Here is a 114,318-nt window from a genome sequence, read left to right on the forward strand (position 1 = left end):
TGGCGAGTACTAAAATTAACGAAAACTTAGTAACTCCCTGTAACACCGGTTCGCTTGACGCTTTGCGCCACCCACCGGGTCGTCCGAGACCCCGACATGTATCTTCCCGCTCTGCCCCCCTCCTCCTGCGGCGATGACGCCGCCACCCCGCTGCTGCTCAAGCGCGGCGAACGCTTCCTGGCCCCCGACGTCTACCGCACCTGCCTGGACGGGCGCGAGGCGGTCATCAAGGATTACTCCCGCTACCGCGGCACCCCCGTTTCGCTGATTGCACGGCTGATGGTGCGCCGTGAAGCACGCATGCTGCAGCGCCTCGGCGGCTGGAAGCATGCCCCCGCACTGCTCGGCACGCTGGGTGGCTTGGCACTGGGCATGGAGTTCATTCCCGGCCAGACCCTGAGCACCGCACAGGCCGTCGGCAACGACGTGTTCGAGCAGTTGCAGCACGCGCTCAGCCGCCTGCACGCCGCCGGCATCACGCACAACGACCTGCATGGCACCAACGTGGTGGTCAGCAGCGGCGTACCGGTGCTGCTGGACTTCACCTCGGCCTGGCGGGCCCCGCGTTGGCTGCGCCGCGGCCCGCTGAGCCGGCAGATGCGCCGCAGCGACATGAAGAACCTGCTGAAGATCCGCCAGCGCGTAACCGGCCAGGCGCCGAGTGCCGCGCAGGCTGCACTGGTGGCCGACCCGGGTTGGGTCGCCGCCGTGCGGCAGGGCTGGAAGCGGTTCTACAAGTGGGCCAAGCGCCGGTAAATGCTTTGCTTTGGTAGGGGTCGAGCTTGCTCGACCGCTTTACCGCTCTTTGTAGAGTCGAGCTTGCTCGACTGAAGCGCAGAGCAGTCGAGCAAGCTCGACTCTACAAAGAGCAAGCCGAGCATCGGCTCGGCTCCACAACATCGCGCCGAACGGCTTACAACGCGTCCGCGTCCAGTTCCCCGGTACGAATACGCACCACGCTGCCCAGGTCGTACACGAACACCTTGCCGTCACCAATCTTGCCGGTGCCGGCGGCCTTCACGATGGCCTCAACCACGGCCTCAACCTGGTCATCGGTCACCGCCACTTCCAGCTTCACCTTCGGCAGGAAATCGACCACATACTCCGCGCCGCGGTACAGCTCGGTATGACCCTTCTGGCGACCAAAGCCCTTCACTTCCGTCACCGTGATCCCGGTGACCCCACGCTCGGCCAGCGCTTCGCGCACGTCATCGAGCTTGAACGGCTTGATCACCGCCATGACCATCTTCATCGTCTATCTCCTGTCTTCCGGCGTGGAGGATAGCGCCTGAACGCGGCCCGTGCGAAGCCGCCGCCGCCTGTCCGGGCGATGGGTGCCGGCAGTATCCTTGTGCCCGAATGGCCTGCCCGCGCCGGATGCACGGGCCCACCCCCACGGAGCACCCCATGATCGACCTGAACCACATCGATGACCTCGCCCGTCGCCTCAGCGACCTGGTGCCGCCGGGCCTGCGCGAATCGCGCGAGGAACTGCAGGCCACCTTCAAGAGCGCGCTGCAGGCCGGCCTGGCCAAGCTCGATCTGGTCACCCGAGAGGAGTTCGAAGTGCAGCGCGCCGTGCTGCTGAAGACCCGCCAGAAGCTGGACGCGCTGGAAACCGCCGTGCGCGAGCTGGAAGGGCGCGGCGCCGCAGAATGAAAAAAGGAGGCGCACCGCGCCTCCCGTTTACAGATTATTTCCCGGATGGGGCCTTGCAGCAAGGCCCGCCGGGCGCCCTAGACTCGCCGGCCTGTCGATCCGGCAGGACACGCAGGGGCAGTGCCGATGGCGCAGGACACCGAATGGACACCCGTTTCGCATGACACCTGCGACCAGGTCGCCGGGCCGTTCTACCACGGCACCCGCGCAGACCTCGCGGTGGGCGAGTTGCTGAGCGCGGGCTTCCGCTCCAACTATCGCGACAGCGTGGTGATGAACCACATCTACTTCACCACGATTGCCAAGGGCGCCGGGTTGGCTGCGGAGATGGCCAGGGGCGAGGGGCGGCCGCGCGTGTATGTGGTGGAGCCGACCGGGTCGTTTGAAGACGACCCGAACGTGACCAACAAGAAGTTTCCCGGGAACCCGACGCGGTCGTATCGGAGTGCGCAGCCGTTGCGGGTGGTTGGGGAGATTGTGGAGTGGGAGCTCTATGACCCGGAATTCGTTCGGCAGTTGAAGGCGTTTGTTGCTTCGGGGAGTGGGGAGATCATCAATTGATGGAGGAAGACGCCGACGGGGCACGTCGGCGCCTTCCTATCAACACGCTCGTGTTGCCCTTATCCGCGAGTCATGCCACACGGCATCTCATCCTCCAGTCGTCTCATCGCGGCGACCGCACCGGTATCACCTCAACCCGCAGGCTGTCCCTGGTCAGGGCAACCGATTCCGGATGAATCACCATTCCGCCCGGCTTCCCGTGTCGAACCCGCCGATTCCTTCTGCCGAGGAATCCGAAGATGACAGCACCACCATCAGCGCCTAGCTGGAACGCATCATCGACCCAATGACGAACGCCGCAGTCAGGCCCGCCCAGGACAGTACCGCCACGACAATCAGCAACACCTTCCGATGCATCGCCTGCGCCTCATGCCGATAGGGCGCCTTGCGGTCGTACGGCCTGATCAGCCCGAACAGCTCGCCAGAGACGGTCAGCGCTCCCAGCAGCAACAGGGCAAGCATGCAGAACCCGAACAGCGTTCCAACGCCGCTCACCCGGGCGGCGTCGGTTGCGGCATCGGAATGACCGGCAAGGGCATCGAAGAACGTCCCTACCCAGCCGGCCAACAGCCCGGCCAAGATCCCGACGAACCCCAGATGACTGAAAAGATGCACCCAGAAGCGGGCTGGAAGTTTCATCGCGTGAGGTCCTTCATCCAGTCAGAAGTAGTGGGCCGTCCACCAATTGAACACATCAACCCGCATGTGTGCCCATCAGTGCTCTAGGTGCGTCTTCAGCTCGTTGGAATCCCTTCGCAGCAGGTACAGCGCCACCAGGAATGGCCACAGCGAGTTGATCGACGAGAACAGCCGCTGTGTCAGCCCCCTGAAGCCCTCCGGGTCCGCTCCCACCACGTTCAACCAGAGATAGACGATTCCCGCGATGCTCACCATTGCGGTCACGGCATACGCCCTTCGGTTTGCAGACCATGCGCTCAATTCGATGTGCGACATCGCCGGTGCAATGATGTTTGCGATACCGATGGTGTAGAAGCCGTGCATCGGATGGCCCATGGGCCAGAGCCCGTTGGTCAGCATCGAGATGCCAAAGATCATCCAGCAGATCGCGCCTACGGCAATCCGGCGGCTGGACTCCCGCCATACCCCGATGGAGAACGCCACGAAGCCCACGCCGGAGCCGATGGCGGCAACCCTGCCGCAAACGCTTGCGATCGTTGGCGCCTGCAGCAGCTCGCTGGCGTGCTGTGCAAGCGGGTTGTAGCCCGGCGCGAACAGGGCGGCAACGCTGGTCCAGAACAGGAACCACGGAAGCGGGACCAGACCCGCAGACAGAAGAAGTCGATTGCGGCGTAACACGTGCAGTGATCCTTGTTTTGGCCTGCGCCAGTGGGTGGAATCCGTTCAAACGCCGCAGATCCTTCCTGCTCCGCGCAGGACAGTTCCGGGTGACTACAGCAGTAGTCAGATTCTGCGTGACGTCCTACGGGGTCAATAGGCAGAAAGTCACTCACGCTTGGAGGCGAAGTACGCGGCACCCATCGGCGGTCGTCGCACCGGTTCCTTCGCAATGGCGATCACACGTTGCCGTCGGCCCGATGTTGTCGCATTTGCCGTTCCCTGCGTCTCTTACGGAAGGTTCTGACGACTCGGTTCCAGAAGTGCCGTTCCGCCTAGCACGCCAAGGCTCTCGCCGCTTCCGGTGCTATGCGACAATGCCAAAAGCGTCTCGGGTTTTGGCGGCATTGACCCCTACCCGTTGGCATTCCGAACAACAGCAGGTAATCGTTACTGCGCCACCGTGCATCGGTGGTCGGGACTCGAAAGCCCGTTTTGTTGGGAAGTAGTTTGCGCTTGCCAGCCGGCACCACCGCGCGTGGTGCCGGCTGGCAATCCGTCTGCCGGCTATGGCGGGCGGGGCGTGGGGGTCTTGTACCCGCCGGTTCCCAACATCCGGTTTTCGAGCCACGCTCTGCCCGCCACCTTTATCGGTGGCGGCTTCCGCCTGCTTGCACGGAGCCCGTCATGACCACGCCACACTCCCCGCCCCCGCGCCCCATCCAGGAAGCGCCCTCGGCCGCTCCGGCCCCGGACCCGAACAGCCTCATCGCCATCCTGCACGCCATCGGCGCGGGCGCTGCGGCCGACGGCCAGCCCTGGCCCGAGCGCCATCACCTGCGCAGCCGGCAGATGGCGTTGTCCGATGCCGACTGCGCCCTCACCGGCCAGCGCATCGTGCAGGAGATCCTGCTGGCGGCCGAGCGTACGCGCCAGAACGGTGAGCCCGAGCAGTACGTAGGCGACCGGGTGATGGAGGGGCTGGTGATGGCGGATCTCGCGCTGACTGCCTTCATCCACGAGCGGATGCGACCCAAGGACTGAGCGCGCGTATGGCGCGGCGTTTTCTGTCTGTGTGCGGAGTGACGAATGAATCGCAGCGCCCTCTTCTGCATTGTTCCGAACTTTCCCGGGATTCACGCGAATCGAGCACCTCGGGCAGCGTTTCGGCGCAACTTGTGGCTGCACCGAAGCCCAGCTAGCATCGGTCCAACGGCTTTCCCGTTCTGCCCCCGCATCCATAGATGGACGCCCCCGTGACCGAATCGACCGCCACTGAAGTTTCAACCGAAGCCGCATCTCACAAGGGCGAATTCTTCCTGATCGACGCCGGCCTCCTGGGCAACGGTAAGGTTCCCGGTGTAGAGATCGCCAACGAAGAGAAGCTGATCGATCCGGGGATGAATGTCGTCTCGCGTCCTGACGGAACGCCAGACCAGTATCCGGAGCGTCCCCACCTGGTTCATGTACCTGAGAAGGGCGCAATGCCACGCGATCTGGAAGAGCTCGCTGGCATCTGGATTGTCTCTGAGCCGTTGAAGCAGCTGTTTGAACGGATGGACCCCGAAGCGTTTGCCTTTGTGGCCTGCGACTTCAGCCTTGCCGACGGCAGCCCCGGCCCTCGGTACTACCTGGGCAATGTGCTGCGCAGGCTCGATGCCCTGGATGAAGCCGCTTCTCGCGTGAGAATCAAGCTCGACCACAACTATCAGACCGGCGAGGACGAGAAGCTTTACAGCCTTGTCGGCGGAGCCAGCCTGGTGTTCAAACAGGACGTTGTGGGTGATGCCCATATCTTCCGCCAGGATCGCATGGGCGCACCGCCCATCTGCGACCGCGCGATGTTTGATGCATTGGCTGCGGCCAACTTCTCCGGCGTACGGCTGCGTGATGTAGCCGATCTCTAAGACGAGCTCCTTCAAACGGATTCTTGAACGAGGTGGTGCGCATGGCCGACACGCCGGTTTTTCAGGGACACCATCTGATCGAACAGAATGCGTTCGAGCAAAGCCAACTGCTGAAGTCGCTTGCCAGGAGTGGTCATTTCACGCTCCACGGACCCGACAACATTCTCAACCTGCCCGCGAACCCCGCGCTGGCAACCCGCCTGGGTATTTCGCCACACTCAGGCGGCCCGTTGAGTGCGTACACGGATCAACTGAAGTTCGTTCTCGAGGACCTCACGGAAACCTACGATGGCCGAACCCTGCTGGCGAAGGATTCTCCGCCGGATGTGCGCGCCGCCGCCGTCGAGCGTATGGGTGCCCGCATCCAGAACCTGGAATACACCCTTCGCGCCGGCATCCTCAACGGCGACCTGGTCACCAACACGCCCGAGAACATGACCGCGGCGGAAGCCAACGCCAAGATCCGCACCTTCTTCTCCGATCTGGACGGCTACGAGCGCACCCACGCCGCGCAGATTGCGGAACTGAAGACCCTCAACCCCTCCGAGTTGCGCTGGCGCGCTGTCACCCAGTCCGAAGCCAACGTGAAGGCGGCGCTGGATGCCATCGACGAACCCGGCAACTCGACCCTGAGCGAGCGCTGGGGTGGCCGCGCATCGATGGGCACCGCGATTCAGGAGGCCAACCAGGGCGGTCGCCTGCCGCTGACCGAGCACACCGCTGCCCGCGTACGCACTGCGTTCAACCCGGAAATGCCACTGACCATCGTGCGCCCTGGCCCGGCAAGCACGGCTCCGGAACTGGCTGGCTCTGCAGGGCGAGCGGGCGCTGCAGAAGGTGCCGCCGAAGCTGCCGCCGCGCGCGGACAGATTACCGGCGCCCGCGTACTCGGGGCCGCGGGTGTCGCCGCACTGGCCGTGGACTTCGCCATCACCGGCCACCGCGTGGCCGAGTTGCGCAGCGAGGGCAACGACGCCGGCGCAAAATCTGCGGCCACCCACTTCGTGGGGCGCACCGCGGGCGGCTTTGGCGGCGGCTTCCTGTTGGGCGCAGGGTACGGAGTCGTTACCGGCTCGTGGACCGGGCCAGGTGCGCTGGCTACCGGACTGCTGGGCGGCGTGGCCGGCGGCTTCGCCGGTGAGTACTGGGCCCAGTACCAGGACAAGAAAGCCGTTTACACCCAGGTGGACCGCAGTGGCAACGAATGGAGCCGCGACCCGGAGAATGCAGAGGGCACCTGGAGCCGCAGCGTGCGCACACCGCAGCCCGACGGAAGCTACCGCGAGATCACGATGGTCGCCGGTGGCCGGCTGGTGGACGAGCTGAACTACAAAGCCGCCAACGACTCCTATTCACTGGGCATGGCCAACCTGCCCAGGCCGCAGACCCCCTTCAAGCTCGATGCAGGCGGCGAGAGCACGCCGCCGCGCGAGCCGTTTGAAACCAACCGCCACTACGTGCGCAATCCGAACAACGGCGAATGGAACCTCTCCATCCACTCAATGATTGATGGACGCGTTCCCTTTGACTACAGCGTGCCCGTCGGCCCGGAAAAGTCCGGCCAACTGGAACGGGAATCGCAGCGCATCATTGCCCAGAACGCGGCAAACACGCCCGAGGCGCTCGCCGCCCGTTACCAGGTCGCGTTCAACCAGTACAACTGGCACGAGTTCGCCACCATTGAGCCGGTACCGGAGGTGATCACCAACGCGCTGACCCAGACGCAGCCCCTGCGCGCTTCCAACGGCGAGAAGTACACACAGGACGCCAACGGGCAGTGGCAAACGCCGGGTTGGGTGTATGGCACCAACCCGGCCGAGGGCAGCATCATCGAGGAGCTCAATCGTACGCGCCAGAGCCAGCAGGCCGGCGTGCAGGAGCTGACATCCATGGCCGACATCGCCCGGGCCAATCCCACGCCAACCGAGTACGGCTTGCGCAGCCAAGTGGTGGACGCCTACCGAAGCGCCGGCATTGAGCGAAACGCAGAAGAAATTGATGACGCTGTAGCCGCTGTTGCCCAGGATCACGCACGCACCGTGCCCAGCTTTGGCACCTTCATGCTGCAGGTACAGAAGGATGGCTCGCTGGCCACCTTGGCGGGGAAGGATGACGAGCGCATGCAGATCGTTTCCGTTACCACGCCGGCGGAGATTGCACAGGCACACCTGCAGCGCACGACCGCTCCGCAGGAACAGCCATCCGCAGTCGCTCCTCCGAGCGCACCCTCGCCACATACCACCTCGCCTGCTACACAGCACAAAACTGAAGTAGACCAACACCACAGCACAGCGCCACGCCCGGAGAACGCCGGGCTGCTGGGGCAGTTGCGCTCGTCGGTGGCCATGCTGGATGAAAAGAACAACAAACCGTGGGACCAGAGCAGTGATCGCCTGCTGGCCAGCGCCTACAGGCTTGCGGCAGAGGCCGGGTTCAAACCCGGCGACAAAATAGACATGGCGTTGAATGAGGCCACCGAAACCCGTGCTGCGGGTACCACATTGTTCGTGACGCGCTCGGGGCCGGGCGCGTCATCGGACCCCGCCGCCAACCGGGTGCAGATGCCGACGCAGGACGCGCTGGCGGCGGCACCGGAGCAGCAGTATGCCGCGGCCAACCGAAGCCTCGGCGCTCAGGACCAGGAGCGGTCACAGCAGCTGGCGCAAGTGCAGGAGCAGCAGCAGGAAGAGAGCCGGCAGGGGCCGCGGATGGGCTGATGGCAGTGTGACAATGCATACTCCATGAAACGCAATGACCGGCCCGTCGGCGTCAGGCGCTGCGCAGGATCGCTACCGGGGCTTCCTTGGCTGCTCGTCGCGCCGGAACATAGGCTGCGGCCTGGCCCAACAGAAGCACGGTCAGTACGCCAATGGCGAGAAATGGCGCCTCGATCCTGGCTACCTCGTAGTACCGGGCCACGGCCATGTTCAGGCCGATGGCCAGTGCGGTACCGACAACAGACCCGGTGGCGGTGAGAATCAGGTTCTCCACCAGGAAGTACCGGAGGATGTCGGATTTCCGGGCACCCAATGCGCGCCGGATACCGATCTGACGATACCGCTTGCGAACCCAGAAGCTGGCCAGTCCGTACACGCCCGTAGCCGTTACCACCAACAGCGCCAACCCGGAGCTCAGGAACATTATCGCCATGGTCTGATCGTGGCGGAAGTAGTCGGCGCGCAGTTCCCGGAACGAGGTGCTGCGGGCGATGGTGCGGTTTGCGTCGCGCTGCGACAAGGCCGCCTCACTGGACGCAATCACATCCGCCACCCGCCCATCCGCGGCACGGATGGCGAACATCACGCGAGGCCCGTCCGGAATAAGCGGCAGGATGAGTGACATGTCATTGTCTGCATCGGTCTTCAGAACAGGCCGGGAAAGCGACTTGACGATGCCGACCACCTGGATGGGATGCTGCGCATCGGCATACAGGAACTTGCCGACTGCGCCGCCTTCCGGAAACAGCTTGTCTGCCAGTGCCTGCGAGACAACGGCCTCGCTTGCCTTGTAGAGCCCGGCATAGTCGGCGCTGGCCTCCATCGGCACGAACGCTCCCGCAGACAGGTCACGGCCGGCAACAAGGGTCAGGCCCAACACCTGGACTGCTGGCGAAGATGCCGTGTAGACAGTCGGCTCTGCCTCGACGATACCGGAGATGTCATTGCCTTCAAGCACCTTGTTGGTGAATCCCACCGACCAGCTGCGCTGGGAAAGGGGAAGCGACTCTGCTGCGACTACCTGTTCGACGCCTGGCTGTTGCCGGATGGCCTCCAGGTCGGTCCTGATCGAGGCTGCAGGGTTGGCTGCTGCAGGCCCCAGGTACTCGGTCTCGATGACGCCCAGGTTCGCCTCTTCCAGGCCCGTCTTGTAGGTGAGGGTTCCCAGCCGCTCGGACAGCAGAAACGCAAGGTTCGTCACGCACGCGGTGGCAACCAGCACCTGCACCAGAAGAATGGACGCGATGACGCGGTTGCGGGTGAGCGCGCGGACGACAAGGGGAACTTCTGCAATGCTCATTCTGACGCCTTGATCTGCATGGCCAGACGGCCCGAGGTAGCGCGCAGCGCAGGGAAGAACGCAGCGATCACGCTGGAGACACACGCCAGGCCCATGGTGAGAGCGGCCATGCTGAGATCCATGTTGGCCAGCGAGGCGTAGTCTTCCGGCTGCGTCCGCACAAGGTAGAGGCCGGCCTCTGCAACGATCAACCCTACCGCCCCGCCCAAGCCGCCGATGATCAGTGCTTCAGTGCAGAGCTGATAGATGACGTCCTGCCGACGCGCACCCAGCGCCCGACGGACCGATATTTCATGGGACCGGCGGATGAAGCGGGCGAAGATCAAGGCACTCATGTTCAGCAGGCAAACGATCAGGAACCCCAGGCACAGCGCCAACTGCAGCTTCACCTCGTTGGGGATGATGCGATGCTCGACCAGGAAGTCCTTCAGGGACACCATCCGCGGTGCAGTTGTCCTGTCAAACCTTCCCGCCTGGTGCTGTGCACGTGCGTAGTTGCCCAGGAAGCGCTCGTACTGCTCGACACTGGCCGCGTCAGGCAACTCGGCCCAGAACTGGATCCACGACGTGCGAGCGTCCTGCAGGCGATTGGGGGATTTGTCACCACTCCATGAAAAGACGCTGTTGGACACCGTCATCTGCATCTCTGCCGCGACACCTAACGGTATGAAGAAGTCTTCGCGCCCCTTGAACACGTCCTGCTGAAGGTCCGTATAGAACCGTGGGCGCGGGCTCCACGGACCGGCAACACCCACCACCGTGAATGCCTGGCCACCCAGCCGAACAGTCGTACCCACCAGGCCTTCACCGCCCAAATGAGCAGCCAGATCCTGACCCAGCACGACAACCCGGGCGTGGGCAGCATCATCTTCACGCGTCCAGGCCCTGCCCTGCACCACTGGGATGCCGAACATGGCAAACGCATCCGCAGTGACATACTGCCCTTGCGTGAAGAATGGAATCTGCACGCTGCGCTGCGCATCCACCAATAGACGAGCAGATGCCAGCGCGGCCTGATGGGAGGCCGGGGCCTGCCGCAGCAGGTTCTGGGCATCTACCCAGGTAAGGGCCACCCGCGGGTCCATGCCAGGCCTGACGTCGTAGGAGGTGGGGAGTGCGTCGATGAAGGGGTGATAGAGATGCTCGCTTCGCCCCGGCAGTGGATCCCACGTCATTGTCCGCACGACGGTCAACATCGTCATGCTCGCGCCAATGCCCAACCCCAGCGCCAGGATCAGCGCGGCGCTCATTCCCTTGGTTTCCAGAAGCCTTGTGCGGGCCAGCGCAAAGTAATGGCCTAACATATACGTCTCTCTAATGCAGGAATGTGGCCGCAGTCGGAATCACGTCCACCGGTTCAATCGAGATCCACGCTGTGCTGTTCTGCGCCCTGTCGCGGGCTTCCAGCAGATGCATCAGGCGGAAGCGCGAGCGCTGGACGATCCGAAGGATCGCTTCGATGCCCTTCTCGCTGCGATCCTTGATGAACGCCCTGGGTATCTTGTTCTGATTCAGGGCGTCCACAACGGCTTCCAGGGTCAGGTAACCAAGCCGCTGGGTAGAGGCACTGTCGATGAAGATCGAGGCGCTTTCCGCCATGCGCGGCAGAAACGCCGCTAGCAAGGCCTGGATGCTGTCCTGGGAGTGATTGAAGTCGGAGAAGACCATGTCAATTCCGCCGTCAAAGGCGGGGGCCCGGGCAATATCGGCAAAGCCGATTTCCTGCCAGTTGGAGACAACGTGATTCTCGACCCCGGCCCACTGGAATACGTGCTTCAGGAAAGCGGGATAGTCCTGCGCCTTTTCCCGCAGCAGATCGGCAAACGGCCCCTGCAGGCCCTCCACAAACCTGATGCCTGGCTCGCTGGAGAAGTGCGAGCCATTGTCGTAGGTGTGAATGACACCGCCACCGTTCTCCCGCAGCGCACCGGCCATCCAGGCCGCAGTGACGCCAAACCCGGTGCCCAGTTCAACCACGATGCGTGGGCGCATCCGCTTGACCAAGCTGTACAGCAGTACGCACAGATCCTCGCTTCCGTAAACCCAGCCCATGGACTCGCGCAGCGAGCTCAGCTTTTCAAGCAGCATTCACACCTCCGGCGTTGCCGGCAAGCAACCACGCATCCAACGCATCCTGCACAGCCGCATCGGCCGCGACGGAACGAAGGTAAGGCGAGAATGCATGGAAGGTTACCGCCTCATCCGTCACGTACAGGAGCATCTCTCCCGCTTCGGATCGGAAGGCGTGTGCGGCCGCTCGCGTTAGTTGCTCGCACACACCACCATCGACCTCAACGCTTTCACGGGGAAAGTGGATTCCGTTGTAGTCCCGCCCAAGGAACCACGCAACCACGGGGACGCCCTTCGGCCTGGAAACGTGGAACTGGTGTCTGCGGCGCTCTTCATCATCAAGCTGCCGTTCCTGCCGCCAGTCAAAAAGTGACCATACCGACTTCTGCATGGGGTCTTCGATGCGGGACAGGTCTGGTTCTTCGTAGCCAAAACTGTAGGCGAAGTCAGGCGTGTTCGCGCCTGGAAGAGCGCGTTCGAGTTCAAACCACTGCACGTTCAATGGAGCCAGGCACCGGGACACACCGCGCGTGCCCGTGTCGTGACAGAGGCTCACCCCCCGCGCCAGAAGCGGCTGCAGGCGGATATGGAACCAGCGGGCGTCCACTCCGCGCTCGGCCAGAAACTGTTCGATCTGCGTTCCTGCCAGTGAGAAGACCCGATTCACCACATTGGCTCCGCGGAACAGACGCTCGAGATGCGCACCTGGGCTCAAGCGGAGTACTTCGGGCCAGGGTTGGCCCTCCATTACCGGGATCAGTTCATCAATGTGCATGGCAGGGACACCTGTAGCCATGGCCCGCAGGGCGACAGGGTCAAGGTGATCCGCATGGATGACGACCGTTCTGCTCATTGCTGCCACTCCCCATAGCGATACTGCCGCTTCATTTCGGCCTGCATTCGATCGATCATCTGCCCAACCTCACTATTGATGGCGTCCTTGGTCATCAACCGACCACTGAGATCCTGCTCGATCAGGAAGCCGGCAGCGCAGACGGCCAGCCTGCGTTGGACGTGGCGCTTGGCGGTTTCACCCAGGTCCGGCGAGACTTCAAGATGACGTTTCAGCAAGCGGTGGCACACGTAGTAGACGAAGACAGCGTGGATGTAGGAGGAGTTGGGAATGGGATTCCCGGACCAGGGAGATACGACACGATGCTGGTAGTCATTGGCAACGAAGAATCCGTTGGCCAGCTCCCATGCGGCCAGATAGTTGTGGGTGCTTTCATGCATGATGCTCTCCATGCATGCCTCAACCAGAAGTTCAGGGTTATGCGTGTTCAGCAGTCGAATGGAACCCGGCTGCCTCGGCACATGCTCCGAGCCGTAGCGCCCGGCTTCATCGGAGGTGACGTCTGCCGACTTGCGCACGGTGATCCGCCGGACGAAGTTGCGGATGAGAAGGCCGTACATGGGTTCTGCACTATCGATCGCCGCCAGTGCGTCTGACAGCTTTCGCGAGACATGCTCGCGCTCCGCATCGGTCAGCGGCAGGCACGGTTGGCTCAGCACTCCAGAGCGTGGCTCATGATGCCGCGCCGGTGGGCTCTCAAGATCCAACGCGATACAGTCGCCCAGCTTCGGCAACTGCCGAAGGGTCCACACGCCCGTGGCATCCTTTTCCGCAACGCAGTCTCCAACTGGACTGTAGAGCTGCCACTGCCGCGCCTCCCTCAGGTACCTGCCTGTCCGTCCCTGTGCCAGTTCGGCGATCGACTTCTCCCGAGCGATGATGTCGTGCAGCGCGCCAAGCGCGCGGGCCTGTTCCTCCGCCCTCTCCTGCTCGTCGGCTCCCGCCTCCAGCCTACCCTTCCGTGCGGACTCCAGGCACAGATACTGCTCACAGAACTCGGAACTGAGCAGTACGCGGGCTTGGTGATCGGCACCGATTGACTGGTACATCTGGTGCATGACACGAGCCATGGCCCCGTACTGCTGGTCGGCAAGCACTTCCTGAAGTCGCGCTCTCATCCTGCGGAGTCTTGACCAGAGGATGCCCTCGACGACCGACTCCATGCTTTCTGTTGCATCTGCGATTTCCATCAGGCAGATCGGGTTTTTTACATCTGGCGGTTGGGCCTGGGCCATCGAACTCATTCTCCTACTCCATGTGGTGATCGCCGTCCTCGCCACTTGCTTCTGGCAGCTCTTATCCACCCTTCAAATCCACTTTGAGGCCGAAGACAAGAAGCCGCCTCCGGCCTCCATAGGCTCTGCATGACAGTGATTCACGTGCAAGGGGCGGAGAGATCCCCGCCCCTCTCTCTTCAGACGTCGAATCGGGAATCCGCGGCAATGCGCGAAGCAAATGCCATCTGCTTGCTCGCCGTGTCATGATGGTGATGGGATCCGAATGAATCGGAGTGATGGTGCCCATCTGCGAGAAGCGCGGATTTTTCGTCTCTGAACTCACTGATGCTCAGAGACTGCATATCCGCCTGGATGGACGTCGACGCCGCAATGTCATTGGCGAAATCTCCGTTCGATGCAGCAGCAGAAGCCGAACCTGCTGCCGCGACACCCGCAATGATCAGCGTGAGGGACGAGAGAGTCTTTACAGCAGTGCGTTGGGTCATTTTTCTTTACTCCATGTAATGGTGGGCATTTGATCTTCTGAGCTGCGAACGTGATCAGCGTTGTGGCTCAACTTGATTCAACGGCCCGCCGGCATCCAGCTGCAACCTCGCTGCTGTGCCGTGCACAGCTTCCGCCGTGCGCGGGCGGTTGCGCCCCAGCTTTCACTACGTGCAGAGGGCAACCATCGCCAATCGAGTGCTTGAATTTTCGCTTGCGTGCTGGCCCCGAAAGGACGTCACTGTCGCTAACGTCTTGGCCAAAGATAGGGAGGACGCGGCGTTCATCCCGTATCGCCACGTGTCAGAAGCAGCGTCCTCAGCGCATTCAAGAAGATATTCGTGCGAGAACCGACATATGTAGAACTGCTACAGAATTGACGATCTGTATTGGCGCTCACACACTTCCCCGCACGCCCTGTGCAAGGGAGCATAGGAAGGGGAGTATTCATGGAGTTCCGCACTGATTCACTGTCCGCCCGGATCCGCGTTGCGCGTATCAGCAACGGGCTATCTCAAACCGATCTCGCCAAAGCCCTGAACGTAAACCGGGCGACGGTGGGCCACTGGGAACGCGAACTAGGCTTCGTGCCGTCTATCGACCATCTGCATGCGTTGAGCAGGGTCACGTGCGTGAGCGTATCTTGGCTGATTACGGGGAACACCATCGCCGATGGTGGGAAGCCTGAAGGTATGCGCCTGCAGATGGAAGCCCACATGTTGACGGCATCGCGCAACCTTCCGATCTCCCTCCTCGACAACATTGTTGAGTTGATGAGGTCTGCCGAACGACATATCTGACGTCGTCCCGACGACTGAACCACACGTAGTGGCTGGCCGGACAAATCCTATATACACCGCCGGAGTACTCCGATGGTGATCGGCGCACCGCCGCCGCACCATCAAGCGCCCCTCTGCAGGAAACCACACATGGGCCTGGCGCTGGTCTACAGCCGTGCCCGCGCCGGGGTCGATGCCCCGCTGGTGCGGGTGGAGGTGCATCTCTCTGGCGGCCTGCCTGTCACGCAGATCGTGGGACTGGCCGAGACCAGCGTGCGTGAGTCCCGCGAGCGCGTCCGTGCCGCCCTGCTCTGCGCACGCTTCGACTTTCCGCAGCGCCGCATCACCCTGAACCTGGCGCCTGCCGACCTGCCCAAGGAGGGCGGTCGCTATGACCTGGCGATTGCCTTGGGCATCCTCGCTGCCAGTGGCCAGGTCGACCCACAGTCGCTGCTGCAGTACGAGTTCCTCGGCGAGCTGGGCCTGACCGGTGAACTGCGGCCGGTAGCCGGAGCGCTGCCGGCGGCGATTGCGGCGGCCGAAGCCGGGCGCATTCTGGTGGTACCACCCGGGAATGCGGCAGAAGCAGCTCTGGCCGAGCACGCTGATGTGCGAGTGGCGCGCACGCTGCTGGAATGCTGCGCTGGGTTGGGGAACCCACGCCTGCTGCCGCCCGTAGAACGCGTGGACACGACGCCCCTGCCACTGCCTGATTTGGCCGACGTGCGCGGGCAGGCGCATGCACGGCGCGCGTTGGAGGTCGCCGCTGCGGGCGGACACCACCTATTACTGATCGGTAGCCCTGGTTGCGGCAAGACGCTGTTGGCCTCACGCCTGCCCAGCCTGCTGCCGGATACCGAGGAAGCGGAGGCGTTGCAGCTGGCGGCGATTGCCTCGGTGAGTGGTGAAGGGTTGGACCCACGACGCTGGCGGCAACGGCCTTTCCGTTCTCCCCACCACAGTGCAAGTGCGGCGGCGCTGGTGGGCGGCGGAAATCCGCCCTGCCCCGGCGAAATCTCGCTGGCCCATCATGGCGTGCTGTTCCTGGACGAGCTGAAAGTTAGGTCGTCAAGTTGTCTGTCAACACTGTCGCCGGAAAAGTTGCCAGCGCTAGGTGGCACCTAGATCCATTGCCGTCAATTACAGCTAGTCCAGCGTCATCACAATGGCGTAGGTACTACTCCAGCTGCGACTCTTCAATTTCCACCGCGTTACGGCCTAACCACTTCAATCTTTCGAGCCAGTTGACTCTCGGTCAGCTACACGAAGCCGCCTCGATAGGTCAATTTCTTTGCAATTCTCAACGAATCTAAGACCCCAAATCCGACCAAGCGCCACGGAGGGCACATGAACCGCACCCGACTGTTGACATAGGATTGATGTGATCCTATATTCGGATTCTTATAGAGGAGCCGAAATCATGATCCGAACCCCAGAAGAAACTGCACTACTTATAGCGCTTTTGCTGAAACGCTCAGAACAGAAGAGAGCGCGTATCAGCGTGGCGACGATCCGGCGCTTGTCAAAGCGCAAACATATTCGTGGCGCATTCGTAGAGATGCTTGACGCACAACTTGATTCCCTAGGCGTCATCCTTGTGGAGCTTGATCGCGGAGGGTTTGGGCTAATCCCTTCCAACTTACTTGATGGCGCGCCGGCCATCACCGCGAAGAAATATCTTTCTTCTGACCTAGCAGATTTACGCAAAGGCGCCATTAGGTTTGACGACATCCGCGAAGAGCTTGATGACGACGTAGGCTTGGATGATGACGATGATTGAAAGCTCCAAAGCAGTGTCTGATCGCTTTGCCGCCTTAATGCGTCCAGGGGACTAACAGATGGCCAGCCAAAGAACTCCGAAGATCAGGCGCGAGGGCGTCAGGTTTTCAGGAATGCTCGACTTAAGCTTCACTCTGGAGGGCGAAGGATCGGGCCGCCACTTGATCGTCAGAGCAGCGCCAAGCGCCTTGGCGCTCCAGGTAGATTCGACGATTAGTCAGCGAAGTGTTGTCATTGCCCGCGTGGATGACTCAGACATCCACACCTATCCGATTAATATAAATCCGGGGAAGCCGGATTTCATGCGCTCCAAATACGGTCCATTGCGCGAAATCGCCCTGACATCCTCTTGGTTTTCCTTCGAACATGTAAACGATCTTGACACCTTTACGGAGCTCTTAACCGAGCTACCCACGGGCTTCAACAGAATTGGTGATCTTGGTCTTGGATTTCTCTATGAGTATCGATCCATTCCGGAACAAATTTCCGAGATCGAAGGAATCAAGCGCTTGGTGCTGACCAGAGGCAATCGCGCTCAGCTTGACGGAGACACCTATACCCTCGGTGTTAAGTCGTTTGAGAGCATTCGTAAGGAGCTCGATAGAATCACCGCACGCGGGCGTCGAGAAATGCAGTCCCAGCGTTCTCGCCATGCTCACAACACGCTACTGAGCTCGGTTCAACCTTCCAAATTTCCTGCCAAGCCGGAGGTCCTGCTTCCGGGCGTACTTCGTAGAGCTATCGAAACCGAAGATCAAGTTGCCAACCTGCCCGAGGCTGACCAGCGCGCCCTCATCGCAGCCGCAACCTCCAGTCTGGAAGCTGTCGCACAGGACTCCATCCCTACAGTGCTTCGGCTCGGTCAGACAGCTCAGCGCGTTGCGCTCGAACAACTCATTGTCAAGTTTGAACAACTCCTCACATCTAAGCACAACGAGTCGGTATGGCAGAAGTTTTTTGCGACCAATGCGTTCGTACTGGGCCTTGCGTTTGCCTTTCCAGCTGTGCTCATCGCTGAGCAAGCTCACGTGGGCAGCAAGAACATAAGTGGGGGCGGCCAGAGCATCTTAGACTTTATGATGGCCAATGAATGCTCAGGGAGTGTCGCAGTGATTGAGATAAAGACACCCGCCACAATGCTCCTTGAGGCAAGACCCTACCGGGGCACCTTGAAGGGACCTAGCCGCGACCTAGCTGCAGCCGTGGCCCAGGTTTTGCAGCAGCGTTTCCACTTGGTTAGCGACTTCTCGCACATTCAAGGCAAAGAGCTTGAAAACAAGGATGTCGCATCAGTGCATTGCATTCTTATCGCAGGAACCACTACTGAAGGGAGAGACGATCGCAGATCCTTCGAACTTTTCCGCGGCGCTCTCAAGGACGTAAGCATTGTCACCTTCGATGAGCTGCTGGCCAAACTAAGGACCGTCGCAAACGTTCTGCGGCAAGCGGAGGCCGGAGAATAGGCTGAGGGCTTTCCTTCCAGATGCCGCGCTTATACATGCACTTGTTGCTCAGCATGCCGGGATCCCGCCGCGCAAAGAGCGTCCGCTCAGGATACTTAAAGTGCCTTATGAACTTTGATGTAGTCGCGCTATCGTAGTGGTAAGCGGGCCCTTAGTCGTTGCTGAAGCGATAGCGCTCTGCCAGCGCAGGATCGCAAAGCGCAACTCGAACACCCGGACCTCCATTAGGCGCGGTATCCAGGCGGTGTTGATGTAGGAAGTACTTGACCAAGCACTGACGCATCGTCGCGGACCATCGCCAGCCGTCAGGCGTCTCTTCCATGCCAAACTGCTGCGCCACAATCTCCTGCTGGGCTTTCGACAAGGCGAGTCTTGGCTGGATGGCCACCTCGACAAGCGCCTTCCACTCAGCATCCGCATTGTCGATGGCGGATGGATCGGCTGCAACCACCGACGCGCCACACTCTTTGATACGGCTCAAAACGAAGTCCGCAAAGCGCGCCTTCCGCTCATCATAGGCACGCACGTGCCAGCGAGAAAGAACATAGACCAAGTTCTGCGGCCAGATGATCCTGCGCTGAGGACCATCTTCTGAAAACGACTGGTATATGATCTCGACGCCTTGCCGCTGACTGATAGCAGAAACCATAGGTCTCAACACCTGGGCGGAAATACTGCCCTGCATGCTGGGCAGCACCTCGACTGCCAACGCCGGCCCAGCACCGGCCATGATGGCTGGATCATGTGCGAGCGAGTAGGCAAGCAGAAGCTCTAAGTACTCTTGGGCGTCGCCAGAGGCATGCTGCGGCTTGAAGCTTTCAGTTGCTCGCCACGCTCTTACCTCGGGGTCGTAGGCAAGAAAGCCGGGATAGCGCGCCCGATAGCTGCTAATCTCCCGCGTCACGTGGTTAAGGGTCAACCCGAAGGCCGCGCACAGATCCTTACGCTGTAGACACCCCTCCCACAGCAGCTGGGCCTCGATAAATCTAAATCGCTGTAGCTGCGCTGGGCTCAGTTCAGTCGTCAACCGCGACGCCCCCAATCAGGACGAGTAGTACCCTCGTCAGAATGCTACCACACAAGTTGATTGCCTCAACCATTGTGTTAATATCGGGCCGTTTGCTCAGGGCAAAGGCTTGCCGTGAAAACCGCCGCTTTGAACAATTGGCTAGATGCTTGGGGCTACCTGCAGGAAGCAGGCAACCTCCACCGTGCCGGCAAGGTTCCCGGTTCGCACCCCTACGCCCGTGAGATCGACGACCTCCTTGATCCCAATGGAGACATCCGCGCCCGCGCTGTCTTCGACGTCGATGGCGTCCCGACCGTTTGCTTCCTGGCCAAGGATTCGCGCACCAGCAAGAAGGCCGTCCTGGACGGCATTCGAGAGAGGATCTGGAACCAGAACCTGGTCTCCGTCGTCCTCGTTGTGGATCAGGAAAGCGCGCAAGCCCTGCCCGTAAGTGGTCGTAAGGCCGATGCGGTCTCGCTAAGTCGCGACGAAGCCAATCCGCTTGGCCCGTTTTCCAGCGCCGACGTGCAATCGGGCACAGTGTTCGCTGACCACCCCGAGTGGTTCTCTGCCGAGAATCGAGTCGATCAGGTCTTGCTGAGGTCTTTGAAGGTAATGGTGGATGTCCTGCAGAAGCAGGGATTGACCAAAACCGATGCCCAGCTCCTGATGGCCCAAGTGATGTTTGTCTCCTACCTGGAGCACAGGGGCATTATCGGCGATCAGTACCGCACCGAACACGGAGTGGAGCCTCTCTCCACGTTGGTGGCGGCCAAGAACCCGGCCGGAATAGTCAAGCTGCTCCGCCAGCTGAAGAAGGACTTCAATGGCGATTTGCTTGAGCCCGGCGAACGCCTTGATCGGTTCTGGAATGGCCTGTCGCCGGCTTCGCTCCAGAGCCTGCACGGGTTCCTTAAGCGAGATGACCTTGAAAGCGGACAACTCAGCTTCTGGCGCTATGACTTCCGGTTTATCCCGGTTGAGCTGATCTCGGGCATCTATGAGTCCTTCTTGTCCGAAGACAAGAAGGAGGTCGGAGCGTTCTATACGCCTCGACACTTGGCGATGCTGGCGGTGGATCTTGCCCTGGAGGGCTCCGAGGATGTGCTCAAAGAGCGCATTTACGACGGCGCCTGCGGCTCAGGGATTCTCCTCACAACCGCCTTCCGTCGCCTGATCGGTCACGCCCAGGGCTGCCGCGATAGGACGCTCACGTTCGCGGAGCGTGTAGAGCTGCTAGAGCGTTCAATTTTTGGGTCTGATCTGAATTTGTCGGCCTGCCGCGTCACCGCCTTCAGCCTTTATCTCTCGGTGCTAGAAGGTCTGGCACCTGCCGACCTAGCCACGCTTGCTGCGGAAGGAAAGGCGAAGCTCCCCAAGTTGGTGGGCAAAAATCTACGCGGCGGCGAGGTCGATGGCGACTTCTTCGATGTATCAAATCCGCGCGCAAAGCGCCCGACGTGCACCATCTTTCTCTCCAATCCGCCCTGGGTCGAACCTCCCAAGGCGGTCAGCCTAAGCAGTGATACGTGGGCGCGCGCCAACGGCTTGGATTTGCCTCGACGGCAGACGGCCGCTGCCTTTGTATTCCGAGCCAAGCAGTGCCTAGTACCGAACGGCAAAGTTTGCTTCATTCTCCCAGTGAGCCTGCTTGCCGCCCCAAGCAGCAAGGAATTCATGCGGGACTTGCTGGAGCAGTATCGCGTTGACAAGCTGATCAACTTTGGCGACGTCCGTAAGCTTCTGTTCTCATCTGCACGCCAGCCCACCATGGTAATGGTTGCGAAGCCACGGCAAGAGGATCAGTTTGGCCCGGTCCGAGATGAGCAGATCGACTATTGGACACCTAAAGCAGATGTCAGCCTCGCCTTCGGCCGCCTGACGGTCCATGGCGCTGATCGTAGCCAGATCCGAGCGCAGTCACTTTCCTACAGCAACGAACTGCTGACCACGCTGTTCTGGGGCAACACCCACGATGTCGCGATGATCAGCCAGCAGCGTCTTAAGGGTACGCTGGGAACGCTACTCAAGCGCGATGGCTGGACAAGTATGAAGGGCTTCCACGTTCTGGACTCTTCGGTTGAGGAGCCAGCTTCATCGCAGCCCTTGGCCGTCATTCCCTTTCTGGATGCAAGATCATTTAGCAGCACAGGCTCAATCCTCGACCGTGACGTGCTCAGACCCTTCCCGACGGCAAAATGGCCGACGGTAGCTCGCATCCCGCCGGCGATGCTGAATGCATTCCAAGCACCTAGGATCGTGTTCACTGACGGCTTGGCCAAGGACCGTAGGGTGTGCGCCGCGTACTCCAGCGCCTCCTTCTGCTTTACCAGCAGTATAGGCGTGATCACTGCCCCGCAAGGTCAAGCCAGGCTACTGCGCTTTATCGCTTTCTATCTGCAGTCTGACATCGCTCGCTACTTCCTACTCATGACCGCGTACCAGATCGCCTTTGAGCGAGAGCGCGTGAGCTTGAACGATTTGAAAGCTTTGCCGTTTGTCGCACCTGACGCGCATCGCGACCCGAAGGCCGCCACAGCTATCGTCAAGAAGCTCACCGACCTTCTTGCGGCTATTGAGGCCAAATCGCCGATCCTCCATGGCGACCTCTATGCTACCAAGCGGCAGGAAGCAGAAGATCTTCTTGCAGATTACTTCGAGCTTAGTCCGCAGCAGTACGCACGGATCCGAGAGATCGGTGCACTGGTGGTCGACAGCATCCAGCCTGGGACCATCTCTGATCTAAAGACAGAGCTTCATCGGCGCCCTTCTTATAGCGAAGTGCAGGAATACGCGAAAACTCTGAGCTCTGAGCTACGTGCTTGGCAACAGGCCGCGGGCGGCATTGGATCAATCGAGGCAGACCTGGCGTTCAACGCGGTCGGTGCCCGAGGGCCGATTGGCGTCGTGCGCATGAAACCAAACAAGGCAGCTCAGTCCAAGATTGAGACGGCGGAGTCGAATAAAGCCGTTCGTGCGCTGGTCGACGAACTCCGGAGCAATGATCTTTTGCCGGCGAGCTGGGGGGAGTGCCTGTACGTGATGGGCGACATCATCATCCGACATGGCAACAACATCTATCTGGCAAAACCCTTTATTAGCCGCTTCTGGATGACGGGATCGGCTCAGCGCGATGCCGAGCGTATCGTGCGATACGCCAGGGGAATGGAAAACTCATGAAAGCCGATGCTATGGATAGCGCTAGCAAAGATCCTTGGCAGGATATGTTCCCTCTCGATGAGGCGCGGCAGGCCACCAACTTTCTGGTCTCCACTTGGCATCGCATTGTGAAGGAGTGCCCAGACCATCTGAAGCCAAGCCAGCTAGAGCCCGCACTGACGGAAAATTTCTGGTGGCACCTCAATGAAACTAGCGGACCTGTCGGTCGACTAACTGGGCAGTGGAGCTATGAGCGCCATTTGATGGAGCTTGATTCAGCAACCAAAAAGCTCATCAAGCGCATGCGCATGGATATTACGTACTTCTCCAATGCCCAGCTACCTCAGCTGGACATGGTGTACGAGTTCAAGAAGCTCAGCCCCGAATCCTCAAGCCGCAGCAAGTATCGGGGCAAGGATGGCCTGCAGCGATTCGTCGACGGCCACTACGCCAAGCATCAGCCCATTGCCGCAATGGTGGGCATGACGCTCAAGAATCGGGCGGACTGCATCAGCAAGCTCTCTGCGGACCTGGGCAAGTCAACGGCTCAAACCTCGCTGTCCATGGTGGCCAACGATGCAGGCAAGCATGTTTGCATGCCCTCTGAGCTCTTTGACGCTCATGCGGATTTTGACACTCAGCATGTTCGGCCAGCCGGTCAAGCTTGGAAAGACGGCAACATCCGTGTTGCGCACATCTTCCTACCACTACCAGGCTGCACTTGAATACGATGCAAGTCGGGGTGCCGATGCCCTACTGGGCCCCGCAACTCAGAGTAGTCCGGTAGCGCCAATGCGAGAGCTTGATCACTGTCATCCTTGAGTCACGAACCGACACAATCGCCTCGGACAGGCTGCTGATGATTGCAGAAATCGACGGTCGAAGGCTGCCAGAGATCGTTAGAAATGGGAGGTGGGCCAAGGCGCATTCTCCAGTGCTGCTGTGTTTAAGCACACGTACTTCTACAAAAACCCCCGCACAGGCTGAGGTAGGAGCCGATTCAGTTGATGCCCCATCTTCCCCAATCCAGCCTGCTGAGGTCTGCTTCCGTGCCGGATATGACGATGAAGGGGGCAAGGCACTCAACATTGACGCGGTCAAACGGGTGCTGCGGCTTGCCACACGCGCGACCGACACCCAAATGTCGACCCGCCTCTGCGTGGAGCTGACAGATTGATTCCACTCTACTGATAGGCCTTTGTATTCGACAAAGGAAGCGCCCGACATGAGCCGGGCGCAATTTGGCTAGTCGATGATGTTGCCGTCCTCGTCGCGAGTGTAGTCAGAGCCGCACTCACCGCACACCTGATCGATATGCACGCCATCGTTATGATCAAAGTGATGGTAGAGAACGTCCAATGGGATGTCTGTCACATCCTCGACCTCCAGCTCATCTAGCAGGCGCCGCTCGACCCAGCACTGGACCTGGTGAGCCTGCCCAGACCGCCGACACTCTGGGCAGGGAACCTTCATGCTTACTCCGGGTGAGCTCATGCCGTGACTCCCGGACCACCAATTAAAGTTTCCAGATTGGTGTCCATGCACATCCAACCGACCTCCCATGGCCGACCCGGAAAATGCCTCTCGCTGAGGGCCGTAAGCTCGGAGATTACATGACTGGGCGGGGTGCGCGGGCAGCCTTGGAAGGGCTGATTTTCAAAACCGCAGATGAGCAGCTCCGGCGGGTAGATAGCCGAACATTTGACCTTGCCTGGTTCCGCAGCGTTCACGACCAGCAGCCACTCTTCGCAGGCAGCAAAGAAAACATCCTCGATCCCCTTTGCTCTTGAACGGCCGACTATGTCCACTAGGTAGGCCGGTCCAGTGGCCAGCACTTTGAGCTCCTGCTCCGTCGGACACTCCCAATTTGACCAGCTATTGCGAACTGCGTAGTCGATGTACGCCTGCGTGCTGCACAGCTCCTGGAACGTCATTTCCAAGTCGCCGGCCATCTTCTCCAGCTTGGCGAAGATTACGTCGATTGCCTCTGCGTTGGGCAAGCCGTACTGGGCTGCCGCGTCTCGTTCGAGAATCTTTTGATCCTTGCTACGACGAAGGTTGCGGACGGGCGGCATGCCGTCGCTCTTGAGCCTTCCTGCGGCAATCAGGCGGCCGACACGGTTGACGCGAGCGCGCCACGCTTTGGCGCTAGCGTCCAGCAGGAGCACGCCGAAGTACGCAGCCGTGAAAAGCTCCGTATGGCGAATCCAGGGCAGCCCCTCCAACCACGTGCGATGCACAGGTGCGATCAGCCTTTCTGGTGCCAACGTGAGAAGGCTCCAAGTTGACTTAGGAAACAGCTGGAGATGCTGGTGCGCGGTGGTGAGAGCGATCAAGCTAAGACTATCGAGCTCGATCGCGATGCCAGCAGGCAGCGCGCCACGGTCGTGACGTTGGTTCATACAGTACTCCTAGACGAAACAAATGAAAAAGATGCGCCAAGGGGCGCAATCGGGTTTCGTCGGGCACCGCGCTGCAGCTCAATGCTCCCGGCAGAGCATGACAGCAATCGCCGTTAGGCTGCTGATGCGAAAACTCTGCCAGCGGCTGTGGCCAGAGTCAAGTTCACCAATGACCAACCTCAAGGCGGGATTTGGAGCTTGAGCTGAGACCACCAAGCAGGGAACTCAGAGCAAAGGCGATGAGGATCTATTCGCACCAGCCCCGCCCCCGATGATAGAGGCTCACGGTCAACACGCTTGCTGCGTAGGGAGGCCTCCAAACCCAAAGGCTCCCTGAATACCGCTTCGCCACCTCTAGCTGACAGCGAACTCTTGGAGCTCAACTCAGCAGAGGTTACGGGGTTCGACAGACCGAGGGGGCATAGACTTCGCGACCAACGCCCCCTGAACGAAATTTTATTCTTGTAAATTAATCACTTACGAAGACTCAACATCTCAGAACAGGGTAGTTCGAATGATGTCCTTGCCAGGCTAGTAGATGAGGAACAAGCTTATACTGAACGTCTTCATCATCACCCAGTGCCCCGCGAACGGAATGACTTCAAGGTTGCCGTTCAAAATTTGGCCTTCGGAATTGGCCTATCTGAAAAATTGAGCACCAAAGAGTGTCAACCAAATTGACACCAATTCTTGGCTCAGCGATACTACCCCGGCTCGGTTGGAGACGCGCGTCTCGCCGGCACCCCATCAATGCCTCGAATTCATCGAAGTGCGCTGGTGGAACTTGTAGGGCGCCCAGGGGCCGAAAGAGTGCTGCTAAGTTCTCTCGTTTCGGACGACGCCTTGTAAGGTTGGAACTTAGCAAGATGAAAACTGAAGCATGATCTCAGGAAAGGCCGTTACTATGCGTAACGGCTTTTCCGCTTTTTGCCCTCCAACAAGGAATTTGGTGTGGACAGTGTCACTGCTTGGAAACCCCTTCTTCTGACGCTGCTCAAAGACCGCCCACCAGAGCCTGCCGCTCGATTGATGCAAAGCTTGGTATCCCGGGGCAACACCGTTGAGCTCGGCGGCTTTGACTACAAACGGCTGGGTTTCAAGCGCTTTCGCAATTTCCTCGAAGCTTGCGCGGACATCCTGCACTGGGACGTCGATGCAGAAGGAACGATGCTTGTAAGCCTGCGAAAGGCTACTGAGACCGACAACGAACAGCCCGCGATGGAAGCTGCCACTCGCCGCGTCCCCGCAGTGCGTGGTGACATCTGGATTGCGTTTGCCAATCCAGACCCGTTGCGCGTTCGCTACTTCAACCGCAGTAGTGGCAGCGTCTTCCATCACAAACCGGGTAATGCGGAAATCACGGTGAACAAGCCTGGTCCCGACTGGATCCCCATCAAGCCGGTTGAAGCTGTAGTTCAACAGTCTTGGATGAGAGAGTTTGTGGCCGCAACGCCGGGAATTGAGGCAGATGCGTTCCCCATGCTCAACGCGCCCTACCGAACCGAAGTGAATGCTGAGTTCACCAAGGCATTAGGACCGGATGGTAGTCGCTGGCGCAAGTACCGTACTACCAGGATGATCGATGCCATTTGTCGCTGGGCTCAGCAATCCGGTGTGGATTTGTCACTTCTATGCCCCATCGACCCCAGAACTTCCGCGAGTCAGCCCCCAACGCCACGGCCTGTCGAATCAGCAACCACTGAGATGTCCGCCAAGGAACGCGCACTGAAGCTTTTGGAAGCATTGACGGATGATGAGATCGCTGGAACGCTTGTTCCACTCATGGCCTCAATCATCATGGTGAAATCGCATCGCTGACGGATATCCCAAGGATGGCACTGTTAGTAGTTGGACTTCCGGCGGGCAAAAAGGCGCTTTTCTTGGCTGAAGCCAAGAAGAGAGATCTCAGTGCCGAGCTTCTGCTGATAAAGCGTCACAATGACCACTATTTCCTGATTCCACCGCAGGGGCAGTCGACGATTGCGCTTAAGCGATTCATCGATAACAACCCCGAGCCCGGATCCACGATCCTAGTGTTGCCTTATGCCGAGCAGCCGCATGAGATGATGCCGATGCTCGAGGATTTCGTGGAGTACGGTGGGGGAACCGTCCTTAGACCTACTCCCGCACAAGACGGATGGCCTAGCAGTCTTGTTGAAAACCCACAAGGCAATGATGTGGAGGGCCAGCTCTATGACGCCCTACTGACTCTTTTGGGCTGGGAAAAGCTGCCCGAGAAGCCGCCGCTTCCCTCGGCACGGTTCCGAACGTCTGAGAAAGGGCTGAAGGACTACCAGATCCTGGGTAACGCATTGGACATTTGCGACGAGGTCGCCGAGGTTCGGCATGCGTTTCTGAAGAGATCGGCCGAGGCGTTGGAAGACTTGTGTCGAAAGAAGGGCCAGGTTGGAATGACGCTGGATGCCTTCTTTGCAAAGAAGCGAGCACCTCTGGCACAAACAGGCGGTATAAAGACGTCGGTCTGCTTAATGAAGGGCATCAAGCTGATTCACCAAAGCGACTCAAACATCCACCTCAAAGAAGGTGATCACACAACACCGCAAAGTGCGGCACGAGTCTACTTCCAATCGCTGAGTAGGAACGACCAGTACCGACTGTACTTGCTATATGCGGGCCCACACCCAGAGCGAGAAATCAGCTGCAACGTTGCCTGGGATCACGGATAACGACCCAACTTCAGGAAGAATACAATGGCGGGAAACGACGCGGTCGCCCCAGATGCTCAATGGCTCCGGGATGAGCTCGACAGGCGTACGGCGGGCTACAACGAGCTGAATTTTCTCGAGAAATTCGGCATGTACATGGCCAACGCCCAACTATTGGAGATGGGCGTAAAGCGCGTACTTGTCGGCAAGTTCAACGAGGACTTCGACGAAGTGGAGGAGATGTCGCTGGGCATTCTCGGCAAACGCATGCGACGCAACGGAGTGCGCGAAGAAGTCTTAGCGGGCCTGAAGTACATTACTGAATCTCGTAACCACATTGCACACGCTCTTCTAGCAGAGCATCACATCTGGGTCAGCGTGATGGGCGATAGAATGCACAATCGGCAGGAACGAGATCTAGACAAGGCGTATCTAGAGCTAATGAGCTTTAACCTTGGGTTTGAGCACGCCGAAGAGAACAATCTCTTTGTGCTTCCCCAATAGTCCACCAAACACCTGGTACCAATTGGCCGACGTTGAAGCTCAGCCGCCTGCATCGGACAGCTCGCGTCAAAGACCGCTACGATGAAACCTTCACTTTAAAAGACCCCGCCACTGAAGGCGGGGACGTCGCCACCAGAGCGACCTGGGCAAGTGGCCCTGTCGTAAGCAAAGCGGATCCTGTCCGGCGAGAGCACTTGATTGTGCGAATCTGCCGCTCATCGCACATCCAGCTCGCTGATCCGCATGAGAACACGTTCAGACGCAATCTCAAGTCCGCCATCGTCTGGCAGATAAGGAGACCCAAAGAGAGGCGCCTCAACCCAGAGGTGCTCTTGCCCAGGGTGCGCATAGGATGCGTAATCGTCCCGACGTCCCCCCGAGATTGAGTAGCGCGACGGTTTGGAGTCCAATCCTCAACGACAAGGAGATTGGACGTGAAGAAGCGCTTTTCCGAAGAACAGATCATCGGCTTCCTGCGCGAGGCCGAGGCGGGCATGCCGATAAAGGACCTACGCCGCCAGCCGGTGGAGCGACCTTGGGGGTCCAGGAACAGACCACTTTCGTGCAGAATTCGCACGATGTCCGCAAGGAAGGGACGCGATCCTGTTAGGTGCGGCCCTCTCTGGCCTCAGATGCAGCAGCTTTGGAGCACATTCCCTGAGCATCAGACCGAGTCGGACTGGAGATGTGTTAGGAGGGTGAATGCGTCTTCCTTAGAGATTTCGAGCACCCGGCATAGCTGAACAAATTCAATGATGTCGAGACGGCGCGCTCCTGCTTCTACTGCCGATAGGGCCTGCTGAGACCAGCCCAGTGCCTTCGCGACCTCCGTCTGACTTCTTGCAAGCGCCTCACGTCGACGCCGCAGGGCTTCGATCAGGCTTCTATACTCGGCCTGGTAGATCGTTTTTCGGGCCATGGAACCATCGCCAAGCTTGGGCGATAGGTACGGTATGACTCGCTCACCGATTACACGAAAATCATGTAGTATCAGGCGAGCCCGTCCAGCTAACCCCGTATGCTTGGCCGGCTTTGCGCTTGGGTATTGGCCGCATCCCGCCGGATGAGGAGACAAGATGATCGAAGTGATCTTGAGTTGGTCCGTTCGTGAGGTCCGGGATGGAGTATCTGGTCCGGAGGTTCAGGCCGTGACCGACTTCCGACTGGGCGTGACGGAGCGCGACTCAGGCGCTGACGCATTTAGAGATAGCCTCCTCCGACAGTTGTCGATCTATCTGGCCGAAACTGTCTTCCTGGATGTCGTCCAGGTTGCGGAGCTCAACCGGGATCTTCTCGCCGGCGATGGTGCCCTATGAATGAGATCTCCGCTTCATATCACCGAATACGGAGGCATCGTCCGTTGACATGCCCCTGTAGCTCAATAGGTAGAGCAGCGGTTTTATAACCCGTCAGCGCCAGATAAGCGGCTTGTGTCGGTTCGAGCCCGACCGGGGGCACCATCCATTGCACTGACTTGTCGTCTCGACAACCTGTGCCAATCCCCTTGAGTGTCCTGACTCAGCCGGAGATAAGCTCTATGCGAAGCATTGGAAGCCCGATCTCACTAGAGCATCTTGCAGTCGCGCGGCGAACGGACCTCGCCACCCAATGGCCGACTGCAACCCAAGTCGAGCGAGCTCTTGGCGACGAGCGAAGCGGCCAAGCGCCATTCGCTATGCGGTGGTTTCGTGAAGGAAGACTTCTGGCAGCCTATCTACCTGACTCGGGCGGCAGCTGGCACTTTCCACCTTGGCAGTTCGGTTGCGATGGCAAGCCGGTCCAATACCTCGCAGAGATCCTTGGATCGATTCGGCGCACCGGCCAGTTTCTCGACGCCAAGGGTCAAACCACTGGTTGGTCAGAGATTGAATGGTTTCTCTCCGGCCATGCCCTTCTGGATGGGCGATCGCCTGCAGAGCTGCTCGCAACAATGCCCCATCAAGTCTTGAGGGCTGCGCTTACTGAATTCCAGTCAGAGAACTGACCAGGCATCGGCACAAAGGTCCTCAGAATGTGGCTACAGGCTTGCCGAACCTCATCCTCGCGCCTTCTTCATTCGGAGTCGTTCAACCGTTGACTGCGCAAAGGCCAGCTCCTCACGGGCATCATGCAGGGCCGCTGCCAGCTCACCACACAACGTGGTAAGAATCCCGACCTTCTCAACTTCGCGCCTGAGTCGCTCTCGAAGAAGATCGATCTTCAAGGCTACGTCCCTTTCGCGCTTTTGTGGGTCTGAGAGCTCAGCAATCTTTGCAACCACGCATTGATGGGACCGATAGACGGACTGTCTCGAGATCCCACAGCCTTCTGCGACCGATCTAACTGATGGCTTTCTGCCGCCCGCCCTCCAAGCCGCCAGCTGCAGCTCGAACTCGGTCAAAAGACACTCACGGTTCATCACTTCCCCCAATAACAGAGAGAATCTTCACTGCCTGTGCCAATCTCTCAGCGGCGATCCTCTTGGACTGCGCCGGAGTTCCTCGAAACCTGGCGAACTCTTCCAAGTCAGCAACGCGCCGCCTCCACCACTCGGCATGCCGAGGCGTCGCTGCGAAGTTCAAGCAGCTCGCACAGGTAGTTGGAGTTCTATTCGCTTTGTTCGGTCCGTCTTCATTCCCCTCGCACTTCGATCGCTCTTGCCGGTAGAAGCAGTATCCCCAATCGCAAGGACCCAGAACGACCCCGGCACCCAGCATTCGAAACACCTCCTTCTGGGTACTCACGCGCGACAGTACAGCTTCGATCCTCCGCCTAGTCGCTTCCATCACTTCAGCAGGAATATTCGTATGTACGGAATCAGAGTGCGCAAGATCCTCCATGGCCCTGATCACTTCTAAGCTGGATTCTTCGTTCAGTAACTTGGTCAGCTCTGGGTCGCTGCCGACATAGTACGTATCAGTGATCTGCGCATCCAAGTGGCCGTACTGAAATGCGAGGGCGCCGAGACTGGAGCGATCTCGCCTTGCAACGAATCGGGCTAAGAACCTCCTAGTCTTCCGAAAAGTCAGGTGCTCCAGCGCCGTTCCTCCCTCAGGGCACGAAAGCTGGGCGAATTCTCTCACCCTGCATAGCAACATCGAAGCCCATGCAACCTTGGATGGTGCGCGCGTCCGGCCACTTAGATACGGCTTTCTGCTCACCACTCGAGCCGCCAGAAGCGCCTTAGTGCCGCTATTAGCTCGTACTTCTGCCCCCAATAGTTCAATTGCCTCCACCGCAGCTTTGACCTCTGGGACGACTATCCAAGTGTGGGCACGCCCACTTTTGGCGAGAATTCCTTTGATGACCCAACTGCCGAACTCACCGTCACCCTCTTTCTCAACACACCCGACACATAGTCGCTGCAACTCAGACGTTCGCATAACCGAAAGAAGCGCAATCACCGCGATAGCAGCTCCGATCACCGTCCCAATCATTCGCTCTTCGCTCAAACACGTGCGCTCTCCAAGCCTCTTCATGGCCTCAGAGCTAAAGTTCGGCCGATCCCCTACCCACTCTGAGTGCCAATGACGACGTCCACGTCTGGCAGTCCTTGTGGCCCTGGGTCCGGCGAACTTGCTGACGAGCTTAAGTACCTCCGGTGCGTCCTCCTGTACCACCACCAGTGCGTCCCTCAGCACCCTTAGAATCAGATCCTCGCCGAGAGCGTCTGTTCCGGCCTCATTCCCAGCCATCCTAATTCTCTTGCGCGATCGCTGCGCGACCGCAGAGCAGGCCGCCCGTACCTCGACAGAACAGTCAGTATGTCCTCTCAGAAAATCCTCCACGTTCGCAGACCGGCAGCCCTCCGCACGTGGCGTGATCCGCCTACCCTTCTGAAATCCGACAACCTCGCGGCCCCAATACTCAATCAGCTCAGAATCAATTTCTTTGGGCGACGCAGCGCCGTGCTCTTTACACCAGACAGCGAACGACTTGATGGCGTAGAACCGCTCTCTCAATGTCAATGGGATAGTCGACGCCCGCGGCACCAACCCTAGAAGAGTTTTCGCAAAGTAGTCTTTCGCGGAAGACCTCCAAGCGGGGGGAAACTTATGGAAGTCTAAGCAGATCCTATGATAGGAATCGCCAACGACGTACTGACGGAGCTCCCAGCAGCCATCTTCATACCGGACACCAAATTTTGCGAGATCGAAATCAACCTTCTCTGGCGCAGATCGGACCCTCTTCATAGATCACTCCATACTCAGATGCGGGATCTTCAGAGCGAGCGGCCTCGCTACTTCAAGCACATTTTTGGGAACCCTTTCCAGCAATGCCAGCAAGACCTGGTGCGTTGCCTCAAAAGCTTCCAGATAGCGTGCTCGGACATCGAATGATTTATTGGCCTGCTTCTTCATTCGCTCTAGCGAACTCAGTGTCGCGAGCATCCTGGACACATGCTTCGCGCTGTCAATCACCACAATGCTATTGGGACATGTCGCGCACTGCAGGTACTGGAGACACTCCTTCCCAACAATTGACTGCGGCGCGACCCCCGAAGACGGATCAGAGCACTGCAATCCCGTCACAGTTTCGTAGCGACGCACAGTTGGACGCCTGGCCTCTTCCAGAACCTTGCCAATGAACGTCGCAACTCTTCTTCGAGCTTGTGACGAGGGAGGATGCTGACTCAGGTATCGCTGCGTTGTCCTAGGATGGCTGTGCTGCATCTTCCTCTGTATGGACTCAATTCCAACACCTGATGTACTCAGAGCCTCTGCACCAGACGCGCGAATGTCGACGAAGTTGAAGTCCGGAAGATCATGCTCCTTGATGAATTCGGCCAGCGCGTTGTGCCAACCCTGGACATTGGGAGTCCTCGCCCCCGCCCCGAACGGACTGATGAACAAGCGCGCTGAAAAATCACCAGCAATCGGGCGTAAGACGCGAGTTTTTTGAGTGATATCGTCTACCAGAGCAGGAACTGAGTAACGACCATCTGCACTCACGTCTAGCACCTGTTGCCGTCCGGCCCTGTACTTGTCCCATATGACGCGTCTCTTCAACGGGTCAACCGGATGCGCTTCAACACAGTCCACAGAGATCTCCATTGCCGACTGAGGATTAGCGAGTGTCTGGCACATCAGACAAATGAGATATGGGATGAGATCACGTGCGTCCAAGACGAGGTAGCGACGAACCTCCCTGTACCGGCAGCTGTGCTGAATCAAGCCACTCCTTGTCAGCCGGTGCTTTGCTAGCACTCCTCGCTGCAACCCCTTCTGGATGCCAACCAATGTGACAACGTCACGGCCGGAGAGCTCCTCACATTCGCCAGTTCTGATCGCGGTCTCGCCAACCTCTAATCGTCGACGCACACGATCAATGCCCTTCTTACTAGCTGAAAAAATCACAGATAGGTCGCTGACAGACAATCTGATACTGCGCACAGACTTCGCCTCTCGCGTCAATCCGCAAGGACCGGAATCAACATTCATCCACAAAATTGTGTTCGCTGCGTCGTTCAGCGAAAGCCATCTGTAGATCGCTGCAATGAAGTTGTAGTGAGAGATCGCAGTTGACTGGCGAACATTCCGATCCATGGAGCAGAGGAAGTCCTTAATGACTGACTGACGCTTCACTGCCACATTAGGATCACGCTGAGTTGCCAAGTATCTGCAGTACTTTCTTACCGAGGCCCACGCTTGCCTTCTGCTTACGGATCTGTAGGTCGCCGTCAATGCTTGGAATGACCTTGCTAGATGCGAGGCGACAGCAGGACTGAGACCCAACAAACGAAAATCGTATGACTCCACGTCCCGTCCCGGAATGTCGCTCACAAACCTGATCACTAGGCTCTCATTCTTCATTCAAGGCTCTCCTGCACTTCGATCAGCGCTCGCAGCACTCCGAGGTCCATCGCTTTAACGGTATCCAGGTATAGCTCTGTTGTCGCAGGACTGGAATGACCAAGAATGTGCTGCAGAACTTTGGTCGGATTTATCCCGGCACCACTGACTGCACAACGCTCGAGGGCAGCGTTCATGTGAGCGGCAAAGGTATGACGTGTACAGTGAGGTGACGCGCGTATTCCCGCCAGCATTGCGGCACGTCGAAATGCACTGTAGTAAGAGCTGGAAGTAGCAGGCATTCCCTTTTCATTGACGAAGATCTGATCCGTTTCTATGCGCGTCCTCGACAGAAGCCTCGGCCTAACCGTTTCAATGTAGTCCCAAGTCACACTCATTAGAGCTCTGGTAACAGGGACATCTAGCGGCTTACCTCCCTTTACCGTCAGCCTGACATAGGCAATTTCGTCGACTTCTTCAGGGAGTTGCGCGATAGTTAAATTTGCAACATTGGTCCGCCTAAGCCCCGTGGCTATGCACCACTTGAACATCAGCGAGTAAGGAAGCTTCAGTCCAACAGCGATGCTCTGAGCATCTTGCGCAGAGAGCGCCTTCGGAACTTTTTTGTAGGCTTTGGCGGCTGCCACTTTCGATGCCGCATGCAGAAACCTATCAATCGGATATCGGTCGATCTCTTCCAAAGGATGATGGAGGCGCCATCTGGTCCAATCGACCAGGAAGGCATAGAAGTCACTGACAATTGCAGTTCTTAGATTGACTGTAGAGTTTGAGGCAGGATGCCCTCGCCCGATACCCTGTGCCATGGACCTCCTGAAATCACTCAGCGCCACTGGAGGTGGCCTGGTCCAGTCCATACCCCGAGCGTCAAGGTGCTGTAACCAGTCCTTCAATCCTTCGGCATAGGTCTGGAGCGTTCTCCGACGATCCCGAGCACTATCTATCCGGTACTTCTCCAAGAGATAGCAAAAGCAGGCCCAATTTAGCTTCCCCTCACCATCGATGAGCAATGGAAAACCTTCAGGAAGCCTGCTTGTCATGTTGGCCCCCAGTTGGGTACCGGCAGGAAGATACTGACTGAATAGGCTGGGATCACGCACCTTCACTATCAGCAGAAGCATAGGATGATCTCCCGAGTGGAGTCCCTCGGATACAGTGTAGCCGCGTGACATGACACAGGATTACCTAATTCCGGAATGGAATCGAAGTGCGTTGGAAACCCTGCGCGAGCCGCTGGAATCCGGCCACATCCGCATCGCCCGCGCGGCGCGCAGCGTGCAGTATCCGGCGCGGTTCCAGCTTGTGGCAGCTTTTGTGAGGAATCTCACCATATAGGCATTTAGGTCGTCAGGGATGACCAATCGAGCCGACCAGTTCTTCACGGCAGACGGCAAAGAGCACCGAGCAGTCGCGACGGATACTTTATGATTGCCACAGCCCCCAAAGGGGTCACTGAGTAATCTTAGCTATTGCCGTGAGCATTCCAGGAACCAAGCCCGTCCGAAAGTACATCATTCCCCTCGCATTTCTGCTTGCCTTCGGAATGCCGCTAGTTTGCGTACTAGTAGCGAGACTGTTCGGTGATCTGTGCTGGCCGCAGAGAATCGGAGCGATTTACATCGGATTGTCAGTTCTTGTGCAGGGATACATTGCGGCTGATCAGTCAAAGGTCTGCCATGAGCTGAGCGACGGGACAACACTTCGCCAACACATCAATCAGACCGGCTTCACAATGGCCCTGTTCGGAACACTCTTCGCTGCGCTCGGGGATCTGCCCGGAAGCTACTACGGTGTTGCCATGTGCCGTGGCTAAACTCACCATCGAAATACACATTGAGGTCGCGCCCTGCTCCTCACTTTGAATGACCGTTGGACGCGAGCTTGGGCTTATCCATACAGTACTTCGTAACGTCGGAGCCCATCACAAGATGCCGACCCACGCGTCACAGCTATCGGCCGCTTTGGACCACTCAGCGTCGTCACAGCAGCTGCCCATCAATCATCGATTTCGCACTAGGTACGAGCACCCCGAAGCACGCCGGCAAAATTATTAGTCAGTTCCGCGGCCGGTGTTGCGCCGTCGAGTAGCCCATGAGGTGAAGGGAACCACTCGACCTCTCCCCCACCGGTGGTACGACGCAGACCCTACCGATCGCCAAAATGCTACCTACTATCAATCAATGGGGATACGCCCACAGCAGGTAGTTCGAGGAATCCTCGGGCACATCTGCTCCGTAGGCCGCGGAAGGAACGACGAGCGCCTCAGCAGGCACCTCTTCAACCCCGACTCCGGTCTTCCTCATGGAGTCCGCCTTAGCTACTGGGTCTACCCCTAGGCAGGACACACAGCGATTCGCGACTTCGCGCTGGGCAACTTTGCCACTGGCATTTCCAGCGTTGGGAATCTGCTCAAAAGCTACCCGCTCGCCTTCGCCAAGGCATGGAGCAAGGACTTCGTTTTGATTGGTACGCCGACATCGGGCCCGCCGACGAAGTTGATCCTCACTTGGACTTTGTGGCCCTCCTGGACAGCTATGGCCAGAGCATGTGCGAGGCAACCGCTACGCTGGCATGCACGATGAAGGAGCATTCATCGCCAAGGAGAGAAACCCCCAAAGCCTGGTGCGCAGATTGCGCCATTGTGACCGCATGCCCCAGCGGCAGGCATTCCCTTGCCAATCTACGGGATGTGTTTGGCGTAGCTACGAATGTCGAGCATCGGTACCGTTCCGAGCTCCTGCAGCCTAGCCATCAGTTCAAGCAAGAACCTTGTGGTTGCCCGCGGCCCAGCCTGCCGTTCGAGCGCGCCTTCATCGTTCATGAAGAACGTACCCGCATCTGCAATACAGCCCATATCCAGCTGTCTATTCCCGGCTTGACCAAGAACATGGTCGGCCAGGGTCTGTCCCAGCGGTGGCACCCACGGGCAGCTCAATGACAGCAACCCGGCGAGAATGCGAGCCGGCTCCTTCGCTGGTTTGGGACCATCGACTGTAGGCACCGGCATGGTGGTTCTGATCAGGCGCCTCACACTCTCTGCCTTGAATTGCGCATAGCCGATAGTCTCCGCGCTCGTTACCTGCTTGGCCTCAAAGACCGCATACACACTCTCCGCAGGAACGTAGTGCACCCCCAAGTAGGTGAACACCAATGGGGAGTATTGGCGATCGTGTATAACCACGTCGATCTGCTGACTGAAGTTCCCCTCGCTATCCACAACGTGGGCCTTGCTGACCACGTACCGCTTGGGCAAGTAGCTGCTTAGCAGATCGATCCAGACCTGTTCACTTGCATCTCCCTTGTCGGTGGGGTGATGCAACGCAAGGCGGGCAGTTCTGAGCGCGGCCTCCACCTGCTCGTGCAAGTGATCCAGAAGGTTGGGAAGTGATGGCTGATTCATTGGACGATGCTGCCCCATGTCTCTTGCGCAAGCGCAACCTGAGCGGCGCGCTCAATCGCAAGTTTGTCTGCAAACGTAAGATCATCAGAGATCGCGTTGTTCGCGTTAGCGGGGTCTGTAACCCGAGCGGCTACGAAACTATTGGCCAAGAAGCGAAGCACCACCAGAACGCGCTCGGCCAAGCTAACGGAGAAATTGAGCTGCAACGCCCGGATCACAACCAACTCAAGGTAGACCGATGGGAAGTCCAACCTGTTTTGATCCCGCCAGAGCTTGATGATCCTTGTCTCAGGCTGCATGCCGGCCGCGCGTACTACGTCAATGTGGGTTTGAACGTTGGTCTTCGTCCAAGTATCTGCCCGGCTGCGATAGAGACTATAGTCTGTGGTGAGCGCCGTTTGTTGTTTCCCAGGCACAAGATCCACATCAATCTGAGCCACCCGAATGCCCAGAGACACATCCTGCTTACGCACAACGTAGCCCGCATCTGTCAGAGCGTTGAAGAGCGTCAGGTAGATCTGCTTAAGACTATCGGGAGTCGAAGGACGCAAGGAAATAAAGAGATCCACATCAGTGCCACTCTTATTGGCTGTCCCCTTCGCGAAGGATCCGCTTGGAGTTACTGACTGCACGTACCGACCGCCCCAGGCATTGATCACCGGGGTCAGCGTTGCCCTCGCTAAGAACGCAGGGGAGAGCAAGGACGTATCGACGGCCTCTCTCGTAAGAATCGCCTTCAGGTACAGGTCTCCAGTCAAGCCCGATCTCCGTATCGTTCCTTGCCATTGTACGACTCATCCCGGCACCAGCAGCTTCATTGGTGTCCGGCTGGGCACTGTTTCGATACCTGCCATACCTGCCATGCCCGCCATGCCCACCACGCCCGCCATCCATGATGGCTCTGGATCCTTCAAACCGGCGTAGCATGGCGGGAAGCGACCTTAAGGGCAGCTACCATGGGCGAACTCTCTAATGCAGAGGTGGTCAGACTTGCGGAAGCCGCTCGCCAAACCTTCCGCCAGATCGCGATGGCATGGTCCTTGACCGATCAAGAGCAAAGCGCGCTCCTTGGCAGCCGGTTGAGATCGCCTTTGCTGTCGCATATTCAAGCGCATCCGATGCTACCCGGCCAGAGACGCTTGAGCGCGTGAGCTACCTGATTGGCATTCACGCTGCACTGCACAACACTTTTCCGATCAGCGACACGCCGATGGCTGGATACGTCGGCCGAATACCGGACGTCCGTTCAATGGTGCTATCGCGCTGGCACTGATGTGCAGCGGCCAATTAATCGACCTTGCCGCGGTCCGTGAGCACTGGAGACGAACGGAATGGGGCCCCCTCTAAACTGTGCACGCACTATGCCGGCAGCCAGCTACCTTGAGTCGGCTGGTTGCGGTTGCATAGCAATGAGCATGCCGTATTGGTCGCGAGGCAACTCGAACCAGAACAGTCATTGATCAGACAAGGCCGAACGTTGGCAGCAGCTCAACCAAGAAGGTTCTTCGCTTCACAGGTGGCCCCCGCAGAAAGAGCCCACATGAATCATCTGGCTTGACGCAATCACCACCGTCGCTCGCTAGTGCCGGTCCTTAATCTGGCTGCCGCGCACGCTCTGTAGCATCTTCATGACCTGATCAGAGACCTCAGCCGGAGAGAACCCCAAGGCAGCGGCGATGAGGCAGAACTCCAATACGTCCAAGCGCCGGGCCCCAGACTCAACGGAAGAGACTCGCTGCTGAGGCCACCCCAGATGAGCGGCTAGCCGGGTTTGACTGATACCCAACGACTCACGTCGCTCGCGGAGCAGGCCGACCAACCGAAGGTACGCACTTTGGTAGATCGTCTTGGTAGCCATCAGGTCCGCCTGGAGGAGCGGAACGAAATCTATGGCCGAGCCGGGCACTACATGAAAATTGTGTAGACGACTTTCCGGTGGCTTGCTAGCATCAGAGCCGGTTGAACTGCCGGGGATCGAGTGATCTATGGTCGTGACCAACAGACCCTCATCCCTCCGTGGCCAGACCTCGATGCGCTGCTAGTATCGCTTGGGCCGTTCTACGCGTGCGCGTGGTGTGCGCTCGAGCGCTCCACTTCGATTTCCGCACCTGTGGCCGCTGACACAGCAGTTGCGCAGCACTTGCTGCTGTTCCTTCAGACAGCGGGGGTCCTAGCTGAGACGAGCTCGTCAAATGGCTCTACAAGGCGATCTCTTTACGACCCTATTAGCTGGAGCTATCGGGAGAGCAGTCAGCTGCCTGACGACCTGAGTAGTTCACTAACCCATGCACTTAGAGCATGGCGCCCCTCGCTTGGAGCACAGGACCGACAGTGGCTCTGGCGTCAGCTTTCCGACCGCGAAGCTGCTGCCTATCTCGTGTCATTGCTACGCAAGCATCGGATCCGTACTCAACACGCCGAGGAGATCCTATGTGTACAGGAAAGAGAATGGCGTGAGCTGAGTTTGGGACGCAAGCGATACGTGCTTTGGTCGTCAGTCCGGGGAGCTGCGAGTGAGTTCTTAAGCACCGGCGGCGACGAATCCGCAGCATTGACCGTGCTGAGCCGCGAGATACGCGGTCGAGCAGATTGGCTATCTCGCAAGCAAGCATCAGGAACGCTAAGCAAGTCTGACTACTGCTTTCTGCCGGACCCTGCATGGCGGCGACCGCTGATGGTCGATGTCGCGTTGGAGTGCCTACTGCCTATTGGCGACGACTACTGGCTCGCCCCTCCTATTCTGGCTCGGCAGCAAGAGGGGCCAGGACTCAGATCGCGTCTCTTACGACGCACTCAAACGTAGATAGGCTCCTATCGCATGCGCCCCAGTATCCTCGCCCTCGATCTCGAGGGAACCCTGATCTCCAATGCGGTCAGCCAAATTCCTCGACCAGGACTTCGGGATTTCCTAGATTATGCTAGAACCACCTTTGATGAGGTTGTGCTTTTCACAACGGTATCTCGGCATATGTCGCTAAGAATCGCCTTACTTCTGGCTGAGGAAGGCCATGTGCCTGGCTGGTTCACAGGGGTCCGCTACGTCGAATGGACTGGGCCTACCAAGGACCTTCGATTCGTGTCTCCACTACTTGGCCAAGCTCTGCTGCTTGACGACCACCGCCCCTACATCCACCGGGGTCAACACAAGTTCTGGGTTGAGGCCCCGCTATTCGCATCACCGTACCTTGCTGATGACAGTGGGTTGCAGGCCGCCCAGCGACGCATCGGGGAGAGAGTGTCGCTGCTTTCTAGCTCGCCTGACTAAGCATCAATCGAAGCCATCGCGCCAGAGCCGCAGACGAAGCCACGTCTAGGTTCTCTGCATGACAGAGCGCGCCATTCAATCGCCGGAGTCAGCGTGACTAGAACCAGTCTTTCCCACCCCCTTCAGATTGCGACTCTCCCGGTTGGCCATTGCGGTGGGGCCATCGGGGTGACGTTCGCGCCTGGCAAGCATCAAGTCACAGCTATGACCGGATCGTGGTCGCGAGACTTGGATATGGACCTTCAAGCTATAAGTTCATGGGGCGCAAGTCATCTCATCAGTCTAATTGAGCCTTGGGAGTTCGAGGATCTTCAGATCGCCGCTCTGCCAGAGCGTGCAGCAGACCATGGTCTACGGTGGTACGGACTGCCGATCGTGGATGGCGCCGCGCCCGATTACGGGTTCCTCCAGCGATGGAAGGAGTTGGAGACGTCCATCTGCAACGCGCTACTTAACGGCAAACGGGTTGTCGTCCATTGCAAGGGCGGACTTGGCAGAGCAGGCACTGTCGCCTGCATGCTTCTCCTCAGCACCAAGACTTCCCTGAGCAGCGAGGATGCGATCAGGCGCGTGAGAATGGTACGCCTTGGTGCCGTTGAGACATTGGAGCAAGAGGAGTTCCTGCACAACTGGGCATCTGCCTCACATCACCTCTAGGGAAGCACTGATCAGCTTCCTGTCCTTCTGATAAGACCAACCCCAACGTGTCGCTGCTGAGGATCGTCGCGTTAGGAGAGGGCGCGGCAGCAGCCGGCGCAAGTCAGTATCGGGCGACTGACCAATGCCCGGCTTCGGTCAGAAGACGATAGCCCCCTCCCCCGATAGATCTTTCTTATCCACGACTAGCCTTGAGCCTACTGGTCCCGCGGAGAAGAGAAATAAGGGGCGGGCGGATTCTGGCGTTAGCCGGATTGCCGCCAACGACCTAGATCTCTCCAAGATCCTTGAGCACGGCCTGTCCCTTCTGCAAGAACCCAGCCAGCAACCGGCCTCCCGCCACTCGCCGGCCAAGTTGCTCATTGAGGTAGCTGGCCTGCAGGCGTGCGTGGGCCAGCAGATCCTTCTGGGCCATGCTAGGAATCACGGCCCGGAGCGGTTCGCCTGGTGAGGCCAGCTGCCCCCGGATCGGCTGGACCACGCAAGGGTGCTGGCTGCCGCTCTTGGCATATGCCGTGGCCATCATCCGGTCGCTCTTCGACGACCAGCCACCAAACACCAACTCGGTCCCGAGCTGCTCGATCGGTAATCCTGCCTCGGCTGCCGCCTTCTCGTAGTTCGGCCACAGCTGGTCCACCACCAACCCCAGCTCGGCAGATAACTGTTCCATTGTGAAATCTGCGCGGTAGCTAGCCTGCAGCGCCAGCTCATAAATGCGAAGGAAGAACTGCGTAGAACCTCGCGTAGCAAACATCAGGTTGTGCTGAGGGATCAGCAGCAGCTTTGCCCCGGCGGAATGTGCCCCTGTGAGAGCATCCTCTGCCAAGGTATCCACGGCGACGACAAGGTGATCACGAGTGAGCAGAAGGTTGAGGATGCTCATGGCGGACTCGTCCAGATGTTCGCAAACTATCGCCTTCCCACCCCTTGCCTGTCCAGACTGCCATGACCTCCGAGATCACAGAAATCCTTGAGCGCCTCCACGCTTGCGAGGCCGCACTTGAGATGCACCGCGGCTACCTCAAAGCAATGGAGTATGGGTTGCGGGTTTCGTTTCTAACACACCAAGACCCGGTGATTCTGCTCGACACGTGGACCAGACTGCTCCCCTCGATCGCCCATAGCCACGAGAGGGAGGGCAGCCAGCAATTCGCCGCCGCATTCCAGCAGTCCCTGACAGTTCTCACTGAGCAGATCGGCACCGAGTGCAAGAGACCCTAAGCAGCCAAGGCGTACGGCTCAACGAGGCGGGCAATGTCCGATCTCGGCCAGAAACGGACGTCCCAGCACACGGTGCCTGCACTGCGACTTCTGCATCAATGTGGCCCGACACTTACAGCCGGGCCACATTGCCCACCGCTTACTTCTTCTTAGCGCCCGAAGCCGCCTCGGCGTCGCAACGCTCCTTCAATGCCTTGGTCTGAGAGTCATTCAGATCAACCTTGTACTTCGATCGATCAGCCAGCTGCTCGCACGTCTTTGGCTTAGCTTGTGGCGCGGCGGCCGGCACCGGATCGGCATGCAAGGCAGGATCGTGGGCAGATGCGCCTGAGGACCATGTCAGGCCGGCAACGAGGCATACAGCGAACGTATAACGCAGTTTCATGGATTGACTCCTGGGTTGGTTCCGGCGGAATGCCGGGGGTGTTACGGCTGATACAGGTCGGCCTGATAGCCATTCAGTTCGATTGTGATGATCACCGGCGAGGTACCTCGGTTCTGCCAATACCAGCCATGTGTTCCATCGAAGGGAGCGATGAAAGTCCCCTCTGCTTTCGATTGGGCGCCCTCTACGGCGTAGCTGGTCCAGGCTCCCTTCACGTCAGGTCTCTCGCCATGCATGTCCACGGCAACCGGAGCGCTGGATGTCCAGCGGAACAGCATTCCTGCACCCGTGGTCATGTGGGACTTCAGCTCCATGCCTTTGCCTGGCTCGATTTCGATGGTCATGGTGTCCTGACGCAGCGCGCCAGAACCAAAACCTACAGCCGCTGGATCAAGGGATTGCCCCTTGTTCTCTCCGAAGGCGACCTTGGCCTTCTCGGACAAGGCCGCAATGGCTTCCGGGCGCCCATTTGAGGTTTGAGGAACGGCTTCAGATGCGGAGGAATCGCCGCTCGCGGCCAGCGCATCCAAACCGAGGGCACGACCCACGCCAGTCGGGTCAATGCCGTACTCGGCGGGCAGTACGGTAGTGATCAGAATCACACCAGCGACCGCCACGGCGAGCGCGGTCGATTTGAGCAGTCGGCGAGTGCTGGGAAGTTGCTGATTGATGGAAATGGACATTGAAAGCCTCGATCAAAGGTCAGGAAACGAAGTAGCCCGTCAGTTGCATGCCCATCAGCACGAAGCCGGCACACATCAGGACGGTATTGATGCTGTAGGCCTGCCGATGGAAGGACGGCAGGCGACGCCAGAAGCCCATCAGAATCAGGATGCCGGCCAAGGCCAGCAGCTGGCCCAGCTCCACGCCGACGTTGAACGCCAGCATGTTGGGCACCAGCCCGTCAGCGGACAGGGTGAAATCCTGCAACTTCGTTGCCAATCCGAAGCCATGGAAGAAGCCGAAGATCAGCACGGCTGCTTTGGTGTTGGGCTGCACGCCGAACCAGCGCTTGAACGCCCCCATGTTGTCCAGTGCCTTGTAGACCACTGACAGTCCGATGATGGCGTCCACCACGTAGGCATTCACGTGGAAGCCACCCAACACGCCCAGCAGCAGCGTCGTGCTGTGACCAATGGCGAACAAGGTCACGTAGATGCTGACATCACGCATCCGGTACAGGAAGAAGATCACCCCGAACAGAAACAGCAGGTGGTCGTACCCTGTGACCATGTGCTTGGCACCCAGGTAGGTAAATGCAATCAGCTGGGTGCCCGTGCTGTCCTCCAGGAAGGCTTGGTCACCCTCACTGACACCGTGGGCGAACGCAGCCCAGGGAATCAACAGCGCGGCCAGCAGGAGGAGCCACGACAACGGTCTGTTCAACGGAATCAAGCGTAGGTTCCTCAACGTTGGAAAAAGGGAAAGCGTCATTCGGCTTCATCCTTGGACGTATCGCCCTCGCGATGGATGAGGCGGTAAAGCGCAGGAAGCACCAGCAGCGTCAGAAGCGTGGACGAGACGATGCCGCCGATGACCACCGTGGCGAGAGGACGCTGTACTTCAGCGCCGGCACCGACGTTCAGTGCCATGGGCAGGAAGCCCAGGCTGGCGACCAGGGCAGTCATCAGCACAGGTCGCAAGCGTCCCGCTGCCCCCTCGCTGACAGCGCGGTGGAGAGGCACACCCTGTTCCCGCAGGCTTTTGATGAAGCTGATCATCACCAGGCCGTTCAGTACCGCCACGCCCGAAAGCGCGATGAACCCGACACCGGCCGAGATGGACAGCGGAATGTCACGCAGCCACAGAGCCGCCACACCGCCGGTAAGGGCGAGCGGCACGCCGCTGAAAACGATGGCGGCATCACGTCCCGAACCAAACGCCATGAACAGCAGGCCGAAGATCATCACCAGCACTACGGGCACCACCACCATCAGCCGCTCGCTGGCCGAGATGAGCTGCTGGAACGTGCCGCCATACTCCACCCAGTAACCTTCAGGCAGCTGGACTTCATCTCCGACGGCGGCGCGCAGCTCCTCGACGAACGAGCCGAGATCGCGTCCGCGGACGTTGCTGGTGATAACCACACGCCGCTTGCCGTTCTCGCGGCTGATCTGATTCGGGCCTGGAGCCACCTCAACCTTGGCCAGCTGCCCCAGCGGAACGAAACCGCGATCAGCATCGGCCTCTGTCGAACCTGACACCGGTACAGGCAGTGATTCCAGCGTGCGCGTGTCCTGACGCAGGTTCTCGGGCAGCCGCACGACGATGTCGAAACGACGATCACCTTCGAATACTTGGCCAACGGACTCCCCACCCAATGCGACCGATACGGTCTTCTGCACATCGTCGATTGCCACGCCATAGCGCGCCAACGCGTCCAGGTCAGGCGTAATGGTCATCAACGGAAGGCCCGAGACCTGCTCCAGCTTCACGTCCGCTGCGCCGGTGATCCGGTTGGCAACGTCCTCGATCTGGCTGCCGATCTGTGCGAGTTGATCCAGATCGTCGCCATAGAGCTTGATCGCCACTTCCGCGCGCACGCCGGCGATCAGCTCATTCATGCGCATCTGCACCGGCTGAGTGAACTCGTAGTTGTTGCCGGGGATGGCTCTGACGGTCTTCTCCAGCTCGGCAATCAGCTGGGCCTTTGGTTTGCGCGGGTCCGGCCACTGGTCCCGATCCTTGAGCATGATGAAGGTGTCGGCGACCGACGGAGGCATCGGGTCGGTCGCCACCTCGGCAGTACCGATCTTGGCCACCACCTCGTCGACTTCAGGGAACTGCTTGATGGCAGCTTCCAGCTGGCGTTGCATGCCGATGGCTTGGGTAAGGCTGGTTCCGGGGATGCGCAGCGCGTGCAGGGCGATATCGCCTTCATCCAGGTTGGGGATGAACTCTGTACCCATGCGACTGGCACCGATGCCGGCCACCACGGTAAGTGCAACCGCTGCGCCGACCACCCACCTACGGGCACTGACCGCCCGCTCCAGCAGAGGGCCATACAGGCGGGTTACGCCACGCATGACCTTGGTTTCCTTCTCGGACACCTTGCCGGTGACGAACTGCGCCACGGCAGCCGGCACGAACGTCAGCGACAACGCCATGGCACCGGTGAGGGCGATTACCACGGTCAAGGCCATGGGATGGAACATCTTTCCTTCCACACCCGACAACGCGAAGATCGGGATGTACACCGCCGCGATGATGAACAGACCGAACAGGCTGGGCTTGATGACCTCGGCGCTTGCCGAAGCGGCCAGGGAGAATCGCTCCTCGCGCGTTAACAGGCGTCCCAGCGCATGCTGGCGTTCACCGAAGCGGCGCAGGCAGTTCTCCACGATGATGACCGCGCCGTCCACGATCAGGCCAAAGTCGAGCGCACCGAGGCTCATCAGGTTGGCCGATACCCGGTTCTGCACCATTCCGGAGATCGTTAGCAGCATGGTCAACGGGATGACCGCAGCGGTGATGAGCGCGGCGCGCAGATTGCCCAGCAGCAGGAACAGCACCGCGATGACCAGCAGCGCGCCCTCCAGGAGGTTCTTCTTCACCGTTTCAATGGTGCGATCCACCAGCTCGGTTCGGTCATACACCGGGTGTGCACGAACGCCCTCGGGCAGCGTGCCGTCGATCTCCTTCAGCTTGGCAGCGGTGCGCTGGGCAACGGCCCGGCTGTTCTCGCCGATCAGCATGAAGGCCGTGCCAAGCACAACTTCCTTGCCATCCTTGGTGGCGGCGCCGGTCCGCAGCTCGGTGCCTTCGTGGACATCAGCAAGATCGCCTACTCGCAGCGGCAGCCCCTCACGATTGGCCACCACGATCTTGCGCAGGCCGTCCATGTCGGCAACCTGCCCAGGCACGCGTACCAGGTATTGCTCGCCGCTCTTCTCGATGTAGCCCGCACCGACGTTCGCATTGCTGCGGGCAACGGCCTCCATGACGTCCTGCAGGGTCAGGCCATAGGCCTGCAGCTTGCGGGGGTCTGGCGTGATATGGAACTGGCGGACGTAACCGCCCACGGTGTTGACCTCGGTCACGCCCTTCAGGTGCCGCATCTGCGGGCGTACCACCCAGTCCTGCAGGGTACGCAGTGCCATTGGCGTCCAGGTTTTCTCAGCTCCTGGTTCGGCCTCCACGGTGTACATGAAGATTTCGCCCAGGCCCGTGGCAACCGGTCCCAGTGTTGGCTTCAGGCCATTGGGCAACTGGGAGGCCGCCTGCTGCAGACGCTCAGCAACCTGCTGGCGGGCGAAGTAGATATCTGTCCCATCCTCGAATACCACGGTCACCTGCGAAAGGCCGTAGCGCGAGATTGAGCGTGTGTACTCCAGACGTGCCAACCCGGCCAGTGCGGTTTCAACCGGGAAAGTCACGCGCTGCTCGGCTTCCAGTGGCGAATAGCCAGGGGCTTCGGTGTTGATCTGTACCTGTACATTGGTAATGTCAGGCACGGCGTCGATGGGAAGCTTGCTGTAGTTCCAGATGCCCAGGCCGGACAGCGCCAGCACGAGCAGCAGCACAAGCCATCGATGCGCGATGGACGCGCGAATGATTCGCTCTAGCATGGGATGCCCCTCAGTGATCGTGGCTCGCGCCAGACTTTTCGATGTCCGCGCGAATCAGGTAGCTTTGCTCGCTGACATAACGGGTACCGGGCTTGAGGCCACCGAGTACCTCGACCAGCTGCCCATCGCGCTTGCCGAGCTCAAGCATGCGCACCTCATACGTGTCGCCCACCTGTGCGAAGACCACGGTGAAGTCACGGAAGCGCTGCAGCCCGGATTCCTTGACTGCCAACGGGACCTGGGTTTCGGACAACACGACCTCGGCCGACACGGCCATACCCGGGCGCCACCGGCCGTCTTCATTGGGGATGCTGACCCGTGCGACTACGCTTTGGCCGGCACTGGCCAAGGGGAGCAGGCTCTGCACCCGTCCTTGGGTTTCATGGGCGCCAGTGGCTGAGCGAAGCGTCACCACCTGGCCTGCAGCAAGCCGCTCGGCGTCGGTGCCCAGTGCCCGCAGGTCTACCCATACCTCGGAGAGGTCGGCGATCTCGAACAACGTGTTGTCTGCCGCCACGTCCCCAACGCTGGTATTACGCGCCAACACAATTCCGCCAAACGGCGCGATGACGGCATAGCTGCGCATGCTGTCGTTGCCTTCCACCGTGGCCAGAGTCTGGCCCGCACTGACTCGCTGGCCCATCTCGACTGCAACGCTGCGCACCACGCCGGGAAAGCGTGCTTTCACTGCGGCTTGCCGCGCCGTGTTGACCGTCACGTTGCCCATCAAGGTCACTGTGTCGCGGATGCTGGCACTGCCTGCTGCTTCCACCACGATGCCCGCGTCCTTAGCTGCTTGTGGTTCGATTCGCGTACGGCCTTCATAGGAGGGGTAGTTCCAGCGATGGGACTTGCCTGCTGCGGTGGCTTCGGCCACCACATCGAACGAGTGCGGCTCAGTGACCTCCCCACTGCCGACGAGGTAGCCGTTCTCCGGCTTGAAGCTGAAGGTATTGACCTCGCCGTCCAGACGCTTGAGCTGCATGCTCGCCTGCACTTCGGAAGGCGGAATCGGTTTGTCGTTGCGATACGCGTAAAGACGGAAGTGTGGCGGCGTGTTGGTTTCGTAAACGGTGATCTCGAGGGCAAAATCGCCGTCACGCAGCATGCGCCCTCGATTCGGCCCTCGTTCGTAGTCGGCGGATGCGGCAGCTGTCTCGGTAGAGGCTTCGGTCGCGGCTTTGTCACCGCCGCAGGCGGAAAGGACCAAGGGGAACATGATCAGGAATGCGTAGCGGTTCATGGGCGGATGTCCAGAGCGGAGGCGGTGAGGCGATCTGCCTCGACCAGCAGTCGGAGATAGCGGGCGGCGGCTTCAACTTCGCGCTCGCGAAGGTCGAACAGGGTCTTCTGCGCCTGGCCCAGCGCCAGATAGGAGAATCGGCCCTCCTCGAAGCCGCGCCGGCTCTGCTTCAGTGCTGCCTCGGCCTTGGGCAGCTGGCGTTCGCGTACCGACTCGACCTCCAGCTGCGCTTGCCGCAATTGCTGGTAGATATCGAAAAGTTCCTGTTGCAGTTCAACGGCCTGCGCTTGGCGCCGGGCACTGAGGGCAGACAGCTCGTGGTCGACTTCAGAAACGGAATACGCTGATCGCTTGCGGCTGCCCAATGGGACAGAAACCGACATCACCAATCCGCTGTCTTTGGTGGCTTCCAGCCGGCGAATGCCCAGGCCCACGCTGACATCTGGCCGGGCGGCGGCAAGCGCCACGTTACGGCGCGCGGTCAGCACGCCTGCCTGGGACTCAAGAAGCTGTTGCTGAGGTGTCGAAGGCAGCTTCGCGGCCATCGCCTGGAACTGCTCAAGGGGGGCAGCACCGAGGTATCACCAGCGACGGCGCCAAAGTCGACCGTCAACGCACCCCATGAAGCTGCGAGCGCATGGCGTGTCGACTCCAGACGCTCCAGCGCCTGATCGCGCTTGAGTTCGGCGTCGGCAACTGCGATTTCTGCCGCTCGCAGGTCGGAATCAGGATTGCGCGCCGCCGAGACCCAACGCCCGACCTCTCGCTGCAGGGCGCGCGCCATCGCGATGCGCTCCTGCGCGTGTTCCACATGCTCCTGCGCGGCCAGCACATCGATGAACCGTCCTGCGGCTCGGGTGGCGATGGTTACGCGAGTCACGTCCCCTGCCCGTTGGGCCGCGTCGATCTCCGCGCCGCCCAATGCCTGTCGCGCAGCGCGCTTGCCGCCGAGTTCCAGCAGGCGGGATACGCGGAACGTTGCCTCAGCGGCATCCATCCCTGAAACGCTGCCGCTGCCAGCAACGTTCTCCAGTTCCCCGCCCAGAATGATGGGCGCCGGCAGGCCCTCCCGGGCTGCACGGCTGCGGGTTGCCTCCAGCTGGGCGGCATCAGCTGCGGCGCTCGGATGACTGCCCAGGGCGCGGGCGACCGCTTCCTCCAGGCGCAGAACTTCGGCGGCATGGCCAGGCACGGCCATACCGCAGGCGCCGGCAATGGCCAGCGCCCACACACTACGGAATTTCACGGAAGCCTCCGGAAAGATGTTAGAACAACGCGCTGCCGCCCGCTAAGGCAGGCAGCAGAACAGGCCGCGCGGACGCGGCAGGCGTTGTCAGACGATCGGAGGCCGGAAGGGCGAGGCGGGATAACCCAAAGGCACGCGCAGCAGCCGCAATGCGGGCACGTCGGCGCTCAGTGCGAGAGCGACTACCTGGTGGTGGCCATTGAACAGGCTCCCTGCGAAGCTTGCGTCTGCCTGGTGCAGCACGCTGTGCGCACCAGAGGCGTGGTCGTCGTCGAGGTTGTCACTGGCTCCGGCCGGATGGGAATGCCCATGGTCGAACGCAGCGGCGATGTCGTGCTCCAGACCATGCAGTTCGCTCAGCTGGATCACCATCGGCCGCGCCACAACACTCAGCAGCATCAGCGCGAAAAGGCTGATGCGGGCGAGCACACGGTGGCGGGCGGAAAGACGCATGGGATCTAGGGTAAATGTGGCACGTGGCCTTGTCGAGATGGTAGGACGAATGTTTGCAGAGGAGCGTACCCGGCTGCCCCGGGCACGCCCTCCTGGCCTGGTCTTACATTTTCTTCAGCTGTTCATACTGCCCGCCCGTACGCAGCAGCAGGGTGACCGGTTCCTCGCCGCGATTGCGCCAGAACCAGCCGTGGTTGCCCGTAAAGGCGGCCAGAAGTACGCCCTGGTCGGACGCCTCACCTCGCCCCTTCTCATAGCTGATCGCACGACCACCGCCGTCACCATGGGTGTCGAAGTTCACCACCCCGCCCTGGACCGACCAAGTGTAGGTCGCACGCTCGCCTTCCTTCATGGAAAGCTTGATTTCGGTACCCTGACCGGGCGCCAGCACGACTTCGGCTTCGTCACGCCATTCCGTGGCTGCGGGCGCTGAGGCCGAAGCAGCGGCCGGCTTGGGAGTGACTTCGACTGTCTGGCGATCCCGCGTGGAGACCTGGGTGAGCACGGCGAGGCCCTCCTCGGCCCGGGCATCCATGGCCGCATCCGCTGCGGCTTCTTCGGACAGTTGCTGCTTGATCTGTCCCATCTCGGTCAGACCCAGCATTCGGCCTATACCCAACGGATCCACGGCGTGTTCCGCAGGCAGCACGACACCGATGAGAAGCACGACGGCGATGCCGGCGGCGATGAGGGTAGTGCGCGCCAGCTGGCGGCTGCTGGGGAGGTCACTTTCGAGGGGCTTGCTGTTGTACATGATGGTAGGGATCTCTCAAGGATTCAGGAAATGGCGTAGCCGGTCAGCTGCATGCCGATCAGGACGAAACCTGCGCAGAGCATTGCCGCGTTGGCGAAGTAGGCGTGCTTGAAGAAGCTGGCGGTGCGGCGCCAGTAGCCCATCACAATCAGGATGGCGCCCAGGGCAAGCATCTGCCCCATTTCCACCCCGACGTTGAAGGCGAGCAGGTTCGGAAGAAGACCATCGGGGGAGATGTCGTACTCGATGATCTTGGTGGACAGGCCAAAGCCATGGAACAGTCCGAACACCAGTGTCGCGACCTTGGTATTGGGCTGGAAGCCGAACCAACGCTGGTAGGCACCGAGGTTGTCCAGCGCCTTGTAGACCACTGACAAGCCGATGATCGCATCGATGAGATAGCTGTTGATGCCCACATTGAAGAGCACACCCAGCAGCATCGTCGTGGAATGACCGATGGCAAACAGGGTGACGTACAGCGCGACATGCTTCATCCGGTAAAGGAAGAAGATCACGCCCAGCAGGAACAGAATGTGGTCATACCCGGTGGCCATGTGCTTGGCGCCCAGGTAAGCGAAGGCGATCAGATTTACCCCTGATATCTCTTGGATGTAACCCTTGTCGCCCTCGGCGATGGCATGCGCCAGAGCACCATCGGCAGTGAAAACAAGTAGCAACATGGTTATCGCTGCGAGCAGCGTGCGCGGCCAGTGCGACGGCATGGCCATGGGATGGGTACGGGTGGATAACCCGGAATGTGGTCTGGGGATCATGATGGAGTTCTTGAGTGACATGACATGCCACGGACCTCCGCGCCGCGCCCCGCCACAGGCGCACGGCAACGCCATGCAGATGTGTGCCAGGGCACGCATGCACGTCGTTACCGCGCGGTGGCGCAGGAGTCAGCCGGATCGTGGCCGGAATACAGAGGGGAACTGCGATGCGTCTAGCCGCAAGCCAGCCGCACGCCCGCAGAAAGCAGGCAGCGCGGCAGACATGCGCCCGGCATCAGGCCGCGACGATGGGAGGCCTGAACAACGATGAGCAGTGATGGGCAATGAACGCTGCCTGGCGATGCCAGGGGTGCGCACCACGGCCGATGGCTGGATCGTGGAGTGCTACGTCCAGCAGGATGCCAAGTGACCCGCCCAGATCGGACTGGTGCAGCACGCCATGGCCGCCCGACGCGTGCAGAGGATCCCGATCTGCAGCATCACGATCGCCCGCGTGCGGATGTCCATGTTCGGCTGCGGTCTGCACCATGTGCTGCAGACCATGCAGCTCGCCAAGATGATTCAGCACCGGGCGCAGGAACATGCTCGCCACCAGCATCAGAAAGATGCTGGTGAGCAGTCGCACATTCGATATCCGGCGCAGTGATGTCATGCTCAAAGACTAGTGTGTTGCTGGATCAAAGTCGACACGAAAAAGGGGGGGTGTTCAGCGTGCGCGCGCTACTGGGCATCTCTGGTGACTCGTCGTTCATCCGGGCCAACGGGTATGGTTGTCATCGATGACAAAACGGTGCGAGTGGCCTTGTTCCGTATGCGCGTGTTCCTGCATGTGCGGGTGGTCCGCAGGGAGATCATCATGTCGGTGGGTGATTGCGTCAGGATCATTCGCAGGCCAGGTACGCCAGGCGAATAGAAGCCCCGCGCAGGCCACCACCGCGAGCGCCAGAACCGCCACCGGCATGCCCAGGCGTGCCCCCACGGTACCGGCCAGTGGGTAGGCAATCAGCCAGCAGACGTGGGAAAGCGAGAACTGCGCGGCGAACAGGAAAGGAAGGTCAGTGGACTCTGCCGAGCGCCGTAGCAGCCGGCCGCCTGGTGTCACCAAGCCGGCGTAGCTCATGCCCAGCAATGCCCAGCCGGACAGCACCAGGGGCCAGCCGATCGCGGAGGGCGTCAGCCACCACGTAACCCCCAAGGCGGTAAGCACCGCAAGCATCATGCTGGCTGCAGAGAGCATCACGCGACGGTCCGGTACGCGGTCCAGTACCTTGGGAAGAACCAACGCCATCAGCATCGAGCCGCCGCCGAACGCAGCCAGGGCCCAGGCGACCTGGGCTTCAGCACCGCCCAGCACGTTGCGCACGACCACCACCGTATTGACGAATACCATCGCACCACCCGCGGCAGCGCACAGGTTCAGCGCCAGCAGGCCTTTCAGTCGAGGCGTCTTCAGATAGATACGCATGCCACGGATGGCCCGTGCATAGGGGCCTTCCTTGCGCGGCGAGGCTGCAACGAAGGGGAATGCCGTGACCACGACCAGCAGCGCTGAGCAGACGAAGCCCACCGACGTACCGGCGAAAAGGCCATGGAAGCTGATCAGTGTCAGCAGGGCCGCCGCCAGCGCAGGGCTGAGCAGGCTTTCCAGGTCATACGCCAGCCGCGACAAGGACAATGCACGGGTGTAGTCGCGCTCTTCCTTGAGGATTTCCGGAATGGTCGATTGGAACAGCGGCGTGAAGCAGGCTGATGCCGACTGCAGAAGAGCGATGAGCAGGTACACCTGCCAGATCTGATTCACGAAAGGCAGGCACAGTGCCGCGGCCGCGCGCACCAGATCAAGCCCGATCAGGACCGGCTTACGCAGATTGGCTGGCACGACCGCGCCGGACATAGGCGCGAGCAGGACGTAGACCACCATCTTGATGGCCAGTGCCGTGCCGAGCACCTGGCCGGCCTGCGCGCCGGCCAGGTCATAGGCGAGCAGCGAAAGCGCCACGGTCGCCAAGCCAGTACCGACCAACGCAATCACCTGGGCAGCGAACAGATTCCTGAAGGTCGGAAAACGGAGAACCTCGATCATGGCTGTCCTCGGAGGAATGGAGTGCAGAAATGCCAATACCCTGCGGATCGTAGAACGATCCGCAGGGCCGGGCGTGAAACTGTGGAAGGGAACGTACTCAATCGGTTTCCGGCGCCGGCAGTGGGTCCTCGATGCCCGCTGCCTTCCTGCGCGCAGTCCTGCGCAGCACCAGCCCACACAGTGCCGGCAGGACGAACAGGGTCAGTACGGTTGCCGTGATGAGGCCGCCGATGACCACGGTCGCCAACGGCTTCTGGACTTCAGCACCCGTGCCGGTTGCGATCGCCATGGGTACAAACCCCAGTGAAGCAACCAAGGCCGTCATCAACACGGGCCGGACGCGCTCCATTGCACCCTGCTCCACCGCCTCGTTCGGCTCCATGCCGTCATGCAGACGCTTCTTGATGGCGGAGATCAACACCAGTCCGTTCAGCACCGCCACACCCGAAACAGCAATGAACCCCACTGCTGCCGAGATCGAGAACGGAATGCCACGCAAGGCCAGCGCGAAGAAGCCACCGGCCAGCGCCAGCGGTACGGCCGTCAGCACAGTGCCGGTCAACAGCCCGTTGCCGATGGCCATATACAGCACCGCGGCAATCAGGATGAAGCACAGCGGCACGATGATGGCCAAACGCTGGGTAGCTGCCTGCAGGTTCTGGAACTGCCCGCCCCACTCGATCCACGAGCCGGTCGGCAGTTGCACCTGCTGTGCGATCGCTACCTTGGCATCGTCCACGAAGCTGCCCAGATCACGCCCCACTACGTTGGCCTCTACATAGATCCGGCGCTTGCCGTTGTCACGACTCACCTCGTTCAGACCCTGCGTGAAGCGGAAGCTGACCAGCTCACGCAGCGGCACCGAAGGGCTGCCTTCCTGATTCCCCGGCGGCAGCATGACCGGCACCGCACCCAGGACGTCCAGATCACTTCGGTCGACGCGGGGCAGTCGAACCACCACATCGAAGCGGCGATCGCCCTCAAAGATCTGGCCCGCCTGGCGTCCGGCCAACGCGGCCGACACCGTATCAGCCACATCCTTAACGGTCAGGCCATAGCGGGCGATCGCTGCGCGATCAAACGCCATGTCGAAGGTCGGGAAGCCACCGGTCTGGGCCACACGCACATCCGATGCCCCGGGAATCTTCTTCAGCACAGCAGCAATTTTGTCTGCGCTGGTGGCCAAGGCCGTCAGGTCTTCGCCGTAGATCTTCACCGCCACGTCGCTGCGCACACCACCGATCAGCTCGTTGAAGCGCATCTCGATCGGCTGCGTGGCGTCGTAGTTGTTGCCCACCAGGAACGCGGTCTTCTCGCGGATGCGCTCGATGACCTGCTCTTTGGTCTTCACACCATCAGGCCACTGGTCCTTCGGTTTCAGGATGACGTAGTTGTCCGATGCGTTTGGCGGCATGGGGTCTGCGGCAAGGCTCGCCGTACCCGCCTTGGAGTAGACGGTCTGCACCTCGGGAAGCGTCAGCACAGCCTTCTCCAGGGGAAGATCGATGGCTACCGACTGTTCGATGGAGGTGGAGGGAATACGAACGGAGGACAGGTTCAGGTTCTGCTCGTCCAGTGTCGGCATGAACTCACGTCCGACGAAGGAGAACGCCACCGCGCCGGCCAGCAATACGCCCAATCCGCCGGCAAGATATGGCATCGGTTGCCGGATCGCATTGCGCAGCAACGGCTGGTAACGGCTCTTCGTGGCCGCCACTACACGCACTTCCTTCTCGGAGATGTGGCCCTTCAACATGACCGCGACCATCGCCGGAACGAATGTCAGCGAGAGGACAAAGGCCGATGCAAGCGCCAGCATCAGGGTGATCACCATCGGCGAGAACATCTTGCCTTCCACGCCCTGGAACGTCAGGCACGGAACAAAGACGAGGAAGATGACCGCCTGTCCGTAGATCGTCGGGCGGACCATCTCCTTGGAGGACGCGATGGTCTCGTGCAGGCGCTCGCTCAGAGTGAGGATTCTACCTTCGGCATGCTGACGCTCGGCCAATCGTCGCAGTGAGTTTTCGACAATGATCACAGCACCGTCGATGATCAGTCCAAAATCCAGCGCTCCCAGGCTCATCAGGTTGCCGGAGATGCCCAGCTTGTTCATGCCGATGGCGGTGAAGAGCAGGGACAACGGAATTACCAGTGCAGCAATCACTGCCGCACGCCAGTTACCCAGCAACGCGAACAGGATGACCACCACCAGCAGCGCGCCCTCCGTCAGGTTCTTGGCGACGGTCTTGATGGTCGCCACCACCAACTGCGAGCGATCCAGCGTCGGGACGATGCTCACGCCCGGCGGCATGGTCTTGCTGATCTCCTTGAGCTTGTCGCCGACGGCGGCGGCCACGGTGCGGCTGTTGGCGCCCACCAGCATCAGCGCGCTGCCCACTACCGTCTCGTAGCCGTTGCGACTGGCGGCACCTCGCCGCAGCTCGCCGTCGATCACCACCCGCGCAACATCACCCACCGTGACCGGAACACCGTTGCGGTTACCCACCACGGCCCGCGCGATCTCATCCACCGAACGGATACGGGCATCAGCTCGCACCAGATAGGATTCGCCAGAGCGCTGGATGTAGTCCGCACCCACCGAAAGATTTGCATCCTGCAGCGCGTTCGCCAGGTCGGTGTAGGAGAACCCATACTCAGCAAGCTTGGCTGCATTGGGCTCGACCACATACTCCTTCACATAGCCGCCCAGGCTGTCGACGTCAGCCACGCCCGGCGTCGTGCGCAGCTGCGGGCGCACGATCCAGTCCTGTACCGTGCGCAGGTACGCTAGGCGCGCCATGTCATCGGCCAGGCGATCGCCCTGATCGGTCAGGAACGAGCCATCGCTCTGCCATCCGGGCTTGCCATCGTTGCGTGGCGCGTCCTTGCCATCGGGGTGTGTGAACTCGACGCTGTAGTGGAATACCTCGCCCAGGCCAGTGGAAACCGGCCCCATCAGCGGCTCGGCGCCTTCGGGAAGCTGCGGCCGGGCCTGGGTCAAGCGCTCGGTGACCTGCTGGCGCATGAAGTACAGATCGGCACTTTCATCGAAGATGACCGTCACCTGGCTGAAACCGTTGCGCGAGAACGAACGCGTGTTGGCAACGCCGCGCAGGCCCGCCATCGCGGTCTCGATGGGATAGGTCACCCGCTTTTCCACTTCCACCGGGCTGAGCGTGGGGATGACGGTGTTGATCTGCACCTGCTTGTTGGTGATGTCCGGGGTGACATCGATCGGCAGCATGTTCAACTGCCAGGCACCGATGACCGAGATCACCAGCGTGATGAACAACACCAGCCAGCGGTGCCGCACGGCACCTGTAAGCACCTGTTCGATCATCACTCGTCTCCGCCGGACTTGTTCATTTCCGCCTTCACCAGGAAGGCGTTGCGGGTTGCTACGCGGGTTCCTGCGGAAACACCGGAGAGGATCTGCGCCATTCCACCACTACGCACGCCTACGAACACGGGCTGGGCGTTGAACCCCTTCTCCGTGCGCACGAACAGCACGTCTTTGCCATCGATGTTCTGCACGGCTTCTTCGGGAACGGACATGCCACCGGACTGCCCGGCTGACGCCACAAGGCGCACCTGCACGCCGTCACCGACGACAAGTCCGGCGCCAGCGTTTTCCGGCGTAATCACCACGGTTGCAGCTCGAGTCAATCCTCCCACCGCCGTCGCTACAGAACGGACCTTGCCTGATACCACGGTGCCGTCAGAGCGCACGATGGTGGCAGGATCACCGGAGCGGATCCGGCTGGTATCACCCGCGCGCACCGATGCCTGCACCTCCACGCCGTTCGAGCCGGTGACGCGATAGAGGGTGGCCTGTGGTTCAACGAATACACCCAGTGTGGCCTGGGAACTGCTGATGGTCCCGGCGATGGGGCTGACCACCGAAACGCTGCCGCCGCCATCGACGTTGGCGGTGCGAGCCACCAGCGCAGCCCGTTGCGCTTCGGCCTGTGCCGACAGGTAGGCAGCTTGGCTGGCTTCGGCCTCCTGCCGGGCAAGCACCCCCTGCGCCAACAGCGACTGGTCCCGGCTGGCGTTCTTCTGCGCCAGGGAAAGACCGGCATTGGCCACGCGCAGATCTGCTGCAATGCGTGCGCCATCAGGGCTGGCGACCCGTGCAAGGACATCGCCCTTGGCGACCTTGTCGCCCACCTGGCGAAGCACCTCGGTCACGTTGCCTGCGGCCCTGGATACCACCACGGCTTCACCACCCGGAATGGCAACGACGGAGCCTGCTGCGCCAATGTTGGCTGCCACGTCGGCAGAGGTGACAGCCTCAACGGCAATACCGGCTGCTCCAAGATATGCATCGGGAATGGCAACGACCTGCACGCCGCCGTTATCTTCAGCGGCAGTGGGCGCAGCGTCTGCCGGGGCAGGCGCGCTGGAGGACTGCGAAAGGCGGGCGATGCCGAAGCCTGCGCCAAGCGCCAGCGCGGCGACGCCGAGCATGCCCAGAGTATTCACGGAAGGGGTGTTTCGCTTCATTCAACGGTCTCCGAAGACGATCTGGCCATTGGCCATTGCAAGTGATGCGTAGGCACGGACCCGGGCAAGGCGCGCATCGACCACGGTCAGCCGCGCTTCTGTCAACGTGCGGCGGCTGAGCAGCAGTTCCACCAGGGGCGTGCGGCCGGCCTCATACCCCAGACGGCCCATGCGGTAGGCCTCGGCCGCGGCTTTTTCACCCTCGGCAGCTGCCTCGAGGCCGCGTCGCGCCGCAGCCACCTGGGACAACGCGGTAGCGCGATCTGCCTGGCTCTGCAGGCGCGCAGCGTCCAATCGCGCCCTGGCCGCGTCGGTACGGGCACGGGCGGCGCTGATGCCGCCACTGTTGCGGTCGAACAGCGGTACGGACAGCGAAAGGCCCACGACCAGCGCGTCCCCACCTGCTGCAAAGCTGCGACGCCCTGCAGACACGCTCAGGTCCGGCGCACGCTTGAGCCTTTCGATACGCAGTTGGGCTTCGGTAGCGTCCACGTCCGCCTTGGCTGTCAGCACCGCCGTGGCATCGCCTGCGGTTGCGCCCACCGTTGGCCAGTCGCGCTCTAGAAGGGACTGGCCCACACCTGAGTACGTCTCGGTCTGGCCGGCCAGCACCGACAACTGCTCAAGAGCAGCCGTCGTCTCGGCATCGCGACTGGCAGCAGCCGATTGCGCCGCGCTCAGGCCGGCCTGGGCTTGGGCGGAACGAAGGCTGGCCTCTTTGCCAGCTTCCACCAGAGCCTTGGCCGCACGCAGGTCGCCCTCGGCGCGCTCCACATCCTCCTGCGCGATTGCCCGGCGAATCAGGCTGGCCTCGGCAGCGGCGTAGGCCACCGCCAGCGCTGCCGAGAACTCAACCTGCGCTTGGTGTTGCCGAGCTTCGGCCGCCTGCAGGCCCTTCTCGCCCGCCTGGATACGCGCGCTCCGCTGGCCGAAGATCTCCAGCGGCTGGGTCAGGGTGTAGGTCGTCTGGCGCTGGCTGCTGCCATTGCTTAAGGGTGCGTTGAGATTCTCGACAAGGCCGTCGATAGTGGGGTTGCGCAATGCTCTGGCCTGCCGGGCATCGCCGGCGGCCGCTGCGGTGTCGAAGCGCTTTTCCTGCAGGTAAGGCGATTGCGCCCTGCTCTGTTCCAGTAGATCTTCGTAGGTGGGCGCGTCGGCGGCCCACGCCACCGATGTGCCGAACAGCGCCAGCAGTGTCGACAAGGCAAGCAATGAGTACTTCATCCAGGGGTCCAGTGCAGTGATGCCGCATCAGCGGTCGTCTCATGCACTACGCGGCCTGTGTGCCGCTCCCCTCACATCTGGGAGATTTTTTTCTAACGACCCAACGCCGAGGCCAGTTTTGCCCGGGCGCGAAGTACGCGGCCTTCGATCGTTTTCAGGCTGATTCCCAGCGCAGCGGCCGCTTCAACCTGGGACAGACCGACGAATGCCGTCAGCACCAGTGCCTCGCGTAAGGCGGGATCGATGCTGTCGAGCACGCGCATCACGCTGGCGAGTTCAAGGCTGGAACTGGCGCTCTGTTCCGGGCCGGCCTGATCCGATACCAGCGTCCGGCCCTCTTCATCGTCGATGGGCCGGGCCTTGAATAGGAAGTAACGCACGCGGCGGAAACGCTGGGTATCGCGAACCTTGTTGATTCCGATACGCATCAACCACGGAAGCACTGGGCGAGCGGGGTCATACTCAGCCAACGCGCGCCACGCCGACACGAAAGTTTCCTGAACGACGTCGTCCACGTCGGTTTCCGGAACGCCCATGCCTCGCACCATCTGTGTGATGGCCGGCGAGTGCCTGCGCACCAGGCGCGCGAATGCCGCTGGGTCACCCGCAGCAGCTTCGACGGCCCAGTTGTTGTCTTCCTCGATCGTCACGCTCAGGCCATGCTTTCAAGGGGAATCGTTGCGCAGTGCGTCCAGCAGCGCCTTGTCGTAGGCAGCGCGGTGATCGGGCTTCAGCCCTGCACGCATCTCGAAGACGTGCTCCAGCGTGATACGCTGCAGATCACCCGCCGCACGCTCGACCTCCCTGCTTGCCGCCTCTACCTGCGGACTCCAGCGAGGATCGGCCGCAATGGCATCGGCAAGTTGACGGTTGGCGATTCGCAAGCGCGCCTCGATCTCGCCCCTGCGCGTCGCAAAGAGCTGCTCTTTGGCCTGCAGGATGTCCTTCTCCGAATTGTCCAGGGGCACCACGGCGTGCAGCCGTTCATGCAGGTCGCTGTGGCCAGGGTTGAGGTAGTGCCAGCCCCAGCCGATCCCCAGGGCGCAAACCACGCCGATGACCGCGCCGGCCAAGGTCGCCAAAGGCAGGCGCATGGCGGTTCCGATAGCCATCAGCGTTCCACCAGCAGGGCGTAGGGGGACATGGCAGACGGCGCCGCGACCCAAGTGGGCCGCGGGTTGGACTGGGTGACGAGGAATGCAGAGCCCACCCCGCCACAGGTCAGCACCGCAGACAACGCAGCACAGGTCACAGCGCGGCGGAGCTCGCGGCGTCCCGCCCACTTGGCAGGTGGCGGCTCCTGGGCCAGGCGGGCCAGCAGCGCATCGGTTCCCGCGCTGGCATCTGCGCGCGTTGCGTTTGCGGCTTTTGCAAGCCAGTCATCAAGGTTGTTCATCTGCAGATCTCCTCGTCCACATACTTCATACGGCTGCCAGGGCGGCTTCCCCTCGAACACTAGCAGTTGATGAACGTGGTTTCTGAATAGGCCTTCCGGGAGCTCTGCCCCAGCGGGATTCGTCAACGATGTCTGCTTTCGGCCATAAGCGATCGTCTAACCCGGGCTAGACACCGCCCTACTCTGCCAGCGGAGCGAACGATGCTTGGCTTGGCGTCCCCATGACTTTCTGGACAAGCTCGTAACCAGAAACCTCCTCGTACCGTGAGGGTATTCTTGCCTTTAGCCCATGGAGGCGCCGGTTTGCTGTCAATGCGAGCTGGTTGTAAGTGGTCGCTGTTACCCGTCCGCGCTGGGCTCCGTTGTATTCCCGGTTATTGACAGTTGGGATATTGGATGCGACCGAATGGCCGACCACGAAGGCATGGAAGAAAGGCCCACCCTGTATGCCTCCGCTGGAGACAAGTTCATCGACATACTCTGCCGCCTGATTCATTTCTTTGCGACCGATTTCAGAACGCCCTTTTTTCAACTCGATGAGCAGGACATCGCGCATCATCACGAGCTGATCCTTGCCGGTATCAAAACTTTCCGTCCCGACGATTGAGAGAGTGGCATCGGAGAGGACGACGATGTCGGGGCGCTTCGCAGCATTAGCAAAGGTCTGATTCTGCTTTCTCGCTTTGAATAGACTGGTGGCGACTGTTCGCAGGGTGTTGTTCGATGCATACTCCGAACTGTCGAACTCCGGCCCAAATAGCCAACGCGCCTGCGTCACGAGCGGATGAAGGGTATGCAACTCGTCAGCTTCCGGGTCGCCGCTGAGCTTCTCCATGGCGGCAATGATGGACAAACGACTGTCGATCTCATCCAGAACCGTGAGCGCATCCTCCACAGTCCACTGTCCTAGCAATCGATCCAGCCCGTCGATGTCGTGCTCATCCAGCTGCATCAGCTTGTCAAGGAAACTTGAACCGCTTCGTGCCTTCTGAATCTTGATAACCGCTTTGACGACCTTGTTGAGGGTCTCCGGCGGTATCCCTGGCTGGTCATGCACCACGGTCTTTGTGAACTGGGCTACTTCAAGCATGGATCGCCTAGGTAGCGTCCGCAGATCCTCTCGATTCTTGTAGAGCGCGTCTTCTGAGTTCTCCTCGATCAGGTGGGCCGACAACTTCTCGACCATTTCCTGGGCATACCCGTTGGCCGCTTCGAAAAGGTGATCAGTTCGCTCCGTAGTCTTGAACTTCGACCAGTCTGGTTCGATTTCGGAAAGCCACTCCGATCCGCACTCAATCACGAGGGCATAGCGCTTGGCAAAGCGCACCCGCCCATCCAGAACGACCATCGGCCCAACGGTCCAACTCGGCAGCCCGACCAACCGATTGCTCACCCAAAACGCTACGCCTTGGTAGCGGGTGGATTTCGCTGTGCGTGTTGTGTCCACCACATACGCCGTGACATCAAAGCCAGGTTCGACCTGAATCTTGCGTTCCTCCAGAAGGCCCTCATGCTCAGACAGCGGGACGGACTGGCCGTTCACCGAAACGACGAACTGCGGATCGTGCAGGAAGCGTCCTGACAGGACCGTCCTGATCCGATCTGGATCTGGGCGGTGGCGTTCAACCTCCACCAACAACCGGGTGCCATGGCCCGAACGGGTGGCTGTCTCATGGCTTTGGATGTAGAACGGCGACGGCTGATTTCGGGTCCCAATCACGAAGGTAGAAAGAACGCCATTTGTCCAAGTTTCGACCGTGTAATGATCAGAAAAGCACAACAAGCCATGGCGACCAATACCGTTGCGTCCGAAGGCCATGCGTACCCAATCGTCGCGTTCGGAAGGAAACTGGACGTTCGCCCCTTGGCTTCGATGCCTGTTGTATCCCAAGGTCATCCAGCGCTTGCGAAACTGGTCCTCGGTCATCCCGTGGCCATCGTCTTCGACCGACAGCATGCCACTTGTTTCCTCCGGGATGATCACGGCAACCCTGGCAGCCCCTGCATCCCACGTGTTGGCCACCAGCTCAGTGAGCGCCATATCTGGGTCATAGCCAATCCGCCCGAGTGACCGCAGCACGTAGTCTTCCTCAAAGAGAGCTTGGTTGGCTGCCTTGCCCTTCTTGTCCATGGGAATATCCGCAAAGTACTTGATCGGTAATATGTGCAAGACTATGCCGCCTTCCGCCGAGTTTGGCAAAAAGCTAAGCCCAGCCCATCTCACCTGCCGCGACGCCAGCCGACGCGTGTGCTATTGCCGGAGCGCCGTTCAATCCCTCGCCCGCTCCGCTTGACCCACTTGGTAATCTCCGTCAGCACGCCGACCAGGAATGTGCCGTATAGACAGCCACTGAGCTAAGCGTCCGCTTTCGGCCAGAAGCGGATATCAGAGTTTCACGTCAGCAGCCCAGCTGCACCCGCTCAGCTGATGCGCTTTGGACTGGTTCCCGCGGGACGTTGAGCACAATCGGTATCGGCGCCAGCCCAAGCGCTCCTCCGGACTGTCCGGCCTCGCCCCCGCCCAAGCCGCTTTTCCAATGACCTCACCCATCCAAATAGAGTCAAATAGCGCTCCGAGAGCGGTTCGGTTCCGACCAGCAGCGCAACACGCGTGACCGAGCAATGCCTGGCCCAAGGCTCTGGGAACCTATAGCGAAGACGGTGCGGCCGACGATCAAGCACGCTACCGTTGCCCAGAATGCCTGAGCATCCAGCGGAGAGGGCACCGAGGGAAACGAGCTACACGCTCGAAGTACGACGCCAGCGAACAGCACGACCGCCAACGATTGAATTCCGGTCAGTGCAAGGGCGACTCGGAACGCGAACCATGTGCTTTCGGGCACTCACGCGCGCATCCATTATGGCTGTGAGCCCGTGTTGGTGATGCTTCGCTGGGACGCCTGGTGGGACGACCACAAGCGTGTGCATCGCATCCGCAAGGAAGAAGGCGCTTTTTACGGCGTCGCCGGCAACCGATCAAGGTGGTCACGACACCCAATACTCTGTAGGACATTCACTGTCCCCAGTGACGCCCTGTTCGATGGACGTCGCTTCCGGCTACTAGAGGTGCTGGATCGCCCGCACCACACCAACAGCAAAGGGCTCTCACCCATACCACCGGCGCCCCTGCACAAGCAGTTCATCCCAGCCCCATCCCTTGGTGGGCGAGTACACCCAGTTTCGGAGCCTTCTCAAGCTGCGAAGCAAGTGCGCTACGAACTCGGCTAAGCAGGGCTCTCCCTTCGGAGCTTTCTATCGCCGCTTCTCAAAAACCTCCAGTTCCCGGATGAGCTCGCCAATCTCCAAGGTCCCGCGGTTCTCGGCATCCGAGGCCATTTCCTGATAGGCCCAGTCAATGTAGTCCCACATGCTAGTAGGATTGGAGTGGCCGCTTAAAGAAGCCACCTGTGCGAGTACCGTTGCTGCTGCCTCAACGCCAAGAATCCCAATGTTTCGAAGCCTCTTGATCCGATCGATGACCTGAAGAGTTATGTACCTGTGTCGAAGCATATGAGCCGTAGCGCGCTCTGAAACTCCGGCAAGCGCCCGCAGATCCGAGAAAGTCTGGCTCACCGTTGCAGCAGCTAGCCTTGAACCGCTCTGAGAGCAGAAGACCCAACCCTTGTCGCGACTCCCCCGTCCGGACTTGGTATGGCGGCGCATATGCATTTCCCGTTGCACCCTGATGTACTTCATGACCTCCTGCAAAGTTAGTGCGGGAACAGGAACCAGACGTATAGGGTTCCCCCTCCTCTTCGAGGTCCGCACCTTCAGCATGCCATCACCCTTCGATGCATCAAGTACATCGGTGACCCTGATCCAAACAAGCTCTTCGCGCCTGATCCCGGTATCCGCGAGTATCAGGAGCATCGCGCGATTGCGACTCTTTACGAAGGTGCGCTTCGCGCTTCGCTCGCACTGCGCCAGGAGTCGGCGAAATACCTCAAGAGGCATTGGTCGTACGACTCGCTTTGCACCACTTGGAAGCATCGCTGCATGCCTGTCCGAGGACACCCGGTCCAGCCGTTTCGTCCTCACCACGCGCCTTTCAACCGTGATAATCGCCTGCTCACCAAGCCGGCCGATCTGGAAAGGGCCGAGACTGATACATTCGGCCCAGCCAATGAAAGCGAGAACACGTGAGAGGATACGATTGATGTGCCTTGCGCTGGACTCATCCCGAACCACCAGCCAATCAGCAAACTCGATCAGATGATCATCATCGATCTCTCTCAGCTCCAGGCGACGCAAGTACAGAAATCGTACCAGCAGGCTTAGCTCACTCGCATAGGTGGATATCGTACCTACCGTCAGCCCAAGGCGTCGGCAATGAACTAGGTACGCATTCACTTCCCAGCAAGAACGGCCGTTTGGGAAGAACACCACCTTCATGCCTCCTGCCGCGCCCCTATCGAGGAACGAGGTGACGCGTCCAACCCCCGGTAACCGGAATTGATTGCTGGCCCTCCTACACAAACCACCATCAATCTTCACTTCACTACCCGTAGGGAGCTAGAGCCGCGGTACCGATCGAAGTGTCGCTTTAGCTCATCGGCTGCGACCTCCGATCCAAGAGCCAGCCTCTTGAAGCGTTGCACGAGATCACTGTACCTAGCGGTCATGTCCAGAACAGCATCCTCCAGCCAAGCCTCATCTTCCTGCTGTGCAACAGGCTTCCTCGCGGCCCCCAGAAGCTCTCCGATGGCACGCCTAAACGCTTCCATCCCGCCTGGGTACAGCGATTCCACATTGTTCCTGAGTGTTCGAACCGACATCGGAAAGATGCCTCGAGCCTCATCATTCATCCCGGCAAGATCACTCATGCGTCTAAAGAGATCACTATGCTCTTCAAGAAGGGACCCAACTGCCACCGCCTCGTCCAGGATGGCGATGATGCCCCGAACACTCCGTTCAGCACGAAGCTGCTTGTCCCGCACACCCGCAGCTACCTGTCCTTTACTGAGCCTTGGCATCATTCCCCTCTGTGCGAAATGAGGATTGTGAACGTACTACGATCGCCGGTTGTAATCTGAATCGGCTTGACACTGATCTTTCGCTCCTCAGAGAGCATCTCCAGATACTCCAAGACATCATCATGATCGAGAACAGCGAGATCGTCGCTTCCGAAGTGCTCGAGAAGAAGCGCCTTCAATTTTTGGGCAGATTCCGAGCCATCACCTGAGTTCACAGCCGCCATCGCCAAACAGGCTTCTGCATGACTGATCTCCTTGCCCGTCATAGACTCCTTCACGTATCTCCAAGTCTCCTCGACATCATGATGACCCATGAGCCACGCGAGCGCAGGTAGAGATGACTCTTCCCCCTCCGAATGAAAGAATGTCATAGCAAAGCTCCTTCGCAGTTGATGAGGCTCAAGCACCCATCGCTTTCCGTCGGGGCCACGGAGATCAAAGTAGTCACTTATGAGCTGGAGAACGACGCGCGGATGATTCTCACTGAATGGCCTGATGCCCTGCATTCCGACGAAGAACATCACGCGATCATCCAGCAACGAATCCTCCCTGGGCATCACCCGAAGTAGTTGCGTCCTGAGATTGTTCATGATCGATATCGCCATGGCAACGATACGTGGCACAGGCTTGTCAAACCTCGGCCTCTCGTTCCCTTCCCCCCGCTTTGCCTGGTGAATCGTCAAGTGGTAGCGACCATCAGATGTCAGGAGCGCATGCAACCCCATGTCAATGATCTCGGATCTCCTTGCACAAGCAAACAAGGCCACAAGTCCAAAGCAAACACCTAGATGGATTCGGATCAGTCCGAGAACCAAAGGGAACAACCGATAGGGTTCCAAATCACAGTACCTGTCATCCCCTCTCTCCCTGAAACGCTGGGAAACGAACCTCGAACAGCGTACTAGTGGACCGGTTTCAATCAGCGCTTCCGCATCCTTCAACAATGCAGTTGGCGACCGGTGGCCAAGGTCACCACTTTGGGCGATTTCATCAATCAACCCTGCAAGGTGAGCCTCCAATGCAGGCGCCTCCTCAAGCATCCACGCACACGCTGACCTAACAAACTGCCTACAGACGGTCGGTGGCAATGTCGCCGTGCGGCCCGACTGTTCTCTGCGAAAAGGTCGGCAAGCATCGCGAACCTCGCGAACATTGCTCAAAGCCCACGCGCTTAGGGTCTGGACGGAGTGCGAGGCCTGAGCCAGTAGCGGAAAGATATCCGCATAGCCGCTGGTGGTACGAGCGCCGCGGCTTAAGTCGCGTTCTCCTCGGTACCCGTACTGGGTCAGATGGCTCCGAAATGCGGGACTACTGCGCAGCCTCTGCCAGTCCACCGATATAGCCGCGCCAATGGCGACCAAACTCAACTGGTTTGTTTCCGTCAAGCCAAAGTGGTTCCTAACCTCATCCGCGTCTAACCGTTCCAACGGAATCTCAGCCGAAAGGTAAGAGCTAAGGCGCTCAATGAACCGCCCCGTCCCGCAAGACCCCGCCTCAGCATAGGACTCCATGAATGCCTCTACGTCGTCCAGATGAGCGACTAGGAGTCCGTCACGCAGGAACTTCTCTTCGTACTTAAGGGCCAAGAACTCTGCGAAGAGAAACAGTGCGCCATGAACTGATCTGAGCGACCGGGTTGATCCACGTACCTTCGCTACGGCGATGATCAACGCCTTACATTGTTCACAGATAACTGCGTGAGATGATGTGCTCAATCGTCCCGTTGGTAGCAGTAGATCCCATCTCAGAACCTGCCCACCGCGACTCTTCTCACCGACTTGGCGCAGATCTCTCTTTCCCGTCTCAACTCTCCATACAGATTCGTGGACCGCGGATTTCAGCCACCACGGACGCACTAATGGGCTCAAACCGGTTTGGGTCCGACTGAAGAAGGACAGGACCTCCGAGGGAAGTTGAGCCATCACCGGATCTCCGGCAGCCGAATGCGAGAAATGATGACAGTCTTTCTAGCCAATGCACACTCGACAAGATCAGTGATCTCAATCAATGCCGGGGGCAATGGCGCGGTCAGCGCATCCACAAAGTCTCTCCAGAATCGCGGGGCAACTCCGGTCCGGAGATCAGGTCGATCCAGGAAGGTCGCACTGGCGCTTTCCAAGCGATCCCGGTAGAGCATTGCAACCGCCAGCGCATCAGGATCCTTACAGAGGATCAGTCCCGCGCCAGGAGAAGCGGCCTTGTACACACGGCGGGGAACCTGAGCTTCAGCAGCCTCGTCCGCGCTACCCGAGAGGAACAGGTGGAGGTCCTCAACCGTCGAGAAATCCGACACTTCAAGAAGCCGCTCGTGATCAGAAAATGCTTGAACGATCAGTCTGTTCTGGTGCCGCCTAACCTGCCTCTCAAACAAGGCGATGCGAAGGGCATTTGGGACGTAGTGCCCCAAGGTCGTCTTGACCGATCGGTGGCCAAATATCCTCGCCGCTACGACAAGATCACCATCTGCCTCAAGGAACTTTAGCACTCCGGAGTTCATTCGTAGATTCTTGTAGGTGAGCTTCTCTCTCCATGGAGCGAGCTCGGCATGGCGCTCCCCGAAGTTCGTTGCCCGGGTGACCATGCCGGCTCCCCTGACACTGCGCCAAGCTTCAGATGCACCAAGTGCATTCAGGAACGCTTTCTCCGAGAAGGCTTTCAAACGGTAGTCGAGGCTACTGATGCCAATCCAAAGATGGTTTGCATCCTTCCTTCTCCCTTCCTGGATCATCCGAGTACGTACGGGCTCGGTCCACTCGAAGACCTTCACAAGAACTCGCTGGGCAAGAGGCGAAAGCTCCACACTCTTCTCCTCGCCCGCACGCAGCTTCTCCACGCTAAAGCGGATACCCCCTTTTCCGACAAGACCATCGGAGGAGATGTAGGTTCCACCATGACGATCCCTTTCTATCCTGGCCCTGTACAACGCCACTGGGTTAAGAATCGGGTGTTCAATGAGTAGGATCAGTATGCAGACTGCCGCCTGCTTGCTACTCATGATGCCAAGGTATGGCAGGAGCTCGTTCTTTCCGAACGAAGAAACGAAGTCCCAGATTCTGCTAGACCCATCTAAGATGGATGCCTTGCTCGACTTCACATCGAATTTGCGTCGCTGCCTAGGAATCCCGCCCATATCAAAGACGCATATCCCCAAGGCAATCCTGAGACCCTTCTCATATCGCTCTTGATTCAGCAGGTGCCCCCAGTTCTCTCGGGAGAATCCGCCTCGGCGATGCGCCTTAAGCTCATGTAGTGAACCTACGTCGAAACGGCTAATTTCAGCCAAGCCTCTCTCTCGTTGAGCCACGAACTCCTCGAAGTCCTTCACTGCGCAGTGGAGAATCGTGTTTACTGCCTTCCCAAGTTTTTCCTGATAGCGATCTAGGTACTCTGCACTTCCATCAACGATTGAGATCGACTCGAAGAGATTGTCGTTGTATGAGTTCTGTGCCGAGTTCAAAGTCTTTGGGGCGTTGTTCAGGCACACTGGTGAGTTTGCAGCATGCTCCCTATCCGCAATGATGAGCGCGCGAGGCGGAGCGGAGATGGCAGCCAATTTCGATTCGACGAAGTTGATTGCACCGGTCTGAACAAGACAGGGGATGAATCGAACAAAGCTGGTCCACTGATTCGTGATCGTAGTTAGCGCGACTCCAACCGCCGCTCTGGCCGCGTAGAACTCACCCCGAAGATCAGACAGTTGCGCGACCAAGGCAGCGGAACTGATTCGACGACTTGGAGCCGGCCACCCCCTTCTTGCACCGAGGGCCTGCCAGAACTGAAGGACGCAGCGAACCGAGTACGTGTTCTGGGCCGCGACGTAGCGCCTTGATAGCTTGACAATTGCATCGACAAATGCGGCTTGACCGCGAGGTCCGATCCAACTCCGAAGAAATGTGAAGTCAATCGACGCTACTCCATGCGCCCGACCGATCGCCCTTACCGTGATCCAAAGTCCGTCCGGGCCCGTTTGGACCTCGCCGACACCCTTCTTCTTTCTAGTTGCCATGCAATGTGAGCTACCGTGGTGAGCAGAGCTAATTTGCCGCACCTTATCTTTTTTCCCAAGCACTATTCCTCACAAAACATCTGGATGAACCCCTGCCCGTGTGGCTGGGCCGGTGACCGCAGCAATCGCTGCCTGTGCAGCGATGAGCGGATCAACCGCTATCGCGCACGCGTGTCCGGTCCGTTGCTGGACCGCATCGATCTGCATATCGGCGTGACGCGCATGGATGCGGTGGAGCTGCGCGAGAGCACGCCGCTGGGTGAGCCCAGTGCATCGGTACGTGCACGGGTGGAAGCCGCCCATGCCCGGCAGCAGGCGCGTGGCGCGCTCAATGCCCATCTGCCACCGGCGGCGCTGCGTGCCTGTACCAAACTGAGCGAGGCTGATCAGGATCTGTTGGAGCAGGCGATTGAGCGTCTGCAACTTTCTGCGCGAGCGATGCACCGGATTCTGCGGGTGGCGCGCACGATTGCTGATCTGGCGGGTTGTGAAACGATCCAGACGGCGCATCTGGCTGAGGCGATCGGTTACCGGCAGTTGGATCGGGGGAAGCCCTAGGAGCACCGTTCGGAGTGGTCGTTGGTTGAGTCGACCGTTGGTCGACTCGCGCGCGAAGAGCAGTCGACTAGCAGTCGACTCTACCAACAGCGGGTCATGGCGACGGATGGTGCGATGGTGCCAGAGCGGGTCATGGCAGCTCGGCACGCCGATAGCAGCCCCCACGCATCAGGCTGCGGAATCCACCCGCCCACGCTTCGCCAGCAACGCCACCCGACGGCTGACCAGCGCGTGCAGCTCCGCCAGCTCCGACGCCCGGTCAGCCGTCATGTTCCCGCCGAACAACACCCGCGACAACGCCGCCTCGTCGCTGTCGTGCGGGTGCTGCCACCGGTCCCGGTACACCTTCTGGCACACCAGCCAGGCCAGCCGCAGCCCCCCACCGGGCAACGGGCGGACCACACGCTCGTAGACGTGCCAGAACTGGTACTCGGCCTGCAGGTCGATCACAGGCGCCACGGACAGCGCCTGCCGGGGCCGTCCTGGGCCCCGGATGTCGAACAACGGTGATCGGGGGTTGTACTGAGCCATGCCGACAGCATGACCCAGCAACATTGTGGGAACCTTGCGTCGCCGCCAGAAAATCCCTGTTGATTGCGCAAGGCAGGTTTGTGGGCGGATCTGGGCACCTGCCTGGGGACCGCCAAGTGCATCCACGCATGGCGTGGATCTACTTAAAAGGTCATCGAGGTGCTGAACATCAGCTGCCGGGGCGCGCTGCGCTGCAGGGTCTGGTAATCCCCCGAGAACGACGAGCCGGCGATGGTGGCGGTGCCGATGTTGTGGCGGTTGAACAGATTACTCACGTCCAGCCGCAGCTCGAGCCCCGGCACCGCGCTGTCCGCACCGAAGCGGTAGGCGGCATAGGTGTTGACCTGCCAGAAGGTCGGCACGCGGATGTCATTCTCGTAGGTGAAGGGCTGGCGCAGGTATGAGGTGCTGGTGGCACCGAAGCGCCAGTCACCGAAGTGGGCGGACAGGTCGCTGACCAGCGAGATCTGCGGGTAGCCCGGCTGGGCGTTGCCCTTGATCGGGTACACCGTGTCGCCCACCACGAAATCGCTGTCGTAGTACGAACGGGCCACGGCCACGCCCTGGTAGAACTGCAGGTGGTCGGTCAGGTCGGCGGTGATGCCGAGGTCGGCGCCGATCACGTGCATCTTCGGCATCAGCCGCACCGTGTTGATCTGCGCGAACTGGGTACCAATGGCCGCCGACAGCAGGCGGTTGCGGATGTCGTTGTAGAACACGTCACCGGTGATCGTCAGCCGGTCGAAGCGATGCGACGCGCCGACGGTCAGATTCCAGTTCTTCTCCGGGCGCAGCGTGCCGGCCACGCGGTCGAACTCTTCCTGGTCGGTGATGGTCCACGCGGAGGCGGTGTAGCCGATGTTGCCGCGCTGCGCCACGCGATAGCCGTTCATGGTATTGGCCAAGTCGATGAAGGCGTCGGTGGATTCGGTCGGGCTCCAGAACAGCGAGACGTGCGGCAGGAAGTTGCTCTTCGCGCGCAGCGTGCCGTTCACCGGCCGGTCCTTGGCATCACCCAGGCCGCCACCGCTGGTGCGGAAGTCCACCGCCTTGAAGCCGACACCCAGCTTCAGCGTGTCGTTCAACACGATGTCGTCCTGCAGGTAGAACTGGCGCGAGCGGGTCACCCAGCTCGATGCGTTGTCGGTCTTGAACGCGGGGCCGTACACATCGAACGGGCCGGTGGCCTTCAGCGGCGGGCCCTCACCCAGCAGCGGCTGCTGGTACCACTCGGTCTTGGCCGCGGCCTTGCTCTTCTCCTGCCAGAAACCGGCGGTGAAGGTGTGCGCGCCGGTCTCGAACTGCAGGTTGACCATGCCACCCAGCCGATTCACACGCGGCGTCTGCACCTGTTCGGAGAACGGTGCGCCGTTTGGCGACGGCACGGTCGGGTCGGTCAGCGTGGCCTGGGTGTGGCTGTTGGCGTTGTACAACTGCACGTTGCCGCTCAGCGCCGGGTTGATCTGGAAGCGATGGTTGATCGAGGACACGCGATCGCGGGTGATCTGGCCGGTGTCGTACGGGATCAGTTCGGACAGCTCACCGCAGGTATAGGCGCCGCAGGACTTGTCCGCATTCTCCGGCGAGGCCACGTACCACGCCCAGGCATAATCGGGATAGAAGATGTCGGCCTTCCAGCCCAGCTTGCGGATCATGTCGAACGAAATGTTGTTGTAACCCCAGACCTTGGCCTTGCTGTCGGACAGGAACACGGTGAAGTCGCCCCAGGCAACGTCCTGCTGCAGCTTCAGGTCGCCGCGCAGGAAGTTCTGGGTGCCCTCGCCCTGGTACTTGTCGGCGGACACTCGCTGCAGGTCGACCAGCACCTTCGGGCCGTGCTCACCGAGTTGGCCGCTCTGCCCGGACACGGTGGTGACCAGCGTGTTGTTGCTGCCCACGCCCTGTTTCACGCGCAGGCTGGGCGTGTCCTGCAGCTCGCGCAGGCGGTATTCCAGGCTGCCGCCGTTGACGCTGCTGGAGAACACGCTGACGGGTGCGCCGCCGGGGCTGACCGTGATCGCGCCGATGCCATCGGGCACGCCCACGTTCACCACGCTGGTGCCGGTGAGCGAGAGGAAGCCGTTGTCGTTCAGCGGCACGCCTTCGAAGGTGATGCCCATTTCATTCATGCGGAAGCCGCGCACGAACAGGCTGGTGGCGGAGATATCCAGGCCCAGCCCGTCGGTGGCGGTGTAGCTGGCGCCCGGCACCTGCTTGAGCATGGCCAGGCCGTTGTTGCCGGTGACCATCGCGTCGAGGTCTTCGGCCTTGATGATGTAGCGGTTTGGACCGACCACCTGGGTGGGCGCAACGGCCGCACCGCGCGGGGTAGCGATGACCTGCAGGGCGTTCAAGGTGGTGGGGGTGTCATGTGCTGCGTCGTGAATCTCGGCGGCGTACGCAGGTGCGGTGATGGCCGTGATGATGGCCAGAGCGAGGCGCGTCGTGGGTGGGGTGTTCATGGGCAGATCCAGGGTGCAGGGAGAGAGCGGCGCAGGCGCACGCCCAGCGCGTTGCAGCACCGGTGTCGGCGCCCTGGCTGGCGATGCGATTGCGTTGAGGGAGTGACGGCGCGGTGCGCGCCGGTCAGCAGACGAAGGCGATCATCTGCCGTGGGATTCGATGGGGTGATTTCGACGTGCGAAATTCTTGCATCGCAGTGCCGCATTCGCCATTGCGCGGTGGTACAGCGCGGATGGCGATGGGGATGGGTGGGTTATACGTGGGTATAGCCTGGGCGTGGTGGGGGCCGACCTTGGTCGGCGCCTACGGTCTACGTATGCCAACCAAGGTTGGCAACTACCTGGGCAGAGGGAGCCTGGTAGAGGCCGACCTTGGTCGGCGCTTGCCGTTTGCGTGTGCCAGCCAAGGTTGGCACCTACCAGGGCGGATGGGACATGGTAGAGGCCGACCTTGGTCGGCGCATACGGTGTGCGTGCGCCAACCAAGGTTGGCACCTACCGGGGCGTAGGAACGCGCGGTTACTGCAGGACGAAACGCTCGATCGCGCGCGCCACGCCTTCGTCTGCATTGCTGGTGGTCTCGAACCGCGCCACCGCCTTCACCGCGTCGATGGCATTGCCCATCGCCACGCTGGTACCGGCGTACTGCAGCATGGTCAGGTCGTTCTCCTGGTCACCGATGGCCATCACGTTGGCGCGGTCGATGCCCAAGTGCTCGGCCAGCTTCTGCAGGCTTGGGCCCTTGCCGGCGCGGTGGTCGAACACTTCCAGGAAGAACGGTGCGCTCTTCAGCACCGCGAAGCGCTCGGTCAGTTCGCTGGGCAGGCGCGCGATGGCGGCATCCAGCACGTCGGGCTCGTCGATCATCATCAGCTTGATGAACGACATGGACGGGTCCATGTCGGTCACGCGGCGATAGGACAGCGGCATCCGCGAGAGATGCGAGTCGGCCACGGTGTAGTAGCTGATGTCCTGGTTGGGCGTATACATGCGCTGGCTGTCCAGCGCCTGGAAATGCACGCCCAGGTCGCGGGCCACCTGCTCGCAGAACAGGAAGTCGTCGAAGCTGAGCGGATACTCGACCACGGTTTCGCGCGTACCGATGCGCTGCACCAGGCCACCATTGCAGGCGATGCAGTAGTCGTCGTCGCCGGTGATGCCCAGCTCGTGCAGGAATGGTTCCAGGCCCGGAACCGGGCGGCCACTGGTCAGCACGATGTGCACGCCCAGCGCGCGCGCCTGCGCGATCGCCTGTTTGGCCCGCGCGGTGAGCGTGTGGCTGGGGTCCAGCAGGGTGCCATCCATGTCGATGGCGACCAGTTCGATGGTCGATTGCCTGCGGCCCATGTCCATTGCGTTCAACTCGTGCGGGGCACGCCAGTTTAACCCCTCATGCCCGGTTCACCTCTTTGCCCACGTTGGCCGGGATACTGCGGGAGCCTGTGCGTCCCCCACCGCAGGACGGCCCGCTGACCGCCCTTCCCTGGAGAACCTTGCGACGCATGACCTACCGTGCCCCCGAAACCAATGACAGCGCGCCCCTGGCCGAGCAGATCGAGCAGATGATCGACGAATTGCCCGGTGAGCAGGTCAGTATCGGCACCCTGCTCAGCGCGCTGGGCGATGAGGGCCTGCTGCTGATCGTGATCCTGCTCTCGGCCATCTTCATCATTCCGGTGTCGATTCCCGGGCTGAGTACGGTGTTTGGTGCCTCGATCCTGCTGATCGGCCTGAGCCGCGTGCGCAACCGCCCGCTGTGGGTGCCGCAGAAACTGGCGCGCCGCGAGATCGCCACCGACAAGCTGAAGGCCAACCTGGGCCGTGCGCTGAAGTGGGTGCACCGCATGGAGCGCCTGTCGCGGCCGATGCGGCTGGCGGTGATGGTGCGCTCGAAGAAGATGATGCGCCTGAACAACCTGATGCTGGTGTTCGCGACCCTGCTGCTGATGGCGCCGGCCGGGCCGATTCCGTTCAGCAATACGTTGCCGGCACTGGCGCTGATGTCGTTTGCGATCGGCTTCATCCAGCGCGATGGTGCGGCGGTGGCGGCTGGTTATGGTTTCGTGGTGGCTACGGTGGTGTATTTCGGCGTGCTGCTGGGTGGCGTGGGGTTTGCCGCCGAGTCGGTGTTCAGTGGATTCCGCGCTGCGCCTTCGGAAATGTAGAGCCGAGCCCAGGCTCGGCTGCTTATGGTCTTCTGTAGAGTCGAGCCATGCTCGACTGCTGCTGGCAAAAGCAGTCGAGCATGGCTCGACTCTACAAGGGCCAGATCCAACGCAGTCGAGCGTGGCTCGACGCTACAGAACTACTTGGCTGACACCCGCCACACCACGTCGCCCACGTCATCGGCGACCAGCAATGCACCCTCGGCATCCATGGCCATGCCCACTGGCGCGCCCATCAGCGTCTTCTCGTCCTTGGAGGCGAAGCCGCTGACGACGGTCTGCGGCCGCCCGGTCGGCTTGCCGTCCTTGAACGGTACGTAGACCACTTCGTAGCCGCTCAATGGTGAGCGATCCCAGCTGCCGTGCTCGCCGATGAAGGCGCCGCCGTGGTACTGCGCCGGCAGTGCCTGGCCGGTGTAGAACAGCAGGCCCAGCGGTGCCACGTGCGAGCCGATGGCGTAGTCCGGCGTGATGGCTTTCGCCACCAGGTCCGGCCGCTGCGGCTGCACGCGCTCGTCCACGTGCTGGCCGTAGTAGCTGTAGGGCCAGCCGTAGAAGCCATCTTCCTTCACCGAGGTGAGGTAATCGGGCACCAGATCCGCACCGATTTCATCGCGTTCGTTCGCCACGGCCCACAGCGTGCCGGTGCTCGGCTCCCAGTCCAGTCCGGTCGGGTTGCGGATGCCCGACGCAAAGATGCGGCTGCCACGGGTGGCCACGTCCACTTCCAGCACCACTGCGCGGCGGTATTCAACGGCCAGGCCATTCTCGGTGATGTTGCTGTTGGAGCCCACGCCCACGTACAGCTTGCGGCCATCGCGGCTGGCCAGCAGTTCCTTGGTCCAGTGGTGGTTGATGGTGCTGGGCAGGTCGGTGAACTCGCGGCCCTTGTCGGACATGCGGGTCTCGCCCGGCACGTAGTGGTACTGCACGATATTGCCGGTGTTGGCCACGTACAGCGTGTCACCGATCAGCTGGATGCCGAACGGCGAATGCAGGCCTTCGATGTACACGTGCTGGGTCCACGTGGAAGTGCCAGGCGCACGGCGCAGCAGGGTGACCCGGTTGCCGCCCTTGCCGGCCTTGCCCGAGCGTGCCTTCACCTTGCCGGCGATCCACTGCTTGGGCGTGGTGACCGGTTCTTCGCCGGGGCCATTGCCCTCCACCACCAGCACATCGCCGTTGGGCAGAGTCAACAATCGCCGCGGATGCTGCAGGTTGGCGGCGATGCGTTCGATCTTCAGGCCTTCGGCCACCGTGGGTGACTGGCCCTCGGCCCAACCCACTCCGCGCGGCACCTGCATCGGCGGCATCAGGAAGTTCTTCGGTGTCGGCAGTGGTGGCTTCGCACCGGATTGGTCGGTGGGGTGGTACTCGGCCTTGCCCGCGCAGGCCGACAGCATCACGGCCAGCGCCAGGGCGCCCACGGTGGGCAGGATGTGCTTAGCCATGACGACCTCCCTGCAGCACCGGCGGCTGCAGTGACAGCAAGATCAGGCCCAGTGCGATCAGGGCCACGGTCAGCGCCGACAGGATCGTGCCCGGCACCGCGACGGCATAGGCATCGCGGCTGTGCACGAAGGCGTTCCAGATGGCCAGCACCACCGCGACCAGGTTGAGGAAGAAGTCGATGCGGTCGATGCGGGTGGCGGTGCCGTTGCGGCGCCAGACCGCGAACAGGTTGATCAGGCGCGGAATGATGGCGATCAGCAGACCGAAGGTGATCAGCCAGGCAGCGGCCTTGCCCCACATCACCTCGGCGCTGTTGAGATAGATCGCGTCGAAGATCAGCGCGCCGACGAAGAAGCCGAAGGGTATCGGGTTCAACAGGCTGAACAGCGTGGTGCCGAGGCCGCGATGGGCCTGGGCCAGAGGGTTGACCATCATCGTGCTCCGATGCGGAAGGGTGCACGGGCTGTAGTAGCACAGCCGGATGTGAGGGGGCGCGATGATGCCGGGTAGATCCACGCCATGCGTCGATACGCGTGCCAACCAAGGTGGGCACCTACCAGATGCGGGCCGCTGCAGTCGTCATTACCCCACGGCATAAGCGTTTGTGACGCAATCGGCACATCTGCAGATTGGGAGTGTGAAGAGGTAGGGGGTTGTTCGTTGTGTCGCGTTTGGCTCGTTGCGATGGGGCAGTTCCGCCCCGCCGTCCTGCCATGCCGATTCACAACAGAAGGATTCGTGTATGAAGCGACACACGCAACGCTCCGCGCCACCGCGCTCCGCGCGCCTGGCCCTTGCCACTGCCCTGGTGCTGGGCAGCCTGGCCGTCACCGCCCAGGCCCAGCAGGCCGATCCGCTGGCCGGGCGTCAGTGGCATCTGCTCAACACCGGACAGGCCGTACTGGGCGATACCCTGCCGGTGGCTGGCAACGATCTGAACGTGGATGGCCTGTTCCGCAATGGCATCCGTGGCCAGGGCGTCACCATCGCCATCGTCGATGACGGCCTGCAGATCGCACACCCGGACCTGGCCGCCAACGTTGCGGCGGTCGCCGGCAAGAACTTCGCCAACCAGAGCAACAACCCTTCACCGTCCAATCCCGACCGCGACAATCACGGCACCATGGTCGGCGGCATCGCAGGTGCAGTAGGTGCCAACAATCTGGGCGTGCGCGGCGTGGCCTCGGCGGCCACCCTGAAGGGCTTCAATTTCCTGGCCTCCAATGCCCAGGGCAATTCGAATTCCAACATCGAGTACTCGTGGTGGGACGGCGCCGAAGTGGCCGACGTGGGGGTCTTCAACAACAGCTGGGGCTCCAGCCCGGGCAACCCCAACCTGCCGCTGGCCTACAGCCAGAACGACATCGCCGCCTATGAGCAGGCCATGTCCGGCACCCGTGGCGGCCGCGGTGGCATCTACGTGAAGGCCGCCGGCAACAACCACAACAACGGCGCACGCTCGGATGGCACCGACATCTGCTCGGCAGACACCAAGAACCGCAACACGGGTTGCATTCCGGCCGGCCGCGACCCGCGTAACAACCTGTTCAACGTGATCACCGTTGCCGCCGTGCGCGCCGATGGCGTGCGCTCGTCCTACTCGTCCACCGGCTCGGCGCTGTGGGTGTCCGGCTTCGGCGGTGAGAATGGTTGGCAGCGGCAGGTCGTGCCGGGGCAGCTGGCGATCCGCTACGATCCGGCCATCCTCACCACCGATGTCACCGGCTGCGCGCAGGGCAGCAACAAGAACACGAGCCTGCGCAACACTTTGGACGGCGACCAGTCTGCCATCGACAGCACCTGCAACTACACAGGCAAGATGAACGGCACCTCGGCGGCCACGCCGATGGTGTCGGGCGTGGCGGCACTGCTGCTGGAGACCAACCCGAACCTGTCCTACCGCGATGTGAAGTACATCCTGGCCACCACCGCCACCCGCACCGATCCGAACCGGGCAGCGGTGACCCACTCCGACGGCCGCGTGCTGGTGCCGGGCTGGACGGTGAATGCCGCCGGCCGTGCCTACAGCAACTGGTACGGTTTCGGTGTGGTCAATGCGGCACGCGCGGTACAGGTCGCAGAGGACTTCCAGCCGCTGGGTGCACTGGTGGATAGTGGCTGGCGCAACACGACGCGTACCGTGGCCATCGGCAATACCTCGGCGGCCGCGGCGCGCCTGACCTTCCAGCTCGCCAACGGTGCGCGCAACATCGAGAGCGTGCAGCTCGGCTTCCGCGTCAACCACAGCAACACCCGCCAGCTGCAGTTCGTGCTGATCTCGCCCAGTGGCACCCGCAGCGTGGTGCAACCGGCATTCACCGCGATCGGCTCTGGCCTCAATGGTGTGCAGCGCAACTTCACCAACTGGGACCTGCTGTCCAGCAATGCCTTCCTGGATGAGAACGCCACGGGCACCTGGACGCTGGAAGTCACCGACCTGGGGCAGGCCGCGAACGCTGCATCGCGTGGCAACCTCGAATTCTTCAAGATCCGCGTTCTGGGGCACTGATGATGAAGACGACCATTCTGTTGAGCACCCTCGCCCTCGCGGCGATGACCACCACCGCCTGGGCACAGAGCTCGGGCCAGACACCTCCGGCGAAGACCTTGTCGACCGTAGACACGCAGCAGTTGAAGGCGGAGGCCACTGGCCGTTCGTTCAATGTGGGCGGCTCGCGCTTCCAGCTGGCACCGTCGGCAACCGTGCAGCAGGCCAGCGGCGGCCAGTTCCGGATCACCACCGGGGCTGATGCCAGCGCGGCGGCCGTCGGCACCCGCAGCAAGCGGTCCACGGATGCGTCTACCGGTGTGGCCGCACGTGCGGATGCCGGTGCCAGCAAGTTTGCGGCCGCTGTCTCCAACGATGGCGCACCGGTCGTGGCGACCTCGCGGGTCAAGGTGTTCTTCACCGATGCGGCTTCGGCGCAGCGTGCGGCCACCGCCACCGGCGGCACCGTGGTGAAGGTATCCAAGGCCTCGGGCCGCGCGATTGTGGAGTATCCGTCGGTGAACGCGGCACTGGATGCGACCACCAAGCTGCTGTCGACCGCCGGCATCAAGGCGGCCGAGCCGGACGTGGTGCAGTGGGAAGAAACCAAGTAAGGCGTTGAGTGGTGCCCCCGGCCGGTTGGCTCTCCTGGCCGGTCGGGGGATTGGTGTGTGGGGGGTGTGCCGACCAACGGTCGGCACCCACCAGATTCATTCACCGCGTGTCGACCAAGGTCGACACCTACCGGGGCAGCGGGCGCGACGAACAGGCGGCATCAGCCGGGCATGGTCCAGGATTACCGGGCGGCGAGCATATCGCTTTGCTTGAGGTGGCAGCTGGCCAGCGGGCCGTTGCCGGCGGCCGGATGGCCAGGCTCGAGCAGCAGGCGCTGCACGTCGGAGAACAGCTTGTCCACCGGCATGCCGTAGGGCGCGAACAGGCGCAGACGGCCTTGGCGATCAAACACGTAGCCGCCGGCGATATGGCTCATGGTGTAGGTCTCCGGCACCGGGCCGGGTTCCTTTTCGTAGAACGCCTTGAAGTTGCTGGCCATCGCGGCCAGTTGTGCTTCGTTGCCGACCAGTGCGATCGCCTTGGGGTCGAAGGCTTCCACATAGGTGCGGGCGACTTCGGGCGTGTCGCGTGCGGGATCAACACTGACGAACACTACCTGCAACTGGTCGGCATCCTTGCCCATCAGGTGCTTGACCTGGCTGAGCTCGACCATGGTGGTCGGGCACACGTCCGGGCAGCTGGTGAAGCCAAAGAACAGATAGGTCACCTGCCCCTGCAGGTCCTTGGGCCCGCGCACGGCGCCGTAGCTGTCAGGCATCGACCAGTGCTGGCCGAGCTCTTCGCAGGCAATGTCCTTGGAGTAGAAATCCATGCGCGACTGCGCGCTGCAGCCAGCCAGCAGGCCGATGGCCAGGCCTGCCAGCAGCGGCAGGCGGAATCGGGGAGAGAACAACGAACGGACAACAGCAGCAGGACGCTTCACGGGTACCACCAACGCAGACGCGGGCGGGGTCTCGGTCAGGCCTGCCCGTGGGGGAAAGAGGACGGAGGTGCCGGGGTGATCGCGCGGTCCATGCCGATCACCCCAGCCACGGTCAGTTGATCATCATGTGGTAGTGCATGCTCCAGATGATCCAGACCGACAGTGCGACGACGATGAACAGGATCACCAGGGTGAACACGAAGCTGGCCAGGTTCCAGCCACCTTCGGACTTGCGGTCCATGTGCAGGAAATAGACCAGCTGTACCAGGATCTGCGCCACCGCGAAGCCGACCAGCAGGAACAGCGTGAGCGGCCGCGACAGCACCGGGTTCATCACCAGCGCGAACGGCACCACGGTCAGCAGCGCGCACAGCACGAAGCCGATCAGGTAGGACTTGGTGGAGCCGTGCGCATTGCCGGCGCGCGAGGTTTCGACGTGGGCCATGTCAGAAGGCTCCGATCAGGTAGACGAAGGTGAAGACGCAGATCCACACCAGGTCCAGGAAGTGCCAGAACAGGCTCAGGCACGACACGCGGGTGATGTTGGTCGGGGTCAGGCCGCGGCTGTAGACCTGGTGCATGACCACCGCCATCCAGATCAGGCCGCTGGCCACGTGCAGGCCGTGGGTGGCGACCAGCGCGAAGAACGCCGACAGGTAGGCACTGGTGCTGGGGCCCGCGCCTTCGTGGATCAGGTGCGAGAACTCGTAGATCTCCATGCCGATGAACGAGGCACCGAGCACGAAGGTCACGCCCAGCCAGCGCAGCACCGCCGAGGTGTCGTGGCGATGCATCGCCAGCACGGCCTGGCCGTAGGTGATGCTGGAAACCAGCAGCAGGAAGGTCTCGGCCATCACGAACGGCAGCGAGAACAGGTCCTTGCCGGTGGGGCCGCCGGCGTAGGCGGTGCTGAGCACCGCGTACGAGGCGAACAGCGAACCGAACAGCACCAGGTCGGACATGAGGTAGACCCACATGCCGAACACCTTCATGCCGCCCTGTTCGTGGCCATGGTCGTGTTCGTGGTGGTCCTCGTGCGCCTGCGTGTCGCTGGCCAGCTCGGGGCGGGTCAACAGGTTCATGCGCGTACCTCCTTCAGCTTGGCAAGGTTGGCCGCTTCGGTGCGCGCCACCTCTTCGGAACTGACGTAGTAGTCCACGTCCTCGTCGTAGGACCGCACGATCAGGGTGACGATCATCGCGATGAAGCTGGCCGCGGCCATCCACCAGATGTGCCAGACCAGGGCGAAGCACAGCACCAGGATCCAGATGTTGAGGATCAGCGGTACGCCGGTGTTTTTCGGCATGTGGATAGGCGCGTACTTCTTCGGCGGCGGCGGCAGGCCACGCTTCTTCGCTTCGTGGAAGGCATCCAGCTCATCGGCCTTGGGCACCACGGCGAAGTTGTAGAACGGCGGCGGCGACGGCGTGGCCCATTCCAGCGTGCGTGCATTCCACGGGTCGCCGGTCACGTCCAGGTTGCGCTTGCGGTCGCGCACGCTCACGTAGATCTGCACCAGCATCAGGATGATGCCCGCGAACACGAACAGTGCACCGATGAAGGCAGCGATCAGGTACGGCGTCCACGCCGGGTTGTCGTACTGGTTCATGCGGCGGGTCATGCCCATGAAGCCGAGCATGTACAGCGGCATGAAGGCCAGGTAGAAACCGATCACCCAGCAGGCGAACGACCACTTGCCCAGGCGCTCGTTGAGGGTGAAGCCGAACACCTTCGGGAACCAGTAGGCGAAGCCGGCCAGGTAGCCGAACAGCGCGCCGCCGATGATGGTGTTGTGGAAGTGCGCGACCAGGAACAGGCTGTTGTGCAGCAGGAAGTCCGCACCCGGGATGGCCAGCAGCACACCGGTCATGCCACCGATGGTGAAGGTGACCAGGAAGGCGATGGTCCACAGCATCGGCACGCTGAACTCGACGCGGCCGCCGTACATGGTGAACAGCCAGGTGAAGATCTTCACGCCGGTGGGGATGGCGATGATCATCGTCATGATGCCGAAGAAGGCATTGACGCTGGCACCGGAGCCCATGGTGAAGAAGTGGTGCAGCCAGACGATGAACGACAGGATGCCGATCGCCAGCGTGGCACCGACCATCGACTTGTAGCCGAACAGCTTCTTGCGCGCGAACGTGGCAGTCACTTCAGAGAAGATGCCGAACGCCGGCAGCACCAGGATGTACACCTCCGGGTGGCCCCAGGCCCACACCAGGTTCACGTACATCATCGGGTTGCCACCCAACGTGTTGGTGTAGAAGTTGAAGTCCAGGTAGCGGTCCAGGGTGAGCGCACCCAGTGCCACGGTCAGGATCGGGAAGGCGGCGATGATGATCACGCTGGTGACCAGCACGGTCCAGGTGAACACCGGCATCTTCATCAGGGTCATGCCCGGTGCACGCATGCGCAGGATGGTGATGAACAGGTTGACGCCGGTCAGCAATGTGCCGATGCCCGAAGCCTGCAACGCCCAGATGTAGTAATCGACACCCACGCCTGGACTGAACTCGATGCCCGACAGCGGCGGATAGGCCACCCAGCCGGTCATGGCGAATTCGCCGACACCCAGCGAGATCATCATCAGCGCTGCGCCGACCACGAAGATCCAGAAGCTGAAGGCGTTGAGGAACGGGAACGCCATGTCGCGCGCGCCGATCTGCAGCGGCACGATGATGTTCATCAGGCCGACCACGAACGGGGTGGCCACGAAGAAGATCATGATCACGCCGTGCGCGGTGAAGATCTGGTCGTAGTGCTCAGGTGGCAGGAAGCCGTCACTGCCCGGGCCAGCCGCCGCCAGCTGCGCGCGCATCATCAGCGCATCGGCAAAGCCACGCACCAGCATGACCAGCGCCACCACCACGTACATGATGCCGATCTTCTTGTGGTCCACGGTGGTGAACCAGTCACGCCACAGCGGGCCCCACAGCTTGAAGTACGTCACCGCGCCAAGCAGCGCGAGGCCACCCAGCACCATGGCCGCCAGCGTGATCACCACGATCGGCTCGTGCAGTGGCACGGCCTCCCACGTCAATTTACCCAACATGTTCGTTACTCCTGGGAAACCTGGGCACCGCCGGCGGCACCCGCAGGGGCCGCAGCAGCGGTGTTCTCACCGACGCCGATGAACTGGTCGATGACCTTCTTGAACAGCAGCGGTTCGACGCTGGAGAAGTGTTGTACCGGCGCGTTGCGCGACGGCGCGGCCAGCGCCTTGAACTCCGCGAAACTGAGTGCGTCCGGCGCGCTGCGTACCTCGGCCACCCAGCGCTCGAAGTCTTCGTTGCTGCTGGCGGTGGCAATGAACTTCATGTTCGAGAAGCCATGCCCGCTGTAGTTGCCGGACATGCCACGGAACTGGCCAGGCTCGTTGGCGATCAGGTGCAGCTGCGTGCGCATGCCGGCCATCGCGTAGATCTGCCCACCCAGCTGCGGGATGAAGAAGGTGTTCATCGTCGAGTTGGAGGTGATGTTGAACGCCAGCGGGCGGTCGACCGGGAAGTTGAGCTGGTTGACCGTGGCGATGCCGAGGTCCGGATACACGAACACCCACTTCCAGTCGGTGGCGATCACGTCCACATGCAGCGGCTCACCGGCCACGTCCAGCGGCTTGTAGGGGTCCAGCTCGTGGGTGGAGGTCCACACGATCACCGCCAGCACCGCGATGATGATCAGCGGCACGCCCCAGACCACGATCTCCACCTTGGTGGAGTGCGACCAGTCAGGCATGTATTTGGCTTTGGTATTGCCGGCGCGGTAGCGCCAGGCGAACACGAAGGTCAGCACGATGGCCGGTATCACCACGATCAGCATCAGGCCGATGCAGATCAGGATCAGGTCGCGCTGGGCGATCCCGACCATGCCTTTCGAATCCAGCAGCACCCAGTCGCAGCCCGTCAGAGCGATGCAAGCCAGGGCGACCAGCGCCAGGCGGATGCGGTTCCAGCAGATATTCATTGGAGGTCAACCCTGTTGAAGAAGCGCGCTTGACCGGCTCGCCTGCGCGCAGCGCCCGGGCGTGGAGCGGCTACACTGTGGGTACGAGGTCGCCTACAAAAAGGTGAACCACTCCAATCAAGCCCATACAAGATACAGCATTGTATGGAATTGTGCATCTGCACGTATGGAAAAAACTGACCGATGACGCCACCTGCCGCCGGCCGCCGCCTGAAACACCCCAATCGCACCTGGGTTCGCCCCTTCCGCGAGGGCGCCGGCCCGCTGTATCTGCAGATTGCCCAGCAGGTGCGCGAGGCGGTGGATGACGGCGTGCTGCGCCCGGGCGACCGCCTGCCGCCGCAGCGCGACCTGGCCCAGCAGGTGGGCGTGGACCTGACCACGGTCACCCGCGCCTTCGCCGAGCTGCGCCAGGCCGGCCTGCTCGATGCCCAGGGCGCCGGCGGCACCTTCATCGCACTGTCGGCCGGCAACCGCAGCACCTCGGTCGACCTGAGCATGAACATCCCGCCGCTGCTGGGCAGCGCGCCGTTCGCACAGGGCATGGAGACCGGCTTCCAGCACGTCGGCCAGCAGCTGGGCCAGGGCGAATTGATGAGCTACCACGTCGGCGCCGGCACTCGCGAGGACCGCGCCGCCGCGGTGCAGTGGCTGGCGCCGATGCTGGGCACGGTGGGTGCCGACCAGGTGGTGATCTGCCCCGGCGCGCAGACCGCGCTGTGCGCGCTGATCCTGGCCCGCACCCAGCCGGGCGAGCTGATTGCCGCCGAGCAGCTGACCTACCCAGGCCTGTTGGCTGCCGCGCGGGTGCTGCAACGGGGCGTGGTGCCGGTGGCGATGGACGCCGAGGGCATGCTGCCGGAGGCGCTGGAGGAGGCCTGCCAGCTGCGCCGCCCGCGCCTGCTGTACCTGGTGCCGACCATCCAGAACCCGACCACGGCGACGATGTCGGCACAACGCCGGCAGGCCCTCCTGGCCGTCGCGAAACGCCACGATCTGACCGTGATCGAAGACGATCCCTACTGGTTGCTGGCCGGGGACGCCGCACCGCCGCTGGCCGCCCACCGCGACGCAGGCTGCCCGGTGTACTACATCTCCACCCTGTCCAAGTGCCTGGCACCGGGCCTGCGCACCGCCTACCTGGTGGTGCCGGCCGGCGAACCGATGGAACCGGTGCTGGACGCCCTGCGTGCGATCGCGCTGATGCCGACCCAGTCGATGGTAGCGGTGGCCTCGCAGTGGATCCGCAGCGGCCAGGCCCAGGACATGGTGCAGCGCTTCCAGCAGGAGCTGCGCGAGCGCCAGGCCATTGCCGCCCGTTACCTGCCGGCCCGCGCCCAGGCGCATCCCGCCGGCCTGCATGTGTGGCTGCCACTGCCGCCGCGGCTGGACCAGTACCGGTTGATCCAGGCCGCACAGGAGCAGGGGCTGGGCATTGCCAGCTCGGACGCCTTCAGCGTGGAAGAGCCGCCACCGGGCAACGCGATCCGCCTGTCGTTGGGTGGCGCGGTTGACCAGGGCGCGCTGGCCGGGGCGCTGGCCAAGCTGAACGAGATCCTGTCTGAAGCTCCCGAGGCCCGGCACAACGCCATCGTCTGAACGGGTGCATGGCGCTTTATCCATACAAGATGATATTTTGTATGCAATGTATGGATGAAGGGACGTGCATCGATGCGCGCCGAGAAACTGAAGTTCCACCTGGTGATGGCCGGGTGCGGTGGCTTTGTGGTGCTGATGCTGGCCGCGCTGGCCTGGGTCTGCCTGCAGCCACAGACCGTGGACGTACAGGCCGCCGAACGCCACGCCATCGAGCAATGCGTGCAGCGCAGCGAGGATCCGTCGCGTAGCGAGATCCAGCGCCGCGCTCAGGCCGATTCCTGCCGCGAGATGCGCAAGCAGTACGTGCACAAGTTCGGCCGGGAAGATTCCTGATGGGCGCAGCCGCGCCGCGTCGCCGCTGGCTGCTGCCGACGATGATCGCCCTCGCCTGCCTGTTCATGGCCGGCGTCGCGGCTGCGCTGTGGCAGTACTTCGGCTACAGCGCGCAGTCCACCTTCACCGAACAGGCCATCGTCTTCGACGATTCGCAGCTGCGCCTGCCGGCCGACCTGGCCGGTGATACCGGCCGCATCCGCGTGGTGCATTTCTGGGACCCGGCCTGCGGCGTGTGCAATCGCGAGACCGGTGCGCACCTGAGCTACCTGATCAGCATGTACCGCCGCGCCGGCATCGACTTCTATGCCATCCGCCGCCCGGGTACGCAGGGCGAGCTGCCCGAGCCACTGCGCAACAAGGTGATCAACCTGCCGACCATCGACGGCATCGAACACATTCCGGCCAGCCCCGCCGTAGCCATCTGGGATCGCCAGGGCCACCTCGCCTACGCAGGACCGTACAGCATCGGCATGGTCTGCAACTCGGCCAACAGCTTCGTCGAACCGCTGCTGGACAGACTGGTGCGCGGCGAGACCGTGCGCCCGAAAGGACTGCTTGCCGTGGGCTGCTACTGCCCCTGGCAGGCCAAGCGCTGAGGACGCGCAATGACATCACTGACGCTGGCCGGTGTGGCCGCCGCAAACAACAACGGCGGTCACCTGTCCGAACCGACCGATGGTTATGGACAGGCTCCCGCCGTTGGAAGCAACGATACGCCCCGACATGCTCCGTACATGCCGCGACCGGATGTCGCAGCCCGCGAATGGGTGCAGGACGTACTCGCGCACAGCGGGCCGATCTACCTGCGCATCGTCAACTCGCTGGAACGCACGGTGCGCCGCGGTGGTCTCGCACCGGGACAGCGCCTGCCCTCGCAGCGCGCGTTGGCGCAGCAGCTCGGTATCGACCTGACCACGGTCACCCGCGCCTTCGATGAAGCACGCAAGCGTGGACTGATCGAAGCACGCGGGCCACAGGGCAGCTTCATCGCACCGCCCAAGGCCGGCTTTGACCAGGTGGTGGACCTGAGCATGAACGTGCCACCGGTGCCCGATGCCGATGCGCTGGCCGAGACGCTGCGCCGCGGTGCCGCCGCCGTGCTTGCGCGCAGCAACGCACCGAACCTGATGACCTATCACCTGGGCGGCGGTAACCCGACCGACCGCCACGCAGCGGCGCGCTGGCTGCAGTCGATGCTGGGAAAGGTGGACGATGCCTGCCTGCTGCTGACCGAAGGCGCACAGGTGGCGCTCGCGTCGATCCTGGTCAGCCAGGGACGCGACGACGACGCGATCCTCTGCGATGCGCTGGTCTATCCGGGCCTGCTGCAGGCCGCTGCCGCACTGGGCCGGCGCCTGCTGCCGGTGGACAGCGACGAACACGGCATGTGCCCTGATGCACTGGCCCGGCTGGCACGCGAAAGCGGCGCGCGCCTGGTCTATCTCAATCCCACCTGCCAGAACCCGACCGCACTGACCCTGCCGCTGCATCGGCGCGAAGCGCTGGCGCGTGTGCTGGAAAGCGAAGGCCTGCTGGCGATCGAAGACGATCCGTACTGGCATCTGGCCGAAGATGCGCCGCTACCGTTGGCAACATTGGCACCGCGTCATGTGTTCTACGTGGCGACGCTGTCGAAGGTGATCAGCCCGGGCCTGCGCACCGCCTTCGTGCGTTGCCCGAGCGCCGCGCATGCCGAGGCGATGACGGCCGCGCTGCGAGCAACGCGGTTGATGGGCCATCCGCTGGTATCGGCGTTGGCCAGCCAGCTGCTGCTGGATGGTTCGGCGCAGTCACTGCTGGCGCAGGTGCGCACCGAGGCGCGCGAGCGCATTCGCATGGCCCGCTACCTGCTGGCGCCATCGCTGCTGCAGCGGGCTGAAGGCCTGCATGCCTGGTGCCGCGTGCCGGCGCCGTGGACCGATGCCACGCTGGTGCGCACCGCGCAACTGCAGGGGCTGGCGATTGCACCGTCATCGGCGTTCTGCCCGCCGGGGGTACAGCATCAGAACGGGGTGCGGTTGTCGCTGGGGCTGGCGGCGGACCGTCGGCAGCTGGAAAGTGCGCTGCGGAGGATCGACCGGTTGTTGTTGTCGGATGCGTTGCCGGCGATCGAGCGGTAGGTCTGGTAGTGCCGGCCGCTGGCCGGCAATGGCATGCACGGATCATGAGGTTGCCGGCCAGCGGCCGGCACTACCCCAATGTCACCAGCGCCTGCCCCAGCGCATCCATCTGCTCCGGCTGCTGCAGCGCGCGGAAGGTCCGCATGCCTGGTGCCGGATACCGGCGCCGTGGACCGACGCCACGCTGGTACGTACCGCACAGCTGCAGGGGCTGGCGATCGCGCCGTCATCGGCGTTCTGCCTGCCGGGGGTATCGCACCAGAGCGGCGTGCGGCTGTCGTTGGGGCTGGCGGCGGATCGCCGGCAGCTGGAAAGTGCGCTGCGGCGGATTGATCAGTTGTTGCTGTCGGATGCGTTGCCGGCGATCGAGCGGTAGGCGCAATGCATCCACGCCATGCGTGGATGTGCGCTGGACCTGGTAGCGCCGGCCGCTGGCCGGCGGAAGATTCCCCGGCACGGACGGAATGTGCCAACCAAGGTTGGCACCCACCAAAGCAGGGTCAGGCCAGGGCGGAGAGCGCCTGCACCAGCGCATCCATCTGCTCCGGCCGGGTGAACACAGACGGCGTCACCCGCACGCATGCGCCGGAATCCAAACCATCGCGATGGGTGGTGAACACGCGATGCTCATCCAGCAGCCGCTTCTGCAGCGCGAGGTTGTCAGCCACGCTGGTGCGCCCGCGCAGGCGAAAGCTGGCCAGCGCACTGGCCAGCGCCGGGTCCGGCGAGGACAGCACTTCGATATGCGCCATCTGCCGCGCCGGCACGGTCCAGCGCTCACGCAGGTAGCGCAGCCGCGCCTGCTTGTTGGCCACGCCGATGCGCTGATGCAGGGCAATGGCATCCGGCAGTGCCAGGTAGGCGGCGAAGTTGACCGTACCGGTATGCACGCGACTGCCCACGCGGCCATCGTCGGTTTCACCCATGTAGGGATCCAGGTCGGCCACACGCCCCTTGCGCACGTACATCGCGCCGACGCCCACCGGCGCACCGATCCACTTGTGCAGGTTGATGCCGACGAAATCGGCCTTCAGCTGCGGCACCGCGTAGTCGATCTGGCCAAACCCATGCGCGGCATCGACGATCACATCGATACCGCGCGCTCGCGCGCGTTCGGCGATCTCCGCCACCGGCAGCACCAGCCCATGGCGATGGCTGACCTGGGTCAGCAGCACCAGCTTCAGGCGTGGCAGCCGCGCGAATCCGGCCTCGTAGGCCTGCAGGATCTGCGCGTGGTCGGGCACGGCCGGCAGCGCGATACGCTCGACCTGCACGCCGCGACGCTGCTGCAGCCAGCGCATCGCGCCGATCATGCTGTCGTAGTCGATGTCGGCGTAGAGCACCTGGTCGCCGGGCTGCAGACGGTTGTAGCCGCCAATCAGGGCCAGCATCGCCTCGGTGGCGCCGCGGGTCAGTGCAATCTCGTCGGCACCCACGCCCAGCAGCTCGGCCACCTGCCGCTGCACCGCCATGTACTGCGCCGGGAACTCACGACGGCCGTACCAGGCGTTGCCACGGTTCACTTCAGCGGTGTGGCGCTGGTAGCTCGCCAGCGTCTCGCGGCCCATTGCACCCCAGTAGCCGTTCTCCAGGTGGTTCACTTCATCGGTGATATCGAAGTGACTGGCCACGGAGGCCCAATAGCCTTCATCGCGGGCCAGCACGTCCGGCGCCACGGTCGTTGCGGGAATCTGCATGGGCGCAGCGTAACGCGTGGCAGCCATGGCGGGCAGTGAAGACAGTGCGGCTGCGGCGGGCAGCAGGGTGCCGGCACGCAGCAGGGAGCGGCGCGTGCGGTCCATCAGAAGCTCAACCGGTACTGCGCGTACAGGTTGGCACCGTCGGTGTCGTACGGCGCGTTGCGCGAGTAGACCAGGCCACGGCTGGCCTGGAACGTGGCCTCATCCGGGTAGCGATCGAACACATTGTCGGCGCCCACGCGCAGGCTGTGGTGCTCGTTGATGCGATAGCCCACGGCCAGGTCGAGGAAGCTCATCGCACCGAAGCGCTGGTAGATGTCGCCCACCGCGTTGCCGCTGGAATCGGTCCAGGCGCCGTAGTAGCGCAGGCGCGCCATCAGCGACCAGGCACCGATGTCCCAGCTGCCGGTCAGACTGCCCTTGTGCTCGGGCAGCCGGTCTTCGAACAGCACGCGCTGGGTTTCGTTGGTGGCCACCGAGGTGCTGCCGTTGTCCACGCGGGTGCGGTTGTAGTTGTAGGCCAGGGTCAACGTCATGCGGCCGGCGCCGAGATCACGCAGGTAGTTGCCGACCACGTCCACGCCGGTGGTGGTGGTATCGAAGTCGTTGGTGAAGTAGTTCACCGAGGTGTAGCCCAGTGGATTGGGCGTACCGGCCGGAATGGCGAAGCTGGCCGACTGGCTGAAGCGGTCGGTGAGCTTGATCTGGTAGACATCAACCGAGCCGGACAGACCCAGGTCGGTGCGCCAGGTCAGGCCCAGCGAGGCGATGCGCGATTCCTCCGGCTTCAACGGCTTGGCTCCAAGCAGCTGCGCCAGCGGATCGTTCGGCGACAGGCGGCCACTGGTGAAGATCTGCAGCGTGCGCGTGTCCAGGCCCTGGGTGGTGCTGGTGGTGTTGAGCTGCGCCGGCGTCGGTGCGCGGAAGCCGCTGGACACGGTGCCGCGCAGGGCCACGTCCGGGGTGATCGCAAAGCGCGCCGACAGCTTGCCATCCAGTGTGCTGCCGAAGCTGGAGAAGTCCTCGTAACGGCTGGCCGCACCGATGCTCCAGCGCTCGCCCAGCGGCACTTCCATATCCACGTAGGCCGCCTTGCTGCGCTGGCTCCACTGCCCGGCCTGGCTGGCCGAGAAGCCCGGCGCACCGTTGGAGTTGGCTTCCAGGCCCGCGGCCGCGCCCGGACCCACTGCGTATGAGGCCGGGTCACCGGCGCGCACCTGGTAAGTCTCCTGGCGGAACTCGCCACCGAAGGCGACGTTGATCGGCTTGGACAGCGCGGCTACGTCCCACTCGTAGTTGAAGTCGGCGTTGGCGTTCTTCTCGGTCTGGGTCAGGCGGCCGAGATCGAACGCGGTCGGGCTGGCCGGGCCGAGCGAAGCATTGATCGAGTTCTTCAGGCTGTAGTCGATGGCGTTGCGGCCATACGACGCGCTGACATCCCAGCGCAGTTTGGGCGTGATCTCGCCGCGCAGGCCACCAACCAGTTGCAGGTCGTTCTGGACGTTGCCGTACTGCGGGCTGAAGCCCACCGGATAGATCGAACGCAGGTTCCAGCCGGGGAAGATCGCCGTGGTGCGGTAGGCACCGGTGGTGGTGTCCGGGTTGCGCCAGTTGAAATCGCTGACACCGTCGCTGTGGCTGTACAGACCGAACGCATACAGCTCCAGTGTCTCCCTGGCGTTGGCCTTCACGTTGAAGCCGACGCGGCGGCTTTCCAGCTCCGGCTGGCCCCAGCGCTGTACCGGGTTGGGCACGTCCAGATCCGGATGCGCGGCCTGGAAGGCGATGGCATCGGGGCGCTGGCGGGTGCGCGAGGTGGCGTCGGAGTTGGACGATTCGGCGAACAGCACCAGGCTGCCATAGTCACCCAGCGACCAGCCGGTGCGTGCGCTGAAATCGCGCGAGGCGCCATCGCCCTGCGCATACTGCGAATAACCAGCGGTGATCTCGGTACCCGGGCCATCCTCGAGAATGATGTTGATGACGCCGGCGATGGCATCCGAGCCGTACTGCGCCGACGCACCGTCGCGCAGCACTTCGATGCGCTTGATCGCACTGGTCGGAATCTGTGCCAGATCGGCCGCCTGCGCGCCACGGTTGCCGAGCAGCGCGCTGCGGTGGAAGCGACGACCGTTGACCAGCACCAACGTCTGATCCGGCGACAGGCCACGCAGCGTGGCCGGGCGCACGAACACCTGACCGTCCGCCATCGGCAGGCGCTGCACCACGAACGACGGCACCAGCTGCGCCAGCACGTCCTTCAGGTCGGTGGATTCAACGGACTTGATATCTTCCTTGGTGAACACGTCCACCGGCGCCAACGTTTCGAACTGGGTGCGGTTGGAGGCGCGGGTGCCGGTGACCAGCATCGCTTCGAGCTGGGTGGGCGCCGCACGGCTGCCCGCCGGGGCATCGACCGCATCGGCCTCCGCTGCGATCGCGCCGCCTGCGCTGGCCATGGAAAGGGCGAGGAGGATGGAACGCGAAAGCTTCGAACGATGCACGGCAGGGCTCCGGGAGGACGCGACAGGGCCAGCACCTGCTCGGACACAACAGGCGTGGACAAGGCGCGCAGTCTCGGCGCGATCTGTGAAGAAGCCATGACGTCAGTGCGACAGCTTGATGCCGCTGGAGCGCAAGAACTGCTAAACGAAGCGCCACGCGATCCGCTACTGTGCCCGGCATTGGATTCGGGGAACGGCAGGATGAGCGCGGCAGGCAAGGCGTTGTGGTACATCGAAACCCATGCGGACCAGCCATTGGCGCTGGCCGATATTGCCGCCGCAGCGGGGCTTTCGCCGTTCCATCTGTCGCGCCTGTTCCAGGCCCGCACCGGCACCTCGGTGGTGCGTTATCTGCGGGGACGGCGCCTGACCGCTGCCGCGCAGCGGCTGGCCAACGGGGCGGGCGACATCCTGCAGGTGGCACTGGGCGCGGGCTACACCACCCATGCCGCGTTCACCCGCGCCTTCAGCGAACAGTTCGGGCAGACCCCGGAGCGGGTACGCGAACAAGGCACCGATGGGCTGGCGCTGGTGCAGGCGATCCGCGTGGACGATGCGCCGACTGCCTGCGGTGAAGCGCCGCGCCTGCTCGATACCCCTGCCTTCCAGGTCGCGGGTATCGGCATGCGGCATACCCGCGACAGCGGCGGTGCGATACCCGGACAGTGGGCGCAGCTCAACCGGGAATGGCCGACTCCGGCACCGATCAGCTTCGGCGTGTGCTGCAACAGTGATGACGATGGCGGCTTCGACTACATCGCCGCACTGCCGGCCAGCGCGGTGCCGAGCGTACCTGCGCACTGGCAACGCGTGGACATTCCGCCGCGTCGCTACCTGGTGGCCTGGCACGGCGGGCACATCTCGACCATCCGCTCGACCTGGTTCTGGCTGCTGGATCACTACCTGCCCGGCTCCGGGCTCAGCCTGGCCGATGCCCCCGATCTGGAACGCTACGACATGCGTTTCGATGAGCACAGCGGCAACGGCGGCGTGGAAATCTGGCTGCCGGTGGACGAACGCCCACGCTGACAAGGAGTTGAGGATGCGCATGACAGCCACTGTGATGGGAATGATGCTGATGGCCTCCGCGGGGGCCGCCAGCGCTGGCGAGCCTTGGAAAGCAGGCGAACGCCACGGCACCACCACAGTGGCCAGCGCCGCGGTTCGCGATGCGCAGCATCGCGACGCCCTGCGCTACACGGTCTGGTATCCCGCGCCCGCTGGCAGCACGGAAACCGCCCTGACCATCGGTCCGCCCGATGCGCCGCTGTTCGACGTCGGCCGCTCAGCCACGGATGCCCCGATCGCGGGCAAGCGCCTGCCGACCCTGCTGCTCTCCCACGGCAACGGCGGCAGCGCGCGCATGATGGGCTGGTTGGGCACGGCATTGGCGCGCGCCGGGTATCTGGTAATCGCGGTCGATCATCCCGGCAACAACGGCGTGGACGAGATGACCCTGCCCGGCAGCGTACTGAGCTGGTTGCGTGCGGATGACCTGCGCGCGGCACTCGCTGCAGTACAGGCCGATCCGCTGCTGGGTCCGCATGTCGACCCTGAGCGACTGGGTGTGGCCGGGTTCTCGGCCGGAGGCTACACCGCGCTGCTGGCCGCCGGTGCACGCCCCGACCTGCAGCGGCTGTTGGCCTTCTGCCGCGCGCACCCGGATGACGGCGTCTGCCGGCCACAACAGGAAACCGCCACGCACACGATGGACGCGCGTGTTGCCGCTGCGGGCTCACCCGCGATGTCTCCCTGGATCTCCCACGCCAACGACTCGCGCGCGATCCCCGGCGTGCGTGCGGCATTCCTGCTGGCACCCGCGATCGTGCAGGCGTTCGCGCCCGAGCAGCTGTCCTCGCTGAGGCAGCCAGTGTCGATCGTGCTGGGCGAGGCTGACACGGTTGCGCCACCGCAGAGCAATGGCGAGGCTGCACAGACACTGATTCCGGGCGCTGTGCTGCAGCGTCTGCCGGATGTCGGTCACTACGACTTCCTGGCGGCCTGTACAGCGGTTGGTGTGCAGAGGCTGCCCGAGCTCTGCAGCAGTTCGGTTCCGATGGCGGACACCCACGCGCAGGCAGTGGATGCCGCGGTGCGATTCTTCGCCGAAGCACTGCGGTAGTGGCCGCCGGGCATGGCCCGGCGCTACAGTGGGCGCATCCACGGAGGATCGGCCATGCGCCTGCTTCACCTCACCCTGCCAGTGTCCGACGTCACCACCGTCGCCGCGTATTTCCACGATGTGCTGCAGCAGCGCGTGGTCGGAAATCATGTGCACATCGGCTGGAGCACGATCGAACTGCAGCCGGCGGCTGATCATCCGGTCGGTGGCGTGCACCTGGCCTTCAACGTCGCGGACAACCGCTTCGGCGAGGCGATGACCTGGTTGCGTGAACGCACGCCACTGCAGCGCAATCCGGCGGGACTGGACTACTTCGCGCTGGAAAGCAGCTGGCAGTCGCAGTCGGTGTACTTCACTGGTCCTGACGGCCTGATCCTGGAACTGATCGGCCGCCGCCGTTTGCCGGCCAGTACGCGTCAGGGCGCCTTCCACGGCAGCGAACTGACCTGCCTGAGCGAAGTCGGCCTGCCCAGCCACGATGTCGACGCTGTGCGCGAACAGTCCAGCCTGCGGTTCGGCCTGCAACCGATCAGCCCGCCGTCGCCGCAGTTCGCGCCGATGGGCGACGATGAGGGCCTGCTGATCGTGGTTGCGGCGGATCGTCGCTGGTTCCCCGAGCAGAAGGACCTGCCGAACGCGCGCGGCTTGCAGCTGCAGGTCGGCGACGTCGCCGGCCCGGGTGTTGTGGAGGACGCCTCGCTCGGCTGGCGGGTGCAGGCGACCTGAACTACCAGCTGCCGGACGCGCCGCCTCCGCCGCTGCGGCCGCCGCCTCCAGACCAGCTGCTGGAACTGCTCGACGACGAACTCGACGAGGACGACGAACGGGACGACGTGCGTTCGCGGGAGGATGAAACCCGGCCACGTGCGCGCTCGCCCGGCAGCATGGTGAACAACCACACGAAGTACAGCAGTACGCCGCACACCCCGGACACGATCATTGCCAGCAGCCGTGGATCGTCACCTTCGGCACGATGGATCGCCAGCAACGCGCCCGCGGCATAGCCGAGGGTCAACAGCACCAGCACCGTCATGCGCACGACGAAGCTGCCGCGATTCTTCTTCCAGCGTGTGCGGCAGGCCTGCACCAGCAGGAACACCATCAGGGTGACAACGCCCGCAGCGACCTGCAGCAGCAGGTGCCGGGCCAGGCTCGGTGGCAGCTGGCCACGCAGCAGCGCCTGCACAAGGAAGAGCACGCTGAGCATCAGCATCCCGCACAGCACGATGCGCACACCTCGACTGCGGCGCCAGCACCAGCCCAGCAGGGTCGCCACCGGCACACCCAGCGCCAGCACGAAGCACAGGCCCGGCAGCACATGGCGTGGCAGCAGCAGCGCCACGGAGAGCATGCCCGCACCCACAACAGCGGTCACCAGCATCGGGCGCCCCCAGGCCGGCAAGGTCGGCCAGGTTGGTTTTGGTGCCGATGCATTGGCGGCCAGTGCCTTGCGCCGCCGCTCCCGACGGCTGCCGCTGAAATCGTCCTCGGTCTTCGCCGGCGGGAGGGGCGGCGGCGAGCGCCACAGCCCGGCCAGGAAACCGGCCAGCAGGGTCAACGCCACCACCGAGTCTGCGCGTCGCCAGTCCGCAGGCAGCACATTGCTGGCCGACGGTTCTTCCCATGCCGGCAGGTCCTCGCCATCGATCAGCGCCATCATGATCTTCGTGCCATCGAGCACGCCCTGGTCGACATCGCCCTCACGGAAGCGCGGCACGATCGCGTTGTCGATGATGCGAGCGGCGTACGCGTCCGGTAGCGCTCCTTCCAGGCCATAGCCGGTCTGGATGCGCACGCGGCGGTCCTGCACCGCCACCAACAGCAGCACACCATCGTCGACACCGGCGCGCCCCAGCTGCCACTGATCGAACACCCGCTGTGCATAGGCCTCGATGCCTTCGCTGCCCACGCTGGGTACCACCAGCACCTGCAGCTGTGCACCTTTCCGCGCCTGCAGCTGCAGCGCCTGCGTGCGCAACGTGGCGCGGGTGTCGGCGGACAACGCGTTGGCGGCATCCACCACCGGATCGTCCAGCGCAGGTATCGGGGTGACCGCCAGCGCTGCCATCGGCAGCAGGCACAGCAGCAACAGCAGCCACACGGTGGCGGCCGCCTGCTGCAAGGGGCGCGCCGGGTTCACGTACCCTGCCCTGCCTCGATCTGCGCATGCAGCGCCTGCAGCTGCGCCGCCGTCTGGTTGAACACCTGCAGATCGGCATCCACCAGGGCCGCCCAGTCAGGCGCGTGCCCCAGCAGTTGCGCCACCTGCTCGCTCGGCGCGCGGTCGAAGCCCTCGCCAAGCACGGCAAGATAGCGCTCACGGAACCCTTCGGGGTCGCGCTGGTCCTGCACGTACAGCTGCACGGCCAGCAGCCCCGCATACAGGTAGTTCACCAGATAATTCGGGTCTTCATACATCAGACGCTTGCCGATCCAGGTGTTGCGCAGCTGCGGGTAGCGCTCCGGTTGCTGGCCGAAGCGCGCCAGCACCTGCCCGGTCAGCGCGTCCAGGTCATCGGCGGTGCCCAGCGTGCCGGCGGCCACGCCCCGATAGATCGACTGCTCCAGCTGCGCTTCCTCGGAAGAGGTGAACAGCTGCAGCACCATGTCGTCCAGCAGCGATTTCAGGTAATAGGCTTTGGCGCGCGGATCCTCTGCCTGCTGGTACAGCTGGTCGCGGAAGCGCAGCTCGTTGTAGATCGCGAACGCCTCGGTCAGCCACTGGCTGCCATTGCGCTGCAGCGGCGACGCATGACCGCGCTGCATCCACTCGCCGTGCACGGCATGACCGGCTTCATGGGCGATCTCGACGTCGCTTTCCAGATCACCACGGCGCAGGCCAACGAACAGCATTGCCGGCACACCGGGAGCGCTCACCGGGAACGCGTCCTGGCTGCGGTCACCACGTTCGGTGGCCAGATCCATGCGCTGGTTGGCCGGATCGAGCAGCGCGCGCAGTTCGGCGACGTACGCCGGCCCCAGGTGCTGCATGGCATCGGCGGCATTGTCACGCAGCTGCGTCAATGTCAGCACTGGTGGCGTATAGCCGGCATCGGGCACGGTGGTATCCCAGATCTGCGGCGCGTCGATGCCGGATCGCGCAGCGTGGCGCAGCAGCATGTCCTGGTAGGCACGGCGGTCCCCGGCGTGCTGTTCGATCGCCACCAGCGTTGCATCCACTGCGGCAGTATCCAGGCCCATGCGCTGGTAGCCATATGCCGGCGCCGAGCCGTCACCCTGCAGGCGTGCGGCGGCGTCATTCACCTGCACCAGCCCCAGCAGCACCGAGGCCATCGGCTCACGGCGCGAGTGCAGCCCCTGCCAGTAGCCCTTCCAGCCGGCCTCGCGCAGGGCGCGGTCGGGCTGCTGGGCCAGCAGCTGCTTGTCGCGTCCGGTGTCCCAGTGACGACCGCCGTGCTCGATCTGCGGATACTCGGCGCTGCGCAGGATCTGCCCGCGCAGGCGCGCGAAGCTGTCCAGCGCCGGATCGGCCAGTGCCTCCACGGCCTCATCCAGCGCGGCGTTGGCCGGGGTGGCAGCCTCCTTCAGCGCCCGAGTGCGCAGGAAGCCATACGGTGCTGCCCACGCCGCATCTGCGGGCGCCTCGCGCAGTGCGGCGCGACCACTGCGAGCGATGCGGCTGCACAGCCCCGCTGCCTGCTCCATCGCCTGTGCCGGGCGAAGATCGCGCGCGTTGCGGGCGGACTGCAGATGCAGGTAGCCGAGATGCCGCAGGCACTGCGCCTCCAGTGCCTCGGCCTGCTGGAAGCGTTCCGCCGGTGCGAGGGTGGACGCCTGCTGCAGGGCCTCGACGCGCTTGCCCAGCGCGTCGCGCGCGGTCTGTTCGGACGCGGCGCTGGCGAAGTAGGTGCGGTCATCGGCATGCACCGACTGTGCCTGCGCGCCGCTGAAGGGGGCTATCGCCAATACGGCGGCAATGGCGGCGGTGGTGGTGCGCTTCCTGAAAGCCTGCATCGGCGTCTCCCTGCCTGGACCAGGGATCGAGCCTAGCAGCCGCTGGCCCGCCGCGCCTGTGCCGGATCAGCCATCAGATCGACTCATCCTCACGCTTGACCAGCGTCCAGCACGGCGCCTGCGCGAAGGTGTAGGTCTGCTGGTCGCTGCTGTCCGGCGTACGGATCTGCACCTGCCGCTGTCCATCGGCCAGGGGGCTGACCTGCATTTCGCGGCCCTGCCCGGCCAATGCGGCGGGATCAGGCATCACCGGCCACTCGACATCGGCCAGCGCCAGCCGGCTTTCCACCTTGCGCGGTTCCGGCTCGGCCTCTGCATCGATGTAGCTGTCCAGCAGCGGATCGGCGGTGGTCTTTTCCTGCAACGCGATCTCGTTGCCGAAATGCTTCAGGAACGTATCGAATTCCGGGTAGAGGCATTCACCGCGTGCAGCCACAGCTGTGGGCTCGGCGGGGGTGGTCGCCGGCGCCGCTGCGGCAGGTGAGGCTTCGGTCGCGGTCTGCAGTGCCTGCGGCGCTGGCGCACAGGCTGCCAGCACCGCGCTACAGGCAAGCATCAACGGTGCGGCAGAACGGTATCGACACATGGGCTCATCCTGAATCCGGTCCGGTCGCTCCATGCTACCGCGCACCCTACAATTCCGGCATTCCGCCTGTCCGAGAGTCCTCATGCATCGCCTCCTGCTCCTGATCGGCCTGCTGCTGCCTGCCCTGTGGCCGGCGGTGGCGAGGGCCGTCGATGTCCACGAAGGCGACCTGCTGTTCGTCACTGCCGGCCGCAGCGGTCTCAGTGCGGCCATCGACGATGCCACCGGCAAACAGGGCGCGCCCAGCTTCGATCACGTCGCGCTGGTCGCTTCCGCGCCGAAGGGCTGGGAGGTATTGCATGCAGACGAGAAAGGATCGCGCCGGCAATCGCTGGTCGAATTCCGCCAGGAAGCGCGCGCCAAGCAGCGGCAGATCGTGGTCTATCGCCTGCGCGCGCCGCAGCAGGCAGCGATCAAGGATGCGGTCGCGACCGCGCGCACGATGCTGGGCAAGCCGTACAACACGTCGTATGTGTTGAACGAGGACAGCTACTACTGCTCGGACTTCATCGAACGCGCCTTCCGTGCGCACCACGTATTCGCATTGCAGCCGATGAACTTCCGTAACCCGCAGACCGGGGAGATCGCCCAGCACTGGGTGGATCTGTACCGCGGCATGGGCATGGAGGTGCCGCAGGATCAGCCCGGCAGCAATCCGAACGACATGTCGGCGGCGCCGGTGCTGCAGCGCATCGGGGTGCTGGAATAAGCGAAGCCCCGCGCAAGGCGGGGCTTCACCGGCCACTCCGCATGCGCGGCGCGGTCATTCTTCTTCGTCGTGGCCGCCCTGCTGCTGGTTCTGGTTGCGCTTCTGCTGTTCCTGCTGCTGTTGCTGCTGCTGGTCACGGCCACGACCCTGCTGCTGATCCTGCTGGTTCTGCTGGCCCTGTTGCTTCTGGTTCGGGTTCTGGTTCTGCTGTGCCATGTCCGATCTCCAAAGCCACTCGCGGAATGCGGTGGACGTGGCCATCGTCTGCAGCGAATGGTTAATCACGCGTGGGTGGGCGGCTACATCTGTGTGTACGCCTGTGAATGAACGCGCAGAAGCCCTTGTGGCACAAGCGGCTGAAGGATTCATGCGGGTTCGGCATGTGCTCATGCCATCGTCAGCCTGCACGCATTCATGGCGTTCGCCGCCGGAAACACGCGCTGAACAAGGTTGGCTTCCCAACGCACGCAGGGAAGCCAACCCTGCTTTCAGGGCATCACCGGTGGCACATACGCCAGGGTCATGCCCAGCAGCCACAGCAGGCCCAGCACCAACGGAATGTGCACCAGCAGCTGGATGAAGGTGAAGCCCACGATGTCGCGTGCCTTCAGGCCCAGCACGCCCAGCAGCGGCAGCATCCAGAACGGGTTGATCAGGTTCGGCAGCGCTTCGGCCGCGTTGTAGACCTGCACCGCCCAGCCCAGGTGTGCCTTCAGTTCGTTGGCGGCCTGCATCACGTACGGCGCCTCGATGATCCACTTGCCACCGCCGGAGGGCACGAAGAAGCCCAGCACCGCCGAATAGACGCCCATCACCAGTGCGAAGGTATCGGTGCTGGCCACGTGTACGAACAGGCTCGACAGGCGGTGCGCCAACGTCTGCCCATCGCCGCCGGCAGCATGGGTGAGGATCATCGCGATGCCACCGTACAGCGGGAACTGGATCAACACGCCGGTGGTGCTGGGCACCGCCTTGGCCACCGCGTTGAGGAAGCTGCGCGGCCGCCAGTGCAGCAGCAGGCCCAGCGAAATGAACATGAAGTTATAGGTATTGAGGTTGGCGATGGCGGTGACCACCGGCTTGTTGGCGAACTCGTTGAACAGCCAACCGAGCGCCAGCAACGAGAGCAGCACAGTCAGCAGCGGGCTGTATTCCAGCCACTCACCCGGGCGCGTGCGGCGCTGCAGCGGTTCCGGCTCGGCCTGCGCGGCGCCGGGGAAATCCTCAGCGGTACGCGCACTGCCGGCAGCCGGTGCGGTCAGCCAGGCGATCAGCAGCGAAACCAGGATCAGCACCGAGGTCAGCGCGATCGACTGCCACAGGAAGATGGTTTCGGTGAACGGCAGGACGCCGGTGATCTCGACCAGTCCCGGCGGCATGCTGGCCGGGTTGGCCTGCAGCTGCGCGGCCGAGGAACTCAGCCCCATCGCCCACACCGCACCCAGACCGAGATAGGCCGAAGCACCGGCCGCGCGGTAGTCCACGCGCAGTTCGGTACGGCGCGCCAGCGCGCGCACCAGCAGGCCGCCGAACACCAGCGAGAAGCCCCAGCTGAGCAGCGAGGCGAGCATGCTGACCAGCCCCACGTACACCACCGCGCCACGACCGGTGCGTGGTACCCGGGCGAGGAAATCGATGAAGCGTGCGACCACCGGTGCAGTGGCCACGGCATAGCCACCGATGACCACGAAGGCCATCTGCATGGTGAAGGGAATCAGGCTCCAGAAGCCATCACCGAAGGCGCTGGCGGTAGCCTGTGGGGTCGAGCCGAAGCCCATCGCCGCCAGCGCGACGATGACCACGCCCAGCACCGCAAACACGTACGCATCGGGGAACCATTTTTCCGCCCAGGCGGCCGAGCGCAGCGCAGCGCGCGCCATCCAGCCGTCCTGTACTGCTGCCGTCGAGGCCATCGCCTACCCTCCCAGGTTCGATGGATCGATTCTGGGCGGTGAGGTGCAGGCTGTCAGCCACCTATTGGTCGTAGGTGGCGGAATGGTAGTGCCGGCCGCTGGCCGGCAACCTCGGGATCGCACACGGGTGCAGCCGGCCAGCGGCCGGCTCTACCTCACCCTGGGCTCAACGCAGCGCCAGGTCCACGGCGATGCCGGCGAACAGCGCGGCGCCCACCCAGTTGTTGTGCAGGAACGCCTTGAAGCACGGGCCGCGCTCGCGGTTTCGGCAGATCCAGAACTCGTACACCACCAGAATGGTGGCCACCGCCACGCCGGCCAGGTAGTACCCACCCAGCCCGCCGCGCACGCCGACCAGCGCCATGGTCGCCAGGAACAGCGCGTACAGCACGCCCTGGATGACCAGGTCGAGGTCACCGAACAGGATCGCAGTGGAGTGCGAGCCCATCTTCAGGTCGTCCTCGCGGTCGACCATGGCGTACCAGGTGTCGTAGGCGGTGGACCATAGGATGTTGCCGGCATACAGCAGCCAGCCCAGCATCGGCACCTCGCCCTGCACGGCGGCGAACGCCATCGGGATGCCCCAGCCGAACGACATGCCCAGGTAGACCTGCGGCAGATGGGTGTAGCGCTTCAGGTACGGGTAGCTGGCGGCCAGGAACACGCCGATGAAGCTGAGGCCGATGGTCAGCCCGTTCAGGGTCAGCACCAGGCCGAACGCCACCAGCATCAGCACGGCGAACAGTGCCAGCGCGGCACGGCCGCTGATTGCGCCGGTGGCCAGCGGGCGCGCCTTGGTTCGCTCCACGTGCGGATCCAGCCAGCGGTCGGCATAGTCGTTGATGACGCAACCGGCCGAGCGGGTCAGCCACACGCCGGCGGTGAACACGAACAGGGTCCACAGCGGCGGCAGGCCGCCCGCGGCCAGCCACAACGCCCACCAGGTGGGCCACAGCAGCAGCAGCGTGCCGATCGGGCGATCAGCGCGCATCAGACTCCAGTAATGCCGCCAACGCGGCGTCGCCGGCGACTGCGGCGAAGTGAGGGGGGTATCAGCCATGGCGATAGGATACTCCTGCCCCTCCGGCAGGGCTTTGCCCATGGGGGGAGATTTGTTCGGCGAAACTGGATAGAATGCCGGTCCCGCACCGCTTCATGGCGCTGCGATGCCCGCCCCGGCACTGGTCGGTGGCGCGGCGGTTCTACAACGCGCCCGTAGCTCAGCCGGATAGAGTAGTGGCTTCCGAAGCCATTGGTCGGGGGTTCGAATCCCTCCGGGCGCGCCATCTTCCCCTGCTCGTACCCGTCACTCCGGGCCTCTCGCTTGCGCTTCCACGTCAACGCAGCTCAGGAGCGAACGGCATCGAGCGATGTGCGCAACCTTGAAGATCGCGCACGACGATGGAAAGCTCCTGCCCTTTCTGCACCGCACCGGGCAGGAAGGCGCCCTTGCCGTCGTACAGGAAGGTTTCAATTTCACCTCGTGCAACCATCAGGTCCGCAGCCGGCGGCTTGAGCTCTTCCAGAACAACACTGAAGGGACGCCAGGCAAGACCGTGTTCGTCGCGGATATCGGTCGATACCGCGTGTGCATGCGCCTGCCGATCCACGCTGGCCAGTGGCAGTCGTAGTGCCTGCGATCCCTCCGTACTGATCTGGAACCTGCCAAGGACCACGGCATCCACAGTTTCACTGCCGATGTAGGTGATCGTGGCCTCGGGGCACTGCACGGCATCGGCTGGGTGCGATGCACACGCGGCCAGGCTTGCGGTCAGGAGGGCAATGATCGGCCGGATCATGGGCTGGCACCTGGCACGTCGCTACCCTGCCCAGCGTTTGCAGCAGCGCGCGTAGTGGAAGCACCCGGCCTGCGCGCGTAGCTGTAATCCGGATCGCGGCAGGCGCGCATGATCGGACTTCGTGCGTGCCTGATTACGCCGGGGAACCAGCACAACGCCAGCGCCACGGCCCAGATCACAGCCAACCAGAACCATCGGCCCAAGGCACAGGCCCAGATCATGGGCAATGCAGCCAGCAGCACGATGATCTGCGTATGCAGCAGGTAGAGCGTGTGCAGGCCCAAGCGGGGATCCGAGCGCAGCATCACGCCACATCCCCTGCATGCCGTCTTCGCCTGCCGTCTCGATGCGGAAAGCAGCGGGAATCGCTGCCCGGCAGCGCCGCAAAGTGGACAGGTGAAGGTCAGCAGGCGCATCAGGCAAGCTCCTCTCTGTCGATTGACATCAACTGCCGGGCACGAAGCCGAGCCTAGCATGGGCCTGTTAGGGGGCGCCGCAAACAGCAACGCCGGGCATGGCCCGGCGTTGTGTTCGAAACAGTCGAGCATGGCTCGACTCTACAAGAGCGAATCAATACTTGCCGTCAAACGCAAAAATCGGCTTACGCTGCTTCCACGCACCAGCGGTGAAGTCCGGGAACTCCAACGTCTGGAAGCTGTTGGCGATCGACTGCTCGCTGAGCGGCGTGATTGCACTCCAGGTCACGGCGTCATAGATGTCGATCGGCATCGGTGCCTTGGCCTTCAGCGCTTCCACGAACGCATGGATGACGAACCAGTCCATGCCACCATGACCAGCGCTGGCAGCGGTGTCAGCATTCTGCTTCCACAGCGGGTGCTCGTACTCGTCCTGGTACTTCTTGAACTCTTCCCACTGGTGCGGCGGGCTGCGGCCTTCGATGTGGATCGAATGGTTCACGTCCATCCACAGGCCCTTGGTGCCCTGCACGCGGAAGCCCATCGAGTACGGGCGCGGCAGCGAAGTGTCGTGCTGCAGCAGGATGGTCTCACCGTTCTCGCAGGCCAGCGTGGTGGTCACGATGTCGCCCAGCTTGAACTTCACCTTGGTGCTGGGGTGGGTGGTGCCGCCACTCTTGGCCACGGTGTATTCGTGCAGGCCACGCGCCTTGGTCGCGAAAGCGTTGATGTGGGTGAAGCGGTTGCCACGGTTGATGCCGGTATACATCGCGCACGGGCCGATGCCGTGGCTGGGGTACAGCTCGCCGTTGCGCTGCACCGAATGCTCGGTGCGCCAGCGGGCTTCGCTCCAGCCCTTGGGACCGAACTCCACGCCGCTGTCGTAGGGCTGGTTCGGGTCACCGGAATTGAACTTAACGCCGCGCAGGTCGTGCTGGTAGCCGGCCTGCAGGTGCACCAGCTCGCCGAACAGACCCTGGCGCACCATCTGCAGCGCGGCCATCACGTCACGGCGGTAGCAGACGTTCTCCAGCAGCATGTACGGGGTGCCGGTGCTCAGCTGGGTCTTCAGCACGTCCCAGTGATCCTGCAGGGTGATGCCGGCCACTACTTCACAACCCACTGCCACGCCGGCCTGCATCGCAGCAATCGCCATCGGCGCGTGGTACTCCCACGGCGTGGCAATGATCACGCCATCAATGCCCTTCTGTTCCAGCAGGCGCTTCCAGGCATGGGTGTCGCGGTCCTGGCCGTAGGTCTTCGGTGCCGGCTTGCCGGCCTTGCTGACCATCTCCACGGCGCGGCCAAGCATGATCGGCTCGATATCGCAGACGGCGACCACCTCGACGTCGTCGCGGCGCACCAGTTCCTTCAGCAGCACCAGGCCACGCATGCCGGTACCGATCATGGCCAGGCGCACCTTGCGCCCGCGTGCCCAGGCCGGGGTCTGCGGCAGCAGGCTGCTGGCGGCAACAGCGGCACTGGCCGCGATGAATTCCCTACGCTTCATGGCAAACATCTCTCCTCTTGGCAGCGTGCCGACCGAAGCCGGCACGCCAGGTCACGCAAACGGAATTACTTGAACCGGTAGCCGATGGTCACACTGTAACCACGACCGAAGATCGTTGCGTAGTCACTGGAGTCACCCAGGAAGCTGTTCGGGTCGTAGAACGGCAGGCGGTTGAACAGGTTCTTGACCGTGAAGCTCAGATTCCACGCATCATCCGGGCGCCAGGTGACGCTCATGTTGGCGGTCCACCACGACGGTGCACCGTCGCACTTGCTCTTCTGCAGGGCCAGGTAGCCGCCGGTGCAGGTTTCCTTGTTGTTGCTCTTTTCGTCGACCTGGTCGGTGGCCCACTTGGTGCCGCCCACATAGTTGACGAACATGCTGGTGGTGACCTGCTTGTAGGTCCAGTCGGCGTTGAGCGTGGCACGCAGGCGCGGGTTGTTGTAGTAGCCCACCACGTCGCCGTAGTACCAGCCGCTCGCTTCGTCCATGTAGAAGCGGTTTCGGTTGGCGATGGTGGCAGCCAGGCCGATGTTCAGGTTGCCCCAGTCACCCAGCGAGAAGCGGCTGCGCGCGTCGATGTCGAAGCCGTCGATCAGCGTCTTGCCACGGTTCTTGTACTGGCCCACCACGCTGGCCACGTTGCCGGCGGAATAGCCTGGCAGTGCCGACGGGCAGTTCACGCCGCTGGCCGGGTCGGCACACATCGCCGCCAGCTGCGCCAGGTTGGCCCGGTCGCTGTCGGTGATCGGCGAACGCGACGAGGAGATGATGTCTTCCATGCGGCGGTAGTCCGGCGCGACGATTTCATTGTCGCGGTAGATGAACCAGTAGTCGGCCGACACCGACAGCCAGGTTGCCGGCTCGTAGACGAAGCCGAGGGTGGCGATCTTCGCCTTCTCCGGCTTCAGGTCCTTGTTCGGCTGGGTCATGCGTGCCACGGTGCGACTGCAATCGACGTTCAGCATGGTCTTGCCCAGATCGACATCGCCCGGCCGCTGCGACTTCAGCAGCAGGTTGGCGATGGCGTTGGTCTCGTTGCAGCGCAGCTCGTCACGGTAGCCGCCGAGCTGCGCGAACACGCCGCCGTTGCCGGATTCGGCCAGGCTCGGTGCACGGAAACCGGTCGAGTAGGTACCGCGCAGCATCAGCTGATCGAACGCCTGGTACTTGAAGCCGATCTTCGGCGCGACGTTGGCGCTGAAGTTCGGGTACTTGTCCACGCGTACCGCCGCGTCCAGTTCCAGCTTGTCGGTGATCGGCGCCACGGTCTCGGCGAACAGCGCGTAGGTGTTGCGCTTGCCGTCGAACCAGGAGCCGCCCTGCTGGGTGATCAGGCCATTGGCCGCATCGGCGTTGCCCGGGGTATAGAAGGTCTCACGGCTGGCATTGAAGCCGAACGCGGCGCGCATCTCACCAGCCGGCAGCTGGAACAACGGGCCTTCGATCTTGCCGTCCAGGGTGTGCAGGCGGGTCCACGACTGGATGTCGAAGGTCGGGAACGCTTCACGGATCAAGGCAGCGTTGGCTTCGCTGATCTCGCCGAACTTGTACGCCGGGTGGTCTGAGATGATCACGCGGCCGGTACCCGGATCGATCGTGTACGGACCGAAGGCCTTCTCGAAGCCCTTGGTGTTGACGTTGATCGTCTGGTACGTGGTGGAGTGGGTGCCGGCACTGGCGAACGCGGTTTCCCAGTTCCAGTCGCCCCGGTTGCCACGCGCACCGGCCAGCACGCGGTAGCTCTTGTCGGTATTGCGCTGGCCGAAATAGTTCGGGCCGGCATCCTGCAGCAGGTAATTCAGGCCGACCACACCGCCCATCATCGCCTTCATCTGCGGGCTGGCGTGGTTGTACTCGTTGTTCGGGCCCAGGAACGGGTACAGGAACTGGTTGACGGTGTTGCCGGTATTGCGCGAGAACCAGCTGGTCGGGTTGCCGGTGGTGGTGCCGTAGGTACGCGGCGTGCCGCCGTTGGCGCGCAGGTCGATGTCGGTGTAGGTCGCCTCGGCGAAGATCTCGGTGCTGTCACCGACCAGGAAGGTGCCGTTGAGGTAGGCGGTGTTGCGCTCGGACTTGGCACCAGCGTCGATCTCGTTGTTCATCCAGGTTTCCCAGACGCAACGCGGACCGGCCGCTTCACTGGTCAGCACGTTCCGGCAACCCGGCGCAGCTTCCTGCACGCGGCGGCCGGTGACTGGATCGAAGGCGAAGTAAGTGCCCGGATTGAATTCACCCGGCTTGCTGCCCACGCCCAGGCGCAGGTTGTTGAGGTAGTTCGGATTGTTGACGTAGTACTGGTCGGGCCGCTTGTCGTAGAAGTCGCTGAGCGGGATCGCGTCGCGGCGGTACATGTTCACCGCGCCGTAGATGTTGAAGCGGTTCTCGGTCAGGTCACCGAAGCCGGCGGTGATGCTGGCCTGGCGCTCGCCGTAGGAGTCGATGCGCGACGAGGTGTCGTTGGTGAAGCTGACCTCGGCACCCTGGAAGTTGCGCTTGGTGATCACGTTGATCACGCCGGCCACCGCGTCGGTGCCGTACACCGCCGAGGCGCCGTCGGTCAGCACTTCCATGCGCTCGATGGCTGCAGCCGGGATCGCATCGATGTTGACGAACTGGGTCTGGAATCCTGCCGGCGCACCGTAGTACGACAGGCGACGGCCGTTCAGCAGCACCAGCGTGCCCTGTGCGCCGAGGCCACGCAGGTTGGCCTGCGAGGCACCATCGGAGCCGGTGAACAGCGAACGCGCATCCTGCTGCGCCGGGCGTGCGGCCGGCAGATTGTCCAGCACCTGCAGCAGCGTGCGCGCACCCATGTTCTGGATGTCCTGCTTGCTGATCACCTGCACCGGCGAGGCGGTTTCAACGTCGGTGCGGCGGATGTTGGAGCCGGTGACCTCGATGCGGGCCAGGTCGGTGGCCTTGTCCTTGCTCTCCTGGGCGAAGGCAGGAACGGTGACCGACAACAGCACGCCGGCAATGGCCAGCGTCAGCGGAGCGATCGAACGACAGGGGGGACGGTGGTGGCGTGCGGGCAACATCGGGGTTCTCTCCTGGCAGGGGTGCGGCGCAAAAAGTGAGCGCGTGGGCGTTCGGCGGGCAAAACGCTCCCGGGCCACGGCCATGAGGGCCGTAGTCGGAATGGGCGGGGGGAGGAGCGGTGTTACGTTGGAGTCATGGGGCGACGATGCTGGCGGAGTCGCCCTCCTGGCCGATCAGCACGGCATTGGCCCAGTTGGCACAGACCTGGGCGGGTTGGCTGCCCTGCGCACCCAGCGTGCGCAGGCTCAGGGTGGAAAGGCCACGGATGTCCAGCTCCGGCTTGACCACGCCGGGCGCCTTGACCAGGCCGCTGTCGTACAGCAGGCGGTTGTCACCCCAGACCTGGAACTGCAGGCCACCGGCAGTGCGGCAGGCGTCGTCGATGCCGAGGTCGGCGCGCAGCAGGTGCCAGCCTCCCTGCAGACGCAGGTCGATGCGGCTGTTGGCGCCGACGCCCAGGCCACGACGGAACTGCAGGCCGTTCATGCGCATGCCGGCGTCGCCACGGAACGACTGGTCGGTGCGCACCTGGCTGGCCAGCGCGGCCGGCACCGGCAGCTCGGAGAGATAGCGCTGCCGGGCCGGTCGCTCCGGTTCCTGGTGTTCAAGAATGTGGAAGGTGGACAAGGCGATCGGGCCGACATCGCGCGGCTGCAATGCATCGAAGGCGCGGGCGCTGCCCTGTGCGGCGGTCACCATCGGGTCGGTGCTGCTGGCGCCGTCGCCTTCGGGGTTCTGCACGCTCAGCACGCGGAAACGCAGCAGGCGACCCGCGTGGGCCGGGAAGTCGATGCGCTGCACGCCTTCCTTCAGCTGCAGGCGGCCGCGGGCGATCGGCTCGCCCCACTCGCCATTGCTGTCGCCGAGGTAGACCTCGTAGTCGCGTACCTGGCCGTGCTTCCAGTTCTTGTCGTTGCGCGGCGCGATGTCGATGCCGTCGATCATCCTGCGCTCGCCGAAGCCGATCACCCACTCGTGCGCACCGGTGCGCACGGCCTGGTTGCGCACGCTGCGGAACCAGGTGCCCGGATCATCATCGAAGGCATTCTCCAGCGCATGGCCGGGTTCTTCGGCCGGGCGGTTGACCACCAGCAGGCTGTCGGCCGGCAGTTCGCGGCCCAGCACCGGCGCGGCCGGATAGGCATCGTCGGCGGCCGCGGCAGCCACCGCGAAGTCCAGCTGCAACTGCAGCGGCTGGCGGATGTCCTGGGCGGCGGTGCGCACATGCACGGTGCCACGACGCTCCTTGGCATCGAAGTACCAGCCTTCACTGGCGTTGTTGAACGCAGCGGCATCGGCCAGCGCCGGCAGCGCGCGACCACCGGCCTGCACCGCGCGCGGCGCCTGGCGGCTGAGCACGCGCAGGCCATAACGACGCTGCGCCAGCTGGCCGTTGTACTGGCCCTGCACGGCATCAATCTGCACCTGCACCGGGCCGCTGCCCTGCGCCGGCGCCTGCACGCGGATCTGCTGCGTGCTCGATTCGCCCTGCTGGTAGCGGCGGGTGTTGCCGTCGTCTTCGTACAGCGTGTACTGCGACTCGCCCTGCGGGTACAGGTCGAACGTCACTTCATCGAGAGGCTTCTCGCCATCGAACAGCATCGACGGGTACATCGGCAGGATCGCACCGGCACGCACGAACACCGGCAGCGTGGCCAGGTCCACCTGGCGGTCGAGCTGGCGGCCATCGGCGGCGGCCTGCACGCGGCGGCCATCCCAGTAGTCGATCCAGCCGCCGGCAGGCAGGTGGATGTCGCGGCGCCAGCCACGGCTTGCGGCCTGGCTGCGATACACCGGCGCCACCAGCAGGTCGCGGCCGAGCAGGAACTGGTACTTGTAGGTTTCATCCTGCGCATGCGGATCGCGCGGGTTGTCCCACATCAGGCCACGCACCGGCGGTGCGCCAGTCTGCGCAGCCTCGTGCACCAGCCCGTACATGTACGGGGTCAGGCGCATCTTCAACTTCAGGTAGTCGCGGTTGATGCTGCGGTAGGGCTCGTCGTACCACCACGGGTGCTTGCGCGCGTTCGACGACCAGCCGCTCATGCCCATCAGCACCGGGGTGAAGGCCTTCCACTGCAGGTCGCGGGTGAAGGTCTCGGCGCTGCCGCCGAAGATCGCATCGACGTCGCCGCTGGCGTAGGCCATGCCGGACAGGCCCGAACCGACCAGCGTCGGTACGTGCCAGCGGATGTAGTCCCAGCTGCTGCTCTGGTCGCCGGTCCATGCCACCGCATAGCGCTGGATGCCGGCCCAGCCCATCACCGTCCACAGGAACGGGCGCGAATCGGAATTGTCGAGGATGCCATTGAATGCCTGGCGGTTGGCGTCCATTGCGAACTGGTAGCCCTTGCCGGTCCAGGCCACGTCCAGCTTCTGCACGCGGCTGCCGGCCTTGCCCACTTCCCAGGCGATCTTGTCGACGCCGTTCTCCGTCCACAGACCGGTGCGGAAACCGTACTTGGCCAAGCCCTTCACCGTTTCCGGCAACTGCTTGTAACCGCAGCCGTAACCATCATTGGGCAGGATCCAGCCACCGGGCATGTCGTGGGCGCGGTACTGCTTGGCCACGCTGTCGATCACATCCGGGGTGGTGCCGGTCGGGCCGTCGCTCCAGCCTTCGGGCACGGTGCCGGGCTTCTTGCTGTTGTCGCCGTCGTTGTAGCAATCGGCATCGCCGTAGGACAGCGCCCAGCGCGCCACCATGTTGGGGCGGCCGGTCAGCTGGGTGTAGCGCTCGATCAGTTTCGGCAGGTCGGCGCCGACGAAGTAGTACGCATCGAAGCGGTCTTCGCGGTGCAGCAGCGTGGCCTGGTCGGCCTCGCGCAGATCGTAGCTGCCATCACTCCAGGTATTGCGCAGCATGCCCCAGCCACGGCTGCTCAGCAGCATCGGCGCCGGGCTGGGGCGGTCGCCCTCTTCCCAGCCGCCGGAGTAGGACACTTCCAGCTCGCGGCCCTTGAACTGGTAACGGCCGTTCTGCTGGCCGCCACCGTAATAGCCTTCATCGGCCTGCGAGGACAACACCTGCACGCTCTGCGTGGCATCCAGGTCCAGCGGCTGCAGCTCCTGCCAAAGGGCGGTGGGTTGGCCGTTGTCCAAGCGCTCCAGACGCAGGCGCAGCGGCTGCCGTTGTACATGCAGCACCAGTGCATCGGTGCGCACGCGGATTTCCTGCACGTCCTCTTCCAGCTGCGCCCGCACGTTCGCGTTGGGCTGCGGCAGTACGATCGGTGCGGCCTTGTCACCTGCACCGGTGAGCTTGCCGTTGCGGCCGGCCTGCACGCGGATGATGTCGGTGGCCGGCAGTTCGATGCGGATGCGCGCGCCCTTGTCGGTCTGCAGATCCCAGCCCTGCACGCCGTCGCGGCTGGCGCTGGCGCTGACCGAACGCAGGTTGCCGACGGGCTCGGCCCGGGCCGGCATGGACGCCAGCATCAATGCCGGCAACAGGGCCAGCATCAGCGGCGAGCGACGAACGCAGATTTCCACGCGGACTCCCAACCCGTTCGCCGGGCGTTTCGAAAGCGATTGGGCCGACTCTAGGGCAGCGATTCGAAAGATGTCAACAAATTGAAAGGAAAAAGGAAGATATATTCCATTGAAACGAAAGTTGTTGCGCCGCAATACTTTGTGTAAACGCTTGCAGGCTCCTGTTAAGCATTGTGCGATACGGAATTCGGCTCGTTCTTTCGTTTTTCGGAGCACTCCACGGCGGGAAAAGTCATCACCCCATTTTCTTTCTTTTTACTTTCGATGTTTGACATTTCGAAAGAAAACGCAGATGGTGCGCTGGCCCAACTGGAACCTCTGAATGGACGTCACCCTGCTTTCCGATGTGTCCGCCTGGCAGCGCCTTGGCGGAGCCGATACCGCTACCGAAATCGCGCAGCAGCCTGCGCTGTGGGAAGCCCTCGCACAGGACCTGTCGCGTGCCCGCGACCGCCTGCAGGCCTTCCTCGGCGACAGCCTCAACGATCCCAACCAGCGCGTGCTGTTCACCGGCGCCGGCAGCTCCGGCTTCATCGCCGAAATGGTGGCCGATGCCATCAACGCGCAATGGCAGGCCGATGTGCGCGTGGTGCACACCACCAGCCTGCTGACCCACTCGGCGCTGTACCTGCAGCGCGACCGCCCGACCCTGCTGGTCTCGTTCGGCCGCAGCGGCTCCAGCCCGGAAAGCGTGGCGGCGGTGGACCGCGTGCGCAGCGACGTGGATGACGCGCGCTTCCTCGACATCACCTGCAATGCCGATGGCGAACTGGCCCGTCGTGGCGCCGGCCGTGCCGATACCTGCACTCTGCTGATGCCGTCGGCCAGCTGCGACCGTGCCTTCGCCATGACCAGCAGCCTGACCTGCATGCTGCTGGCCGCACTGACCGTGTTCGATCGTTCGCCGTGGGATGCGCGTGTGGCGCGCTTGAAGCAGATCGCCGCGCTGGCCCGCGAAGGCCTGGCACAGTGGGATGCACCGGTGGCGGCGCTGGCACAGCGCCCGTTCAACCGCATCATCTACCTCGGCAGCGGCCCGCTGGAAGCGCTGGCACGCGAGTGCGCGCTGAAGGTGCTGGAACTGACCGCCGGCCGCGTGCTGGCGCTGGCCAATACGCCGCTGGGCTTCCGCCATGGCCCGAAGTCGACGCTGGACGGCAACACCCTGGTGGTGGTGCTGCGCAGCGTGGAGCCGTTGGCGCGCCGCTACGAACAGGACCTGCTGGAAGAACTGCGCCGCGATGGCGTGGCCGGCCAGGTACTGGCGATCGGCCCGCATTCGGACATCGGTGCGGACGACGAGTACACCCTCACCGTACCGGCACTGGATGATCCGTGGCTGGCACCGGTGTGGCTGGGCTTCGCGCAGCTGTTCGCGCTGCAGCGCTCGGCTGCGCTGGGCCTGACTCCGGACAATCCGTTCCCGGATGGCACCGTCAACCGCGTGGTCAAGGGCGTCACCATCCACCATGGCTGAGCTGATCGCCCACGCCTGCTACGGCATCGACATCGGCGGCACCAAGATCGAGCTGGTGGCGTGCGATGCGGCGATGCAGGTCACCTGGCGCCGCCGCGTGGCCACGCCGCAGGGCGACTACGACGGTTTCCTGCAGGCGGTGGTGAC

At 62.3% G+C, this 114,318-nt stretch carries 99 protein-coding genes, 2 tRNA genes and 5 pseudogenes (1 of these 106 running past the window's edge); 39 read left to right on the plus strand and 67 right to left on the minus strand.

Features of this window, described 5'->3' with window-relative positions; all coding sequences use genetic code 11:
• The first annotated feature begins 96 nt into the window (after nucleotides 1-96).
• Nucleotides 97-756 (plus strand): RIO1 family regulatory kinase/ATPase domain-containing protein, encoded by a 660-nt coding sequence (locus tag ACZK2R_RS21860; protein ID WP_125894262.1) that lies wholly within the window; start codon nucleotides 97-99, stop codon nucleotides 754-756.
• A gap of 157 nt (nucleotides 757-913) precedes the next feature.
• Here ACZK2R_RS21860 and ACZK2R_RS21865 read toward each other — a convergent pair whose 3' ends face one another.
• Nucleotides 914-1,252, minus strand: coding sequence for a P-II family nitrogen regulator (locus tag ACZK2R_RS21865; RefSeq protein WP_005411374.1), 339 nt, complete (start codon nucleotides 1,250-1,252; stop codon nucleotides 914-916).
• 155 nt (nucleotides 1,253-1,407) lie between these two features.
• Between ACZK2R_RS21865 and ubiK the strand changes: the two genes are divergently transcribed.
• The gene (gene ubiK / locus ACZK2R_RS21870; RefSeq protein ID WP_049421110.1) at nucleotides 1,408-1,659 is read left to right on the plus strand and encodes a ubiquinone biosynthesis accessory factor UbiK; all 252 of its coding nucleotides are present in this window, start codon (nucleotides 1,408-1,410) and stop codon (nucleotides 1,657-1,659) included.
• Nucleotides 1,660-1,785: 126 nt separating this feature from the next.
• Nucleotides 1,786-2,220 carry an NAD(+)--rifampin ADP-ribosyltransferase gene (arr, locus tag ACZK2R_RS21875; protein ID WP_180837713.1) on the plus strand — a complete coding sequence of 145 codons (435 nt, stop codon included), beginning with the start codon at nucleotides 1,786-1,788 and terminating at the stop codon, nucleotides 2,218-2,220.
• 261 nt (nucleotides 2,221-2,481) lie between these two features.
• On the opposite strand, the gene ACZK2R_RS21880 is transcribed toward arr, so the two are convergent.
• Together ACZK2R_RS21880 and ACZK2R_RS21885 are read right to left on the minus strand one after the other, a co-directional pair.
• Nucleotides 2,482-2,859: a hypothetical protein gene (locus ACZK2R_RS21880; protein ID WP_180837712.1), complete on the minus strand. Its 378-nt coding sequence runs from the start codon at nucleotides 2,857-2,859 to the stop codon at nucleotides 2,482-2,484.
• Between the two features lie 75 nt (nucleotides 2,860-2,934).
• Nucleotides 2,935-3,537: a DUF998 domain-containing protein gene (locus ACZK2R_RS21885; RefSeq protein ID WP_180837711.1), complete on the minus strand. Its 603-nt coding sequence runs from the start codon at nucleotides 3,535-3,537 to the stop codon at nucleotides 2,935-2,937.
• Between the two features lie 666 nt (nucleotides 3,538-4,203).
• On the opposite strand from ACZK2R_RS21885, the gene ACZK2R_RS21890 reads away from it, so the two are divergent.
• From ACZK2R_RS21890 to ACZK2R_RS21900, 3 genes are all read left to right on the plus strand, one after another.
• Nucleotides 4,204-4,560, plus strand: a complete 357-nt coding sequence (locus tag ACZK2R_RS21890) for a hypothetical protein (protein WP_121504212.1) — start codon at nucleotides 4,204-4,206, stop codon at nucleotides 4,558-4,560.
• 200 nt (nucleotides 4,561-4,760) lie between these two features.
• The gene (locus ACZK2R_RS21895; protein WP_012512360.1) at nucleotides 4,761-5,423 is read left to right on the plus strand and encodes an imm11 family protein; all 663 of its coding nucleotides are present in this window, start codon (nucleotides 4,761-4,763) and stop codon (nucleotides 5,421-5,423) included.
• A gap of 41 nt (nucleotides 5,424-5,464) precedes the next feature.
• The gene (locus ACZK2R_RS21900; RefSeq protein ID WP_180837710.1) at nucleotides 5,465-8,140 is read left to right on the plus strand and encodes an XVIPCD domain-containing protein; all 2,676 of its coding nucleotides are present in this window, start codon (nucleotides 5,465-5,467) and stop codon (nucleotides 8,138-8,140) included.
• 52 nt (nucleotides 8,141-8,192) lie between these two features.
• Here the strand turns inward: ACZK2R_RS21900 and ACZK2R_RS21905 are convergent, their stop codons facing one another.
• The 6 genes from ACZK2R_RS21905 to ACZK2R_RS21930 form a co-directional block, all read right to left on the minus strand.
• Entirely contained in the window at nucleotides 8,193-9,440 is a 1,248-nt protein-coding gene (locus ACZK2R_RS21905) for an FtsX-like permease family protein (RefSeq protein WP_219630879.1), read from the minus strand.
• Nucleotides 9,437-10,690, minus strand: coding sequence for an ABC transporter permease (locus tag ACZK2R_RS21910; protein WP_232528132.1), 1,254 nt, complete (start codon nucleotides 10,688-10,690; stop codon nucleotides 9,437-9,439). The genes ACZK2R_RS21905 and ACZK2R_RS21910 overlap by 4 nt, the downstream gene beginning before the upstream one ends.
• A 64-nt stretch (nucleotides 10,691-10,754) precedes the next feature.
• On the minus strand, nucleotides 10,755-11,528 hold the full coding sequence (locus ACZK2R_RS21915) for a class I SAM-dependent methyltransferase (protein WP_049400811.1): 774 nt from the start codon (nucleotides 11,526-11,528) through the stop codon (nucleotides 10,755-10,757).
• The gene (locus tag ACZK2R_RS21920; RefSeq protein ID WP_180837709.1) at nucleotides 11,518-12,285 is read right to left on the minus strand and encodes a hypothetical protein; all 768 of its coding nucleotides are present in this window, start codon (nucleotides 12,283-12,285) and stop codon (nucleotides 11,518-11,520) included. The genes ACZK2R_RS21915 and ACZK2R_RS21920 overlap by 11 nt, the downstream gene beginning before the upstream one ends.
• Before the next feature lie 74 nt (nucleotides 12,286-12,359).
• Nucleotides 12,360-13,607, minus strand: a complete 1,248-nt coding sequence (locus ACZK2R_RS21925; RefSeq protein ID WP_152905172.1) for a hypothetical protein — start codon at nucleotides 13,605-13,607, stop codon at nucleotides 12,360-12,362.
• Nucleotides 13,608-13,777: 170 nt separating this feature from the next.
• Entirely contained in the window at nucleotides 13,778-14,086 is a 309-nt protein-coding gene (locus ACZK2R_RS21930; RefSeq protein ID WP_032127113.1) for a hypothetical protein, read from the minus strand.
• Nucleotides 14,087-14,533: 447 nt separating this feature from the next.
• Here ACZK2R_RS21930 and ACZK2R_RS21935 point away from each other — a divergent pair, with 447 nt between their 5' ends.
• The 4 genes and pseudogenes from ACZK2R_RS21935 (at nucleotide 14,534) to ACZK2R_RS21950 (ending at nucleotide 18,105) form a co-directional block, all read left to right on the plus strand.
• A complete protein-coding gene (locus ACZK2R_RS21935; RefSeq protein ID WP_049400816.1) occupies nucleotides 14,534-14,884 on the plus strand; it encodes a helix-turn-helix domain-containing protein in 351 nt (116 codons plus the stop codon).
• 129 nt (nucleotides 14,885-15,013) lie between these two features.
• A pseudogene (locus ACZK2R_RS21940) lies at nucleotides 15,014-15,952 on the plus strand (YifB family Mg chelatase-like AAA ATPase); the annotation flags it as partial.
• 331 nt (nucleotides 15,953-16,283) lie between these two features.
• Nucleotides 16,284-16,643 (plus strand): hypothetical protein, encoded by a 360-nt coding sequence (locus tag ACZK2R_RS21945; protein WP_126560847.1) that lies wholly within the window; start codon nucleotides 16,284-16,286, stop codon nucleotides 16,641-16,643.
• 112 nt (nucleotides 16,644-16,755) lie between these two features.
• On the plus strand, nucleotides 16,756-18,105 hold the full coding sequence (locus ACZK2R_RS21950) for a Shedu immune nuclease family protein (protein WP_180837708.1): 1,350 nt from the start codon (nucleotides 16,756-16,758) through the stop codon (nucleotides 18,103-18,105).
• A 151-nt stretch (nucleotides 18,106-18,256) separates the two neighbouring features.
• Here the strand turns inward: ACZK2R_RS21950 and ACZK2R_RS21955 are convergent, their stop codons facing one another.
• A complete protein-coding gene (locus tag ACZK2R_RS21955; RefSeq protein ID WP_180837707.1) occupies nucleotides 18,257-19,132 on the minus strand; it encodes a helix-turn-helix transcriptional regulator in 876 nt (291 codons plus the stop codon).
• A 114-nt stretch (nucleotides 19,133-19,246) separates the two neighbouring features.
• On the opposite strand from ACZK2R_RS21955, the gene ACZK2R_RS21960 reads away from it, so the two are divergent.
• From ACZK2R_RS21960 to ACZK2R_RS21970, 3 genes are all read left to right on the plus strand, one after another.
• Entirely contained in the window at nucleotides 19,247-22,294 is a 3,048-nt protein-coding gene (locus ACZK2R_RS21960) for an HsdM family class I SAM-dependent methyltransferase (RefSeq protein WP_180837706.1), read from the plus strand.
• Complete coding sequence (locus ACZK2R_RS21965) at nucleotides 22,291-22,998, plus strand: hypothetical protein (RefSeq protein ID WP_180837705.1); 708 nt, start codon at nucleotides 22,291-22,293, stop codon at nucleotides 22,996-22,998. Before ACZK2R_RS21960 ends, ACZK2R_RS21965 begins: the two co-directional genes overlap by 4 nt.
• A 77-nt stretch (nucleotides 22,999-23,075) precedes the next feature.
• Nucleotides 23,076-23,450 carry a hypothetical protein gene (locus ACZK2R_RS21970; RefSeq protein WP_180837704.1) on the plus strand — a complete coding sequence of 125 codons (375 nt, stop codon included), beginning with the start codon at nucleotides 23,076-23,078 and terminating at the stop codon, nucleotides 23,448-23,450.
• A gap of 68 nt (nucleotides 23,451-23,518) precedes the next feature.
• Here ACZK2R_RS21970 and ACZK2R_RS21975 read toward each other — a convergent pair whose 3' ends face one another.
• Together ACZK2R_RS21975 and ACZK2R_RS21980 are read right to left on the minus strand one after the other, a co-directional pair.
• On the minus strand, nucleotides 23,519-23,746 hold the full coding sequence (locus ACZK2R_RS21975; RefSeq protein ID WP_180837703.1) for a hypothetical protein: 228 nt from the start codon (nucleotides 23,744-23,746) through the stop codon (nucleotides 23,519-23,521).
• A gap of 17 nt (nucleotides 23,747-23,763) precedes the next feature.
• A complete protein-coding gene (locus ACZK2R_RS21980) occupies nucleotides 23,764-24,675 on the minus strand; it encodes a hypothetical protein (protein WP_180837702.1) in 912 nt (303 codons plus the stop codon).
• 951 nt (nucleotides 24,676-25,626) lie between these two features.
• Between ACZK2R_RS21980 and ACZK2R_RS21985 the strand changes: the two genes are divergently transcribed.
• The 4 genes and pseudogenes from ACZK2R_RS21985 to ACZK2R_RS22000 all read left to right on the plus strand — a co-directional run.
• Nucleotides 25,627-26,493 carry a hypothetical protein gene (locus ACZK2R_RS21985; protein ID WP_180837701.1) on the plus strand — a complete coding sequence of 289 codons (867 nt, stop codon included), beginning with the start codon at nucleotides 25,627-25,629 and terminating at the stop codon, nucleotides 26,491-26,493.
• 14 nt (nucleotides 26,494-26,507) lie between these two features.
• Nucleotides 26,508-27,362 (plus strand): hypothetical protein, encoded by an 855-nt coding sequence (locus ACZK2R_RS21990; protein ID WP_180837700.1) that lies wholly within the window; start codon nucleotides 26,508-26,510, stop codon nucleotides 27,360-27,362.
• A 24-nt stretch (nucleotides 27,363-27,386) separates the two neighbouring features.
• Nucleotides 27,387-27,845, plus strand: coding sequence for a hypothetical protein (locus tag ACZK2R_RS21995; protein ID WP_126560856.1), 459 nt, complete (start codon nucleotides 27,387-27,389; stop codon nucleotides 27,843-27,845).
• Nucleotides 27,846-28,279: 434 nt separating this feature from the next.
• A pseudogene (locus tag ACZK2R_RS22000) lies at nucleotides 28,280-28,366 on the plus strand (transposase); the annotation flags it as partial.
• 143 nt (nucleotides 28,367-28,509) lie between these two features.
• Here ACZK2R_RS22000 and ACZK2R_RS22005 read toward each other — a convergent pair.
• Complete coding sequence (locus ACZK2R_RS22005) at nucleotides 28,510-28,764, minus strand: helix-turn-helix transcriptional regulator (protein WP_126560859.1); 255 nt, start codon at nucleotides 28,762-28,764, stop codon at nucleotides 28,510-28,512.
• 157 nt (nucleotides 28,765-28,921) lie between these two features.
• Here ACZK2R_RS22005 and ACZK2R_RS22010 point away from each other — a divergent pair, with 157 nt between their 5' ends.
• Both ACZK2R_RS22010 and ACZK2R_RS22015 read left to right on the plus strand, forming a co-directional pair.
• Nucleotides 28,922-29,161, plus strand: a complete 240-nt coding sequence (locus tag ACZK2R_RS22010; RefSeq protein ID WP_180837699.1) for a hypothetical protein — start codon at nucleotides 28,922-28,924, stop codon at nucleotides 29,159-29,161.
• 51 nt (nucleotides 29,162-29,212) lie between these two features.
• Nucleotides 29,213-29,305, plus strand: a tRNA-Ile gene (locus ACZK2R_RS22015).
• 575 nt (nucleotides 29,306-29,880) lie between these two features.
• On the opposite strand, the gene ACZK2R_RS22020 is transcribed toward ACZK2R_RS22015, so the two are convergent.
• The 4 genes from ACZK2R_RS22020 to ACZK2R_RS22035 form a co-directional block, all read right to left on the minus strand.
• Nucleotides 29,881-30,048 carry a hypothetical protein gene (locus ACZK2R_RS22020; protein WP_180837698.1) on the minus strand — a complete coding sequence of 56 codons (168 nt, stop codon included), beginning with the start codon at nucleotides 30,046-30,048 and terminating at the stop codon, nucleotides 29,881-29,883.
• 184 nt (nucleotides 30,049-30,232) lie between these two features.
• Nucleotides 30,233-32,017, minus strand: coding sequence for a hypothetical protein (locus ACZK2R_RS22025; protein ID WP_180837697.1), 1,785 nt, complete (start codon nucleotides 32,015-32,017; stop codon nucleotides 30,233-30,235).
• Between the two features lie 3 nt (nucleotides 32,018-32,020).
• A complete protein-coding gene (locus ACZK2R_RS22030) occupies nucleotides 32,021-33,370 on the minus strand; it encodes a site-specific integrase (protein WP_180837696.1) in 1,350 nt (449 codons plus the stop codon).
• A 263-nt stretch (nucleotides 33,371-33,633) separates the two neighbouring features.
• Nucleotides 33,634-34,755 (minus strand): tyrosine-type recombinase/integrase, encoded by a 1,122-nt coding sequence (locus ACZK2R_RS22035; protein ID WP_219630878.1) that lies wholly within the window; start codon nucleotides 34,753-34,755, stop codon nucleotides 33,634-33,636.
• A gap of 67 nt (nucleotides 34,756-34,822) precedes the next feature.
• Between ACZK2R_RS22035 and ACZK2R_RS22040 the strand changes: the two are divergent.
• Nucleotides 34,823-34,945 (plus strand): annotated as a pseudogene (locus ACZK2R_RS22040) (ATP-binding protein); the annotation flags it as partial.
• A 1,369-nt stretch (nucleotides 34,946-36,314) separates the two neighbouring features.
• Here the strand turns inward: ACZK2R_RS22040 and ACZK2R_RS22045 are convergent.
• Together ACZK2R_RS22045 and ACZK2R_RS22050 are read right to left on the minus strand one after the other, a co-directional pair.
• Nucleotides 36,315-37,034: a DUF6602 domain-containing protein gene (locus tag ACZK2R_RS22045; RefSeq protein WP_046984188.1), complete on the minus strand. Its 720-nt coding sequence runs from the start codon at nucleotides 37,032-37,034 to the stop codon at nucleotides 36,315-36,317.
• Nucleotides 37,031-37,792, minus strand: a complete 762-nt coding sequence (locus ACZK2R_RS22050) for a nucleotidyltransferase domain-containing protein (RefSeq protein WP_046984187.1) — start codon at nucleotides 37,790-37,792, stop codon at nucleotides 37,031-37,033. Before ACZK2R_RS22050 ends, ACZK2R_RS22045 begins: the two co-directional genes overlap by 4 nt.
• Before the next feature lie 460 nt (nucleotides 37,793-38,252).
• Between ACZK2R_RS22050 and ACZK2R_RS22055 the strand changes: the two genes are divergently transcribed.
• Nucleotides 38,253-38,381 carry a hypothetical protein gene (locus ACZK2R_RS22055; protein ID WP_080354804.1) on the plus strand — a complete coding sequence of 43 codons (129 nt, stop codon included), beginning with the start codon at nucleotides 38,253-38,255 and terminating at the stop codon, nucleotides 38,379-38,381.
• A 232-nt stretch (nucleotides 38,382-38,613) separates the two neighbouring features.
• Here the strand turns inward: ACZK2R_RS22055 and ACZK2R_RS22060 are convergent, their stop codons facing one another.
• Entirely contained in the window at nucleotides 38,614-38,892 is a 279-nt protein-coding gene (locus ACZK2R_RS22060; protein WP_046984211.1) for a helix-turn-helix domain-containing protein, read from the minus strand.
• A 1,575-nt stretch (nucleotides 38,893-40,467) separates the two neighbouring features.
• Between ACZK2R_RS22060 and ACZK2R_RS22065 the strand changes: the two genes are divergently transcribed.
• The gene (locus tag ACZK2R_RS22065) at nucleotides 40,468-40,956 is read left to right on the plus strand and encodes a cyclin-dependent kinase inhibitor 3 family protein (protein ID WP_229301142.1); all 489 of its coding nucleotides are present in this window, start codon (nucleotides 40,468-40,470) and stop codon (nucleotides 40,954-40,956) included.
• 268 nt (nucleotides 40,957-41,224) lie between these two features.
• Here the strand turns inward: ACZK2R_RS22065 and ACZK2R_RS22070 are convergent, their stop codons facing one another.
• Nucleotides 41,225-41,839, minus strand: coding sequence for a hypothetical protein (locus ACZK2R_RS22070; protein ID WP_046984185.1), 615 nt, complete (start codon nucleotides 41,837-41,839; stop codon nucleotides 41,225-41,227).
• 62 nt (nucleotides 41,840-41,901) lie between these two features.
• Between ACZK2R_RS22070 and ACZK2R_RS22075 the strand changes: the two genes are divergently transcribed.
• A complete protein-coding gene (locus tag ACZK2R_RS22075) occupies nucleotides 41,902-42,177 on the plus strand; it encodes a hypothetical protein (RefSeq protein ID WP_046984184.1) in 276 nt (91 codons plus the stop codon).
• Between the two features lie 139 nt (nucleotides 42,178-42,316).
• Here ACZK2R_RS22075 and ACZK2R_RS22080 read toward each other — a convergent pair whose 3' ends face one another.
• The 23 genes from ACZK2R_RS22080 to ACZK2R_RS22190 form a co-directional block, all read right to left on the minus strand.
• Nucleotides 42,317-42,562 (minus strand): hypothetical protein, encoded by a 246-nt coding sequence (locus ACZK2R_RS22080; protein WP_046984183.1) that lies wholly within the window; start codon nucleotides 42,560-42,562, stop codon nucleotides 42,317-42,319.
• A 41-nt stretch (nucleotides 42,563-42,603) separates the two neighbouring features.
• Complete coding sequence (locus ACZK2R_RS22085; protein ID WP_046984182.1) at nucleotides 42,604-43,245, minus strand: hypothetical protein; 642 nt, start codon at nucleotides 43,243-43,245, stop codon at nucleotides 42,604-42,606.
• Between the two features lie 19 nt (nucleotides 43,246-43,264).
• Complete coding sequence (locus ACZK2R_RS22090; RefSeq protein ID WP_197593495.1) at nucleotides 43,265-43,936, minus strand: HupE/UreJ family protein; 672 nt, start codon at nucleotides 43,934-43,936, stop codon at nucleotides 43,265-43,267.
• 56 nt (nucleotides 43,937-43,992) lie between these two features.
• Nucleotides 43,993-47,130 (minus strand): efflux RND transporter permease subunit, encoded by a 3,138-nt coding sequence (locus tag ACZK2R_RS22095; protein WP_046984180.1) that lies wholly within the window; start codon nucleotides 47,128-47,130, stop codon nucleotides 43,993-43,995.
• Between the two features lie 10 nt (nucleotides 47,131-47,140).
• On the minus strand, nucleotides 47,141-48,373 hold the full coding sequence (locus tag ACZK2R_RS22100; RefSeq protein ID WP_046984179.1) for an efflux RND transporter periplasmic adaptor subunit: 1,233 nt from the start codon (nucleotides 48,371-48,373) through the stop codon (nucleotides 47,141-47,143).
• A complete protein-coding gene (locus tag ACZK2R_RS22105; protein ID WP_440568620.1) occupies nucleotides 48,370-48,918 on the minus strand; it encodes a TolC family protein in 549 nt (182 codons plus the stop codon). The genes ACZK2R_RS22100 and ACZK2R_RS22105 overlap by 4 nt, the downstream gene beginning before the upstream one ends.
• Nucleotides 48,855-49,619 carry a TolC family protein gene (locus tag ACZK2R_RS22110; protein WP_440568622.1) on the minus strand — a complete coding sequence of 255 codons (765 nt, stop codon included), beginning with the start codon at nucleotides 49,617-49,619 and terminating at the stop codon, nucleotides 48,855-48,857. Before ACZK2R_RS22110 ends, ACZK2R_RS22105 begins: the two co-directional genes overlap by 64 nt.
• An 87-nt stretch (nucleotides 49,620-49,706) precedes the next feature.
• A complete protein-coding gene (locus ACZK2R_RS22115) occupies nucleotides 49,707-50,072 on the minus strand; it encodes a hypothetical protein (RefSeq protein WP_046984178.1) in 366 nt (121 codons plus the stop codon).
• A gap of 103 nt (nucleotides 50,073-50,175) precedes the next feature.
• Nucleotides 50,176-50,826 carry a hypothetical protein gene (locus ACZK2R_RS22120; protein WP_046984177.1) on the minus strand — a complete coding sequence of 217 codons (651 nt, stop codon included), beginning with the start codon at nucleotides 50,824-50,826 and terminating at the stop codon, nucleotides 50,176-50,178.
• A 23-nt stretch (nucleotides 50,827-50,849) separates the two neighbouring features.
• Nucleotides 50,850-51,473 (minus strand): HupE/UreJ family protein, encoded by a 624-nt coding sequence (locus ACZK2R_RS22125; protein WP_197593503.1) that lies wholly within the window; start codon nucleotides 51,471-51,473, stop codon nucleotides 50,850-50,852.
• Nucleotides 51,474-51,834: 361 nt separating this feature from the next.
• On the minus strand, nucleotides 51,835-52,212 hold the full coding sequence (locus ACZK2R_RS22130; protein ID WP_143048168.1) for a hypothetical protein: 378 nt from the start codon (nucleotides 52,210-52,212) through the stop codon (nucleotides 51,835-51,837).
• 96 nt (nucleotides 52,213-52,308) lie between these two features.
• On the minus strand, nucleotides 52,309-53,643 hold the full coding sequence (locus ACZK2R_RS22135; RefSeq protein ID WP_046984174.1) for an MFS transporter: 1,335 nt from the start codon (nucleotides 53,641-53,643) through the stop codon (nucleotides 52,309-52,311).
• A 97-nt stretch (nucleotides 53,644-53,740) separates the two neighbouring features.
• Entirely contained in the window at nucleotides 53,741-56,986 is a 3,246-nt protein-coding gene (locus tag ACZK2R_RS22140) for a CusA/CzcA family heavy metal efflux RND transporter (protein WP_478487667.1), read from the minus strand.
• Nucleotides 56,986-58,152: an efflux RND transporter periplasmic adaptor subunit gene (locus ACZK2R_RS22145; RefSeq protein ID WP_046984172.1), complete on the minus strand. Its 1,167-nt coding sequence runs from the start codon at nucleotides 58,150-58,152 to the stop codon at nucleotides 56,986-56,988. The genes ACZK2R_RS22140 and ACZK2R_RS22145 overlap by 1 nt, the downstream gene beginning before the upstream one ends.
• Entirely contained in the window at nucleotides 58,153-59,376 is a 1,224-nt protein-coding gene (locus tag ACZK2R_RS22150) for a TolC family protein (protein WP_065428117.1), read from the minus strand.
• A 92-nt stretch (nucleotides 59,377-59,468) separates the two neighbouring features.
• Nucleotides 59,469-60,026 (minus strand): RNA polymerase sigma factor, encoded by a 558-nt coding sequence (locus tag ACZK2R_RS22155; protein ID WP_049441978.1) that lies wholly within the window; start codon nucleotides 60,024-60,026, stop codon nucleotides 59,469-59,471.
• Between the two features lie 15 nt (nucleotides 60,027-60,041).
• Nucleotides 60,042-60,488 (minus strand): periplasmic heavy metal sensor, encoded by a 447-nt coding sequence (locus tag ACZK2R_RS22160; protein ID WP_046984169.1) that lies wholly within the window; start codon nucleotides 60,486-60,488, stop codon nucleotides 60,042-60,044.
• On the minus strand, nucleotides 60,488-60,772 hold the full coding sequence (locus ACZK2R_RS22165; protein WP_046984168.1) for a CnrY/NccY family anti-sigma factor: 285 nt from the start codon (nucleotides 60,770-60,772) through the stop codon (nucleotides 60,488-60,490). Before ACZK2R_RS22165 ends, ACZK2R_RS22160 begins: the two co-directional genes overlap by 1 nt.
• 178 nt (nucleotides 60,773-60,950) lie before the next feature.
• A complete protein-coding gene (locus tag ACZK2R_RS22170) occupies nucleotides 60,951-62,903 on the minus strand; it encodes an ATP-binding protein (protein WP_046984209.1) in 1,953 nt (650 codons plus the stop codon).
• Between the two features lie 1,121 nt (nucleotides 62,904-64,024).
• The gene (locus ACZK2R_RS22175; RefSeq protein ID WP_478487670.1) at nucleotides 64,025-65,023 is read right to left on the minus strand and encodes a tyrosine-type recombinase/integrase; all 999 of its coding nucleotides are present in this window, start codon (nucleotides 65,021-65,023) and stop codon (nucleotides 64,025-64,027) included.
• 239 nt (nucleotides 65,024-65,262) lie between these two features.
• Entirely contained in the window at nucleotides 65,263-65,709 is a 447-nt protein-coding gene (locus ACZK2R_RS22180) for a hypothetical protein (protein ID WP_046984166.1), read from the minus strand.
• A 35-nt stretch (nucleotides 65,710-65,744) separates the two neighbouring features.
• The gene (locus tag ACZK2R_RS22185; RefSeq protein ID WP_160314167.1) at nucleotides 65,745-66,785 is read right to left on the minus strand and encodes a site-specific integrase; all 1,041 of its coding nucleotides are present in this window, start codon (nucleotides 66,783-66,785) and stop codon (nucleotides 65,745-65,747) included.
• Between the two features lie 881 nt (nucleotides 66,786-67,666).
• A complete protein-coding gene (locus ACZK2R_RS22190; protein ID WP_152906641.1) occupies nucleotides 67,667-69,751 on the minus strand; it encodes a hypothetical protein in 2,085 nt (694 codons plus the stop codon).
• 84 nt (nucleotides 69,752-69,835) lie between these two features.
• Here ACZK2R_RS22190 and ACZK2R_RS22195 point away from each other — a divergent pair.
• A pseudogene (locus ACZK2R_RS22195) lies at nucleotides 69,836-70,309 on the plus strand (magnesium chelatase subunit ChlI family protein); the annotation flags it as partial.
• A 168-nt stretch (nucleotides 70,310-70,477) separates the two neighbouring features.
• Here ACZK2R_RS22195 and ACZK2R_RS22200 read toward each other — a convergent pair.
• The 3 genes from ACZK2R_RS22200 to yidA all read right to left on the minus strand — a co-directional run bounded on the left by ACZK2R_RS22200 (nucleotide 70,478) and on the right by yidA (nucleotide 74,655).
• A complete protein-coding gene (locus tag ACZK2R_RS22200) occupies nucleotides 70,478-70,864 on the minus strand; it encodes a hypothetical protein (RefSeq protein ID WP_180837694.1) in 387 nt (128 codons plus the stop codon).
• A 119-nt stretch (nucleotides 70,865-70,983) separates the two neighbouring features.
• A complete protein-coding gene (locus ACZK2R_RS22205; protein ID WP_180837693.1) occupies nucleotides 70,984-73,302 on the minus strand; it encodes a TonB-dependent receptor in 2,319 nt (772 codons plus the stop codon).
• Nucleotides 73,303-73,821: 519 nt separating this feature from the next.
• Entirely contained in the window at nucleotides 73,822-74,655 is an 834-nt protein-coding gene (gene yidA, locus ACZK2R_RS22210) for a sugar-phosphatase (protein WP_125894288.1), read from the minus strand.
• 149 nt (nucleotides 74,656-74,804) lie between these two features.
• Between yidA and ACZK2R_RS22215 the strand changes: the two genes are divergently transcribed.
• Nucleotides 74,805-75,467 carry an exopolysaccharide biosynthesis protein gene (locus ACZK2R_RS22215; RefSeq protein ID WP_065723628.1) on the plus strand — a complete coding sequence of 221 codons (663 nt, stop codon included), beginning with the start codon at nucleotides 74,805-74,807 and terminating at the stop codon, nucleotides 75,465-75,467.
• Between the two features lie 140 nt (nucleotides 75,468-75,607).
• On the opposite strand, the gene ACZK2R_RS22220 is transcribed toward ACZK2R_RS22215, so the two are convergent.
• Together ACZK2R_RS22220 and ACZK2R_RS22225 are read right to left on the minus strand one after the other, a co-directional pair.
• Complete coding sequence (locus tag ACZK2R_RS22220) at nucleotides 75,608-76,918, minus strand: PQQ-dependent sugar dehydrogenase (protein ID WP_180837691.1); 1,311 nt, start codon at nucleotides 76,916-76,918, stop codon at nucleotides 75,608-75,610.
• Nucleotides 76,911-77,351, minus strand: a complete 441-nt coding sequence (locus ACZK2R_RS22225; protein ID WP_049400823.1) for a DUF2231 domain-containing protein — start codon at nucleotides 77,349-77,351, stop codon at nucleotides 76,911-76,913. Before ACZK2R_RS22225 ends, ACZK2R_RS22220 begins: the two co-directional genes overlap by 8 nt.
• A gap of 310 nt (nucleotides 77,352-77,661) precedes the next feature.
• Here ACZK2R_RS22225 and ACZK2R_RS22230 point away from each other — a divergent pair, with 310 nt between their 5' ends.
• On the plus strand, nucleotides 77,662-79,428 hold the full coding sequence (locus ACZK2R_RS22230; protein ID WP_049400824.1) for a S8 family serine peptidase: 1,767 nt from the start codon (nucleotides 77,662-77,664) through the stop codon (nucleotides 79,426-79,428).
• A complete protein-coding gene (locus ACZK2R_RS22235; RefSeq protein WP_006399785.1) occupies nucleotides 79,428-80,021 on the plus strand; it encodes a S8 family serine peptidase in 594 nt (197 codons plus the stop codon). Before ACZK2R_RS22230 ends, ACZK2R_RS22235 begins: the two co-directional genes overlap by 1 nt.
• Nucleotides 80,022-80,203: 182 nt before the next feature.
• Here ACZK2R_RS22235 and ACZK2R_RS22240 read toward each other — a convergent pair whose 3' ends face one another.
• From ACZK2R_RS22240 to cyoA, 5 genes are all read right to left on the minus strand, one after another.
• Nucleotides 80,204-80,875, minus strand: a complete 672-nt coding sequence (locus ACZK2R_RS22240) for an SCO family protein (RefSeq protein ID WP_180837717.1) — start codon at nucleotides 80,873-80,875, stop codon at nucleotides 80,204-80,206.
• Nucleotides 80,876-81,017: 142 nt separating this feature from the next.
• Entirely contained in the window at nucleotides 81,018-81,350 is a 333-nt protein-coding gene (gene cyoD, locus ACZK2R_RS22245; protein WP_006399830.1) for a cytochrome o ubiquinol oxidase subunit IV, read from the minus strand.
• A 1-nt stretch (nucleotide 81,351) separates the two neighbouring features.
• Nucleotides 81,352-81,987, minus strand: a complete 636-nt coding sequence (cyoC, locus tag ACZK2R_RS22250; protein WP_012512371.1) for a cytochrome o ubiquinol oxidase subunit III — start codon at nucleotides 81,985-81,987, stop codon at nucleotides 81,352-81,354.
• Nucleotides 81,984-83,960: a cytochrome o ubiquinol oxidase subunit I gene (gene cyoB / locus ACZK2R_RS22255; RefSeq protein ID WP_180837690.1), complete on the minus strand. Its 1,977-nt coding sequence runs from the start codon at nucleotides 83,958-83,960 to the stop codon at nucleotides 81,984-81,986. The genes cyoC and cyoB overlap by 4 nt, the downstream gene beginning before the upstream one ends.
• A gap of 5 nt (nucleotides 83,961-83,965) precedes the next feature.
• Nucleotides 83,966-84,871 (minus strand): ubiquinol oxidase subunit II, encoded by a 906-nt coding sequence (cyoA, locus tag ACZK2R_RS22260; RefSeq protein ID WP_180837689.1) that lies wholly within the window; start codon nucleotides 84,869-84,871, stop codon nucleotides 83,966-83,968.
• A gap of 183 nt (nucleotides 84,872-85,054) precedes the next feature.
• Between cyoA and ACZK2R_RS22265 the strand changes: the two genes are divergently transcribed.
• The 5 genes and pseudogenes from ACZK2R_RS22265 to ACZK2R_RS22285 all read left to right on the plus strand — a co-directional run.
• Nucleotides 85,055-86,470: an aminotransferase-like domain-containing protein gene (locus ACZK2R_RS22265; RefSeq protein ID WP_006399838.1), complete on the plus strand. Its 1,416-nt coding sequence runs from the start codon at nucleotides 85,055-85,057 to the stop codon at nucleotides 86,468-86,470.
• 54 nt (nucleotides 86,471-86,524) lie between these two features.
• Nucleotides 86,525-86,803 (plus strand): hypothetical protein, encoded by a 279-nt coding sequence (locus ACZK2R_RS22270; RefSeq protein ID WP_005414763.1) that lies wholly within the window; start codon nucleotides 86,525-86,527, stop codon nucleotides 86,801-86,803.
• On the plus strand, nucleotides 86,803-87,402 hold the full coding sequence (locus ACZK2R_RS22275; protein WP_012481503.1) for a DUF6436 domain-containing protein: 600 nt from the start codon (nucleotides 86,803-86,805) through the stop codon (nucleotides 87,400-87,402). Before ACZK2R_RS22270 ends, ACZK2R_RS22275 begins: the two co-directional genes overlap by 1 nt.
• Nucleotides 87,403-87,411: 9 nt before the next feature.
• A complete protein-coding gene (locus tag ACZK2R_RS22280; RefSeq protein ID WP_478487672.1) occupies nucleotides 87,412-88,926 on the plus strand; it encodes an aminotransferase-like domain-containing protein in 1,515 nt (504 codons plus the stop codon).
• A 109-nt stretch (nucleotides 88,927-89,035) separates the two neighbouring features.
• Nucleotides 89,036-89,302, plus strand: a pseudogene (locus tag ACZK2R_RS22285) (PLP-dependent aminotransferase family protein); the annotation flags it as partial.
• A gap of 124 nt (nucleotides 89,303-89,426) precedes the next feature.
• Here the strand turns inward: ACZK2R_RS22285 and ACZK2R_RS22290 are convergent.
• Nucleotides 89,427-90,728 carry an aminotransferase class V-fold PLP-dependent enzyme gene (locus tag ACZK2R_RS22290; RefSeq protein WP_478487674.1) on the minus strand — a complete coding sequence of 434 codons (1,302 nt, stop codon included), beginning with the start codon at nucleotides 90,726-90,728 and terminating at the stop codon, nucleotides 89,427-89,429.
• A complete protein-coding gene (locus ACZK2R_RS22295; RefSeq protein WP_180837686.1) occupies nucleotides 90,728-93,130 on the minus strand; it encodes a TonB-dependent receptor plug domain-containing protein in 2,403 nt (800 codons plus the stop codon). Before ACZK2R_RS22295 ends, ACZK2R_RS22290 begins: the two co-directional genes overlap by 1 nt.
• A 201-nt stretch (nucleotides 93,131-93,331) precedes the next feature.
• On the opposite strand from ACZK2R_RS22295, the gene ACZK2R_RS22300 reads away from it, so the two are divergent.
• From ACZK2R_RS22300 to ACZK2R_RS22310, 3 genes are read left to right on the plus strand one after another with little or no spacing between them, the layout of a single operon-like run.
• The gene (locus ACZK2R_RS22300) at nucleotides 93,332-94,159 is read left to right on the plus strand and encodes an AraC family transcriptional regulator (RefSeq protein ID WP_125895553.1); all 828 of its coding nucleotides are present in this window, start codon (nucleotides 93,332-93,334) and stop codon (nucleotides 94,157-94,159) included.
• Nucleotides 94,160-94,172: 13 nt separating this feature from the next.
• Entirely contained in the window at nucleotides 94,173-95,252 is a 1,080-nt protein-coding gene (locus tag ACZK2R_RS22305; RefSeq protein WP_180837685.1) for an alpha/beta hydrolase family protein, read from the plus strand.
• 54 nt (nucleotides 95,253-95,306) lie between these two features.
• The gene (locus tag ACZK2R_RS22310; RefSeq protein WP_125895555.1) at nucleotides 95,307-95,978 is read left to right on the plus strand and encodes a VOC family protein; all 672 of its coding nucleotides are present in this window, start codon (nucleotides 95,307-95,309) and stop codon (nucleotides 95,976-95,978) included.
• A gap of 1 nt (nucleotide 95,979) precedes the next feature.
• On the opposite strand, the gene ACZK2R_RS22315 is transcribed toward ACZK2R_RS22310, so the two are convergent.
• From ACZK2R_RS22315 to ACZK2R_RS22325, 3 genes are all read right to left on the minus strand, one after another.
• On the minus strand, nucleotides 95,980-97,320 hold the full coding sequence (locus ACZK2R_RS22315; protein ID WP_258015771.1) for a TPM domain-containing protein: 1,341 nt from the start codon (nucleotides 97,318-97,320) through the stop codon (nucleotides 95,980-95,982).
• Nucleotides 97,321-97,388: 68 nt separating this feature from the next.
• Nucleotides 97,389-99,227, minus strand: a complete 1,839-nt coding sequence (locus ACZK2R_RS22320) for a M3 family metallopeptidase (protein ID WP_180837684.1) — start codon at nucleotides 99,225-99,227, stop codon at nucleotides 97,389-97,391.
• 73 nt (nucleotides 99,228-99,300) lie between these two features.
• Complete coding sequence (locus ACZK2R_RS22325) at nucleotides 99,301-99,813, minus strand: hypothetical protein (protein WP_180837683.1); 513 nt, start codon at nucleotides 99,811-99,813, stop codon at nucleotides 99,301-99,303.
• An 82-nt stretch (nucleotides 99,814-99,895) separates the two neighbouring features.
• Between ACZK2R_RS22325 and ACZK2R_RS22330 the strand changes: the two genes are divergently transcribed.
• Entirely contained in the window at nucleotides 99,896-100,522 is a 627-nt protein-coding gene (locus ACZK2R_RS22330; protein WP_180837682.1) for a YiiX/YebB-like N1pC/P60 family cysteine hydrolase, read from the plus strand.
• A 54-nt stretch (nucleotides 100,523-100,576) separates the two neighbouring features.
• Here the strand turns inward: ACZK2R_RS22330 and ACZK2R_RS22335 are convergent, their stop codons facing one another.
• From ACZK2R_RS22335 to ubiA, 3 genes are all read right to left on the minus strand, one after another.
• The gene (locus tag ACZK2R_RS22335) at nucleotides 100,577-100,738 is read right to left on the minus strand and encodes a hypothetical protein (RefSeq protein WP_010482135.1); all 162 of its coding nucleotides are present in this window, start codon (nucleotides 100,736-100,738) and stop codon (nucleotides 100,577-100,579) included.
• Between the two features lie 272 nt (nucleotides 100,739-101,010).
• On the minus strand, nucleotides 101,011-102,435 hold the full coding sequence (locus tag ACZK2R_RS22340; protein ID WP_180837681.1) for a short-chain fatty acid transporter: 1,425 nt from the start codon (nucleotides 102,433-102,435) through the stop codon (nucleotides 101,011-101,013).
• A 166-nt stretch (nucleotides 102,436-102,601) separates the two neighbouring features.
• Nucleotides 102,602-103,495, minus strand: coding sequence for a 4-hydroxybenzoate octaprenyltransferase (gene ubiA, locus ACZK2R_RS22345; RefSeq protein WP_180837680.1), 894 nt, complete (start codon nucleotides 103,493-103,495; stop codon nucleotides 102,602-102,604).
• A gap of 149 nt (nucleotides 103,496-103,644) precedes the next feature.
• Here ubiA and ACZK2R_RS22350 point away from each other — a divergent pair.
• A tRNA-Arg gene (locus ACZK2R_RS22350) sits at nucleotides 103,645-103,721 on the plus strand.
• A 51-nt stretch (nucleotides 103,722-103,772) separates the two neighbouring features.
• On the opposite strand, the gene ACZK2R_RS22355 is transcribed toward ACZK2R_RS22350, so the two are convergent.
• The 5 genes from ACZK2R_RS22355 to ACZK2R_RS22375 form a co-directional block, all read right to left on the minus strand.
• Nucleotides 103,773-104,234 carry an adhesin gene (locus tag ACZK2R_RS22355; RefSeq protein ID WP_125895559.1) on the minus strand — a complete coding sequence of 154 codons (462 nt, stop codon included), beginning with the start codon at nucleotides 104,232-104,234 and terminating at the stop codon, nucleotides 103,773-103,775.
• Nucleotides 104,231-104,650, minus strand: a complete 420-nt coding sequence (locus tag ACZK2R_RS22360; protein ID WP_180837679.1) for a hypothetical protein — start codon at nucleotides 104,648-104,650, stop codon at nucleotides 104,231-104,233. The genes ACZK2R_RS22355 and ACZK2R_RS22360 overlap by 4 nt, the downstream gene beginning before the upstream one ends.
• A gap of 154 nt (nucleotides 104,651-104,804) precedes the next feature.
• Nucleotides 104,805-106,160, minus strand: a complete 1,356-nt coding sequence (locus ACZK2R_RS22365) for a Gfo/Idh/MocA family protein (RefSeq protein WP_180837678.1) — start codon at nucleotides 106,158-106,160, stop codon at nucleotides 104,805-104,807.
• A gap of 65 nt (nucleotides 106,161-106,225) precedes the next feature.
• A complete protein-coding gene (locus ACZK2R_RS22370) occupies nucleotides 106,226-109,201 on the minus strand; it encodes a TonB-dependent receptor domain-containing protein (protein ID WP_180837677.1) in 2,976 nt (991 codons plus the stop codon).
• A 133-nt stretch (nucleotides 109,202-109,334) separates the two neighbouring features.
• Nucleotides 109,335-112,694 (minus strand): TIM-barrel domain-containing protein, encoded by a 3,360-nt coding sequence (locus ACZK2R_RS22375; protein WP_180837676.1) that lies wholly within the window; start codon nucleotides 112,692-112,694, stop codon nucleotides 109,335-109,337.
• Nucleotides 112,695-113,016: 322 nt separating this feature from the next.
• Here ACZK2R_RS22375 and ACZK2R_RS22380 point away from each other — a divergent pair, with 322 nt between their 5' ends.
• Nucleotides 113,017-114,171, plus strand: coding sequence for an SIS domain-containing protein (locus ACZK2R_RS22380; RefSeq protein WP_180837675.1), 1,155 nt, complete (start codon nucleotides 113,017-113,019; stop codon nucleotides 114,169-114,171).
• Nucleotides 114,164-114,318 carry the beginning of an ROK family protein gene (locus ACZK2R_RS22385; RefSeq protein WP_065723643.1) on the plus strand. 784 nt of this gene lie beyond the right edge of the window, so only the first 155 of its 939 coding nucleotides appear in the window; it begins with the start codon at nucleotides 114,164-114,166; its stop codon lies off the right edge, out of view. The genes ACZK2R_RS22380 and ACZK2R_RS22385 overlap by 8 nt, the downstream gene beginning before the upstream one ends.

It is taken from the genome of Stenotrophomonas sp. 96582_Sma (assembly GCF_056480905.1).

Excerpts from the sequence above, each read along its gene's own strand:
- ACZK2R_RS22135 (WP_046984174.1), bottom strand. The coding sequence starts at position 53,643 with ATGATCGAGGTTCTCCGTTTTCCGACCTTCAGGAATCTGTTCGCTGCC.
- ACZK2R_RS22225 (WP_049400823.1), bottom strand. The coding sequence starts at position 77,351 with ATGGTCAACCCTCTGGCCCAGGCCCATCGCGGCCTCGGCACCACGCTG.
- ACZK2R_RS21880 (WP_180837712.1), bottom strand. The coding sequence starts at position 2,859 with ATGAAACTTCCAGCCCGCTTCTGGGTGCATCTTTTCAGTCATCTGGGG.
- ACZK2R_RS22105 (WP_440568620.1), bottom strand. The coding sequence starts at position 48,918 with ATGGCCGCGAAGCTGCCTTCGACACCTCAGCAACAGCTTCTTGAGTCC.
- ACZK2R_RS21950 (WP_180837708.1), top strand. The coding sequence starts at position 16,756 with ATGCTCGACTTAAGCTTCACTCTGGAGGGCGAAGGATCGGGCCGCCAC.
- ACZK2R_RS21920 (WP_180837709.1), bottom strand. The coding sequence starts at position 12,285 with ATGCACATTGATGAACTGATCCCGGTAATGGAGGGCCAACCCTGGCCC.
- ACZK2R_RS22365 (WP_180837678.1), bottom strand. The coding sequence starts at position 106,160 with ATGAAGCGTAGGGAATTCATCGCGGCCAGTGCCGCTGTTGCCGCCAGC.
- ACZK2R_RS22120 (WP_046984177.1), bottom strand. The coding sequence starts at position 50,826 with ATGTACAACAGCAAGCCCCTCGAAAGTGACCTCCCCAGCAGCCGCCAG.
- ACZK2R_RS22310 (WP_125895555.1), top strand. The coding sequence starts at position 95,307 with ATGCGCCTGCTTCACCTCACCCTGCCAGTGTCCGACGTCACCACCGTC.
- ACZK2R_RS22325 (WP_180837683.1), bottom strand. The coding sequence starts at position 99,813 with ATGTGTCGATACCGTTCTGCCGCACCGTTGATGCTTGCCTGTAGCGCG.
- yidA (WP_125894288.1), bottom strand. The coding sequence starts at position 74,655 with ATGGACATGGGCCGCAGGCAATCGACCATCGAACTGGTCGCCATCGAC.
- ACZK2R_RS22380 (WP_180837675.1), top strand. The coding sequence starts at position 113,017 with ATGGACGTCACCCTGCTTTCCGATGTGTCCGCCTGGCAGCGCCTTGGC.
- cyoA (WP_180837689.1), bottom strand. The coding sequence starts at position 84,871 with ATGAATATCTGCTGGAACCGCATCCGCCTGGCGCTGGTCGCCCTGGCT.
- ACZK2R_RS22200 (WP_180837694.1), bottom strand. The coding sequence starts at position 70,864 with ATGTTGCTGGGTCATGCTGTCGGCATGGCTCAGTACAACCCCCGATCA.
- ACZK2R_RS22160 (WP_046984169.1), bottom strand. The coding sequence starts at position 60,488 with ATGGCTATCGGAACCGCCATGCGCCTGCCTTTGGCGACCTTGGCCGGC.
- ACZK2R_RS21905 (WP_219630879.1), bottom strand. The coding sequence starts at position 9,440 with ATGAGCATTGCAGAAGTTCCCCTTGTCGTCCGCGCGCTCACCCGCAAC.
- ACZK2R_RS21965 (WP_180837705.1), top strand. The coding sequence starts at position 22,291 with ATGAAAGCCGATGCTATGGATAGCGCTAGCAAAGATCCTTGGCAGGAT.
- ACZK2R_RS22100 (WP_046984179.1), bottom strand. The coding sequence starts at position 48,373 with ATGAACCGCTACGCATTCCTGATCATGTTCCCCTTGGTCCTTTCCGCC.
- ACZK2R_RS22265 (WP_006399838.1), top strand. The coding sequence starts at position 85,055 with ATGACGCCACCTGCCGCCGGCCGCCGCCTGAAACACCCCAATCGCACC.
- ACZK2R_RS22095 (WP_046984180.1), bottom strand. The coding sequence starts at position 47,130 with ATGCTAGAGCGAATCATTCGCGCGTCCATCGCGCATCGATGGCTTGTG.
- ACZK2R_RS22340 (WP_180837681.1), bottom strand. The coding sequence starts at position 102,435 with ATGGCCTCGACGGCAGCAGTACAGGACGGCTGGATGGCGCGCGCTGCG.
- ACZK2R_RS21925 (WP_152905172.1), bottom strand. The coding sequence starts at position 13,607 with ATGAGTTCGATGGCCCAGGCCCAACCGCCAGATGTAAAAAACCCGATC.
- ACZK2R_RS21945 (WP_126560847.1), top strand. The coding sequence starts at position 16,284 with ATGATCCGAACCCCAGAAGAAACTGCACTACTTATAGCGCTTTTGCTG.
- ACZK2R_RS22275 (WP_012481503.1), top strand. The coding sequence starts at position 86,803 with ATGGGCGCAGCCGCGCCGCGTCGCCGCTGGCTGCTGCCGACGATGATC.
- ACZK2R_RS22315 (WP_258015771.1), bottom strand. The coding sequence starts at position 97,320 with ATGGCAGCGCTGGCGGTCACCCCGATACCTGCGCTGGACGATCCGGTG.
- ACZK2R_RS22045 (WP_046984188.1), bottom strand. The coding sequence starts at position 37,034 with ATGAATCAGCCATCACTTCCCAACCTTCTGGATCACTTGCACGAGCAG.
- ACZK2R_RS22030 (WP_180837696.1), bottom strand. The coding sequence starts at position 33,370 with ATGGATCGGAATGTTCGCCAGTCAACTGCGATCTCTCACTACAACTTC.
- ACZK2R_RS22145 (WP_046984172.1), bottom strand. The coding sequence starts at position 58,152 with ATGAAGCGAAACACCCCTTCCGTGAATACTCTGGGCATGCTCGGCGTC.
- ACZK2R_RS22280 (WP_478487672.1), top strand. The coding sequence starts at position 87,412 with ATGACATCACTGACGCTGGCCGGTGTGGCCGCCGCAAACAACAACGGC.
- ACZK2R_RS22075 (WP_046984184.1), top strand. The coding sequence starts at position 41,902 with ATGACCTCCGAGATCACAGAAATCCTTGAGCGCCTCCACGCTTGCGAG.
- ACZK2R_RS22300 (WP_125895553.1), top strand. The coding sequence starts at position 93,332 with ATGAGCGCGGCAGGCAAGGCGTTGTGGTACATCGAAACCCATGCGGAC.
- ACZK2R_RS21990 (WP_180837700.1), top strand. The coding sequence starts at position 26,508 with ATGGCACTGTTAGTAGTTGGACTTCCGGCGGGCAAAAAGGCGCTTTTC.
- ACZK2R_RS22305 (WP_180837685.1), top strand. The coding sequence starts at position 94,173 with ATGCGCATGACAGCCACTGTGATGGGAATGATGCTGATGGCCTCCGCG.
- ACZK2R_RS21995 (WP_126560856.1), top strand. The coding sequence starts at position 27,387 with ATGGCGGGAAACGACGCGGTCGCCCCAGATGCTCAATGGCTCCGGGAT.
- ACZK2R_RS21895 (WP_012512360.1), top strand. The coding sequence starts at position 4,761 with ATGGACGCCCCCGTGACCGAATCGACCGCCACTGAAGTTTCAACCGAA.
- ACZK2R_RS22170 (WP_046984209.1), bottom strand. The coding sequence starts at position 62,903 with ATGGACAAGAAGGGCAAGGCAGCCAACCAAGCTCTCTTTGAGGAAGAC.
- cyoC (WP_012512371.1), bottom strand. The coding sequence starts at position 81,987 with ATGAACCTGTTGACCCGCCCCGAGCTGGCCAGCGACACGCAGGCGCAC.
- ACZK2R_RS22235 (WP_006399785.1), top strand. The coding sequence starts at position 79,428 with ATGATGAAGACGACCATTCTGTTGAGCACCCTCGCCCTCGCGGCGATG.
- ACZK2R_RS22010 (WP_180837699.1), top strand. The coding sequence starts at position 28,922 with ATGATCGAAGTGATCTTGAGTTGGTCCGTTCGTGAGGTCCGGGATGGA.
- ACZK2R_RS21935 (WP_049400816.1), top strand. The coding sequence starts at position 14,534 with ATGGAGTTCCGCACTGATTCACTGTCCGCCCGGATCCGCGTTGCGCGT.
- ACZK2R_RS21930 (WP_032127113.1), bottom strand. The coding sequence starts at position 14,086 with ATGACCCAACGCACTGCTGTAAAGACTCTCTCGTCCCTCACGCTGATC.
- cyoD (WP_006399830.1), bottom strand. The coding sequence starts at position 81,350 with ATGGCCCACGTCGAAACCTCGCGCGCCGGCAATGCGCACGGCTCCACC.
- ACZK2R_RS22320 (WP_180837684.1), bottom strand. The coding sequence starts at position 99,227 with ATGCAGGCTTTCAGGAAGCGCACCACCACCGCCGCCATTGCCGCCGTA.
- ACZK2R_RS21910 (WP_232528132.1), bottom strand. The coding sequence starts at position 10,690 with ATGAGCGCCGCGCTGATCCTGGCGCTGGGGTTGGGCATTGGCGCGAGC.
- cyoB (WP_180837690.1), bottom strand. The coding sequence starts at position 83,960 with ATGTTGGGTAAATTGACGTGGGAGGCCGTGCCACTGCACGAGCCGATC.
- ACZK2R_RS21865 (WP_005411374.1), bottom strand. The coding sequence starts at position 1,252 with ATGAAGATGGTCATGGCGGTGATCAAGCCGTTCAAGCTCGATGACGTG.
- ubiA (WP_180837680.1), bottom strand. The coding sequence starts at position 103,495 with ATGGCTGATACCCCCCTCACTTCGCCGCAGTCGCCGGCGACGCCGCGT.
- ACZK2R_RS22085 (WP_046984182.1), bottom strand. The coding sequence starts at position 43,245 with ATGTCCATTTCCATCAATCAGCAACTTCCCAGCACTCGCCGACTGCTC.
- ACZK2R_RS22005 (WP_126560859.1), bottom strand. The coding sequence starts at position 28,764 with ATGGCCCGAAAAACGATCTACCAGGCCGAGTATAGAAGCCTGATCGAA.
- ACZK2R_RS22360 (WP_180837679.1), bottom strand. The coding sequence starts at position 104,650 with ATGCGCCTGCTGACCTTCACCTGTCCACTTTGCGGCGCTGCCGGGCAG.
- ACZK2R_RS21975 (WP_180837703.1), bottom strand. The coding sequence starts at position 23,746 with ATGAAGGTTCCCTGCCCAGAGTGTCGGCGGTCTGGGCAGGCTCACCAG.
- ACZK2R_RS22330 (WP_180837682.1), top strand. The coding sequence starts at position 99,896 with ATGCATCGCCTCCTGCTCCTGATCGGCCTGCTGCTGCCTGCCCTGTGG.
- ACZK2R_RS22140 (WP_478487667.1), bottom strand. The coding sequence starts at position 56,986 with ATGATCGAACAGGTGCTTACAGGTGCCGTGCGGCACCGCTGGCTGGTG.
- ACZK2R_RS22290 (WP_478487674.1), bottom strand. The coding sequence starts at position 90,728 with ATGGACCGCACGCGCCGCTCCCTGCTGCGTGCCGGCACCCTGCTGCCC.
- ACZK2R_RS22215 (WP_065723628.1), top strand. The coding sequence starts at position 74,805 with ATGACCTACCGTGCCCCCGAAACCAATGACAGCGCGCCCCTGGCCGAG.
- ACZK2R_RS22335 (WP_010482135.1), bottom strand. The coding sequence starts at position 100,738 with ATGGCACAGCAGAACCAGAACCCGAACCAGAAGCAACAGGGCCAGCAG.
- ACZK2R_RS22060 (WP_046984211.1), bottom strand. The coding sequence starts at position 38,892 with ATGGCTACCAAGACGATCTACCAAAGTGCGTACCTTCGGTTGGTCGGC.
- ACZK2R_RS22205 (WP_180837693.1), bottom strand. The coding sequence starts at position 73,302 with ATGAACACCCCACCCACGACGCGCCTCGCTCTGGCCATCATCACGGCC.
- ACZK2R_RS22190 (WP_152906641.1), bottom strand. The coding sequence starts at position 69,751 with ATGGCAACTAGAAAGAAGAAGGGTGTCGGCGAGGTCCAAACGGGCCCG.
- ACZK2R_RS22035 (WP_219630878.1), bottom strand. The coding sequence starts at position 34,755 with ATGCTTCTGCTGATAGTGAAGGTGCGTGATCCCAGCCTATTCAGTCAG.
- ACZK2R_RS21900 (WP_180837710.1), top strand. The coding sequence starts at position 5,465 with ATGGCCGACACGCCGGTTTTTCAGGGACACCATCTGATCGAACAGAAT.
- ubiK (WP_049421110.1), top strand. The coding sequence starts at position 1,408 with ATGATCGACCTGAACCACATCGATGACCTCGCCCGTCGCCTCAGCGAC.
- ACZK2R_RS22370 (WP_180837677.1), bottom strand. The coding sequence starts at position 109,201 with ATGTTGCCCGCACGCCACCACCGTCCCCCCTGTCGTTCGATCGCTCCG.
- ACZK2R_RS22220 (WP_180837691.1), bottom strand. The coding sequence starts at position 76,918 with ATGGCTAAGCACATCCTGCCCACCGTGGGCGCCCTGGCGCTGGCCGTG.
- ACZK2R_RS22130 (WP_143048168.1), bottom strand. The coding sequence starts at position 52,212 with ATGACATCACTGCGCCGGATATCGAATGTGCGACTGCTCACCAGCATC.
- ACZK2R_RS22025 (WP_180837697.1), bottom strand. The coding sequence starts at position 32,017 with ATGAAGAGGGTCCGATCTGCGCCAGAGAAGGTTGATTTCGATCTCGCA.
- ACZK2R_RS22230 (WP_049400824.1), top strand. The coding sequence starts at position 77,662 with ATGAAGCGACACACGCAACGCTCCGCGCCACCGCGCTCCGCGCGCCTG.
- ACZK2R_RS22150 (WP_065428117.1), bottom strand. The coding sequence starts at position 59,376 with ATGAAGTACTCATTGCTTGCCTTGTCGACACTGCTGGCGCTGTTCGGC.
- arr (WP_180837713.1), top strand. The coding sequence starts at position 1,786 with ATGGCGCAGGACACCGAATGGACACCCGTTTCGCATGACACCTGCGAC.
- ACZK2R_RS22270 (WP_005414763.1), top strand. The coding sequence starts at position 86,525 with ATGAAGGGACGTGCATCGATGCGCGCCGAGAAACTGAAGTTCCACCTG.
- ACZK2R_RS21915 (WP_049400811.1), bottom strand. The coding sequence starts at position 11,528 with ATGCTGCTTGAAAAGCTGAGCTCGCTGCGCGAGTCCATGGGCTGGGTT.
- ACZK2R_RS22355 (WP_125895559.1), bottom strand. The coding sequence starts at position 104,234 with ATGATCCGGCCGATCATTGCCCTCCTGACCGCAAGCCTGGCCGCGTGT.
- ACZK2R_RS21890 (WP_121504212.1), top strand. The coding sequence starts at position 4,204 with ATGACCACGCCACACTCCCCGCCCCCGCGCCCCATCCAGGAAGCGCCC.
- ACZK2R_RS22070 (WP_046984185.1), bottom strand. The coding sequence starts at position 41,839 with ATGAGCATCCTCAACCTTCTGCTCACTCGTGATCACCTTGTCGTCGCC.
- ACZK2R_RS22115 (WP_046984178.1), bottom strand. The coding sequence starts at position 50,072 with ATGCGTCTTTCCGCCCGCCACCGTGTGCTCGCCCGCATCAGCCTTTTC.
- ACZK2R_RS22080 (WP_046984183.1), bottom strand. The coding sequence starts at position 42,562 with ATGAAACTGCGTTATACGTTCGCTGTATGCCTCGTTGCCGGCCTGACA.
- ACZK2R_RS22165 (WP_046984168.1), bottom strand. The coding sequence starts at position 60,772 with ATGAACAACCTTGATGACTGGCTTGCAAAAGCCGCAAACGCAACGCGC.
- ACZK2R_RS22185 (WP_160314167.1), bottom strand. The coding sequence starts at position 66,785 with ATGCTTGAGGAGGCGCCTGCATTGGAGGCTCACCTTGCAGGGTTGATT.
- ACZK2R_RS21860 (WP_125894262.1), top strand. The coding sequence starts at position 97 with ATGTATCTTCCCGCTCTGCCCCCCTCCTCCTGCGGCGATGACGCCGCC.
- ACZK2R_RS21980 (WP_180837702.1), bottom strand. The coding sequence starts at position 24,675 with ATGAACCAACGTCACGACCGTGGCGCGCTGCCTGCTGGCATCGCGATC.